Source organism: Amycolatopsis umgeniensis (genome assembly GCF_014205155.1).
Taxonomy (GTDB): Bacteria; Actinomycetota; Actinomycetes; order Mycobacteriales; family Pseudonocardiaceae; genus Amycolatopsis; species Amycolatopsis umgeniensis.
In genome coordinates this window covers 8,358,876-8,474,218 of the sequence record NZ_JACHMX010000001.1, presented here as the reverse complement: position 1 = coordinate 8,474,218, position 115,343 = coordinate 8,358,876, and the positions used below count along the sequence as shown (strand labels likewise).

The window sequence follows — 115,343 nt, the reverse complement described above, 5'->3', positions numbered from 1 at the left end:
CCGTCAAGCAGCTTCAGGAAGACCTCGGTGCGCTGCCGGGCCATGTCCGCGGCCGTCTCCCCCTCCGCCGGGCCGTACCCGAAGTACCGCCAGCCGTCGATCACCTGCTCCGGAGACCCCCGGCTGACCCCGAGCTGAAGCCTGCCGCGCGAAATGAGGTCGGCGGCGCCGGCGTCCTCGGCCATGTACATCGGGTTCTCGTACCGCATGTCGATCACGCCGGTACCGATCTCGATCTTCGAGGTCCGGGCACCGATCGCCGACAGCAACGGGAACGGACTGCCCGCCTGCCGCGCGAAGTGATGCACGCGGAAGTACGCCCCGTCCACGCCGAGCTCCTCGGCCGCGACGGCCAGGTCGATCGACTGATGCAGGAAGTCGGCGGCGGACCGGGTCACGGAGTGCGCACTCGCCGACCAGTGGCCGAACGAGAGGAAACCAATCTTCTTCACGCCCGTGTAAGCGCTGGGTGACCGAGTTTGATTCCCCCACCGAGCCGCGCGGCGTGACCAGTCCTGTAACGCAAAAGAGCGGATGGTCTGGTTGACCATCCGCTCACCCCGTAGGGTTAACGCGTGTGTCCGAGGGGCGAGTTGCTCACTAACCACACGCTTGCAGTTGGTCTCGTGACCGGCGGGAGTGCAAGGTAAGGCCCAGAAGCGGTTCGGCGAGCCTTGTGCACCAGTCGGACGGCGCTCACACTCACGTGAACCGCCGCATCTGCCACATCGGGATTGTCGGCGGTAAAGCAGTCCGGGCATCGGTGTTCGACGATGACCTTCGCGCAGTAGGTCCGACCCTTCGACAAGAGCGTCAAGGTGATTAGTTGGCATACCGGACTCGGCCACGGCGCGCGGTGGCGGTGGACCTGGGCGGGATATTCGGCGCTGTGCCGTCGAACATCTTGTACAGTCCGTGTGGGTCCACAATGAACGCCTGCTGCCGCGTGTCGACGCGGTGTTATGCCACGCAGAGAACGAGACATTGCTTGCGCGCCCTACCTCTGCTGGTGGCACTGTTGCTAGCAAAGCTAAATAATTTCTTCGATTCTCAATCATTTGATGCCGGTGGAGTTCTTTCGGTAATGACGAAGATTGATGCGCCGCCTGAGTTGGGAAGGTGATACCGCACTCCGAGAGGACTTGATGAATTGGGATCTTTTGCGCGTCGATTCATTAGCGCGTGCGCGAAGGTCTTTGACATTCGCGTATGCCACGGATGGTCTGGTCGGGGAATCTTCCACTGTGCGCGGTAGAATCGAAACCAGTATGCGCGTTTCGGTAGAGCTTTTCCGTCGGGGACTACCTGCCATCTTCGACCAATGTGGTCAACCAAGTGAACAAACTCGATCTTTATCTGCGCCTCATAGTGAATTCTTGCGTCTTCCTGCGGTGGGGTCTCCAGCATTAGCCCGCCTAGTGGCACGGTTCGCTCTTCCTCTGGCTTAAGCGACTTCAGGTCTTGAACCCAGGAGAATCGTCGTCCTTCCTGCACTCTGAGTCGCGTATCAGTAAGGGCTTCATAAGCAATCCCGCTCGGGTCAGGAATCTGCCATAGGCAATTAGCAGAATACCCCACCTGAGTAATCCGAAGGTGTTTCTTTGAGTCATTCTTTATTATCACCTCGGGTTCGAGATACTTCCCTTTTTCAGGACCGTCTTCTAAGACAGAAATCTTTAGCGTTGTCCAAATTGAAAAGCTATCCACCTGTTCGCGTTTCTTTTCGTGATTTGTACGAACAAATGTTGCAAGTGCTAAAATAAGGGCTCCAGTAGACGCCCATGAGGGTACATTACCCCAATCTGGCCAACTCATAACAGTCGATTTTCCTTTTGTTGCGTAAAGGTGAATTCTGGATGGCTATTTTAATAGTTTTGTTTCGACGCGCGTCAAAAATATCAGTTTGACCTGTGCTCTGTCGGCGAGCTTCCTGAGGGTTAACTTCTGTTCCATGGAGTGATTCTTGCGATGCAGGATAACGACAATTGGCCTAAGAAGTTCACCCTCTGCCACGGCGAGCGCTGCGACAATTAGATTTTCGAAGCTGGCGGCTTCGCCCCAAAAAATATGTCGTCGATAGATTCCATCTGTTGCGAAACAGTGAGAGGGCTTGATGGTCATCGATCCTGACTCGACAAACCATCCATTTCCGCACGCTGCCGACACGATCTCATCGGGTGTCGGGTATCGTATCGTCACGAATTGAGCGTAGGGGCCCACCCCTTCCTTGGCGCGGACGTACTCCTTCATTAGCGAGTCTTTGAGCCAGATTCGGATACTCTGCTTGGAGAAGTATGGCGCCATAATGCCGCCGATGGATGGGTCGTCGACCCATGCGGAATATAGCCTCGATCGCTCAACATTGGGGAGCTGGTCCCATCCCACCTGGTCGGCCGCACGGTAGGCTGAAGAGACCACCGCGGCGCGAACTTTCTTCGGCATGCGCTGGCCGTACCAACTAACCGGCCTCATGGGACTCGCGCCAGTTGAGGTAGGCGACGCCTCCACGCTTACTGTATTGCTACGGCTATTGGCGATTGAATGAAGTTGCCGCCGGGCACTTTTGCTCAATATTTGTCGTTCAGGTACTAGCACCTTGGAATTGCCGGTCGAAGTCTCGATTAACGTGCTACCGTCTATAAGCTGCCAATGGCATTGCTTAGTCTCCGGGTTATACATCACAAGGACGACCGGTAGTGAGTGATTCGTCCAGTAGCGCAGATGGTCTTTCGTTGGTCGGAACCACCAACCGTCGGGACCTTGTTCCTGGAAGAAACTCAGGCCACTCTTGATCTGAAGAGCCACTAGCTTGCCCGTGACGACCTCGTCGTCGACTACCTCCAGGTGGGCGTCGATGCCGAAGTCTTCCGTGACCTGCTCCCGGAACAGCCAGCCGAGTTCCTCTTCGACCGCCAGCCTGGTCCGAGCCACGCCGAGACTCGCTGACCTGGCTGACGGCTTCCGATGCATCATGCGCTCATCCTTCCAGCTCGTTCAGTAGACGCACGAGCCTGGGGGCAGCCGTGTGGCTTCAGGTTGGCACGACTTGCCGCACCTAGGACCTCCAGTAAGCACTTTGCTGAGCGCCGGCGGACTGGTGGGGTTCTCTCACTAAAGAGCCCCGTAGTTCGCGGTTTGAAAGTATCTGTTCTTCTTTGCTCTCCGACAAAGACTTTCGATGGTAACGGTCGTCCTTTGGAAGACGATCTACACCCAAACGGACGGGATCAAAATTGGTGCAGTCACTTACCACAGACGCCGTTGGAGATAGCCTTGATGCAAGATGACTCTTTTGCGCGAATTGCAGTAGAGGATTGGCGGCAATTCGGTAGAATTGATATTGACTTGTCATCCCGTTTAACAATTCTTACTGGAGCTAACGGTACCGGGAAGACAACGCTCGTTACACTGCTTGGGCGCCATTTCAATTGGAGCAGTGCGTTTGTTGGTTTGCCAGTACGCTCGAAAGACGGTCGTATTACATACTTAAATGGCGTCAAGTCGGCAACCATTCTTGAGTCTGGCGCGGCGGAGATCGAAAACGCATCTATCGGTTCGCTCACCTATAGCAATGGTCAGACGTCAACCTTGTCCGTTCCGACCGCCGGTGGTGGAAGTAACTACGACATCACGTTTTCGAATCAACAATCTATACCAGGTCTCTACCTTGCTTCCCATAGGTCTCTGAGTAGCTACAGGGAAGTGCAGGCCATTCCATCTCAATTTAGCGCAAGTGGTCAGATACTGCAGCAATACATTGCTGAACTTTGGCAACGGTGGTTGGGTTCCTATTCGCAAAAGTCATCAATGCTCCTGATGAAGGAGTCTCTGCTTGCGGCGGCTATTTTCAGCGAGGGAAACAGTTCGGTTGAAGGCTCCTCTGAGGCTGCGGAGGTTTGGAACGGATTTCAGGCAGTTCTGAGAGAACTTATGCCGTCAACTCTAAAATTTGTAAGACTGGCTGCAAGGCCGCCAGAAATAGTCGTTGAAACAAGGACTGGAAATTTTGTTATCGATGCGGTTTCTGGTGGACTTAGTGCATTGCTTGAAGTGGCTTGGCAGATCTTCCTGCGTTCGCGTGAATATTCGCAGTTCACGGTTTGCATGGATGAACCCGAGAATCACCTGCATCCGTCGCTCCAGCGAAGCATTATACCCAGCCTGCTAAGGGCGTTCCCGAGTGTGAAGTTTGTTGTTGCGACGCATAGTCCTTTTGTTGTGACGTCGCAACCAGATGCTAACGTCTACGCGCTGGACTACGACAATGGTGTGGCTTACAGTAAGCTTTTAGATTTTGCAGATAAGAGTGCTTCCGCAGAACGTACTCTTCGAGAGGTTCTAGGCGTTGAGACCACGATTCCGGTTTGGGCCGAAGAGCGCTTCAATGAGATTATCGATCGATATGCAGCACTGCCGGTTGACCAGTCAAGTCTCATAGAGCTTCGAGGTGAACTCGAACGCGAGGGTCTTGGATCCACGCTTTCTCAAGCGCTTAATACTTTGCTCCCGTCGATCGAAGGCGAGGGCGGAAAATGAGGAGACTAGCAAAGGAAGAAGTGCCAGTCTATCTGAATGAAAATCAAGAATCTCTCACTGTCCGCTATATTTCTTCGCTTTCAACGGGAAAACCGACAACACCATGGCGACATGCCTCAATACGAGACCCGCTTAATGCGGAAACCGCCAACCGCTGCGCTTACTGCGACTCGTTTGTCAAGGCAGTCGCCTTTGAACACGTCGAGCACATAAATCCCAAGGGAAAATTTCCGGAACTGGTGGTTGAGTGGAGTAATCTGACGATCGCTTGTCCTAAGTGCAACGAGTACAAGGGTGACTACCACAGCGAACAGGCGCCCCTGTTGAACCCGTATGTAGACGACCCTTGTGAACATCTTATGTTCGCGGGGCCGCTCATTTTTTCGCGACCCGCAGATGACCGCGGGCAGGTCACTGTTGTAAAACTAAAACTCTCAAGAATGGAACTTGTTGAGTCGCGATCACGTAGACTGACTCACATCCAGAGCTTAGTGGAAAACTGGGCTCGCGCAAATACTGATGAAATCAAGGCTACGTTGCGGGATTTTGTAATCGACGACTTTCAGTCGGGCGAGTATCGCGAAACGGTGCGCGCCTATCTTGAGCAGGTGGGATTTTTCCCTTAGGCGTACTCATGCGACTGTCTACTTGCCTGCATTTTCCGGGCATAATCATCGGCGAAGCTGGCGAGCTTCTTGAGTCGCGCCGGGGGTCCGGTGGCTATTGACGAGCCGGTTAATCATTTCGAGTCAGCTAAGTTCTGTGTAAGCTGTCGTTCGAGCTTGGCTAGATAACCAGTAAGCCAGTCGCGGGTTTGTTGAACGGTGAAAGCCTTGCTGGCGATGTGTTCGAGCTGGCTCGTGTAGTGGGCGACGTCGTGCTCGTTTTCGAGGAAGAGGCTCGTGGTGGGCTGCTGGTGATGAACGAGCGGGCGGTGCTGATCGTGTCGATAGAGAGCGAAACCTGGATGAGGGTTGACTAGAGCGAAGTCTGCTGGCACGAGGTGAATTTGGTGACGAGGCAACGACGACGTGATCAGCAGGTGCAGTACCTGCTCGTGCAGAACAGCGGGACGCTGAGTGCGTTTAAGCAGCGTGGCTTTGTGCATGTAGAAGGTGAAGGGGCCTGGTTGTCGGAGGGATATTGGCTGGTTAGCGATTCGTTTATCCACCGCTCTATCGAGTGCGGGACCGTCCGTGTGGCCGTTCTTGATGAGGGTTTCGCGAATGAATGGCTCGGTTTGGAGTTGCCGCGGAATGTCGCCGGGGTCGTAGGTCGTGATGGACTGGCTGCCGGTGTCGAGCGTGGTAGTGAGTGGAAGGTCGTCGGGGAAGGCGGTGGGGTGGCGTCTGACCTGGTAACCGTCATCGGGGAGGCGGTCGAGAGCTACCAGGGCGTCGAGTTCGCGAGGGGTTGCCTTTGCTCGGGCGAGGTAGATGGCGACGTCGCCGGCTTGGTAGCTGCGAAGGCCGCTTTCTAGCCGCGAGATGGTGGAGGCGGGCCAGCCGAGCATCCGGCTCATGTCGGTTGCGAGGTAGCCGGCGCGCATGCGGATTCGTCTCAGCTCGGCGCCGAGCTCCCTCTGTTTTGCGGTGGACAGCTGGGGCGTTTTCTTCGATTTCACTAGTTCCTGCTCAGGGGTGTAGTGGCGAACGCCGTGCTGGAAACGGGGTTGAACAGCTGTCTCATGAGTTGTGCCGTCACAGGTGTTGTGACATGTAGAGATAGCCGTGACCTGCGAGAACGCTTCTTGTGACGGTTGAGTCGGCTGGCATTGAAGCCGTCACGTCCGTCACGAATCACCTTTAGGGGCGAGCCTTTGGGGAGGCAGCGCTCGGGTGTTACATCAGCGGATTGGACCGGCGCGCTGCGACGCGACGAGGTTCGCGGCCCGGCAAGCGACCCGCTGGAACGCGGTCACGTGACCGGTGAGCCGCTCGAAGCCCAGTTCGGTGAGACGTAGCAGGCTTCGATGCCGTTCGTGTCGAGCTACGTACCCGGCGGCGAGCAGTCGGTCGATATGAGGGGTGAGGACTGGTGAGCTGACGCGAAGGCGCCTCGCCAGAGCGCCCTCTTCGTGCCACCTGACGTCAGCGAGAAGACACAGGACGAACAGCCGCATCGGCAGGAGTAGAAGCGGGTCGAGCTCGCGCTGGAAGACGGGGATCGAGGCATCGGTTGGCGATGTCATGACTCGCCGCGGGGTAGCTCGGTAGTGCAGAGAGCGGCGCTCGAAGTCGGCAGCCCTCGGGTTCGAGCGATGCTCAGCAGGTGCCGTGCACACGGCCTCTGAGCATCGGCTCCATGAGAAGGCCGGAAGAGCCGGCGCAAGCGCGACGGCTTGCGGTGCTGAGGCGCGCGGAGGCGCTGGTCAACGGTGGATAGCGTCGACCGAGCTGACAGGTACGCCTTGCAGCGGCCACATGGTCGCCCAGGTGGAACGAGCATCGAGAAGGGCAGCACGACGTGACCGCAGAGTCCCTCGTATCGTCCGAGGTCGTCATCTCGGACGCGCGCGAACGCTTCGTCGGTTACGGCGTGATCGAGGCCGTCAACCTCGCTCCTGTGCCAGGTGAAGTATGTCCCGGCGGCCACATCCGGCCGCAGTACGTCGCGCATGAGTCCTCCGCTACCTACAGGCTGACCAGCCACAACAGGCTGTACGATCTGAAATCAGCTTGCCTTGCGCGCTCATTTAGGCGACAGGTCACGCGGACGACATAGCGAGGACATCTTGTGGGCAGCATGAAGGCTGGGGAGGGCGCGGTGACGGCTGGCGGCCGCATCAACGACCTGCCGCGGACAGTTCTGGAGATGAAGCTCCGGGAGCGAAACCAGACCCTCGCCGAGTTCGTCGAGGATCCCGAGCGGTTTGCGCGCAGGTTCGGTGAGCCTGGCACGCTCAGCGTGCGGCATCTGCAGCGCTTGATCTCGGGACGTAAGCCGGACGGATCACCGGTCGGACGCCCGCGCCCGGCTACCGCGCGCCTGCTCGAACGGATGCTCGGTCTTGGGATCGGCGAGCTGCTGTCGGCACCTGGCGCAGTCCGCGGTTCCACCGAAGACCCGGATGCGGAACTCCGGCAGCGACTTAGCGCTGCTCGCCGTGTGAACGCGGACGTGTTGACCCTGCTTCACAGCCAGTTGTCCTCGGTCCGGCGCCTTGATCGGGAGCTGGGTGCTTCAACGGCTCACGAAGAGGTGGCTACCAAGATCCGGCAGATCGCGCGCTTGCGGTCCCACAGTCTCACTTCGGACGTTCGTGGCCGACTTGCCGCTCTGCTCGCAGAGTTCGGCACGCTCGCCGGCTGGCAGAAGCTCGATATGGGTTCCGTTCACGACTCCTGGCAGTTCTACGAGCAAGCCAAGGCGGCTGCTCGCGAGTCCGGTGACGAGGCATTTGAAGTTCACTGTCTCGCTGAACAGGCCTTTGTGCTGATCGACGTCGGCGAGACTGGATCCGCGGTCGACCTGCTGTGCGCTGCGGAGCGTCAGGCCCGACATCTCGCCGGTCGCCTCCTTCGAGCGTGGCTCGCCGCCGCGCACGGTGAAGCTCTTGCGGCGGACGGGCAGGGTTCAGCGAGTCTGCTGGCCTTCGATCGTGCCGCAGCCCTTCTGCCGATCGACTTGTCCGCGGTGGACGGTCCCTACGTGGTGCTTGATCCTGTTCATCTCGCGAGGTGGCGTGGGCACGCGCTCGCCCGGATCGGCGAGCCGGAGGCGGTGAACGTGCTTTCGACAGCGCTCAGCCGTCTCGATCCGACGTTTACGCGCGCGGAGGTAGCGTTGCGAGTGGACTTGGCGACGGCGTTCGTCACGATGGGCGAGCACGAAGAAGGCCGAGCGCACGCAGCTCGTGCTCGTGCCCTTGCTGTCGAAATCGGGTCTGTGCGGCAGCAACGTCGAATTGCCCAGCTCATCGCTTCGGGGCGCGAAGACTGAGCGGGAGGTGGTACTGCGGGCAACTGCCAGCCCGTAGGCTCGCGACGTGGCTGACGAGCATGGGTCGTGGAAGACGTTCGGTGAGCGCCTGGTCTACGACAACCGGTGGGTCAAGGTCGGGCTGACGGACGTCGAGGCGCCGAATGGCGAGCGCTGGGACTACCACGTCGTGCACCTCGCGCGGATAGCTATCGCGTTGATCGTGAACGACCAGGACGAGGCGCTGATGCTGTGGCGCTACCGGTTCGCTACCGAGCAATGGGGCTATGAGCTGCTGGGCGGCATGGTCGACGACGGCGACGACTCCGCTGGGACGGCCGCGCGGGAGGCGGCCGAAGAGTCCGGCTGGCAGCCGGTCGGTGAGCCGGAACATCTGGTGAGCTTCGAGCCGCTGCCAGGCCAAGTCACGGCGCCGGTCGATGTGTACCTGTGGCGCGAGGCCGAACACATCGGCGAGCCCACCGACACGGAGGAAGTCGGCAGGGTGGAGTGGGTGCCACTGTCGAGGGTCAACGAGCTTGCGCAGCGTCAGGAGCTGCTCGGATCGGGCACGCTTGTGTCCCTGCTCTACTACCTCAACTCACGCCGGGTCTGAGTCGCCTGGCAACACCAGTCGTTCCAGCCGACGTCGTAGCCGCACGGAGCCGACCTGGGAGATGATCCGCCGAGCCTGCTGTGCGTAGGTTCGGGAGGCCTCCCGGTCACCCGATGCGCTGTAGGCGAGGGCGAGATCGACATACACGGCGGCGCCGGCGCGAACGAAGGACGTCGACCGGGCATCATCGACCACGCGCTCGAGATGGTCGATTGCTTCGGGGGCGCCGAGGTGTACCAACGCGTTACCGCGCCATCGGTCGAGATGGCTGCCGCCGAGGAAGACGAACGGAAGCTCTGGGTGGACGACTTCGTTCGGCAGGAGGGTGTCGGCCTCGTCGAACGCTCTTAGCGCTTCGTCTCGGTGACCAGCGATCGCGTGGCCTTCGCCTTCTGCGGCCGCGAGCCAGGCACGCAGCAGTTCCGGGGCGCGCTCGCCGATCGAACGCGCCTCCTCGAACAGGGCGAGCGCGTCATCGACGTTGCCCGTGTCGATGAGGACAAATGCCTGCTCAGCTGTGGCGTGAGCAAGCAACCCGGCCGAGCCGGACTCCATTGCCGCGTACTTCGCGCGTTCGTAGTGCGTCCATGCCTGTGCAAGTGAGCCGATGTCGAGGGAGTTCCACCCCGCCAACGTGGATGCCTCGACGAGCACGCCGGCTAGCGGAGCTCTGTCGCGACGCAGGATGGTGTGCCTGAGCAGGCCCTCGATCTCGGTGATCTGTCCGCGGAGCCGTTCGAGCCTGGCGGCTGATCCGAACCGACGGTCGGCATGGCGAACGCTGATGACCTCGTCGCGGAACAGTTCGATGGTCTGCTCGTCCACGCGGCGGGCGATGACCAGCCGTTCGGCCAGTTCATCGCCGGAGGGGCCGGCGAAATCGCCTGTCGGGAACCCGAGATCGCCGTCGGTTCTGCCATAGATCTCGCGTAGGACGGCGCGCATCGGCGGTTCGGGCACTACATGGCCGTTCTCCCACCGGGAGATATCCGTCTTCCGGCTGGGGACCGAGCGTTCGGGCAATCCGTGTGCTGCTGCACGCGCGTTGATTGCTCGCGCGAGTTTCTCCTGGCTCCAGTCAAGCGCATTCCGGGCGGCCTTCAAAGGGCTTGTCGAGTTCATGACACGCACCTCCGGTAGCGGCCTTGAACTGCGGAGATAACAGGAAATAACACGGGGCATGTAAACCGCTGCCAGCTCCCGCCGCCCGGAGAAATGCCGTTTCTTGGTGACATGAGAAACGACAAGGAACATCGGCGGTCGACCAAGTCGGCCGATCGCAAACAGGATTTCGCGCTAGCCGCGGTAAGTCCCATCGCGGCGGAGCAGCTCAGTGAGATCGGCAAGGTGCTCGGTGATCTGCGACAGCCGCTGTTCGATGACAGCGAGCCGCGCCGACACGGCGTCTTCCATGTCTTCGCGAGGCTGGCCGAGGGTTGGCGGGATGCGGCCATGCAGGACAGCGAGCAGATGCTGCGGGTGCAAACCGAGCGCGACCGCGAGCGCTTCGAGCGTCCGGTCGCTTCGCTTGCGCTCCACGGTGTGGTTCTGGATTTCGCGGACGATCGCCTGGGAGACCTGCGAGCGCTCAGCCAGTTCGCGTTGCTTCCATCCGAGCTCGTGTACGCGCTCGTTGATGGTCTTCGCGACCGCCGCCCAGTCTTCCGACACCTATTCCTCTTCCTTCGTGGTCCGCCTCAGCGCCGACATTAGCGCTTGACGGAATCAACGACGCTGAGATCCACACCGCGTCGCGCGTTCGGACCATTCTCGCGCCTTTATGCGACTAAATCAGCGCACTTTTAAGGCTTAAATCAGCTTTCTTACTTTAAGGACTACCCCAATGCGGAAAAAAATGCCTGATGCTGGCGGGCCAGCGTTCTACTCACCGGCTGACGCCGCCTGGATTCTCGGCGTCGACCTCAACTCGATCCATCGCGCCATCCGGATCGGTGAACTGCGGGCCGAGCGGCGCCGTTCGCGCCTCATCATCCCGGCTGCAGAGCTACGGCGAGCCCTCGGTGGAGGTGCACGATGAGCGAACTCGACTACACGGCGATCGCCGCCCAGCTAGACCGGTTCGCCTCTGTGCCTGACTCGGTCTTGAAGGATGTCGTCGAAAGGGACGGCCTGTGCTTCTGGGCATTCGAGCGCGCGGACATACAGGAACTGACCGGGGACGATCCACCTGACAGTGAACTGGCCAAGCGACTGTGTGCCGGCTGTCCGGTGATCGACGAGTGCCTTGAACTCGATCTCCGCACTACCGGGCCAGATGCTCTCGGCGTGTGGGGTGCGATGGCGGATACCGACCGGCGCATCCTCCACACGGTTTGGCAGCGTCACCGAGGAGGTGAGGCGCTATGACGCTCACCCTCTCAACGACACAGGTTCTCGCCGGACTTGGTGTTCTGTTCGCCCTGTTCATGGTGTGGCGTGTCGGCGCACGGAAAGCGCGCCGTGCGGCCGAAACGGCACGAGCGGGCGCACGAGTCGTCTCGCTCGCCGGAAAGGTGCTGTTCACGGGCGCGGCGTTTGTGGGTGTGCAGTGGCTCGTGATCACCCATCCTGGCAACCCGACTCTGTTGCTCGTGGTACTCGGAGTGCCGGACCTGATCGCGGCCTACGTCCTGACCCGTGCTCTGACCGTCACATGGCTCGATACCTCCGCTCGAGGCAGTGGCCGATGATCGACACGAAACAGGAGGCTGCGTCCTGTACGGCGTCGGTGAGTCGTGCTCAGCGACTCGCCGCGGATGCCGCAGAGGCTGCCGATGTCCGCCGCTGGCGAACTCATCCGGACGTCGTTGCCCTTCGGATCGAGCGAGTTCGTGCTCAGGTCGATCGGCTGTGCTGGGCCGGAATCATCCTCGGACTGGCTTTCACCGCGGCCAACGTCCAGTGGTTCGCTGCCGCCGGGGCAGAATTCGGCTCGTTGCCCTGGCTGACGGCCTGGCTGCTGGACCCAACTGTGTGCCTGGTGCTGCTCGCCATCCTTCGAGCTGAGCAGGTCACCGCTCGGTACCAGGTTCGCACCGGGCGGTGGGTCCGTGCGGCGAAGTGGCTCACGCTGGCGGCCACGTACGTCATGAACACCTGGTCCTCGTGGGCAGCCGGATCACCGGCTGGAGTGGTATTACATTCCGTGCCGCCGATGGTCGTATTCGTCGCGGCCGAAGCTGTCACCGACCTACGCGACAAGCTCACGGACGCCGTGCAGGTTGCTCTCGTGAACACCGCGAAACCCGCGGACGTTCATGAACTGGCGACGGCTGATCGTGAACGCCCCGCTCGTCGGCTGTTCGCCGACTACCTCTCCGACGCGCGGCAGGCATGGAAGCCCGACGTCAGAGTGACGCCTGCCTGGGTGCGAGAGGTCACTGGTTGTTCGCGCGGGTTGTCCTCCCGGCTCGCTGCCGAGCTTTCGGCCGAGGTGACCGAGGGGGTGCGCCGTGGCAGCTGAAGCGGGTTCAGAGGCTGACAGCGGTGTGTCTCTCGCCCGGATGGCCTCAGGCGACGTCGAGCACATCGGGCCGATCCTGGACGGCGAGTTGATCGACGACTCGTTACCCCAACCGCGTGTTCGGACCGTTCGTCGGCGGCTCGCGCGCTGGTGGAAGCACTCACCGCGAGTGCCACTGTGGATGAAGAGCAGGCCGCAAGCCGTCCAGGCTGCGAAGGATGCCGTGGTCTGGATAGTCAAGTCGCCACTTCGGTACGCGGGTGCGGTGGTCCGCGGGGCCGTAGCCGGTACGCGAGCCTGGCGAGGCTGGGTCAAAGTAAGCGACTATCGGACGGCTGCCGAGGACTCGGAGAAGCTTGCCGAAAAGTTCACGGAGATTCGTGAACTGATGCTGTTCCGCTGGAAGGTCACTGGTGCCGTCGTTGCCATAGCGGTGTTGGCGGTCGCCGTTGTGGATCTCCTGTACGGGCACGATCCACTGTGGATCGGCGGGGCTGCCGCATCACTGGCGCTGGCGATTCTGGGACGCCGGAAGGATGGCAGTCCAGGACGGAAGCCCGCGCTTGCCGGTCCGCGCACGCTGACGTGGACTATGGATCCGCAGGTTCTTGTGGATGCGTTCCGCGACGCGAAGCTGATCGGAAAGGACGAGACACTTCGCTTGGTGGAACGGGCAACGCGCGTGGGCGACGGTTGGGCGGTCACCGTGGACTTGCCGGCGACGCGGAAGGCCGCGGATGTCGTGAAGAACCGGGATGCGTTGGCTTCAGCCCTCGCAGTCGACGAAGTTCAGCTCATCGTGGAGCGCGTGCGCGGAAACGGTGGGCATGCCGGTCGAATCTCGATGTGGGTCGCCGATGAGGACCCGTACGTTCGCCCGCCTCTTCAGACGCCGCTGCTCGGCGTTACACGGTGGGATGCTTGGCGGCCTGTCCCGTTCGGACGAGACGCACGAGATCGGCGGATCGACCTGCCGCTCGTGTGGACGTCGCTTCTGATCGGCGCCATTCCTAGGCAGGGTAAGACGTTCGCTGCCCGGCTCGCTGCTAGTGGACTTGTCCTGGACGCTTGGGTGCGGCTCTACGTAGCGGACTTCAAGGCTGGGAAAGATTGGGTCGCCGCCGGGCAAGTTGCGCACCGCTTCATGGCTGGTGACGAGCCTGAACACGTCCATGCCCTCATTGACTGGCTGGCCGAACTGGTTGCCGAAGTCCAGGGCAGGTTCCGGCGTATGCGGGATCTGGACGACTTGGTGTGCCCGGAATCGAAGGTGACGCCGGAGATGTCACGGGACAAGGCGTTGAACATGCCGATAACGGCGATCTTCATCGACGAGGTTCAGGTGCCGCTCGAAGATCGCACTCCTGTTGACGTGCAAGGAAAAAGGCTTGCGGCAGGTGAGTACGTCGGCGAGTTGTTGACGTGGCTGGCCAAGAAGGGGCCAGCGGCCGGGATCGTGCTCGTACTCGCCACTCAACGTCCCGACTCGAAGACCATTCCATCCGGACTCCGGGCGGTGCTCGGATCACGGTTCGCCCTTCGGGTAATGGACTGGCGTGACTCCAACATCGTGCTCGGCGAGCAGATGAACACCCGCGGGTTCGACTCGTCTCGCCTTCTGCCGTCGCACAAGGGCGTAGGCATCCTCAGGCCGGACGGTGACACGGCGGCTGGGGCGGATGTGTTGGCGATGACGGTCCGCACGTACTACATGCCGAACGAGGACTGGCAGACCATCTGTCAGCAGGGGCGCGCTCTGCGGGAGGCGGCTGGAACGCTGACAGGGCATGCGGCCGGTCAGGACAGCATGCCAACGCTCGATCACGCTGCCGTTGCACACGCTCTGGGCGCGGGGGTTGCACCGAGCCCATCGATGCCTGAGTTACCAGAACCGCTCTCTGCGCTTGTCGAGTATCTGGGAGTCGACCTCGGACCTGAGGGGCGGCAGTTCGTCCCCACGGCCGAGTTGGTGGAGGCGCTCGGCATCGAACGCAGGACGTTCTCGCAGCAGATGACCAAAGCAGGATGTCGGCCGACGCGAGACCGTGTGACCAGCGAAGACGGTGAGACTCGGCAGGTCCGGGGCTACCTGACCGCTGATATCCGCCGTGCTGTGGAGCAGGCTGGTCATGGCGAGGGGTACGTCGCCGCAGGGGCACAGCGATGAGCGCGAACCAGAACAACCAGCCTTGTCGGGTTATCCTACCTGCGGGATTGCCTGAGCTGACGCCTGCGGCAGCACGCGCCTTACTGGCGGTTCTTATCGACCTGACTGAGGTGCCGGTCCTCGATGGACCGGGGAGGGAGGCGACCGATGACCGCTGAAATCAGCGACCCATGGTCGAAATTGGACGAGATCCTCGGTCTGGAGGTAGCCGAGCCCGTGGACGACGGGATCGGCGCACTGGCGGTCTACGGTCGCTGCTCGACTGAAGACAACCAGGACCCGGAAACCTCGCGAGGCTGGCAGATCGGGAACGCTCGCAAGTTCGTCGAGCCGCTAGGCGGCCGGATCGTGGCCGAGTACTTCGACGTGGGCCAGTCGCGGTCAGTGCCGTGGGAGCGGAGGACCGAAGCGTCACGCCTGCTCGCCGAGCTGAAGAATCCGCGCCGGACGTGGAACGCCCTTGTCGTCGGCGAGGGGACCCGTTGTTGGTTCGGCAACCAGTTCTCGCTCATCGCTCCGCGGTTCGCCGCCTATGGGGTGGAGCTGTGGGTTCCGGAGCTTGGCGGTCGGTTTGACCCGCGGAATCCATCGCACAAGATGCTGATGAGCGTGCTCGGCGGCATGAGCGAGTCGGAGCGGCAGCACGTTCAGGCGCGCGTCCGGGCGGCGATGGACGCGCAGGTCGTTAATGAGGGACGTCACCAGGGAGGCCGTGCACCGTACGGGTACGTGGTCGTAGATGGCGGGCCACATCCGAACCCGAGGAAGGCTGCGGAGGGGTTCCGGCTGCGTCTGCTCGCGCTCGACGAGCCTGGCGCCGAGGTGGTTCGTCGCATCTTTGCCGAGTACCTCGACGGGAGCGGCGATCGCGCGATCGCGAACATGCTGAATCTCGAAGGAATCCCGTGCCCGTCTGCGAAACGGCCAGATCAGAATCAGCACCGGTTGGCGGACGGCTGGCAGACAAGCACGGTTCGAGCGATTCTGGAGAATCCGCGGTACACCGGCTACGCGATCTTCGGTCGCTGGGCCAAGCACGAGATGTTGCTGGATCCTGACGACGTAGCAGCCGGCCACGTGGTCCGCTTTCGGCGCGCCTCTCCAGACCGCGTGGTGCGGTCGAGGAGTCAGGCTCATCCGAAGATCGTGTCTGTCGAGACGTTCACGCAAGCTCAGTTGCTCCGCCGCTCGAAGGCGAGCGGCGGCCTAGCGACCGCGAGGAAGGCGGAGCGAGGCGCTCGCAGCACAGCACGGACCTACCTTCTGCGCGGACTGATCCGTTGCGGAGTCTGCCACCGGAAGATGCAAGGCGCGACGATTCGGAAGGGTGCGTACTACCGCTGTACGGCGCGGACGATGGCTCCAGGCTCGGCGATGCTCGCTGACCACCCGAAGACCGTGAACCTGCGTGAAAGCACGGTGGTCGAAGCGCTCAACGGCTGGATCGGGTGGCTGTTCGCGCCCGACAACGTCGACCAAACCGTTGCGGCGCTACTCGACTCCGCGGGCGGGAACACCGGAGGTGCGCATGAGGCGGCTCGGCGCCGACTGGCGGACGCGGAGGCGCGACTTCGCCGGTTCCAGGACGCTATCGGGGCAGGAGTGGATCCCACGGCCGTCGTCGATGCCATGAACCAGGCACACGCGGAGCGAGTTGCAGCGAAGGCCGAGCTGGACGGCGCGCCTGCGAGCCGGAGAGTCACAGACGGAGAGATCTACGCGATGATCGATTCGCTCGGTGATGTCGGAGCGATGCTCGCCGATGCGAAGCCAGCCGGGCTGGCCCGGCTCTACCAGCGGTTGAATCTGAAGTTACGCTACGAACCAAAAGAGCTGGCCATCTATGCGATGACCAGCCCCGGTGTAGATACTGCGTGTGTCCGAGGGGGGACTTGAACCCCCACGTCCGTTAAGGACACTAGCACCTCAAGCTAGCGCGTCTGCCATTCCGCCACTCGGACTTGCTGATGAGAAGAGACTATACGTCACCTGGGAGGCCCGAATCAGGGGGGTACACATCGTCACGCTAACGCACGTTGAGAAGATGATCGGTTACCGTCCGACAGGTTCGCGACTTCGTACTGGGTCGTCACCACCCGCAAGTCCGCAGGTCGCCCAACAAAAATGCGCAGCGTCACGAGTCATGACATAGAGTAATCATCGAGCGTGGGCAGCATCCCCACCGTTCACCATGCGCGGTTGGACGCCCGCGGACGGAACAGTTGATCATCGCGTCGCCGTCCAGCACGACGGCAGCGGGTCGAGCGACATGGGCTGTCGATCCGAGGCGAGCACCGGCGGCTCGGACCACAGCGCCGCCGTCACGTTCCCGCTCGCCAACAGCCTTGACGAGCCGAGGGACGACCTCCACACCGGCGGACAATTCGACCCCGCCGAGCGAGGACAAACGACGCCTGCTGCACGAGACCATCCGATAAGCGCCAGTCGAGATCTCCCGGCGGAACAGCGGATCAGAACCTCGTCAGGAACGAGCCGCTAGTTTTCGTGGACGCCCCTGGCGCCAGTCAGGTCGGCGTTGGTGAGATCGGCGTTGGTGAGCTTCGCTCGTGACAGGTCGGACCAAGTCAGGTTCGCACCGGTCAGGTTAGCGCCTTCCAGGTTCATGCCCGTGAGGCTGGCAGTCCCGATGCGGGCTCTCGTGAAATTCGCGCCGGTGGCCTGAGCGTTGTCCAGTTCGGCACCGGAAAGGTTCGCGTCACTGAGGTTTGCGTCGTCGAGGCTGACGTCGGAGAAATCGACGTTGACGAGTTGAGCACCGGCGAGGCAAACACCGCCGAGGTCAAGGGGCGACCGAAAAGGCCTGGACTCGTCCGGGCGGCGGTTGAGGGATCGAAGGCCTTCATCCGCATCGAAAGTGAGGTTGCGTCGGCCGATCACCGTCGCTGCTGCTTGGACGTCCGTCGATGGTGTGCTCACCGTGCAGCGCGTGGCCGGAGCGTGTACTCGGAGGAAGGCCGCAAGCACTTCCATAGTCGTCCAGTAGTCGCGTGGAGAATCACGGGCGAGGCGTTCCAGCGCGTAGATTCCACCCAACCGAATATCGAGTTTCTCGGAGCCCAGTTGTTCGACGGCTTTGCCGAAGCGGTCGGTGAACTGGCCTTGCTCGGTCATCCCGATCTGCGCCTGGGTTGCACGCAACGACTGCGCAGTGAACCACAAGGCCGCGATCGCCGCGACCGCGGTGAGCAGCGAAGCCACTTTGCTCCATCCGTTCCATCCCAGCACCGTGGCCATGCCACCTCCGATGGTCGCCAGCCGTCGACGCTGGGCGGGTGGCGATCGCAAGCCAATACGGTGACGCGTTCCCGCCACCGACCGGGGAGCTATTCCCGTGAGGCGTGGTACTGGACGGCGTCTGGGCGTGACGGTCATCGGGCAATTGTGCCAATCTGGGTCAGCGCGAGTTGTTCTGGTCAGCGGATCGGAACCCACGCGTGCGTATCCGCGGCGGCGTTGGCGGTCCAGTTCCTCGAGGAATTCGTCCCGGCGGTAACGGTGGTTCCCGCTCGAGCGTGGATGTACTCCTTTGCCAACGGGTGCGTCTCTGAATGTTCTGTGCATGAGGTCGACTTCGTGTCTTTGAGGAATTACACAGGTGTTCGTGACCGACGATCTCGGCGTTGCTCACATATTCAGCTCGGTGAGCTTGTCCTGGGGCAGGGAGGCACCGTGGATCTGGTCGCGGGGGGGGCGGGCGGCGAGCTGCGGTCATTACACGAATGGCTGGGGTGCGCAGCCGGGTCAGGCTCAACGAACAGCCGCCGGGACCAGGAACCCTGGGTCCCTTGCTGGACCCGAGGGGGCGACCGCGATCGCTTCCTCACCTTCGGCGGCGCCATCATCCCTAGGACTCAGCCCGAGCAGATCGTCACGACCGGTCACGCCGTTCTCGCCCAGTGCCGTGCTGAGCCTGACGGTCCTTCCCGCGCTCAGGCACTCAGTGCCCCAGCCGGTCCGGCCACGCTCACGACCTGCACAAATCGTCGTCGGCAAACACGAACTCGTTGCCGCGACCGGAATGCTGAAGCGAGAACGGAGTGAACGCCCTGAAAGGCCGGCGATCCTGTCTCGCCCAATGTTTCCTGCCCTACCCCGCCCAGCGGAACTCCTATACTTCTCACATGGGTGACCGGCTGATCGCCGGGCGCTACCGCTTGGACGAGCGGATCGGCGCCGGGGGAATGGGCGTGGTCTGGCGTGCCACCGATCAGGACCTGGGACGCGTCGTCGCGCTGAAACGTTCGCAGGCGGGAGACACCGGCCAGATTCGCCGTGAGGCCCGGATCGGCGCGGGTCTGCATCATCCGAACGTGATCACCGTGTTCGACGCGGTGATCGATGGTGACGAGCGCTGGCTCGTCATGGAGTACTTGCCCTCGCGCAGTCTCGCGGACATCGTCGACACCGACGGACCGCTCCCGCCGGGGCAGGTGGCGAAGATCGGCGCCCAGCTCGGTGTGGCGCTCGCAGCCATGCACGACAAGGGCATGGTGCACTGCGATCTCAAACCGGGGAACGTCCTGGTGGCCGAGGACGGCACGGCGAAACTCGCCGACCTCGGGATCGCACAGTGGGCCGAGGTGACCCGCACCGGCGGCGATCTGGACGGCGGGACGCCCGGCTACCTTGCACCCGAGATGGCCAAAGGTGAGCACGCGGGCGCGGCGGCGGACGTGTTCTCACTCGGCGCGACGCTGTTCGCCGCCGTCGAGGGCGTTTCGGTCTGGGGCGACGCGACGTCGGGGCCGTTCGTCCAGCGCAAGCGAGCGATGGCGTACACCCTGGAGCCGATGCGCCAGGCCGGGCCGCTGGCGCCGGCACTGACCGAGTTGCTGCGACGCAAACCCGCCGGACGTCCTAGTGCCTTCCGCGCCGCGGAACTACTGGCCGAGTTTTCGGATGGTGTCGTGACCTTCCGACCTGTGCCGGACGGGGCGGTGCTGGATCGAATCGTCGATCCCGCCCACCCCAATGCGGCCCGGAGTGATCTCACGCTAATTCCTCGCCAATTACCCGCTGCTCCTGCTCTGTTCGTCGGCCGAAATGACGAGTTGCGCCACTTGGACGCCGCGATGAATGACACTGACGGCAGCACAGCGCCGGCTGTCTGCGCCATCGGTGGAGCAGGCGGCATCGGCAAGACCTGGCTCGCCCTGCACTGGTCCCATCGGCATCTCGACCGCTTCCCCGATGGCCAGCTGTTCGTCGACTTACGGGGTTTCGGCCCCGACGGCGAGCCGATGAACCCGGCGGTGGCCGTGCGCGGTTTCCTCGACGCTCTGGGAATCGATCCGAGTCGGATTCCGGTCGATCTTCATGCCCAAGCCGCGCTGTACCGCAGTCTCCTGGCGGGCAAGCGAATACTGGTTGTACTGGACAACGCGGTCGACACCAGCCAGGTCACCCCGTTACTGCCTGGCAGCGACTCATGTTCGGTCGTGGTCACCAGCCGCAACCGGCTCTCCGGCCTGATCATCAGCCACGGCGCGCGGCCGCTACCCCTTGACGTGCTCACTCATGCCGAGGCACGCGCGGTGCTGACCGAACGTCTCGGCAGCACACGCGTCGAAGACGAAGCCTCGGCAGCCGACGAACTCTCCAGGCTGTGCGGTAGTTTTCCGTTGGCGCTGAGCATCGTCGCCGCTCACGCCCTGTCCGGCCGCTCCCTCGCCTCCCTCGCCACCGACCTGCGAGACCTGGGCCTGGACGCGTTGAACGATGACGACGTCACCGCGAGCGTGCCCACTGTGCTGTCTTGGTCCCTGAGCAGTTTGACCGCCGAACAGCGCACGGTGTTCGCGTTGTTGGGCATCGCTCCCGGTCCCGATATCGGCCTGCCCGCCATCGGCAGCCTTACCGGCCTGCCCCTCCCCCGAGTACGCACTGCGCTGCATACCTTGGAGAACGCCTCGCTGGTGAGAGCAGACGCACGCGGCCGCTATTCGATCCACGACCTGCTCCGCGAATACGCCGCGACCATGGCCCATCGCGACATTCCGGAAAGCACACGGACAACGGCGCTGCGGCGAGTAGCGGACTTCTACCTGCACACCGCCCACAGCGGCGAACTGATGTTGTACTCCTCCCTCAGGCCTTTAGGAATGGAACCGCCAGCCCAGGGGTTCCACCCACGGATACTGGACAACAAGTCCGCCGCGACCGTGTGGTTCGACGCCGAACATGCTTCGCTACTCGCGACGCAGCTCCTTGCCGCACAGCAAGGCTGGCACCACTGCGCCTGGAACTTCGCCTGGTCACTCAAAACCTTCCACCGTAGGCGAGGGCACGTCCACGACGAACTCGCGGTTTGGCGGACAGCCGCCGCCTCCTCCCGGCACATCGACGACCCTGTCTACCTCGCCGGTGCTCACCGCGCCCTCGCCCAAGCCTGTGTGCGGGCCGGACACCACACCGACGCCCTCCGCCACATGCACCAAGCACTGACCATCACCGGCAGCACCACACCAGAACCGTTCAACGCCTCCTCCTATAGCCTCGAGCAGGCGTTGAACATCGCCGACACCGCGTTGTCGTTCTACCGGACACAGCAGGATCCTTTAGGCGAAGCTGACTCGTTGGCCGCGGCGGGCTGGCTTGCGGCCAAGCTCGGCGACTACGACCGAGCTCGAGACCACTGCGAGAGCGCCCTTGCCCTCTTCCGCCGACACCACGACCGGGTCGGCGAAGGACAGACCTTGGACAGCCTCGGCTACCTGGCCCATCACGTCGGCCGGCACGACCAGGCCATCTCGTACTACCAGCAGGCTCTCGCGCTGCGCCGCGAAATCGGCGACCTCTACGGCGAAGCGGTCACCCTGAACCACTTCGCCGAGCTACACACCGATGTCGGCCGACACGAACACGCTCGCGCCATAGAGCGGCGAGCACACAAGCTGTACGAGCAACAAGAACGCCGTCAGAGCGCTCAACGAGTACAACGACAACTCGACGAACTCGTCCCACTCGACAAGACCCGATCCACCGAATCAACGGAATAGACCCGAACGTCCTAGCCGGCCGACCGCTTTGGGGACCGGGTGGGGCAGAGAGCAATGGTGAAGGTCGTCATCGTTCCTGCCGGGTCAGGCGGGCGTGCAGGTCGCGAAGAGCTAGAGAAGCGGGTGGCCCGCTTCCAGATTTGTGCCGGTCAGTGGCGTGGGGCGCAGATTGAAGAGGCTGCCGAGATGGAGGTCGGTCGCGCTCCCAGGCCGCAGTAACGCTGTCGGGGTACGGCCGATCAGCAGGCGAAAGTCTCGATTGAGGTGCGCCTGGTCGGTGTATCCGCAAAGCACGGCGAGCCTGGGTAGCGATGGCGGACTGGTTCCTGTCAGGAGTCGGATCGCGTGGTGGCATCGGGCAATCCTCCCGACGGCTTTCGGCGGTAAGCCGACTTCCCGGTGGAAGCGGGTGGCCAGATGTTGCCGGCTCAGACCGGCCCGTTCCGCGAGGTCGCCGATCTTGACCGCACCGCCCGATATGGTCAGGCTGCGCCAGCTGTGGTCGACCGGGTCGGGCAGTTCCGGTGCGTCCAGGAGCCAGTTCACCAACCGCCGGTCGAGGATCCGGAACCGGTGCTTCGAATCCCGCGCCTGCTGCAGCTCTTCCCGCAGAATTCTGGCTCGTGCGCCCAGGAGATCGTCGATTCCCACGCTGGCATGGCTGATTTCCCGCAGTGGCAGGCCGAAGAGCGCACGTGCGCCCAGCGGGGTCAGCTCGACGATGATCCCTCGTTCCCGGCCCACCCGCGTGTAGGTCAGCGGCTTCGTCGACAGCCCGACGACGGGGGAAACCGCCGCCAGTGATGAGCCGTCCACCTGATGCCGAACAGGCGTGTCCAGATCGATGACCACCACGACCGAGTTCAACGCCGCCACGGTGCGTGTCTCCGGCACCGGTGCGACTCGCTGGAAAGCCAGGTAGAAACTGACCCATCGCGACAGTCGAGGATCCGGCGACCGGGCCTTCCAGAACTCGTCGTCGGACGACGAAGTCTCCCCCACTGCTGTTCCCCTCAGTTCCGGCGACGCCATGAGCGACATCCGCGACACGGAAAGCATGGCAGGACCTGCGCTCGCGGTGGGGCTTCCCGGCGGTGAACGAACCGAAAAGAGGCAGCGAACCCTCGCGGTCGTGACGCCTAGTACGACATCGGCAGGTTCGGGTGCGGCCAGATGAACCCAGCGGTCCGAGGCGACGCACAACACCGCGTCGCCGGGACCGCGGAGGCCGCCCGGGCGTCCCGCGTGAACCAAGCGGCGGGCCTTACATTTTTCCAATCCAGTGGTGCTGTGCGCCGCTAAACTAAACCAAGCCGGCCGAGGCGTCCACGCGGGTTCAGCGATCGGCGCACGCTGGTGCGGGCACCTCCAGATGAGCCATCACGCAGAGATGCCGCTGCCCTGCGGCTCTGTCCGGCAGCCTTACATATTTCCAAGCCAGGGGGCTCTGTACATCACTAAACTCGAAGCCCGTCTCATACGGTCCTAAAGAAGGAAGGAACCGGATGCTCAAGAAAGCCTGCATCACTGTCTTGGCTCTCGGACTGATACTGGCCGGGGTCGCCGACGCAGCTCCCAGCGAGTCCAACCCCATTTCCGGCCCGTACCTCACGAGAACAAAGGTCTCCACATCGCAACACTCTCAAGCACTCCTTGGCAGCGCCTACACGGGGGCGGTCAACAGCAACGACGAGATCCGGGACATGTGCTATGTCGTCGGCGACTCATGGAACGGCAGCACCATGTGGGATCTGGTGTACAACAAGGCGACAGGCGTCGCGGGATTCGTTTCCGAAACCGAGATCCGCGACGACCTGCAAGTCTACAATTGCTACTCCTCCGATCAGGGAGGATACAAGGGAAACTACTACCGGACGCACACCAAGCTCTCCACCAGCATTCATTCCCAAGCCCTGCTCGGCAGCACTTACGTGGGAATGGCACAGCCCACCGACATCCTCCTCGACCTGTGTTACGTCACCGGTGACGAGTGGCGCGGCACCCGATTCTGGAATCTGGTGTACAACAGAGCGACAGGCGTTGCGGGATTCATCTCCATATCCGAAATCGACAATCCCAACCAGGGATTCGAATGCTATAGCAACAGCTAGCACGGCCGACCTAAGCGCAATCGGATGGCCCGGGAGGCCGGGCCGGACGCGGCGGCAGCGCACAGGCCCGAGAATTGATTTTCAACGAAACCACGTTCGGTGACACCCGGACGAACCGGAGGATCAATGTTCAAGAAAAGAAAATTGTCGCTTTCCACTATAGCCGCCGTGGCAGTCCTGCTGACCACGGGCCTCGCAGCACCGGCGTCCGCTCGGCCCGGCACATGGTACGACTGTCCAGACAAATGGTTCTGCTTATACGACCACTACAACGGAGACGGGCTGTTCTGGAAAGGAATCAATTGCGGAGGCGCGGTCTACAACATCGGCGCCAAGGGCTTGGGAGACCGGGCCGACTCCTACTGGAACCGCACAACACACGCGACTGCGCAAATGCTGAACTGGACCGGTACGCGCTGGGCGCCCGTGGAGACCATAGGCCCCTTCACGAACGGCAATAATCTCAACGCCGGGAATATCGACGTAATCGACGGCGTAAGACTGGTCTGCATTAGATAAATGCTGACCTGATTATTGATTCAAGTAAACCCGCTACGCCATCTCTTGAAGCGCAGATGGCCCAACTGGACGACCCGCTCGCGGTACCGAGGCGGATTGGCCCGATCATGAGGTGTGGAGCTGACGCATATCCAGCGTCGAGCGTACAGACTGAAGTTGTCCGTGGCAGCGCCCGAGGACGACACGGCGCGGTCGGCGCCGACGAACCCGGCACCAGGCCGCCGACCGCGCACCGTTTGCCGTCACCTGCTGCCCCGACACTGATCGAACGCCGTCGAATCAGGACAGAATGGTGGTGCCGCACTGACCGACCCGCCGGAGAAAGTGAGAGAGTTCGTGGCCGAACAGAGAGCCGATGGCACGTGGGATCTGATCGTTACGCCCTGGCACCTCGACGAGCACATCCCGGCCTTGCCGACCCCCACGGCCGCGACTCGGGTCGAATTCCCCGTACTCCCTGCCGGGCCCGTTCCCGCTCGGATGAGCCTGCTACACCAAGCCGCCCTCGGCGCGGTGACACAAGCCGCCCGCCCCCTGGTGCTTTCCGGCGACTGCCCCACCTCCCGCGCGGCGGTCGCCGGGCTGCAGCGCCGCCACCGCGACCTGGCCGTGCTCTGGCTGGACGCCCACGGCGACTTCAACAGCCCCACGATCTCGACCAGCGGCTACCTCGGCGGCATGGCGCTGGCCATGCTGACCGGCCGCACTCCCGGCCTGTTCGACGACACACTCGACCTCTCCCCCATCCCCGACTCCAGAGTCGTGCTCGCCGACGCCCGCGACCTCGACCCCGCCGAGCGCGACGCCCTCACCACCAGCCACGTCCGCCGCGTCCCCGCAAACCCCGCCGCGATCACCTCCGCCCTCAGCCACCTCGGCGACGTCCCCGTCTACCTCCACCTCGACATCGACGTCATCGACGGCGCCCAACTACCCGGCGCGCGTTTCCCCTCCGGCCCCGGCCCCTCCCTCGCCCAGATCGAAGAATGCCTCGCCGCAGCCTGCACGACCGCCGACATCGTCGCCGCCTACATCGCCGGCGCCTGGCTCCCCGAACACGCCGGCGACCAGACCAGCCGCCAGACGATCACCCGCCTCACCACAGCACTCGGCGCCAGCCTGACATGGCCCGAACCCACCGGCGGCTGACAATTCTGGTGTATCCGCTGGACCACAGAGGGTGTGTCCGCCGAGCTGGTCGCCCGTGCTCGCCCCTCTCCTGCTCGCGACCGCCAAGGTTGGAATCGGCGCAGGCCGACCGGCAGGCGGAACACTTACTTCCCGCGGCCTTGAGTCATCCTTTGAGCCAGTCGATGGCGATGGCGATGAGCGCGGCGTTGAAGAAGAAGCTGACGACGCTGTGGACGATAACGCGGCGCCGCATCGGCCGGCTGGTGACGGTGACGTCGGAGACCGCGAAGGACGTCCCGATCGTGATGGCGAAGTAGAGGAACTCGGTGAACTGCGGCACCGGGCACTCCGGGAAGTCCAGTCCGCGGTCAGCGGCGTACTCCCGTGCGTAGATCTGCGCGAACGCCGAATGCAGCAGCAGCCAGGACAACAGGATGGTCGCCGCGGCGATCGCCTGGGCGGCCTGGTTGATCTCGTCCTCGCCGCGGTTGGCGATCACCATGAGGCCACCGGCCAGTCCGGAGCAGCTGATCACCAGGGCGAAGAGCTGCGTGTACCAGCGTGGGCCGGCGAGCGAACGCAGATCCTCGGGAGTGTGGGCGGGCAGCTCGCGGCGCATCTCCAGCCAGCCGGTGACCAGGTACCCGATCGCGACCACGTCCCACACCAGCAACGGGACGAGCGACGACCCGTCCCGGAGGAACGAGACCAGCCAGACCACACCGAGGACGGCGAGGAGCAGTTCGAGCAGCAACATCAGCTTCCGCATCACGCCGTCATCGTCTCCCAGCACGCTACCGAGGGCGAAAGCACGGGGACTGTGAGCTGAAGCGGTCCGACTAGCCGATCGAGCGCCCACGCGGCCTGAAAGTTGGCGCGGCGCCTACTGGCACGAGCTCCCGGTGGCTGCCGGACCTGCCCGGCAGCCACCGCCGACGCTCGAGCGCTAGAACCCCTCGAAACTGTATTCGTATCCCGCGTTGAACGGAGACCCTCCCACGCCGATCGAATTTCCGGCCTCGACCGACGGGTCAGGGCTCAAGGCTCCTGATCCGTCCACGTCGAACGAGGTGGACGCCCCGAAACCGATGGGGCCGAACGACGCTCCGGACTCGGTGAAAACGGCTCCGCCGCCCAGTTTGTCGACGCGCTTCTTGTCGAACGATTTGGACGAACTCAAGCTCGCGCCGATGCCCGGCCCGGCGCCGATCTTGAAGGACCACATCGTCCTTTTGTTACCCAGATCGTCTGTCATGGTGCAGCGCTTGACACCTATGACGATGACGAGTTGGGCATCGCCCCCGAGACAGTTGCCGGTCGACCCGACGGGTTTCTCCGCTTTGCGTTTCCTCTCCTTCTCCTCGTACTCGGCCAAAGCAGCCTTGTCCCGCTCCTGCCGCTGGATCTCGCGGTACGCTTCTTCACCCGACAGGCAGGTCCCGGTGAGCAGGCGGAAGTCGTCGCACACCGAGTATCGGACCGAAGGCCCGCATTCGAGGATCGACGAGCCCGGACCCGCCCAAGGGCAGGGTGAGGAATCGATGTCGATGTTGACCGGGTTGCGCTTGGATCCCCACGGGGTGAAGGTGCGTTCCGCGCGCTTCTTGGCCTCGTTGGACTTCTTGCTTCTGTCCCGCAACTGGTCCTGCGACGGCGGTGGCGGGACGTTGTGCCGGAGCTTCTCCGGTCCGCTGCAGCACCTCGCGACCTCGTCGTCCATTCTGCAGCCGACGCCGTCGGGCCCGCTGCAGGGAGCGAGGCCGGTCGGGTCGCTCATGGTGACGGGACTGGCGTTGGCGTAGGCATAACCTTGCATCTGCTGCGGATCGGCCGGGTCCATGACCGGGTCGACGGACAGGAATCTCCCGGTACCGGGGTCGTATTCGCGCGCGCCCAGGTGGGTGAGGCCGGTCGAGGCGTCCTGGGTTCCCCCGACGAAGCCGCGCTCACTCGGCCACGTGCCGACCTCGCCACGCGGCGCGCCGTACGGGTCCTGGCGCCGTTTGGTCACGGTCGAGGATTTGCTGTCGATGGCGATCTGGGCGGTGCCCTGATGGTCGCCGGCAAGCCAGTTCAGGGCGTTGCCGTCGTGCACGGCGATGGTCTTGTCGCCATGCGTGTAGTAGCGGGTGACGACCGGTTTGTCGGCGCCCGCGGGCAGGCGGATCTCCTGCTTGCCCAGGTACAGCGTGGTCCCGGCGGGGTCCTTCCGCAGTAGCCGCGAGCCGCCCGGCGCGTAGACGAAGGACGTCGTCTTGCCGTTGGCCGAGACCGAGGTGAGGTGCCCTTCCTCGTCCCAGGTCATGTCTTGGCCGAGCCCGGGCTTGGTCCGCTTCGTGGTCTGTCCTTTGGCGTCGTATTCGAAGGTCTCCGACCCGGCAGGATCGCTGACCGACCGCAGCGTGTGGGGCTGCGGTTGCCGGTCACCCGCATAGGCGTAGCCGCGGGTGACCGCAGCCGTCGGATTCCGCTTCGTTTCTTCCAGCCGGTTCCCGCCGGGAGCGTGGCGGTAGGAATTCCAGTAGGGAGCGGGTCCCTGTCCCGCTGTCGGTTCGGCCTTGCAGCCGGCCTCCGCCGACCAGTCGTTCTGTGCCGCTGTCCACGCTTCGGTCAGTCTGCGCATGCTGTCGTACCGGAAGCACTGCACGTCGGAGGGAGAACCGATCGGCACGTCGGCCGTCGATGTGATGTTCCCCGCCTGGTCGTAGGTGTACCGGACATCGGACTGGATCGGATGCGGGACTTCGGCGTGCACGGCGAACCGGTCGGGACGGCGCGTGCTCGCGTCGTAGGAGAACGATTGCCAAGCCCGGCTGCCGACGTTGCCTTGCTCGAGGCGCTGGACCTCTCCGTAGCGCGTGTAGTGCGTTTCGAAGACGAGCGGGGTTCCCGTGCCGGTTTGGGTCGACGTCGGATGACCGCTGTTGTCCATCTGGTAGCTGACGGTCTGCTCGAGTGAGGTTTCGGTCGTCCCGGCCGCCGGGACGGCGGGATAGGTCTCGCCGGTGAGCGTGCCGTCCTGTCCATAGGCGAAGTTGCGCTGGTAGGTGCCCGACAGTTTGCCTTCCGAGCCCGGGATGGTGACCGCGGTCGACAGCGGATTGTTCAGTGCCGTGTAGCCGCTGATCGTGGAGCTGTAGGTGTTCCCGTCGACGTACCTGCTCGACGAGGCGGGCATTCCCTTGCCGAACTGTGCCGTGTCGAAGGTCCACTCCGCCAGCTTGGGCCCGGACGGGCTGTCCGCATACAGCGCGGTCTTGCGGCCGAGCGGGTCGTAGGTGGTCGCGAGGATCTTCCCGAGTGCGTCCTTCGTGCCGGTCAGCCGGCCGAGATCGTCATAGGTCATCGACACCTGGCCGGCGTCGAGGTCGGACGACAGGGTCTTCCGGCCGCGCAGGTCGTATCCGTACGACCAGATCGCGTTGTCCGGACCGGTCACGCCCGCCAGTTTGCCCGCCGGGGTGTACCGGTACCGGGTGACGTCGTGGGGTCCCTCGGGCTTCGGCCCGTGGTACTGACGCAGTTCGACGGTCCTGCCCTTCGCGTCGGAGACGGCCGTCGTCGCCGTCCCACCGGCAGGCGGGGTGGTGTGCACACGATCGCCGTCGTAGCCGGTGTAGGTCGCCCACTCGTCCGACGAGCCCGCCTGGTGGACCGTTTCCACCACCCTGCCGGCACCGTCGAACTTCTTCCTGGTCATACCGGGGACTTCGGCGTCGGAGGCACGCCACAGGCTCGTGTCGACCGGCCCGTCGTTGAAGTACGGGTTCGTCTGCTTGTAGGGCCTGCCGTGCGAGTCGTATCGGGTGTCCGTGATCAGCCTGCCTTCTTCGAACGGGATTTCCCTGGCGTTCTCCTCCCGCATACCGACCGCGGGCGCCTGGGTCTGCCGGAGGCGCAGCAGGCCGTCGTACACCTCGTTCTTGGTCACGTGGACACCGTTGGGGCCGATCTTGGACGTGGTCACCACGGTCGAGTCGTCGCGCCGGACCAGATAGCCGAACTTGAGGCTGCCCTCCGGGTTGCTCGCCCGACGGCGGTTCGGCAGCCACAACTGCGCCTTGCGGCCCAAGGGGTCCAAGCTCGTCTCGGTCACCCGGCCGTTGGGATCGACCACCTTGACCGCCGCACCGAACGCGGTTTCGAGCGTCGCGGTGGTCACCAGCCCCGCCGGGACCGCGGCCGTAGGCGGGCTTGTCGTGGTGACCTGGGTGACCGGGCCGCCGGTCGCCGGCAGGTAGCCGGTCTTGCCGACGTTGCCGAGCGCATCGGTCGACTGCGTCACCCTGCCATGGATGTCGTGCGAGAGTTCGCTGGTCTTGACGTACACCGGGCCGGTGGCCGGGCGTTCCTTCGCCACCTCGGTCCGGTTCACGTTCCCTTTGCCGTCATAGCCGAACAGCGTGTCGGAGACCGCGTCCTCCGGATACCGGGCAGCACCCCCGCAGGCGACGGAAACCGTCTCCTCACGGGTCTTGCGGGTCAGATGCCAGGTGTTCTCGTCCCGCGCGTAAGTCGCGGTGGTGCACAGATCGTCTTCCGCGGTCGCGACGTCGCCGAGGTCGTCCATCTGGACGGGCAGCCCCCGGTCGTCGTAACCGGTTTTGGTCTCCGTGACCCGCCAGCCTCCGCTACTGAGCGCCGTGAAGGTCCGCGCCCGGCCCGGCCGGACGAGGTAGGCGTGGTATTCGCCCCTGCTCGCCGTCGGCCCGCGCCAATCCGGGTGGCTGACGACCCTGCTGACCACGGGCGGGTTCGTGGCGGAGTCGGAGCCGTAGGTCGTCGTCTCGAAGTTGAAGCTCCGCAACCATTCGTCGTCCTTGCGGCTGCTCTGGCCGTCGCCGACGGAGTCGGTGACGGAGACCGGCCGCCTGCCGTTGTTCGGCAGCCGGTCGGAGTCCATGCCGCGGTAGTAGCGCAGTTCCGACATCGTTCTCGGGCTACGGCCGGGATCCTGGGCCGGGTCGGCGCCTTCGGTGATCCGCACCCTGCCGAAACCGCGGAATTCGTTCCACGTCTTCTTGTCCTCCTTGACGAACTCGGAGGTGTTCCAGTGCCAGGCCGCACCGTCCAGGTACTCGTACCGGGTGGTGTGCTCGGGGTTGGTGGCGATCATGTCGGTTCGCGTCACCGACGAGACGACGTACTTGTGGAAGTAGTCGACACGCGGTTCGTGCCCGGGCGGCGCCCACCGGACCGGGAAGCAGCGCATCTGATTGGTCTCCGGATTGGCGGGCATGGCCTGGCCCGCCTTGCAGTCCGGTGGGGCGTAGTCGACGGCGACCACACCGCCGTACTCGGAAATCACCCCGGTGATCCGGTAGCGGTTCAAGGGTGCGTATCCGTCCTTGTCACCGTCGACCCTGTTGGGCATCAGGGTTCCGTCGAACGTGACCGGTGGCATGTCGAGGGCGCCGCCCACCAGGCCGGTGTGCTTGATTCCCTTCAACCACAGCACCGCGCTTTCCTTCTGCTCGGCGTTGACGTCGCCCAGCCGCGGAAAGGTCTGGTCCAGCGTCCATCGATCCACCGGCTCGTAGGACGACCCCCGCCACACCTTGGTCGTCACGGAGTCCAGCCGCTGAGTCGTCCAGAAGCTCGGTGAATGCTCTTTGCACGTCGGACCGCCACAGGACATCTTCAGCGGGGTGTCGGGCCAGTTTCCCCGCTGGTCCTCGGTACACGTGGAGCCCGCGACACATCGCTTCGCGGTGGCGAACTCCACTCTCCCGGTCGCCGGGCCGGTGGCCGGTTCGTGGAGTCCGTAGTCGATCCTCTCGAGCGTTCCGCCGCGGATGTAGGATCTCGCGGCGTCCTTGGTGTTGAACCCGTAGGAGTTCGACTCGGGCGCGTAGTAGTAGCGGATCACGTTGCCGTTGCGATCGATGACCTTGTCGAGGTTCCATCGCCAGGCACGGTCGCAGTGCGAGGTGTCGAAAGTGGCCCTGTGGCAGGGTTCGTTGGCGTCGTCGCCGAATACGGGGACGGTCCAGGTCGACTTCGAGTCCACCTCCGAGCCAAACCAGTACTGGGTCCCGTCGACCGTGGTGATCACCCAGTGCTCGCCGAACTCGTCACCGTTCGCGAGCCCGTTGCGGCGTTCGATCCGCGCGCCGTCGTCACCCTTCAAGCGCCACTTCCCGCTGCCGTCACAGCAAATGAGCATGCCGCCGCCGTCACCGTAGGACGCTGTCGCGTTGTCACTGCGCCAGCACAGGTCTCCCGTCTTGGCGTCGTCGTCCGCGCACGACCAGTACGACCGCTCGATGAACCCCGGCCACATGCTCCAGCCGTCCCCGATCCACGAAGGCTGGTTGTTGGTCTCGCTGGTCGCGCCGTCGACGGCCGAAGACTGGTACGACAAGGCGACCTTCGGCGCGAACCCGCCGGGCGCGGGCGGCACTTTCATGGGGTAAGACCAGCTGAAGTCGCCGGCGTGGGTGTTGATGTCCCAGGTCGCGGTCGGCGAAAGCGGCGTGGCCGCCGGAAGCCCGGAACCCGGTTTCTCCGTGACCGGTTGCTGGTTGTTCGACAACGCGCGACGCGAGGTCTGATCCGGCTCCCGGGACTTGCGGGTCTCCTTCGCCACGGGCACCGATCGCGCCGGCGGCGAGAGCGGCGGCTCGTTCGCGGCGGGAGCCGCGGACGCGTTCGGCATCGAGGTGGTCAGTGCGGGGATCAAGGACGCGGCCAGGACGACGACCAGTCCGCGGATCGTCCACTGCGATCTCAGGCGGTGTGACCTCATGGGGTGTCCTCTCACGAGCTCGTCACGGCTGGGTAGGAGTCACGAAGCGTTTTCTGCCGATCCGGAGCCAGCGAGCCGGTGTACAGGCGGACATCGTCCACACCGCCGGACCAGAACTCGGACGGTGTCGCGCCGGGCCCGGCCACCGCGCGGCCGATCTGGACCGCTCCCTTGCCCTGCCATGGTTGCAAGAGCTTGCCCGTGTCGAAGTCGGGTTCACTGAGCGGATTGTCGTTGTAGACGTACAGGTCTATCCGCCCGGTAGTCGCCTCGTACGCGCCGACGAGCAGAACCCAGCTGCCGAACTGGCTTGGCCGCACCGACACCGCCGCCTCGGTGACGGTCCCGTTCGCCTCCGGCATCTCGAAGATCCACTTGCCGTTGCCCGAGGCCTGGTCCTGGTCGATCCGGTGGCCGAGCCTGAACTTCACCGGTCCCTCGTTGCCCGGTCCGCCGGAAAGGCTGACCGCGCCCCGGGTGCACTCGTCCTCACACGGGCCGGGTTTCGTCAGGTTCACCCACGCGGACACCGTGAAACTCTGGTCGGTGCGAAGGTCGGCTCCGCCGGTCGTGACGGCATCGTCCACTCCGTCCAGCAGGACGGCCCTGCCCGCCCTTCCGGGCCCGAAGCCCGCACCTCCGACCGTCTCCCCAGGGCGTGCGCCGATCGAATCCACGGGACTGTCGTTGAGTTTCCAGTTGTGCACCAAGGCCAGGTCACGTCCGGCCATGACGCGGATCTCGTCGGCGAACAGCGCCCGGTTGTAGACCTGGACGTCGTCGATCGCGCCCTTGAACCACTGCCCGGGGGTCCCCGCGGAGTTCAGCTGACCGACCTGGAACTTGCCGTCGTCTTGTGCGGGCGTGGCGTGCTTCGCGGTCGCGACCAGCACACCGTTGACATACAGCTCGATCTGCCGTCGAGGCCTGTTGTGCACCCCGGTCACCTGTGTCCATACCCCGGCTTGCACCTTGCCCGCGACCGCCGAGTCACCGGCCGCGGTCACCTTCCACTTCCCGTCCGTGCTCGCGGCCAGCGCGAACGACGAGAGCGCGCTCTGGCCCTGGGACAGGACGGTGCAGAGGCAGCCCGTCGCCGCGTCCGGGCGGACCCAGGCGGAAACCGTGTAGCTTTCGGTCGGGTCGACCGCGTTCGACGCCTCCACCGCGTTGGTCCCGTCCAGCCGCAGCGCCTTGTCCACGGAATCGGGGTTCTCGCTCTGGCCGTCGGTGTAGGCGGGTGTGCCCGACCAGGTGCCGGTCGAGCCACGGCCCGAAGAGTCTTTGAGGTCACCGTCGAACTTCCAGGTGCCCGAAGACGCGCGGTGCTGGCTGACCACCGACTGGATCTCACCAGGAGACAGCACCCTGCTGTAGGTGCGGACTTCGTCCACGGTGCCGGGCCAGAAGTCGCTCTCGGCGCCGTTGAACTTGCCCCGGCCCATGACCAGTTTCCCGCCGGCGTTCCAGTCCGTGCCCGGATAGACGAACTTCTCGTCGTTGCCCGGCTCGCCGTTGACGTAGATCCGCATTTCCTTGGTCACCGCGTCGAAGACACCGGTCAAGTGCACGGGCACGCCGAGCGCCGGCGTCTGTTTCGCGACGACACCGTGCCACCGCAGGGCGGCGCCGTCGGCGATGTCGGCGGAGAACTTCAGGAACACCCACTTGTTCTGGTCGGCGTTGTACTGCAGGTAGAAACCGCTGTTGAACGCGCCGTCCTGGCTGACCGCGGTCATCGCCTGCGGTTTGGCGACGAACCTGGTCGCGGTCACCCACGCCGAGACCGTGAAGCTCCGGTCGGTCCGCACCGCCGGGCCGGTGGTCACCACCTGCGCCTTCGAAGCACCGGGGTTGTCGAACTTCACCGCGCGCCCGAGTTCGCCGTTGTCCACGAAGGTGGCGCCGTTGGTCAGTGTGCCGTCACCGCCACCGGGAACCTCGTTGCGCGCCTTGGTGTTCGCCGCTCCGGCGGACGGCCGGTCGTCGAACCTCCAGTGTCCGGTGCGGACGTTGTCGCGACTGACCTTCGCTCCGACCTCCGTGTCGGACAGGGGCCTGTCGAAGACCTGCACCTCGTCGATCGCACCTTGCCAGTGGTGGCCTTTGACCCCACCCCACTGCAGTCTCCCGACGGCCAGCTCACCACCGGCCTGCCACGGAGTCCACCCGGCGGGCGCCGCCTTCTTCCCGACCAGCGCGCCGTCGACATACAGCCTGGCCTCGGCGGTACCGCGGTCGAACACACCGGCCACATGGGTCCACCTGCCCTGCTGCGGCTGGTGGGCGACCGCGGTCGTCTCGACGGCGATCCCGGCACCCGGGTTCGACGGCGTCCCGCCGGGCAGCCAGAACGCCCACTTCGGCCCTTGCCCGTCGTCACGCAGGTGCAACAGCCAGCCGCTGTACCCGTTCTGCGGATTGTCCTGGCTCACCAGCCCCATGGGATCCGGCCGCAGGACGTCCGGTCTCGCCCACGCCGACACGGAGAAGCTGGTGTCGGTCCGGACGGTCGTCGGCGCCGACATGGTGCTCCCGGTCTGACCGTCCAGCAGCAGACCGGTCCCGAGCGCGCCGGTGGTGTACGAGGCGACGCCGTTCAGCTTGCCGTGCTTGTCCCCCTGAAAAGCGCTGTCCGTGGCGTTGCCCTCGAACGACCACTGATGCCGCGCGCCGTCACCGGCGCGGACGTTGAAGTCGTGTTGTGTCGCGTCACTCCTGTTCCCCGCCCTGTCCACGCTCTGGACGAACAGCGTCCGAGGACCGTCTCCCGGTGGGGCCAGGCTGACGGACGCGGGACCCCCCAGCGCCGTCGCGTCCACCTTCTGGTTCGGGGGGTCCTGCCATCCGTACAGGTAGTGGTCGATGTCGCCGACACCTTGGCTCCCGAAGGTGAACACGTCGGGTATGCCGGTACCGCCGTGCCAATCGTTGTCCTCGGTGTAGATCCTCGATTCGACGGTCGGTGTGGCGTGCGGCTTCACCAGGTCGACCGCGAACAGCTGTCCCTGGGCCGCGCCGCCGATCGCGGGAGCGTCGTCTTCCGCGTGCAGCCACCAGCTGATCTGCAACGCGTCCTTGTCCGTCAGCGAGAGGCCGCGGCTCACCGACACCCCCGAGGGAACGAAGTCGCCGTCCGACGCTTCTTCAGCGCGTCCCGTCGCCCGGACCCGCCACTTCGGCCGGACACGCTCGTTGTCGGGGTCCGAGACGGTGGCGATCAGCTGGACATGCTGATTGGCGGTGTAGGGCACGCCGGCGCACCACTTGCACGGCACCGGCAACGGCGGATCGGTGCGCAGTCCGGACGGCGGGTTCGGGGCGCGGTTCCATTTGATCACGATCCGGGTCTCGGCCGAGGCGTACTTGCGCCACGCGTACTGGTCGTTCGAGTCCATGGCGTGCAGGTAGAACGTCGTCCCGCCGTTTTGGTTGACCGCGTTGCGGATGTCCAGCTCGACGCCATGGAAGCCGCCGCACGAGGTCGGCGCCGCGAATTCGATCCACTGGCCCGGGTTCTCGGGCTTGTTGTTCCAGGTCGTGCCGTCGCCGATGGAGTGGAACACCGGGCGGAGGTGATGGTTGCGGACCTGGCAGCTCGGGCTGTAGGTCACCGTGGTGTAGAACTTCGCCTCCAGGATGTCCTTCCCCGCGAGCTCCCCGGTGTCGTGGAACGAGAAGTAGGCCCGAGCCTCCCCGATGCCGTTGCACTCCTTGTTCTCGTTCCAGCACTGCCCGACCTGGGCCCACTCCGGATGCGTCCCGTCGGCGCTGCGGCGGTCGAAGGACTGGTTGCGGAAGCGGTCACCGGACAGCACCGTCGCCCAGTAGTTGTGTCCTGACATGAAGTAGGCCGGATCGACCGTCACCGGGTACGCGGTCGCGTCGCCGGTGAGGAGGTTCTGATCCGGGGTCAGGGTCAGGACGTCACCCACGACGTCGACGCCGACCTTCTCCGCGCGGCCGCGCGCGTCCCACATCATCGACGACGCCGAACCGAACACCTGGACGCCCTTGTCGTCAACGGCTTTCAGCGCCCCGGTGGGTTCGGCGCTCACTCGCACGCCCTTGGCGGCCAGCCGCGATCGCACCTTGGCCAGCGCGGGATTCTTCGCCGCCGCGGCGTTCTTCACGACCAGCAACTGCCGATAGCCGTCCGCTTCCGCTTGCATCACGAGGTCCACCCCCGGCAGAACCTCGGGATAGGTCGCGGACGTGCCCGACAACGCCGGCTCGGGCAATGCGGACGGCCAGTACAGGGCCAGTTCCCTGCCGCCGTCCGTCATCCGGATCAGCGGTGTGCCCTCACCCCCGCCCGAGAGCACGACCTCTTCTCCCACCGACTTCGGCGCCACCGAACCATCCGCACGGGTCACGAGTGTCCTGTCCAGCGGGACCCAGTCATCGCCACGCTTGAACCTGGTCGGCACCGCCGTCATCTCCGAGGTACGAGTTCCGTCCGGCTCGACGAACACCGTCGACGTCGCCGTCCGCTGATCCAGCACCTCCACCCGAGTCCCTTGGCGCCGCGCCGCCACCACGGCGGCCGCGTCGTCGGCGGCTTCAGCCACCGCCGCGAGCGGCGCGTCCGGCTCCGGTGGAACGCTCACGGAAGCCAGCGTCGCCGACGAACCGACCAGGACCAGTGCCAGACCCAGCGGCACAAGACGGGCCACTGTCTTCCGTTCGCGTCTTCGGTGCGACATGAGAGCACTCCCCCTGGTTCGTCCGGCGCGATCCCACGATCGACGAGTCCGTGGCTGCCGTCAGCCGGGCACAAGCCTGCCCACCGGTCCAGGAGAAAAGTTTGAAGAATCTTTGAATCAGCAGGTGAGAGGCCCGCTCCGGCCGTCGATCTCCTCGATCCGGGCGAGTTCCTGTTCGACCTTGTGCGCGTCCACGGTCCTGAGTTGCCGCTTGTAGAGGGTCAGCGCGCCGCGCCAGGCGTCGATCGCCGCTTCGGTCCGGCCCAGCGCGAGGTGGGGGTGGGCCAGGTCGCGGAGTGTGTCGGCTTCGCCGTGCTCGTCACCCGCCGACCTGAAAGCGGCGAGAGCCTCTTCGTACCGGGTCACCGCCACCTGATGCTCGCCGGTGTGGTGGGCGATGAACCCCAGGCTGTCGAGAGCGTTCGCTTCGAGCGCCCCCTCGGCGAGCGCACGGGCGGAAGCCAGACCGGCTTCGCAGTGGGCACGGGCTTCGGCGTAGCGGCCGACGCGGGCGGAATACCATCCGAGAGCGTTGAGGACCGCCGACTCCCAGACCGGCAGTACGCGTTCACTGGCGCGGAACAGGGTGAGCGCACGGGTCACGTAGGTCAACGCGCTCTCGTCCTGGCCCGTGCGTTCGGACAGCGCGGCCATCGCGTAGTTCACATGAGCCTGGCTGATCTCGTCTCCTCCGGCCTCGGCGAGGACCAGCGCCCGTCGCAGAAGCGTTTCCGCGAGTTCCGTCCGCCCGAGCCGGACCGCGGCGAGCCCGGCGTTGCGGTAGGCGATCGTCGCGTACTCCGGATCCTCGAGATGGGCGGCGGCGGCCGCGGCGAGCTCCCAGACCCGGAATCCGTCATGGTGCCGGGCACCACGGTGCAGCGGGAACTCCAGTTCCCAGGCGAGATGCCAGACGTAGTCGTGCCAGCCTTTTTCCGAGGCCAGTGCCTGGACCGCCAGGATGTTCTGCCGTTCGGCCTCGAACCACGCCAACGCCGCGTCGCGGTCGGCGAGCGGTTGCCGCGTCGCGCCCGGCACCGGCTCGAGCGGGGTGACCAGCGTCCGCTGCGGGCTGATCAACCGGATTCCCGCGCTCGCGGTCCGAAGATAGCTGTCGGTCAGGCGTAGCAAGGCTTTGTCTTGTCCGGCATCGGGAACCCCGGGGTGGCTGTCCACCGCGTAGCGGCGCACCAGATCGTGCATCTGGTAGCGAAGGTTCGGCTCCTGGCTCAAGAGCGACGCGTGCTCGAGTTCGCGGAGCGTGGTGTACGCCGCCTGCGGTGAGATACCGGCGAGCCCCGCCGCGGCGAAAGGATCGATATCGACCCCGGGCGCGATGCTGAGCAAGGAGAACAGCTCAGCCTGACCGGGGGTGAGCGCGTTCGTCGACCACGACAGCACCGCGGGAAGGCTCGCGATGGGGTCTCCGTCGGCCAGAGCGTCGATCCCGAACTGGGTCAGCTCGGCGGCGAGCTGGTCGAAGCCGAGTCCCTCGGTCTGGTCCGCGCGGCCCGCGACGATGCTCAGCGCCAGCGGAAACCCTCCGGTGAGGCCGATCAGCCGCTGGATGGCGGGACCGGCGGCGACGACGCGGGCCGCTCCGAGCCGATCGACGAGCAGTGCTTCGGCGTGGTCGTCCGTGAGCGTGTCGAGACGAAGATGGTGTGCGCCGTGAGCCGTGCCGAGACCCGACAACCGGTTCCTGCTCGTGATCAGGATCGTGCAGCCGGGGCCGGAGGGCAGCAGCGGCGAGACCTGTTCGGTCGTGGCCGCGTTGTCGATCAGCACCAGGATTCGCTTGCCGTCGACGAGGCCGCGGAACAAGGCCGCTCGCGCGTCCAGGCCGGGTGGAATCGATTGCGGAGGAACGCCCAGGGCGTCGAGGAACCCTTGGAGAACGTCCGAGGGATCCCGCGGCTTCTGATCCGGGCTGAAACCGTTCAGATCGGCGAACAGCTGACCGTCGGGGTGATCATCCGCCCGGCGTCGCGCCCAGCCGAGGGCAAGCCAGGTCTTGCCGATCCCGCCCGCGCCGCTGACCACGGTGAGCCGTCGCGCCCCGCTTCGGCTCGAGCGCGCGTGCAGGTCGTCGAGCCGGCTCAGTTCACCGTTCCGGCCCACGAGAGCGGCCGAGAGGGTGGGCAGCTGCCGAGGCGACGGTTCGAACCCCGGCTCCCCGGCCGTCTGATGCGGGTTCCGGCCGGATTCGAGCACCTGCTGGTGCACTTGCTGCAGGATGGGACCCGGCTCGGTACCCAGCTCCTCCACCAGCCGAGTGCGGACAAGACGAAAGTGCTCGAGGGCGTCCGCCGTCCGTCCGGCGCGGTGCAGAGCCAGCAGATACTGGGCCGCCACGCGTTCGTCCAGCGGATGACGGGCTGACCTGGCAGACAGCTCACCGACCAGATCCGCGCCTGTTCCGAGGCTGAGCCGGGTTTCGGTCAAAGCGCATTCGGCCGTCAGGCGAGCCTCGCCCAGCCTGTCGCGCTCAGCTGTCGCCCATTCGCTGGACAGACCTGTGAGCGCCTCGCCTCGCCACAACTCGATCGCGCCGGCCAGAACCGATTCGGCCGCCTCGTCGGGCAGACGCCGTGCGCTTTCGACAGCTCGGCGGAAGCGATGCCAGTCGACGCTCGACTCGTCGATGTCGAGGACATGGCCTCCCGATCGGCGCAACAGGCCGCCCGTCTTTCCATGCCCGCCCGCGAGCTTCAACGCCCGTCTCAAACGGGAGACATAGCTGTGCAGCGTGCCCTTCGCGCGCGACGGCGGCTCAGTGCCCCACACCCGTTCGATCAGACGCTCGTCCGAGACCACCTGACCGACGTCCAACGCGAGAGCGGCCAGGACCAGCCGCTGCCGGGCGGGCCCGATGTCCACCTTGCCCTCGGCACCGGACAGACCTACCTCGCCGAGCACGGCAATGTCGATCACGATCTCCCCCTCGCCCAGCGCCCGCGCCTCGAACACGCGGGTCGGCAGCAAAACCGAGACTAGCGGCCCCACAGACGGCCGCCTTGGACAAAGGTCGCCTCCGACTTTGGTCGCACCGGGGCACTCGACCCGAGTTCGACGCGGTCCAGCCGCTGGACCGATGTGCTGTCGGTGCCGAGTGGACAGACTCGTCGCCGAGCCGGACGCACTGAAAAGGCTCTGCTGAGCTTCGGAAGGCTGGTCATGTTCAGGAAAATGCGAAGTCGTCACGCCGCCAGACGGATCAAGCACGGCGACGGGCACGCGCTGCCGCGGTTCCGCTGGTGGCAGCAGGGCGGCCGCGCCCTGTTCTATCTCCGGCCGGCCGGAGACGAAGGCGAGTACGCCGTCGACGTCCGGCACGGACGGACCGACTCCTCCGGTCACACCAACGCCGACCTGTACCTCGACGGCAGGCATCACGCCCGCTCCCGGCTTCCGGCCGCCTTCCCCGTCCCAGGCGGCACGATCGAAGTGAAGAAGAGCGTCTTCGGGCTCAAGCGGTGCCACTTCGTCACCGTCGACGGAGTCGAGCACCAGCTCCAGCCGGACCGTTTCTCGGCCGAAGGGCGCCGCGAGCACCTCGACCGCACCCACCCCGCGCTCAGCCGCGGGATCGGCTTCTTCTCGACGATCCTGCTCCTCGTCTCCGTGGCCGTCCTGATCACACAGCTGCTGGAGAAACTGACTCGGCCGGCGCCGATCGCCGAGCACATCGGAACCTTCACCTCACCCGTGGCCCTGCCGGTGTGGCTCAACATCGCGATCGGGATCGCCGCCGCGCTGGCCAGCACGGAACGAGCGCTGCGGCTGCGCTACAACTGGCTACTCGACGGCGGGGCGGGATGACCTCGCTCGCCCCGCAGTCGAACATCGCGCCTGGAGGACGCGTCGAGTTTGCGGAGTACGTTGGCGACGTGGTCCTCGACGGTGCGCCGTGAGATGAAGAGGGCTTGAGCGATCTCCCTGTTGGTGTGACCGTTGGCCAGCAGGCGTGCGACATCGTGTTCGCGCGGCGAAAGCTGCGTGCCGTAGCTGCGGCGGCCGCGGACGGAAGGGATGACGGTGCCGGTGCTGCGGATGTGGTGACGGCAGCGGGCCGCGTCGACGGTGGCGCCCAGCGCGTCGAACGCGGCGGCCAGATCACGGAACACCGCGGGATCGGCGCCGGCGATGCGAGCGGCCCGGTCGGCGCACTGCGCGGCACGGTAGCGCTGCCCGAGTTCCTGGTATCGCTGCTGCGCGTCACGGTACTGCCGCTCCGCGGCGTCGTGATCTCCCGTTGCCGCGGCCACCTGTGCCCGGCACACCGTGAGCGCCATTCGCGCCGAGGGCGCGTCGATGCCGTCCAACTCCCCCTCCGCCTCCGCTACGAGTTGCCGCGCGGCACCGGTCGCGCCGTCGGCGAGGTAGCACGCGACCGCCTGGGGGACGATCTCGGCGGTCCACGCCCAGGAGCCCTTCGCGCGGAGCAGGGCGAGTCCGTGCTCCGCGTGAGCACGAGCGGCGGTGTCGTCCCGGCTGAGGAGCATGGCGGCCATCCCTCCCGCCGCGGCCACCGCCACCGGGATCACCGCCGTCGGGTGAATGTCCAGGGCGGCGTGGAATCCGTGTTCGGCGGTCAGCCAGTCGCCGCGTGCGGCGGCCAGCCAGCCGATGACCAGGTTCAGTTCGTTCGCGATGAGGGGAAGATGGGAATAAGCATGGATCAGCGTCTGGACCCGCTCGGCCAGCCCCGACCATTCGCCCGCGAGCCAATCCAGCCGGGCCGCGGTGGCTTCGGCTGTCGCCACCACGTAGTCGGCGCCCGTACGTGAGGCCATCGCCAACCCGGTGTACAGGAACGTTCGCCCCTGCCCGTCCCGGCCGGTCCACGAGCACGCGTCGGCCAGGTTGGCGTAGGCCCGGGCGAGGTGCCTGACCTCGGCGGGGTCGTCGATGTCGTCGAGCGCGGGCAGCAGGGTGATCCGGTCCCAGATGACCGGGTCACCGACGATGAGCTGTCCACCGAGCACCGTGGCCAGGACCGCCGTGCGCGCGGGGCGCCGCGGCAGCCGGGCGAGCAGGTCCTCCACCCGCAGACGCCAGGCCCGGTGGTCGGCGGCGGTGGCGATGTCCAAGTACGGCACGGAAAGCAGTGCCATCCCGGACGCGACACGCTCGGGCTGGTCGCCCAGAAGTTCGATGGCGTGGGTGATCTCGGCACGTCCACGGTCCAGCATGGACTCGCGCACCAACAGGGTGCCGAACCAGAGACGCACCTCGCCGCGTACGTCGGCGGCCAATCGAGGGTCCGACAGCAGCGCCTCGACGCGCCTGATCACATCGGCGTCAGGCAGCCCGGCCAGCGCGTATCCACAGAGTTTGGCGGCCAGCCGGTTCACGTCCTCGGCGGGCACGTCGCTGTCGGAGACCACTTGGGAGAGCAGGTCCACCGCGGTGGGCATGTCCTTCGCCCCGGCCGCGGCGTCCGCGGCGCTTTCGCTGTACCGCAGCCACTCTTCCGGCATGCCCGCCTCGGCGCAGTGCCTGGCGAGCCGCGCCGCCGGCCACCCGGCCACGTCGGCCAGCACGCGGACCGCGGTGGCGTGCAGCTCCCGCCGACGCGGTCCCGGCAACGCCGCGTACACCGCCCGCCGCGCCAGACCGTGCCGGAGGCCGTATCGGTTCGGCGGGTCTTCCGACAAGACACCGGCGCGTACCAAGCTCACCACCGGGTGCGCGCCGGGAAATCCCGCGAGCGCCGCGAGGATCTCCACCGGCGCCGCGTCGTCCAGTACGGCCGCCGCCTCGGCGACCGCGCGCTCCGGCTCGATCAGCCGGTGCAGCCGTTCGAGCACCGACTCTTTCACCAGGACGGGCACCTCGACGGCGGCCAGGAGCCGGGCCGCCGCCACCCCCTCGCTCCGGGTGTCCACGAGCCGGTCACGCAGAACCCGGCCGGTTTCCGCGACGAGGAAAGGAATTCCGCCGGTCTCGTGCCGAACCGCTGTCGCGAACGACTCCGAAACGACGCCGCCCGTCACGGCTTCGATCAGCGCCCGCACCTCCGGATCCTCGAACGGGCGTAGTCCCAGGTGCGTGGTGAGGACCTCGGGCGGTGGGTGCACGACCGGCCCCAGCGGTGCGTCACCGGCGAGTTCCTCACGCCGGTAGGTCATGACCAGCGACAACCCGGGTGGTGGATCCGCGAGCAGAAATCTCAGCACCTGACGGGTGTCGTCGTCCGCCCAATGCACGTCTTCGACCACGAGCACGGCAGGCCCGAGCGAGCGCACCAGCGCGCAGACCGCCCGGAACATCCGATGGCGCTCGGCCTCCGGCAGGTCCAGCGGTGGCGGTGCCGGGGGCAGGAGATCGGCGAGCTCCGGCAGGTGTCCGCGCAGGACGCCGGTCACCGGATCGGGACCGGCCACCCTCTCCCCCGCTCGCCCGAAACAGTCGAGCAACGGGCCGTAGGGGAAGGGTTCGTCCAGCGGCTGACAGGTACCGACGGCCATCCACAGGTTCCTGCCGCGCACTGCCGTCGCGAGGGCACCGATCAAGGTGGTCTTCCCCGCCCCCGCCTCGCCTTCCACGAACACCACCGCGGGCGGGCGGGTGACGACGTCGATCAGCGTGGCCAGGTCCGCTGTCCGGCCGACCATCGGGATGGATCGTCCGCGCGCCGTCTCACCGTCCATTGTCACCTCCGCGCTGGTCACATCGGTTCCCGGGAGGCCGCAACGATACGTCGGCCGGTCACCACCGCGTAACCCTGATCGCGGTAATGCCGTACCCCTCCGGGGTCTCACCACGATTGTTTCCCCTCCGCCCACGCCGAATGGTGAAGCGGTGCGCCAGTCGCACACGGGAAATGGAGGAGAGATGCAGAAGGCCCGGATAACGCTAGGTCTGGTCGGCATCGTGGCCGCATTGGCGACGGTGAGTCCCGCCGCGTCGGCCGCGACGCCCGAAAGCGATGTCGTACAAGCCCGGCAGCCCATCGCCGGTCGCTACATAGTGGTCCTCCGCGACGGCGCGCAGGCAGCAGCTCAGGGCGGGGCCACCTCGTTGACCCAGCGCTACGGCGGTGCGGTGGTCGACACCTACGCGTTGACCCTGAACGGTTTCTCGGTCCGAGACCTCAGCGAGCGGCAGGCCCGGCGGCTGGCCGCCGACCCGGCCGTGCGGACGGTGCACCAGGACGGCGTCGCCCGTGCCGCGGGCGAGCAGCCGAACCCGCCGTCGTGGGGACTGGACCAGATCGACCAGCGCACCAAGACCTTGGACAAGAAGTACGTCTACCCCAATGGCGGCGAGGGTGTCACCGCGTACGTCGTCGACTCCGGAGTGGGGATCCAGCACACCGAATTCGAGGGCAGGGGCGCGCACGGCCGCGATTTCATCGACAACGACAACGACACGAGCGACTGCTTCTGGCACGGCTCCCATGTGGCGGGCACCATCGCGGGCAAAACCGTCGGTGTCGCCAAGAAGGCCAAAGTGGTCGCGGTCCGCTCGCTGGGCTGTGGCGGCTCCGGACCGGATTCGGCGACTGTGAGCGGACTGGAATGGGTGGCCGCCAACGGGGTCAAACCGGCCGTGGTCAACCTGAGCCTGGTCATGGACACCGTCGGCGTCGGCGACGCTCAAGTGAAAGCGTTGGTGGACAAGGGTTTCGTGGTCGCGGTTGCCGCAGGCAACAACGGACAGGACGCCTGCACGGCCAGCCCCGGCCGTACCCCCGAAGCGTTGACCGTCGGCTGGATCAATCAGGGCGGTGGCCGTAGCGGGAACTACGGGAAGTGTGTCGACCTGTTCGCCCCGGGTGGCAACATCTACTCCACCGACCACACCGGCGGCTACCGGACCGGCAGTGGCACCTCGATGGCCTCGCCACACGGCGCGGGGGCGGCGGCGTTGTACCTCGCCGCGAATCCCGGCGCGACACCGCAGCAGGTGCGCGACGCGCTCGTCCGCAACGCCTCACCGGGGCTGGTGACCGATCCGGGCGCGGGCTCGCCGGACGCGGTGCTCTACACGGGATTCATCGGCGGTGGCACACCGACCAAATGCGGTGTCAAGTCCAACGACGAGGATGTGTCCATCCCCGACGCCGGGGCCACCGTGGGCAGCGCCGTGACCCAGAGCGGCTGCGACGGCAACGCTCCGGCGAGCTCGGCCGTACGGGTGGACATCGACCACACCTACTCCGCGGACCTGGCGATCGACCTGATCGGACCGAGCGGCGCCACGCTGCCCCTCAAACCGGCGGGCGGGGTCGGTGAGGCGGGCGGTGTGCACCAGACCTTCACCGTGAACGCCTCCGGCGAGAACGCCAACGGCACTTGGAAGCTTCAGGTGCGCGACGTCCACCGCTTCGACACCGGCACCCTGACCGGCTGGTCGATCACGTTCTGATCGGGAACAACCCTGCGAACCGAGGAGCACGATGAGAACAGCGCGTCTGGTCACCGCCGTCACCATGGCACTGGCCGTGATCACCCTGCCCGCGATCGGGACGGCGAACGCCGAACCCACCGCCATCGCCGCGACACCCACCGATCAACTGCGGCCCCAGGACATGGGAACCCGGGTGGTCAACGGACAACGCACGACCGTACGGGAGAACCCTTACGTCATCGCGGGCCTTCGAGCGGGCGGCGGCGGCCCGCAGGGACAGTCCTGCACCGCCTCCGTGGTCGGCAAACGCAAGATCGTCACCGCGGCGCATTGCATGATCGACGTCGGCGGGGCGAAGAGCTACCTCTACGGCGACGACGACCTGAACACTCCGGGCGACGAGACCTTCCGCACCCCTGTCGCCTCCTACAAGGTGCATCCCCGCTACACCGGCCCGAACTCCTGGCAGACCGGCTACGACGTCGCGGTGATCACCACCGAGGCCGACCTGCCCGTCCCGGAGAACCAGTGGGCCAAGGTGGCCGGATCGGGTGATGCCGGGCTGACCGCACCGGGGAAGTCGGGCACCGCCGTCGGCTACGGAAAGACCTCGTCCGGCGGTGGATCCGGCGTGCTGTACAAGACCACGATGCCGGTGAACGACGCGAACACCTGCCAGGTGTTCAACGTGCGGGTGAACCCCGACCTCATGGTGTGCGTCGGGTACGACGACGGACGTACCGCCACCTGCTCCGGCGACAGCGGCGGGCCGTTCATCGTGGACGGCGTGATCGTCGGCGTCGTCTCGTGGGGCGCGTCCGGATGCGACCGCTACAGCATCATGGCCCGGCTCACCAACGAGATGGGCGACTGGGCGCGCGGCGAGATCGGCGGAACCCAGCCCGGCGACGGGAAGTTCGGCGTCTCCCTCAGCCCGGCGGCGGGCAAGGTCGAGCCCGGCAAGTACATCTCGACCTCTGTGGTGACCAAATCCGGCGACACGGGACCCGAAAAGCTCGAACTGGCCGCCACCGGCCTGCCCGCCGGCGCGACGGCCACGTTCCAGCCCGGTGCGTCGCTCGACTCCGGTGACGTCGCCAAACTCACCGTGGAGACCGCGGCGAGCACTCCGAAAGGCACGCACCGGATCACCGTCACGGCGAAAGGCCCGTCCGGCACCAAATCCGCCGACTACACCCTGACCGTCGGCGACGGCGGCACCACGGAAGGGCCGAAGCCGACCGTCTCCCCCGGTACGGGAACGGTGACCCCCGGCTCGTTCGTCAACGCGACCGTCACCGTCGCCGGAGGAACGGGCAACAGCACACTCACCGCGACGGGCCTGACGTTCACCCCGATGTTCCAGCCTTCCAGCGTCGCCCCGGGCGGTACGTCGCGCATGTCCATCGCCGCCCCGTTCCAGCGCGGCACCTACAAGATCACCATCACCGCCACCGACAGCACCGGCAAAACCGGTACGGCCGAATACAGCCTCACCGTCCAATGAGGTGACCGGCACTGTGGAGCCCGTGACCACCACATGGTCACGGGCTCCATTCACGGTCCGGAGATCGTCGCACCGTGAGGGTGTATTCCGTGGTTCCGGCCTTGCCGGCAGGAATGATGTCCCCACTGTGGTGCATGGCTGGCATGTCGCGAAAGCCACTTTCGGGACGTCTGATGTCCCGAAAGTGGCTTTCGCGACCCGGTCCCACGAACGACCGCAGTCATGTCCTGGGGCCGCCGTCGGTTCCGGTTCCTTGCCCCTGCTTGAGGTACGTGAAGGACCCCTTCCTTGCGCTAGGCGCAGTGAAGGGGTCCTTCATGTACTTGAGGAGGGTGTGAAGGACTCCTTGCCTACTCTGAAGGTAGGGAAAGTGGCTTTCGCGACATGCCACATTTGCCTTTCGGCCCCTTGACTCCCCGCCACCTCAGCCAAGCAGGACCAGGCAAGGGGGTTCTCCCAGTACCTGACTCGCCAGGATCTCCCAAACGTCCCGGACAACTGTCAACCTGTTCGAACCCGGCGCCTGAACAAAAGCTCTGACAACAATCCGGAATCGCGACCGTGTCAGCACATTTTTCCACGACAGAAGGAACGAAGACCCATGGCGGACAGCCAATCCACCCCGCACGCAGACCTTTTCGATCTGAGTGGGAAATACGCACTCGTCACCGGCGGCACCAGCGGCATCGGGATGATGATCGCGCGCGGCCTTCTTCAGGCGGGCGCCCGCGTCGTCATCAGCTCACGCAATCCGGACACGTGCGCGGAGGCACAGCAACTGCTGTCCGAATTCGGCGACGTCCGGGCGATTCCCGCCGACCTGTCCAGGCACGACGAGTGCCAGCGCCTCGCCGATCTTGTCAAGGCCGGTTCGGGACGCCTGGACATCCTCGTCAACAACGCGGGAGCGATGTGGCGCGAGCCGCTGGAGACGTTCCCGGACGAGGCCTGGGACGCGGTGCTCGACCTCAACCTCAAGTCGCCGTTCTGGCTGGTGCAGGCGCTGCTCCCCGCACTTCGCGGAGCGGGCACCGCCGATGATCCCGCGCGGATCATCAACATCGGCAGTATCGCCGCCGTCCACGTCGCCGAGTCGCCCAACTATTCCTACGCCGGCAGCAAAGCGGCCCTCCATCAACTCACCAGGGTGCTGGCCAGGGAGCTGGGCCCCCAGCACGTCACGGTGAACGCGGTGGCCCCAGGACCGTTCCCGTCGCGGATGATGGCGTCCACACTCGATGCCATCGGCGACACGATCGCGGCGAAGGCCCCTCTGCGTCGGCTCGGCCGCGACGACGACATGGCGGGCATCGCCGTGTTCCTCGCCAGCCGGGCCGGGTCCTACCTCACGGGCACCGTCATCCCGGTCGACGGCGGCATCGCCACGACCGCGTCGGGTACCTAGGGGGTACCAGCAGAACCTCCCTCCACCCGCGGCCACTGCCTATGGTGAAGGGGTGGCCAAGATCGATCCGCGCACCGAGATCAAGGACTTCCTCCGCTCGCGTCGCGCGCGGATCACGCCCGAGCGGGCCGGACTGCCCGCCTACGGCGGCAACCGCCGGGTCAAAGGCCTGCGTCGCGAAGAGGTAGCTCTCCTGGCGGGGGTATCGGTCGACTACTACGTGCGGATGGAGCGCGGCAGTCTCACCGGTACCTCCGACGGGGTGCTCGAGGCGTTGGCCTCCGCCTTGCACCTCGACGAGGCCGAGCGCGATCACCTCTTCCACCTCGCGCGGCAGTACAGGGCGCCCGGCGGTCCACGCCGCCGTCGACCCGCCACGACGACGGTGCGGCCGGCGCTTCAGCAGGTACTCGACGCCATCACCGACGCACCGGCGTGGATCTGCAACGGCCGCTATGACGTGCTGGCCACGAATCACCTCGCCCGCGCGCTGTATTCACCGGTACTGGCCGACACACGACGGCCGGCGAACACCGCGCGGTTCGTGTACCTGGAACCCGAAGCGGCACAAACGTTCTTCGTCGACTACGACCGCATCGCCCGCGACGTCGCCGCGAAGCTACGCATGGAAGCCGGCCGCAATCCGCACGACGAGCAGCTGATCACCCTGGTCGGTGAACTGTCGACACGCAGTGAACTGTTCCGGCGGCGATGGGCGTCTCAGGACGTTCGCCTCCACCGGTCCGGACGCAAGCGCCTGCACCATCCAGCAGTGGGCCGGCTCGACCTGGACGTCGAATCGATGGAACTGCCCACCGAACCCGGCCTGCTCCTGACCGTCTACACCGCACCCGCCGGCACCACGACCGCGGACGGCCTGACCCTCTTGGCGTCGTGGGCGGCCCAGCCAGGAGAGAAGGCTCAGTGAGCGGTCCCGCGCGCCAGCCGTTCGGAAAGCGCGTGAGCCTCTTGCAACAGCAGAGCGCCCAGCTGCGGACGGCGATCGGGGCCGAACCGGTGCTCGACACCGGTCAGGGAGAGCGCCCAGCGCGGTGACCCGGCACGATCGAAGACGGCGGCGGCGACCCCCCAGCTGCCCTCCACCACGAGCCCGGGATTCACCGCGTAGCCGTTCGTCCGAGTGGTGGCGATATGCGCGCGGATCTCGCGGGCGGTGTGCTGCGCACCGTGTTCCACGCTCAGATCGACCGCGCCGAGGTAGTCGTCGACCTCCCGTTGGGGCAGGTGCGCGAGGATCACCATGCCCGCCGACACGACCCCGAGCGGGAAGCGGGCGCCCTCGTAGAGGACATGGCTGCGGATCGGGAAGGCGCCGTCCTCACGGATCAGGCAGATCGTCTCCTCCCCGCGCCGCGCGGAGAAGAACGCGCTCTCCCCCGTGGCGAGTGCGAGCCGCCGGACCGACGGCAGGGCGGCCTCCGTCACGTCGTACCGCCGCGCCGTGGCGACGCCGAGGAAGTACAACTCGGGGCCCAGCACCCAGTGATCGGTGTCCGGCATCCGGTCCACCAGGCCCACTCCCTGCAAGGAGGTCAGCAGCCGGTGCACGGTCGGCCGCGGCAATCCCGCTTCCCGCGCGATCGTCGTCGTCGTCGCACCGTCCGGCTCGTGCACCGCGACCGCGCGCAGCGACTGGTGTATTCGGCCGACAAGGTCTCCAGGGGCGTCCACTCAGTGAACACTACCCCATCTCAGGCGCTCGCCTGATGAACAATCCGCAGGTGGAACGCGTTCACTCATTGACCACGTGTGCGGCGCACGATGTCATGGCTGGCGTGGACAAAGTGATCGAGTCAGCCGCGGATGCCATCGCCGACATCCCCGACGGCGCCAGGCTCGCGGTCGGCGGGTTCGGGATGTGCGGGGTCCCCGCGGTCCTGATCGGCGCGCTGTACGACGCCGGGACCTCGGACCTCGAGGTGGTATCGAACAACGCCGGGGTGGACGGCTGGGGCCTCGGCGTCCTGCTCGGCGCGGGTCGCCTCCGCCGCGTGGTCTCCTCTTACGTCGGGGAGAACAGGGAGTTCGCCCGCCAGTATCTCGGCGGCGAGCTCGAGGTCGAGCTGACGCCGCAGGGCACCCTCGCCGAACGGCTGCGCGCCGGCGGTTCCGGCATTCCCGCGTTCTTCACCGTCACGGGTGCGGGCACGCAGGTCGCCGACGGTGGCCTGCCGTGGAAGTACGACAGCTCCGGCAACGTCGAGAAGTCCAGTCCTCCCAAGCAGAAGCAGAGCTTCGACGGCAAGGAGGCCGTGCTCGAACACGCGATCGTCGCCGACTTCGGGCTCGTGCGCGCGTGGAAGGGCGACCGGCACGGGAACCTCGTCTTCAGGGACACCGCCCGCAACTTCAACCCGCTCGCCGCGATGGCAGGCCGGATCACCGTCGCCGAGGTCGAGGAACTGGTCGAGCCCGGCGAGATCCACCCGAACTCCGTCCACCTGCCCGGCGTGTTCGTGCACCGCGTGGTGCCGCTGACGCCCGAACAGGCCGCCGACAAGCCGATCGAGAAACGAACCGTGCGGGTCGCGGGCGCGGAGGAGAACTGACATGGCGTGGGATCGCAACCAGATGGCCGCCCGGGCCGCCGCCGAACTGCACGACGGCGACTACGTCAACCTCGGCATCGGCCTGCCCACCCTCGTGCCGAACTTCGTGCCCGAGGACGTCGAACTCGTTCTGCAGTCGGAAAACGGCATCCTCGGTGTCGGCCCCTACCCGACCGAGGACGAACTGGATCCGGACCTGATCAACGCGGGCAAGGAGACCGTCACCGTCCGCAAGGGCGCGTCGTTCTTCGATTCGGCGATGTCCTTCGGCATGATCCGCGGCGGCAAGATCGACGCCGCGATCCTCGGCGCGATGCAGGTCTCCGCGTCCGGTGACATCGCGAACTGGATGATCCCCGGCAAGATGGTCAAGGGGATGGGCGGCGCGATGGACCTGGTCCACGGCGCGAAGAAGGTCATCGTGCTGATGGAGCACGTCGCCAAGGACGGCGGCCACAAGGTCGTCGACGAATGCTCACTGCCCTACACCGGCCGTGGCGTCGTCCAGCGGATCATCACCGACCTGTGCGTCATCGACATCACGCCCGACGGGCTCGACCTCGTGGAACTCGCGCCGGGCGTCACGGCCGACGAAGTGCAGGAGAAGACCGGACCGCGCCTTCGCGTCAAAGTCGGCTAGGCCGCTAAGACCCTGAACCGGCTGCCAGGAACGTTCCTGGCAGCCGGTGCTTCTCATCGTCCCTGCCGCTCGCGACCCAGTCGGGTCACGTCATCGCGACCAGGGTCCGCCGCTTGCCCGTGAACGGCTCGCGTCCGTGGGCCATCAGCATGTTGTTGATGACCATGACGTCGCCCGGCCGCCACGGGAACGCGTAGCTCACCTCGTCGTAGGTCGCCTTGATCGTGTCCAGATCCGCCTGCGGGATCGGCGAGCCGTCGGCGAAGTACGCGTTGCGGGGCAGGTCCTCCTCGGGATACAGATCCAGCAGCGCCTCGCTGACCTCCTCCCCCAGGCTCGAGACGTGGAACAGGTTCGCCTGGTTGAACCACACCATCGCGCCGGTGTGCGGTTCCGTGGTGAAGGACGGGCGCACGTGCCGCGTGCGCAGGCCCTCGTCGGTCCACTCGTATGTCTGCCCGTTGCTCGTGCAGTAGTCCGCCACCACCTGGCGGTCGTCGGTCTGGAACGCGTCCTGCCAGGTCAGCCCGAGGCCTTCACGGAACGCCCGCGTGTAGGAGACGCCGCCCGCGAACCGCTCACGCAGATCCGCGGGCAGCAGGCGGTACATCGCGCGGCTGTCGGCGATCGGCGTCGCGCCGCCGGTTTCGGCCGCCGTGTCGCACAGGAAGAACAGGCGGGCGGGCCAGTTCGCCGAGTACGAGTTCTCGTTGTGCATCGGGATCGACTCGGCGGGCGGGTACTCCGTCGAGGTGTAGATGTTGCCCGAGACCGCCGATCGCGGTGTCGACCGTTCCGTGTAAGTCAGCAGCGAGCCGCCGATCTCCTCGGTGACCTGGTTGAAGACCGCCAGGTCGGCGGGCATGCCGCGCAGCAGGATCGCGCCGTGCTCGCGCAGCCGGTCCTGCAGCACTTCGCGGTGCGCGCGCACCCAGTCCAGGCCCGTGGCCGCGTACACGGTGAGCTTGGTGTGTTCGTTGCCCTTGACGTGGTGGGCGCTGTCGAGGTTCGCCGCGAGTTCGGTCATGACTCCTCCAGTTCGAATCGGATCAGCTTGGCGGCCTCGGCGTGCAGCGCGGCGAGGTCTTCGGTGTCGGCGAACCCCGCGGCGAGCACGTTCACCGCGTAGATCTCCTGGTCGTCGGTGAGCAGTTGGCCGGGGCGCACGATCGTGACGACCTCCAGGACCTCGGGCAGGTCGGCGACCTCGTCGGTGCCGTCGACGCGGACCAGCCGTCCGGTGCCCTCGGCGTAGAAGATCAGGTAGCCCACTGGCACTGGCAGGCCCGCGCCTCGCGCGGGCGGTGGCGTGCCCAATGCCAGCGAGACGGACTCGGCGACGACATCGATACCGGTCGCGAGCTTCAGCAGCACCGGCTGGGCGCCGCCCGCCGGGCGGCCCGCGTTCACTTCGACGATCGCCGGGCCCAGCTCGACGTCGTCGATCAGCTCCACATGCGCGCAGGTGTTGTCCAGGCCCAGCGCGAGCGCGGCGGCCGTCACCGCCGCGAACAGGCGCTCGGTGTCCTCTTCGGACAGTTCGAGCGGCGGGCAGACCATGCCCAGCTCGAACTTGCGCTCATCGATCAACGGCTTTTCCACCACGGCCACCGGTTCCGCGACGCCGTCACGCACCAGGACGTCGACCGCGTACTCCGGCCCGCGCAGCAGGCCTTCCACGAGGAACACCTTCAGCGGGTCGATCGACCCGACGAGCCGGTGGTACCGGGCGTCCTCCGAAAGCGGCAACCGCTCGGCCAGCAGCCGGTACGCCGCCGCCAATTCATCCACAGTGGACACCGTGCGGACGAGATTGCTCGCCGCGCCGTTCACCGGCTTGACGATCGCCGGGAGCCCGACCGCCGAAGCGACCGAGGCAGCCTCGGACTCGGCAGAGATCAGGGCGCAGCGCGGACCCGGCAATCCGGCCGCGGCCAGCACCTGCCGGACCGCGAACTTGTTGTGCGTCACGGTGAACACTGACGCGGGGCAGCGCGCGACGCCGAGCAGCTCGGCCGCACGGGCGACGCTCGCGATGATCCCCTCGGCGGCGGTCACCACCCCGGCCGGACGCGCGGTCCGCGCCCGGATGGCCTCGGCGACGGCTTCGGCGTCACGGACGTCGTCGACGACGACGAACCCGTCCACCAGTTCCGTCAGCTGTGCCCGCTCGGCCGGTTCCAGGGGCTGGGTGACCAGCTCGGCCCCCAGCCCTGTCGCGCGCACGGCGGCCACGACGTCGGCGATCCACTGCCCCGCGGTCTCCCGCACCACGAACACGGTGTTCACACGTCCTCCAATTCCAGCTGGACGAGCTTGCTCGCCTCCGCGTGCAGGGCGGCAAGGTCTTCGTGATCGGCGAACCCGGCCACAACGAGGTTGACCGCGTAGGTCTCCTGTTCGTCGGTGAGCACCTGTCCCGGCGAGACGGTGGTGACGACGTCGATCACCTCGGGCAGCTCGGCGATCTCGTCGAGCCCGCCGATCCTCGTCAACCGGCCCGAACCGGCCGCGTAGAGGATCAGCATGCCCAGCGGGATCGGCAGTTTGGCGGGTTCCCGCACCGGCGGCGGAGCGCCGACCGCGAGCGCCGCCAACTCGGCGAACACGTCGATGCCGGTGCGCAGCTTCGCCAGCAGCGGCATGATCGACCCGGCGGGCCTGCCCGCGTTGACCTCGACGATGGTCGGACCACGGTCGGCGTCGTCGATCAGCTCGACGTGGGCGCAGGTGTTGTCGAGACCCAGCGCGCGGACCGCGGCGATCGCCGCCGCGGTGACCAGCCCGGCCCGGTCGGCGGTGAGCCCTGCGGGCGGGCACGACAGCGCCAGCTCGAACTTCCGCTCGTCGATCAGCGGCTTGTCGAGGATCTCGACAGGCTCGGCCACACCGTCGCGGACCAGCACGTCCACCGCGTACTCCGGGCCTTGCAGGAACCCTTCGACCAGGAACGTCGCCGAAGGGTCCAGCGTCCCCAGTGGACGGTGGTAGCGCGGATCCGCGGACTCGGGCAGCCGCGCGGCCAGCAGCTCGTACGCGGCCGCCAGTTCGTCCACAGTGGACACCGTGCGGATGAGGTTGCTGCCCGCCCCGTTGACCGGTTTGACGATCGCCGGGAGCCCGACCGCCGAAGCGACCGACGCCGCCTCTGCGGCCGACGAGATCAGGGCGTAGGCGGGGCCGGGCAACCCGGCAGCGGCGAGGGCCTCCCGGACCGCGAACTTGTTCGCGCACAAGGCGAACACCGACGCCGGGCAGCGCGCCACACCGAGCAGCTCCGCGGCGCGGGCGGTGCTCGCGATGGCACCGTCCGAGCCGGTGAAGATCCCGGCCAGCGCGCCGCCGTCGATCTCCCGGACCTTCGCCGCGACGGCTTCCGGGTCGTGGACGTCGTCGAGCGCGACGACGTCGTCCACCACACCGGCCAGCGCGGCCCGCTCGGCCGCGTCCATCGGCGGGGCGAGCAGCACCACGCGGTGCCCGGCCGCCCGCATCGACGGCGCGACCTCACCGACCCAGTGCCCGCGGGCCTCCCGGACCAGCACTGCCGTACTCATGCGGCCTTCTTCCCCGCGAGCTTGCGCTCACGTTCCTGCGCGCCGACCAGGTCGTCGGGCAGCGAATCGGGCACCTCGGTGTCGAACCGGCGCAGCCGCCGCAGCGAGAACCCGCCCACGTTGATCAGCAGCAGGATCAGCGCGAAGACGACATACGCGAGCCCGATGCCCCGGGTCTCGCCGGTGCCGAGCACGGAGCCGACAGACCCGGTCAGCGCGCCGCCCGGCGCCAGCAGCGGCGAGAACCAGCCGACGGCCAGCGGCGCCAGCACGGCGAACCCGATCGGCAGCGTCGACCACGTGATCGTCTGGTTGATCGCGAAGACCCGGCCGTGGAACCGCTGCGGCACCTTGACCTGCACCAGCGTCGCGTAGATGCCTTGCGACACGGACATCGCGGCGGCCAGGAGGAACACCCCGGCCGCGACGACGATCAGCGACGGCCGCAGGCCCATCACCAGGCTGCCGAGCGCGATCCCGATGTTGCCCGCGAGCACGCCGACCATCCGCCGGTGCCGTGGGCCGCCCCACAACGCCATCCCGATCCCGCCCGCCACCGCGCCGAGGGCCTCGGCCAGCGCCACCTGCGCGACGTCGGTGACCGAGCCGAACGACAGCACGAGCGGAGAGACCAGCACCAGCGCGGGGGCGAGGAAGACGTTCGCCAGCGCGAAGTACAGCAGCATCGTGCGGAAGCCGCGGTGGTTCCACGAGTACCGCAGCCCGCCCGCGATCGCCGTCAGCAGCGGTTCGCGCGGGCGCCAGCCCAGCAGATCCGGGAACCGCACCAGCAGCAGGCCCACGATCGCGAACACGTAGCTCGCCATGTCCAGGATCAGGATGCCGGACAGCTCGATCGCCGCCAGCAGCCCGGCCGCGAGCACCGGCATCAGCAGCTGGGCGAAACCGGTGGACAGCTGCGCGAGGCCCATCGCGTGCCCGAGGTACTGCTTGGGCACCAACTGCGCCACCGACGACTGATAGGCGATGCGCTGGAACGACGCGGCCACCGACCCGAGCGGGATCAGCACGTAGAACAACCACAGCTGGACGTGCCCGGTGATCAGCACCAACGCCAGGGCCAGCTGGATCCCGCCGGCGATACCGCTGGCCGCGATCATGATCCGCCGCCGGTCGCCTCGGTCGACCAGTGCGCCCGCCACCGGCAGGACGAGCACGCCGAACAGCAGCGCGAGCGCCCACAGCAGGCCGAGGTCGGCGACCGATCCCGTACGGGTGTAGAGCCAGATCGGCACCGCGAACGACGTCAGCGCCGAGCCGGTCGAGGACACCAGCTGCCCGGCCGTGATCGTGAGGAACCGGGCCATGCTCGGCTTCACCGAGGGCTTCTCGTCGACCTCCGCCCGATGGGTCTCGTGCACCGCCCAGGCCGCGTCTTCACCGCGGGCCCGGACGTCGAGTTCGCCGGGGTCGTCCAGCGCCGGGTGCACCTGCGTGACGATCTCCGCGAGTTCGTCGGCCCGGTAGCGCAGGAAGAAGTGCCCGGCCCGGTCGAGCACCACGAGCGCGGTGGTGTCGGTGAGGAACTCCCACTCCCGGTACCGCTCGGTGTAGTAGTCCGTGACCGGGTCTTCGGAGCCGACCACCGACACGATCGGCGCGCGCAGCTTGGCCACGCGGGCGTCGAGCAGGCCGCTGAAGTACTCCTCGGCGGCGCGGCTGTCGGCGCGCATGTTCGTGATGATCCGGTCGGCCTGCGCCGGGTCGAGGTCGTCGGTGTCGACGCCCATGCCCTTGAGCCAGTTCGAGTAGTACCGGTTGCTGCGCAGCTTCTCCAGCCGGGTGCGCAGCGTGCCCACCGCGCCCTTCATCCGGGCGAACGGGAAGATCGCGCCGATGTAGACGACCTCCAGTTCGCGGCCGCGCTCTTCGAGCAGCCGGGCGACGGCGACGGCGAGCGCGTTGCCGACACCGCAGTGCCCGTAGATGGCCAGCGGGCCGTCGACACGATCGAGGATCTCGCCGGTCAGCCGCTCGACCAGGTCGTCGAAGGGCAGGGCTTCTTCGGACAGTCCGACGTCGTGGCCGGGGATGGCGACCGAGTAGAGCGAGTGGCCTTCCGGGAGCGCGTCGGCCAGCGGCTGGTAGACGATCGCGCTGCCGCCGCCGTAGGGGAAGCAGACGTAGGACAGCGTCCGCTGCTTTGTCGGCTTGGTCAGCTCGTAGAGCAGATGGCGTGGCCTGTCGGCGTTGTCACCGTCCATGAAGGACGCCAGCTCGCGGATCGTGCGGTGCTGGAACAGGTCCATGACGCCGACCTGGCCCGCGTCGGCCTTGCCGATCCGCGCCACCACCTGGGTGGCCAGCATCGAATGGCCGCCGAGGTCGAAGAAGTCGTCGTCGACGCCCAGCTCGTCCACTTTGAGCACGTCCCGCCAGATCCCGGCCAGCAGGATCTCGACCGGGGTCGACGGCGCGACCAGCTCTTTGGTGGCGTCCCGGGACGCGACCGGAGCGGGGAGCGCCTTGCGATCGAGTTTGCCGTTCGGGGTGAGCGGCAGCTCGTCGAGCGGAACGAACGACGGCGGGACCATGTAGTCCGGGAGGCTCTGCTTGAGCGCCGTCCGCAGCGCGCCGGGCTCGGCGTCGCCGACGACGTACCCGACCAGCCGCTTGTCCCCCGGCGTGTCCTCGCGGACGATCACGGCCGCGTCGCGCACCCCCGGCCGGGCGCGCAAGGTCGTCTCGATCTCCCCCAGTTCGATGCGGAGGCCTCGCAGCTTGACCTGGTGGTCGATCCGGCCGAGGAACGCGATCGTCCCGTCCGGGCGCCAGTGCGCGAGGTCGCCGGTGCGGTACATCCGTCCACTGTGGAACGGGTCGGGCACGAACCGCTCGGCAGTCAGCTCCGGACGGTTGTGGTAGCCCAGGGCGAGGCCGACGCCCGCGATGTGCAGTTCGCCGGGCACGCCGACCGGGCAGGGCCGCCCGGCACGGTCGAGGACGTAGATCCGGATGTTCTGGATCGGCGCCCCGATCGGCACCGACGCGACCTCCGCGAGCGCGGCGGGCGTGCAATGCCAGGAGGTGACGTCGATGGCGGCTTCGGTCGGGCCGTAGAGGTTGTGCAGCTCGCAGTGCGGCAGTCGCCGGGTGAACTCGCGGGCGGCGTCGAGCGGCAGTTCCTCGCCGCTGCACACGACCCGCCGCAGCGCCGTGCAGGTCTCGACGCCTTGTTCGGCCAGAAACAGCGTGAGCATCGACGGCACGAAGTGCGCGGTGGTGATGCCTTCGGACGCGAGCAGCTCACGCAGGTACGCTGCGTCCTTGTGTCCTCCGGGCTCGGCGAGCACGAGCCGCACGCCGGTGATCAGCGGCCAGAAGAACTCCCAGACCGACACGTCGAAACCGGCCGGGGTCTTCTGCAGTACCGAATCGGTGCCGTCGAGGCGGTACGCGCGCTGCATCCAGTCGAGGCGGTTGACGATGCCGCGGTGACCGTTGGGCACGCCTTTCGGCTGTCCGGTCGAGCCCGAGGTGTAGATGACGTACGCCGGGTCTTCCGGTCCGGCGAGCGGTTCGGGCGGGGTGCCCGGTTGCCCGGCCGTCTCGGCAAGGTCGTCGAGGACGACCACGGTCGCGTCACCTGGCGGCAGCGTCTCGCGCAACGCCGCCTGCGTCAGCACGACGAGCGCGGCCGCGTCCCGCAGCATGAACGCCAGCCGGTCGGCCGGGTACTCCGGATCGAGCGGGACATACGCGCCACCGGCTTTCAGCACGCCGAGGAGCGCGACGACCAGTTCGAACGACCGCTCCGCGAACACCCCGGTGAGCACGCCCGGTCCGACGCCGAGGCCACGCAGCCGGTGCGCGAGCCGGTTGGCCCGCTCGTCCAGCTCGCGGTAGGTCAGCGACGCGCCGCGGAAGGTCACCGCGGGCGCGTCCGGCGTCCGGGCGGCCTGCTCCTCGACGAGCGCGTGCAGCGTGGTCTGCGGGAACTCGGCCGCCGTGGCGTTCCAGCGCTCCAGGACGAGTTCGCGCTGCCCGGCGTCGAGGATGTCCAATTCGGACAGTCGCCTGCCCGGGTCGGCGACGATCGAACCCAGCAGCGTGACCAGCCGCCCGGCCATCCCGGCGACCGTGTCCTCGGTGAACAGCGCCGTGTTGTGCACGAACTTGCCGATCAGCCCGCGTTCGACCTCGATGGCGTGGAACTCGAAGTCGAACCGGGTCGCGGGCAGGTCCATCGGCAGCCAGCGGAAGTCCACTGCGGACTCCCCGGCCGCGCCCATCCGGCCCATCTCGTAGTTCTGCAGTACGAACATCGCCTGGAACACCGGCGAGCGGCTGACGTCACGGGGCACGCCGAGCGCGTTCACCAGCCGCTCGAACGGCACGTCGGCGTGCTCGAAGGCGTCCAGCACGTGCCGCCGGGTGCGTTCGAGCAGCTCGGCGAACGACGGGTCGCCCGCCAGCTGGGCACGCAGGGGCAGCATGTTGATGAACATGCCCGCCACGCCCTCGAGCTCGGGCAGGCCGCGCCCGGCCGACGACGAACCGATCGCGAAGTCCTCCTGGCCCGAATACCGCGCCAGCAGCACCTGGTAAGCGGCCAGCAGGGTCATGAAGAGCGTGACTCCGTGCTCGCGGCTCAGCTCGCCGAGAGCACGGGCGAGGTCGCGCTCGACGAAGAACTCGTGGATCGCGCCGTCGAAGCTCTGCTTGGCGGGCCGGGGCAGGTCCGTGGGCAGTTCCAGGGGCTCGACCCCGCCGAGCTGCGCCCGCCAGTGCTCCAGCTGGCGGTCGAGTTCGCCGCCGGTGAGCGTCCGGCGCTGCCAGTGCGCGAAGTCGCCGTACCCGATGCTCAGCGCGGGCAGCTCGGCCGTGCCGCCGGTGCTCAGGGCGTGGTACTGCGCGGCGAGGTCACGCAGCAGCAGGTCGACAGACCAGCCGTCGCCCACGATGTGGTGCGTGCACAGGACGAGCAGGTGCTCCTCGTCGGACACCCGGGCCAGGGTCGCCCGCAGCAGCGGGCCCGCTGCCAGGTCGAACGTCTCGGCCGCGGCGGCGTCGACGGCGGCGCGGGCCGCCTCCTCGCTTCCCGCGTCCACAAGGGACAGACCGACCGTGACCGATGGTTCGATGTGGACGGTCGGCTGTCCGTCTTCCCCGGCCGGGAAGCGCATCCGCAGCGCCTCGTGCCGCACCGGCAGAGTGTCCAAAGCGGACTGGAGCGCGGCGACGTCGAGCCGTCCGGTCAGCCGGATCGGCACCGGGATGTGGTACGAGCCGGTGCCCGGCGCGAACTGCTCCATGAACCAGACGCGTTCCTGCTGATACGACAGCGGGACGACGGCGTCGCCGGGGCGCGGCGTGATGGTCGCGGCAGGTTCCGTGCGCCGTCGCAGCCGCTGCTCGAGCAGGGCACGGCGCGCGGCCGCGCTGCTGGTTTCGTCGATCGTGGTCATGAGAGCTCGCCTTCGGCCAGCTGGCGCTGGACCTCTTCGTCACTGAGCTGGTCGAGGTCCTCGGAGAGCCGCCGCTCGATCTCGGCGGCGAGCCCGGCGACGGTGGTGAGGGTGAACAGCCCCCGCACCGGGATGTCGACCTCGAGCTGTTTGCGGAGCCGGGACATCGCACGGATCGCCAGCAGCGAGTTGCCGCCACGGGCGAAGAAATCGTCGTGCGCGCCGAGGTCTTCGACGCCGAGCAGTTCGCCGAGCACCTCGGCGACCAGTTCTTCGGCCGCGGTCCGGGGCGCGACGTACGCCGTCGCTTCGCCGGGTTCGGGATCCGGCAGCGCGGCCCTGTCGAGCTTGCCGCTGGCCGCCATCGGCAGCGCGTCGAGCGTCACGAACCGGGTCGGCACCAGGTACTCCGGCAACGTCTTCCGCAGGGCTTCGGCCGCCCCGTCGGTGCTGCCGACGACATAGCCGACGAGCGTGTCGCCGCGGACCGCCACGGCCGCGTCCCGCACTTCCGGCAGTTCACGCAGCGCCGCTTCGACCTCGCCGGGCTCGATGCGGTAGCCGCGCAACTTCACCTGCTCGTCGACACGGCCGAGGTAGTCGAGCGTGCCATCCCGGCGCCAGCGAACGAGGTCGCCCGTCGCGTACATCCGGCCGGACGGACCCTCGGTGAAACTCTCGGCGGTCAGATCCGGCAGCCCGAGGTAACCGCGGGCGAGCTGCGACCCGGCGACGTACAGCTCGCCCGGGACACCCGGCGGCACCGGCTGCCGCCGCTCGTCGAGGACGTACACACGGGTGCCGGGCACCGGACGGCCGATCGGGACGGGTCCGGACGGCAGCTCGTCCCCGGATTCGATCCGGTGCGCGACGCAGCCGACCGTGGCCTCGGTCGGGCCGTACTCGTTGACGACGAGCGTGCCGGGGTGCCGCTCCCGCCACGGCTGAACGGCCTCGGCGGTCAGCGCTTCACCGCCGAGCACCAGCTCACCCGTCGGGAACAGCTCCTCGGCGAGGACGGCGAGGTGCGTCGGGGTCGCCTTGACGAACGTCGGGCGGCCGCCGTCGACCACCGCGCCCCCGGCGGTGAGGGTGCCGAGCAGCGTCGTCACGGTGAGGTCGAACGACGGCGACGTGTGCAGCAACGCCCGTCCGGCCAGACCGGGGTAGGCCTCACGCGCCCACGCCAGGTACGTGTCGACGGCCCGGTGCTCGACCTCGACGCCCTTGGGCCGCCCGGTCGAGCCCGACGTGTAGATCACGTAGGCGACGTCGCCCGGTCCGGCGGCCGGTTCCGGGTCCTCGGTGGCCGCGGTGGACCACTCGGCCGGGTCGTCCAGTGCCAGCGTCTTGGTGTCCAAAGTGGACTGTCCGGCGACCAGCACGAACGGGACACCCGCGTCGGTGAGGATCAGCGCCTGCCGGGCGGCCGGGTTGGCCGGGTCGAGCGGGACGTAGGCCGCGCCGCTCTTCAGCACCCCGAGCACGCCGGTCAGCAGGTCCGCCGAGTTCGGCACGCATACGCCGACGACGGTGCCGGGACCGGCGCCCAGCTCGCGCAGCCGGTGTGCGACGCGGTTGGCCCGCGTGTTCAGCTCGGCGTACGTCAGGCGAACCCCGCCGAAGTCGACGGCCGGCGCATCCGGGGTCCGCCGCACCTGGGCTTCGAACCGGGCGGGCACGGTCGTCGCGTCCGAAGTGGACACTTCTTCCGGGTTCCAGCCGGTCAGGACCAGCTCTCGCTCGTCGTCCGACAGCAGTGGCAGATCCGCGACCGACCGAGCCGGATCGGCCAGTGCCGCGGCGAGCAGCCGCAGGTACCGCTCGGCCACGGCTTCGGCGGTCTCACGGTCGAACAGGTCGGTGCGGTAGACGAGCCTGCCGTCCACGGCGGTCAGGTCGATCGCGATGTCGTCCTTCGCGGTGGCCGAGCGGACCGGCTCCAGCCCCGAGTCGGGCAGGAAGTTGAACCCGAGCTGATACAGCGTCTGCACGCCGGGGTCGCGCTCGCCACCGGCCGCCTCGGCGACCGCCTGGAACGGCACCTGACTGTGATCGATCGCCTCCAGCAGCGTGGTCCGGACCCGGCCGACCAGTTCGGTGAACGCGGGTGCGCCCGAACAGTCGACGCGTACGGCCATCTGGTTGACGAACATGCCGATCAGGTCGGCCAGCTCGGGCAGGTCGCGGCCGGCGACCGGAACGCCGACGACGATGTCGTCCACTCTGGACAGTCGCGACACGAGTGCCGCGTAGCCGGCCAGCAGCACCATGAACGGTGACGCCGAGAGCTCGCGGGCCAGCTCGCCGACCCGATCGATCAGTCCGTCCGGGAGGGCGAAGTCCACCTGGTCACCGGCGAACGTCAGCTGCGAGGGCCGCGGCCTGTCCGTGGGCAGGCCGTGCACCGGCGGCAGCCCGGCGAGCTGCGTCCGCCAGTAGTCCAGCTGTTCGCCCGACGTTTCGAGCTGCCCGCGCTGCCAGGCCGAGTAGTCCGGGTACTGGATGGCCAGCTCGGGCAGCTTCGGCTCGCGGCCCTCGAACACGGCGTCGCAGGCCTCGCTCAGCTCGGCCCCCAGCACCAGCACCGAGGCGGCGTCGAACACGGTGTGGTGCACGACGAACGTGAGCACCCACTCGTCGTCGGCCGTGTGGCACACCTGGGCACGCCACGGCGGCGGCGAGTCGAGCGGGATGGCCCCGCGCGACACACCACGGACTAGTTCGGCGAGCCGGTCACCGCGGGCGTCGGCGGGCAGGTCCCGCAGGTCGTGTACCTCGAGCTCGATCGGCACCTCGGCATGCACCACCTGCACGAGCGCGCCGCCGTCCATGCGGAACGACGTGCGCAGCGCCTCGTGCCGTCCGACGATGACGCCGAGCGCGGTCCGCCACTGCGCCGCGGTCAGCGGGCGGTCCAGCCGGGCCTGACAGTGCAGGTTGTACACCGGGGACGCCGGGTCGAGCTGGCCGGACAGCCAGATCCGCTCCTGCCCGAACGAGGCCGGGAACGTCCATTCCTTCGTGTCGCTCATGATTTCCTGTTCTCGGTGTCTGGTGGCGGATTCGAGACCCGACGGGATCTCGGCTGCCGGCCTGGCTGGCGTGCGGTGTGGCAGAGGGTGTTGTCGTGGGTCGCGAGTGGCCTGTGGCGATGTCGCGAAAGCCACTTTCGGGACATCAGGCGTCCCGAAAGTGGCTTTCGCGACACCCGAGCCGACCCGCAGGCGAACGACCCGAGGGTGAGCCGCAGGCGCGTTGCGAAAGCCACTTTCGCAACGCTGAAGGTTGCGAAAGTGGCTTTCGCAACCCCACCCACGACCGTCGAGGCCCACCCGCCTGAGTTCGCCAACGGGCTCTAGCGCTCGAGCTTCGGGATGGTGGTCCGGGCGGGTTCGGCCGGCGCCTCGGCCTTGCCGTCGCGCAGCTCCTCGATCCGCTCGACCAGAGTGGCCACTGTGGACGCTTCGAACAGCGTCTTCATCGCCAGCCGCGTACCGGTGGCCTTGCGCACCTGGGCGATGAGCTGGATGGCGACCAGTGAGTTGCCGCCCAGGGTGAAGAAGTCGTCGTGCACGCCGATCTTCTCCACGCCGAGCAGCTCGGTCCACTGGCGGGCGATCTCAGCCTCGAGGTCGGTGCGCGGGGCGACGTAGTCGTCCTCCGAAACCCTCACCAGCGCTTCGCCGGGTTCGTCGAGCTCCTCGGCGCTGACCCGGTGCTCGATCAGCTCCCGCACCGGGAGGGTGCTGATCACCACCTGCCCGCCGAGGCCGGGGGCCAGCGCCCGGACGAACGCCTCGGCGCCGTCCACCGGCCGGATCCCGGTCGAGGTCGGCGCAGTGTCCACTGTGGACATCATAGGTGCCGAAAGGCTGCCTCCCACGGCGTCCTGATCGACCTGGCGCAGCACGAAGTCCTCGATCGTGACGAGCACGCGGCCGGTCTCGTCGCACAGCGAGAGGTCGGCCGCCACCACCTGGTCGCCGCCGGAGTCGCGGTAGCGCAGGTGGCTGCGGAAACTCGCCGGGAGCATGTCGTGCACGACGATCCGGCCGTAGCTCATCGGCAGGTAGGTGCCGCTCCCCCGGCCGCGGCCGAAAGCGGTCGCGACGTCCAGCAGTGCCGGGTGCAGACCCCACGCGCCGACGTCACCCGCCGCCGCGTCGGGAGCCGTGATCGTGGCCAGCTCCTCCTGTGCGCCGATGCGGTGTTCGCGCAGCGCCGCCCAACGCGGGCCGAAGGTGACCATGCTGGTGCGGCCGGTGCCGAAGCCGTGCCCGTCGTCGATCGGCTCGGTCTGCCCTGCCACCGCCTCGATGTCCACAGTGGACACCGGCTCGGCCGCGACCCACCCTGCGGAGCCGCGCACGTGGGTCCGGCTCGCGCCGGCGACGTGGCTGGTCACGGTGAAGTCGTCGCCGTCGAACTCCACGCGGTACTCCGCGGTGGCGCCGTCCGGGACACCGAACGGCTCCAGGAACGCGACGTCCCGCAGCTCGACGACGTGCCCGTCACCGGGTTTCGGCAGTGCCGCCGCCACCGCCGCGCGGACGGTCTCCAGGTGTCCCGTGCCCGGTACCACCGGCACCCCGGCGATCCGGTGCTCGTCGAGCAGCCAGTGCGTGGCCGCCGAGACGAGGCCGTGCGCGCCGTCCTCGGTGCGCGTGGTGAGCACGGGATGCTCGACCGGGCCGAGTGCCCGCGACCGGGCGGTGCGGATCGTGGTCGGCGCGGCCACCTCCGCGGCCATGCCGACCTCGTCCCAGCCACCCCAGGCATGCGAGACCAGCCGCGCCCGCCAGCCGTGGCTTCCCCGCGCGTAGGCGTCGAGGAAGTTGTTGGCGGCGCAGTAGTCGACCTGTCCGATGCCGCCCACCACCGCGGTGATCGACGAGCACAGCGCGACGAAGTCCATCGGCAGGTCGGCGAACGCCTCGGCGAGAGCCAGCGTCCCGGCGATCTTCGGGGCCAGCACGGCCTCGGCCGCGGCCCGCTCCTTCACCTCGGCGACACCGCCGCCGGGCATCCCGGCGGCGTGCACGATCCCGTCGAGGCCGCCGAACTCGCGCTCGGCCAGCTCACGCACCTCGCGCAGGCGTGCCGCGTCGGTGACGTCGGCGGCGGCGACGTGCACCACCGCGCCCGCGGCCTCCATCCGCCGCACGGCGAGCATCGTGCGCCCGGCGCGGTCGGTGCCGCCGTGCGCGGCGAGATGCGCGTCCCACTCCGCGCGCGGCGGCAGCCCGGTGCGGGCGAGCAGCACGAGCTTCGCCCTCACCCGGCGGGCGAGGTCCTCGGCGAGCGTGATGCCGATGCCGCCGGTCCCGCCCGTGATCAGGTACCGGCCGCCTTCACGCAGCACCGGCTCGGCGGCCGAGGGCAGTTCGATCTGCGTGTGGTCCAGCACCCAGCGACGGCCTGCCCGCAGCGCGACCTCGGCCGCCGCGTCGGCCGGGCGGAACAGTTCGGCGACGAAGTCCTGTGGGCGGTCGGCGTCGATCCGGCGCACCACCGTGCCCGGGACCTCCAGCGGCACCACCCTGGCGATACCGGCGAGGGTCGCGTGCTCGGGGCGGGTCAGGTCGGTACCGGTGACGTCGGCGGTGCCGGTGCTCAGCACGTCGATCCGCACCGGCTCGCCCCAGGCCTGGACGAGGTTGAGCACGCTGAAGAACCCGTGGTCCTGGGCGGCCATGCCACGCTCTTCCCCGGCCAGCGTCCAGGCGTGCACGACCCGTTCGGGCCGGTCGGGCAGCGCGGCCACGAGCGCGTCGTAGTCCTCGCGCACCCCGGGCCGGACGGTGAATCCGGTCTCCGTCGCGGCGAACCCGTCGCCGGGACGCACTTCGGTGACCGTCACTCCGGCTTCGCGCAGCAGGCCGGGCAGGACGTCGTCGGCGGCGAAGACGAGCGCGTTCGCGAAGGGCTCACGTCTCAGGTCGGGTTCCGCCTGCCGCCACGCCGGGACAGCGAACCATTCGGACAGGGGCAGCGGACCGGTCGACCGCGCGGGCTGGGTGGCCGTGACCGGATCCGGGTCGACCCAGTACCGCTTGCGCGCGTACGGGTAGCCGGGCAGCGGTACCCGGTGGCCGGGCGCGCCGAACATCCGCGCCTGGAGGGAAACCCCGTTCGTCCACAAGAGACCGGCCGCGCCGTACAGTGTTTCGACGTCGCCGATGCGCTCGGTGCGCCCCGGCAGGCTCGGCTGCGGCGCGGGCATGCCCTTCGGGACCTGGCCGCGGGCCAGCCCGGCCAGCTGGTGCCCCGGGCCGCATTCGACGAGCGCCCAGCGGCCGCCGCGCGCGAACAGGGACTTGACGCAGTCGCCGAACCGGACGGCCTGGCGCAGGTGGGAGGCCCAGTAGGCGGGGTCGGTGGCCTGGGCGTCGGTGATCCAGTCGCCCGTGACGTTCGACAGGAACGGCAGGTCGGGCGCGGTGCGGGTGACGGCGGCGACGGCCTCGGTGAACTCGGCCAGCACCGGGTCCATCATCGGCGAGTGGAACGCGTGCGAGGTCACCAGCTCGCGGCACTGCACGCCGCTGGCCTTGAGCGTCGCCGCGAAGTCCGCGACCGCGTCCGACGGCCCGGCCACGACGCAAGTGCCGGGCCCGTTCACCCCGGCGACCGCGAGGGCGCCCGGCAGCCGCGTGACGACGCTCTCCTCGTCGAGCTGGACGGCCAGCATCGCCCCGGCGGGCATCGACTGCATCAGACGGCCGCGCGTGGCGACCAGGTTCAGCGCGTCCGGCAGGGTGAAGACCCCGGCGACGGTGGCGGCGACGTACTCGCCGACCGAGTGACCGATCATCGCCGCGGGCCGCACGTCCCAGCTCTGCCACAGCTTCGCCAACGCGTACTCGACGACGAACAGCGCGGGCTGGGTCACGCGGGTTTCCCGCAGCGCCTGCTCGCCACCGGCCGAGAAGATCAGGTCGCGCAGCTCCGGCAGCTCGGCTTCGAGCAGCCGCAGGCACTCGTCGACGGCCGCGGCGAACACCGGCTCGGCCTCGTACAGCTCGGCGCCCATCCCGGCGTATTGGGAACCCTGCCCGGGAAAGAGGAACGCCACGTTCGTCTCCGCGGCCTGTCCGGACACGAGGCGCCGGGAGTCCCGCAGCCCGTCGATCGCGTCCTCCGGGTCACGGGCGACGACGACCGCGCGGTGCGGGTACTCGGTGCGCCCGGCGGCGAGGGTGTGGGCCACGTCGGCGAGATCGAGGTCGATGTCCCCGGCCAGCCGCTCGGCCAGCCCGTCGACCGCGTCCGACAGCGCTTCCGCGGTGTTGGCCGAAACCCGCAGCAGGTGCGCCGGGTGCGGCGTCCGGAACCGCTGTGGGATCGGCGCCTCCTCGAGCACGACGTGCGCGTTGGTGCCACCGACGCCGAACGAGCTGACGCCCGCCCGCCGCGGCACCTGGCCCGCCTCCCACTTCGTCACCCCGCGCGCCGGGTAGAACGGGCTCGCCGGGAAGTCGATACCCGGGTTGGGTTCGTCGTAGTTGATGGTCGGCGGGATCAGCCCGTGCTCCATGACGAGCACGGCCTTGATCAACGAGACCACGCCCGCCGCCTGCGACAGGTGGCCGATGTTGGACTTCACCGAGCCGATAGCGCACCAGCCGGTGTCCGTGACCCCGTCTCCGTACACAGTGGACAGTGCGGTGATCTCCATCGGGTCGCCCAGCGCGGTGCCGGTGCCGTGCGCCTCGACGTAGCCGATGGTGCGCGGGTCGACACCGGCCATGCCGACGGCCTGCGCGACGGCCTCCGTCTGCCCGGACACGCTGGGCGCGGAGAAGCCGACCTTGGTGGCGCCGTCGTTGTTGATCGCGTTGCCCAGTACGACGCCCCGGATGTGGTCGCCGTCCTCGATCGCCTGCGACAGCCGCTTCACCAGCACGACCCCGGCGCCGCTGCTCCAGACCGTGCCGTTGGCGCCGGCGTCGAAAGCGCGCACGTGGCCGTCCGGCGAAGTGAAGCCGTCGACACCCATGTAGCCGATGCCATGCGGCATCTCCAGGTTGACCCCGCCCGCCAGGGCCATGTCGCACTCGCCGTTGCGCAGCGCCTCGCAGGCCAGGTGCACCGCGACCAGGGAAGTCGAGCAGGCGGTGAACACCGCGAGGCTCGGGCCGCGCAGGTCGAGCTTGTACGACACCGAAGTCGTCAGGTAGCTCGGCTGGTTGCCGGTCGAGATGCCGATACCGCCGTGCTGCGAGGCGAGGATCCGCTCGTTGCGCAGCAGGTTCTCCTTCAGGTAGCCGGTGCCCCCGGACCCGCCGTAGACGCCGATCGCGCCGTCGAAGCGGGCCGGGTCGTAGCCCGCGTCGGTGAGCGCGGCGTGGCACGCCTGGAGGAACAGCCGATGCTGCGGGTCGGTGATCTCGGCCTCGCGGCTGGTCATGCCGAACAGCTCCGCGTCGAACTCGTCGAAGCCGTCGACCATGGCCGTGGCGTTCACCCAGCTCGGATCGTCCACGGTGGCCGTTTCGGCGCCGCGGGCGATCATCTCCTCGCGGGTGGCGGACACGATCGACTCGACGCCGTCGACGAGGTTGCGCCAGAACTGCCGCGCGTCCCGCGCGCCGGGCACGCGCACGTCCAATCCGACGATAGCGATCGGTTCGGCTCCGGGATCGCCGGTGCCGGTTTCGGGAAGGTGGTTCACGGTGGTGCTCCTATTCGGGGCCGGCCTGGCCGGTGGTGCGGCGGGGTCTTCTGGTCTGGATGCGGCCGCGGCGGGCGGCGACGCGTTCGGCGGCGCGGGCCAGTTCCGGGCCGGCGGCGCCGCCGGAGTGCAGATGCGTGGCGAGGGCGCGGACGGTGGGGTGGGTGAACAGATCGACCATCGGGATCCGGCGGGCGAGCCGGGCGGTGAGCTGGGCGTGCACCCGGGCCACGGCGAGCGAATGCCCGCCCACGTCGAAGAAGTTGTCGGTGTGCCCGACTTCGGCGACGCCGAGGACGTCGCACCAGGCACGAGCGATCACGGCCTCGGTCACGGCGAGCGCCGCCGGATCCGCGGCCACCGACGGCGGCCGTGCCCTGGCGCGGATCGTCGCCCCCGGCGCGGCGGTGCGGACACCCGCCCGAGGCAGCTCCGGCACACTCGTCCCGACCGGCGCGTCCGGCGCCGCGGCCAGCGCGCCGAGCAGAGCGACGTAGTCCTCGGCGAGTCCGGCCATCCGGGCGTGGTCGAACAGATCCGGGTTGTACAGCAGTTCGACGCCGTCGTCGTGGACGTACACCGTGAGGTCGAACGGCGACCCCGGCTTGTCGACCGGCAGCCACGCCGAGGCAACGCCGGGCAGGTCGAGGTGCGGCTCGGTGAAGTTCAGGACGTTGAACATCACCTGCACGAGCGGGGCGTGCGCGGGATCACGGGGCACGCCGAGCGCCTCGACGAGCCGCTCGACCGGCGCGGCCGGATGCGCGGTCGCGGCGAGGAGTTCCGCGCCGCCTTCGCGGACGTGCGTGGCGAAGTCCGCGGCGTCGTCGGCCCGCAGCCGCATCGGCACGATGTCCACGAAGAACCCCGCGACCTCCTGGCACTCGGCGAGCTGCCGGTCCGCGACGACCGTGGCGACCAGGTGGTCGGTCGCGCCGGTGAGCCGCCGCAGCAGCTGGCCGAACGCGGCGAGCAGCACCCCGGCGCGCGTCGCGCCGGTGCGGGCGGCCAGTGCCCGGACCGCTTCGGCGGAACCGTCCGGAAAGGACTGACGCAGGCTCGCGCCCCGGTAGGTCTGCACGGCCGGGCGCGGCCGGTCACGCGGAAGGTCCACTGTGGCCGGTGCGCCGGTGAGATGTCCGGTCCACCAGGCGACGTCGACGGCCTCCCGGCGTTCGTCGCGCCCGGCCCGCCACACCGCGTAGTCCGCGTAGGACGCCACCGGCGGCGGCAAGGGCTCGCCCCGGTAGGCCGCCGACAGGTCTGCGCACAGCAGATCCTGCGACCAGCCGTCGAACACCGCGTGATGCAGCGTGAAGCCGAGCACGTGCTCCGTCTCGCCGAGCCGGTAGAGCCGCACGCGCCAGGGAGCCTCACGGTCGAGGTGCACCGGAGTCGCGGCGTCGGCGGCCAGCCGGGCCCGCAGGCCGTCCTCGGTCACCGGCGCCACCGGCAGCGGAACGTCCGCCGACGGCAGGCGATCCGCCAGTGGCGTGCCGTCGACGGCCCGGATCCGCCAGCGGAGCACGTCGTGCCGCTCGGTGACCGCGCGCAAGGCGTGGCACAGCGCGTCGATGTCGAGCGCGCCGGTCAGCCGGAACGCCATCGCGATGTTGTACGGCGCGGCGTCCGGGGCGAGCTGGTCGAGGAACCACATCCGCCGCTGCTGCGGGGACAGCACGGGCGCGTGGCCGGTGGTCAGCCCCGGCCCGGTCAGCGGTGACGCGGCCGCGACCCGCCGGGTGAGCCCGCCGAGAGTGCCGCTCGCGAAGACGTCCTCTGTGGCGACGTCCGCGGCCAGCTCCGCCCGCAGGGCCGCGACCAGGCGCATCGCGGCGATCGAGTTCCCGCCCGAGGCCAGGAAATCCGTCCCCGCGCCGTCGCCGAGCACTCGCCGCCAGATGGCCGCGACCGAGCGTTCGGCCGGGGTGCCGAGCGCGCCGAGGTCCTCCCGTTGTCCCGCCAGTGCCGCTTCGGCCAGGTCGCGCAGCGCGGGCCGGTCGATCTTGCCGGTGACCGGATTGACCGGAAGACGGTCGAGCACCCGGACGGCGGCCGGGTGCATCGCCGCGGTGAGCCGGTCCCGGCCGAGTTCGTCCACATCGGACGGTGCGGACGCGGGAGCCAGGAAGGCCACCAGCCGGGTGCCCGCCTGCCCTGGGACGGCCACCACGGCGGCGGCGTCGACGTCGGGGTGATCGGTGAGCGCGGCCTCCACTTCGCCCAGCTCGATCCGCTGGCCGCGGACCTTCACCTGCCGGTCGGCGCGGCCCGCGAATTCGAGACGGCCGTCGGGCAGCTCGCGGACAAGATCGCCGGTGCGGTAGAGCCGCTCCCCCGGCGTGATCGGGTCTTCGACGAACTTCGCGGCGGTCAGCTCCGGGCTGCCGAGGTAGCCGAGCGCGAGGCCCGGACCGCCGATGAGCAGCTCGCCGATCTCGCCGGGTACGACCGGCCGCAGCTCGGCGTCCACGACGTACGCCCGGTGGTTCGGCGTCGGGCGGCCGAGCGGCAGTGGGTCCGCGGGGATGCCGGTGACCTCGTCGGTGACGACCACGACGGTGGTCTCGGTCGGGCCGTAGGCGTTGAAGAACCTCCGGCCCGGCAGCCAGCGCGCGGCGAGATCCGCGGGCACCGGCTCGCCACCGCACGCGACGACGCGCCAGCCGGGAACGGCCGCCGGGTCCACCATGGACAGCAGTGTCGGCGTGACGAAGCCCCACTCGACGTCGTGCTCGACGAGGAACCGCCGCAGCCGTTCGGGGTCGGCCCGGTCGGCGGCGCCGGCGAACTGGACCGATCCGCCGTGCGCCAGCGGGACGAACACGTCCATGGTGAAGGCGTCGAAGGCGAGTGAGGAGAGGCCGAGCGTCCGGATGCCGGGCCGGATCCCGAGTGCGGCGGCGAACCCGGTGACGAACGCGACCACGTTGCGGTGACTGGTCAGCACACCCTTGGGGCGGCCGGTGGAGCCGGAGGTGTAGAGGAGGTGGACGAGGTCGTCCGGCCCGGCGGGGCATTCGGCGGGCCCGTCCGCGGGCGGGGGTACGTCGAGAGCCTCGATGCCCTCCGTGGCACCGAATTCGGCCCGCGCGCGATCGCCGACGACGAGGGAGATCCCGGCGTCCGCGGCGATTTCGGCCAGCCGTGCCTTCGGGCCGCCGGGTTCGAGCGGTACGTAGGCGGCCCCGGACAGCAGTACGCCCACGACGGTCGAGATCAGCTCCGGCCGCCGGTCCGCGCAGACGCCGACGCGGGTGCCGGGCCCGGCACCCCTGGCCCACAGCAGCCGGGCGACGCCGGTCGCCGACGCGACCAGTTCGCGGTAGGTGAGCCGGGCGTCCCCCTGCCGGACGGCGACGGCGTCCGGGGTGCGTGTGGCCTGGGCGAGGATCAGCCCGCTGAGCGTGGTGTCCGGATAGGACAGTGGCGGGCCGTGGCCGCCCGTGACGGGCAAGGTGTCGGTCACCGAGGGCTCCCCTGGTCGGAGGTGTAATGCGGCGGTGGGTCGATCCAGTGCCGCTCCCGCTGGAACGGATACCCCGGCAACGGGACGCGGCCTGGTGAACCGCCCGCTGCCCACTCGACCTCGCCACCCGCGACCCAATGGGCGGCGAGGTCCCGCTCCGCTCCGGCCGGGCCTTCGACGTCGGTTCCGTTCGCCAGCAGCGCATCGAGCGCGTCGACCGCCGACGCGACCGAGTCCGCCACCACGGCGGCCCGGCACGCGAACGCCCGCCGGGCCGAAAGCGTGTACGCCGCGTCCCCGAGGTCCGGAGCGTCCGTGGCGAGCCTGTCGCGCAGCCGGGACACCGTCTCGCGCAACGCTTTCGCGTCACGCGCGGACATCGGCAGTACGAACGGACCGCTCGCCGACGCCCGTGGCGGGACGGCAGGCGCCTCCTCCACGATCATGTGCACGTTCGTGCCGCCCATGCCGAACGAGCTGACCCCGGCCACCCGCCGGTCGCGGACGGGCCAGTCGGTGGCCTTCGCCGGGACGTACCAGGGCCCGCCCGCCAGGTCGACCTCCGGATGCGGCGCCGTGAAGTGCAGGCTCGGCGGGATGACGCCGTGCCGCACGGACAGCACGGCCTTGATCAGCCCGGCGATACCCGCCGCCGCGTCGAGGTGCCCGATGTTCGTCTTCACCGAGCCCAGCGCGCACGTTTCCGGCGGCGCGTCCCGGTAGACGCGGTTGAGCGCGGCCACCTCGATCGCGTCACCCAGCGGAGTGCCGCTGCCGTGGGCTTCGAGCAGCGCGACCTCGTCCGGTTCGACCTCCGCGACGGCCAGCGCCTCGGCCACCGCGGCGGCCTGCCCGGCCGGTCCCGGCACGGCGTAGCCCGCGCGGTCCGCGCCGTCGTTCGTGATCGCCCAGCCGGGCAGCACGGCGTAGACGTGGTCGCGGTCGGCGAGTGCGTCCGCCAGCCGCCGCAGCACGACCACCCCGGCGCCCGAGCTGAACCCGGCGCCCGCCGCGTCGACGTCGAACGCGCGGCACCGGCCGTCCGGCGACACGAGTCCGCCACCGCGATACCGCGGCGACGTCACGCTCACCCCGCCGGCCAGCGCGACGTCGCACCGGTAGTCCGCGAGGCTCTGCGCGGCCAGCGCCACCGCCGCGAGCGAGCTGGAGCACGCGCTCTGCACGGCCACCGCGGGCCCGGTGAGCCCGAGCCGGTAGGCGACCTGGCCGGGCAGGTGGTCGGCGAGCTGGCGGCCGGTCAGCCGCCCCTCCCAGTCGTCCGGGTCGACGTCGCCGGTCACCGCCGGGTTGCCGAACAGGTGGAACAGGAAGTAGCGATTCACCGAGGCGGCCGTGAACACCCCGACCGGCCCGGTCTCGGCGGCGGGGTCGCGTCCCGCGTCCTCGAGTGCCCGCCACGCCGTTTCGAGGAACAGCCGGTGCTGCGGGTCGGTCCGCGCGGCCTCGTCTGCGCCGAATCCGAAGAACCCGGCGTCGAACTCCTCGACACCCTCGATCCGGCCACCCGCCCGCACGTACGCCGGGTCCGCACGTAGGCCCGGCCCGATGCCCAGCGCCGCCAGCTCGTCGTCGGCGTAGTCGTGGATCGAGTCGACGCCCGCGCAGAGGTTCCACCAGAACGAGGCGGCGTCCGGAGCACCGGGGAACCGGCAGGCCAGCCCGACGACGGCGATGAGATCCCCGGACTGCTCCTCCGCCGCGACCGGCGGCTGAGTGTCCGAAGTGGACTCCGTGAGCCAGGCTGCCTGCCCGGCGATCGTCGTGCGCTCGAACAGGGCGAGCAGCGGAACGTCCACCCCGAACTCGTCGGCCAGCCGCGCCTGCACCCGGCCGAGCCGCAGCGAGTCGCCGCCCGCGTCGAAGAACGCCTCGGCGCGCCCGACCCGGTCGCGGCCCAGCACCGCGCACCAGATCCGGTGCACGCGTTCCTCGTCCGGGGTCAGCCGCTCGGCCGGGGCCGTCGCGGCCGCCCGCGGGTCCGGAAGAGCCAGTTCGTCGAGTTTTCCGGTGACGGTCAGCGGAAAACCGTCCAGCACCGCGACGGCCGCGGGTACCGAGTAGCCGGGCAGGACGTCCGCCAGCGCGGCGCGCAGCCTCCGGCCGTCCGGACGCGGCTCGGCCGCGGTCACGTAGGCGAGCAGGTCGCCGTCGCGCACGATCGCGCGGGCTTCGGCCACGCCGGGCTGTTCGGCGAGCCTGGCCTCGATCTCGGTCAGTTCCACCCGGAAGCCGCGGACCTTGACCTGCCGGTCGAGCCTGCCGAGGCAGACGAAGTTCCCGTCCGGCAGCAGTCCGCCGAGGTCGCCGGTCCGGTAGCGACGGACGCCGTCGGCCGTCACCCCGAACGCCGGGCTCGGCTGGTCGAGGTAGCCGTCGACGAGGTGCCGCCCGCGCACTTCGAGTTCGCCGCTGTCCAGCACGGTGAGCGTGAACCCGGGCAGCGCGCGCCCGATCGGCAGCGGCCCGTCGGCGCCCGGGTCCAGTTCGGCGGCGGTCGTCCGGTGGTGCGCGGCGAAAGTCACCTCGGTGGCGCCGTAGCCGTTGACGAACACGCATTCCGGCGCGAACCGGCCGCGGCGGACGTCGGCGTGGGTCGCCTGCTCGCCGCCGAGCAGCACGGTGCGCACGGACGGGAGGCCGGTCTCGCCGAGGACGTCGAGCAGGTGCCGGTAGACCGTGGGCGTCGAGTGGTAGACGGTCACTTCGTGCCGGGCCAGCTCGCGTGCGGCGTGGGCGAGACCGTGCGCGCGCAGGTCGATCGGCACGAGCGCGGCGCCGCTGAGCAGTGCCGGGTAGAGGTCCGGGATCGCCGCGTCGAAGCCGAACGACGCGAGCAGGCTGAGCCGGTCGGCCGCGGTGATGCCGAGCGCGGCGATCTGGTTGTCGACGACGTGCAAGAGATTGCGATGGGTCTGCGCGACGGCTTTCGGCCTGCCGGTGGACCCGGAGGTGAACAGCACGTACGCCGCGCTGTCCGGATCCGATTCGGGCACCGGGAGCGGCGCGGTCTCCGTGCCCGAACGCACGAGCCGCGCGGATCCGTTACGGCACAAGGATTCCGCCAGCTCGACGTACTCCGGATCCGCGAGCACGGCGGTCACCCGCGCGGCCGCGAGCTGGTACTCGAGACGCTCCCTGGGGAACGTCGGGTCCAGCGGGACGTAGACGCAGCCTGCGGCGAGAGTGCCGAAGATCGCCGCGATCGCGGCACTGCCGTGCTCGGTGACGAGCCCGACCCGCTCCCCCGGCCGGACACCGGCGTCGCGCAACCGCAGCGCGCGACCGCCCGCGAGCCCGGCGAGCTGGGCGTAGGTGAGCCTGGTGCCGTGTTCGAAGACCGCGATCCGGTCGGACGACTGCCGGGCGTGCACATCGAATCGGCTGACGCAGCCGGCTTTTGTCATCGGGCGGCGAGCAGTCGCTCCGAGGTTTTTCGGGCGCGCGACAACAACGGCGTGGACTTCATCTTGCTCCCCAGTGACCATTCAGGTGAAGAATTACGCAAGGTTAAGACGAGCTGTCGTCCCGAGGAATACGAATTCCGCCGATTTGGTCCGAATGGCCCACGATCTTGGACCATACGTTGCAGAAATCTGCGCCTTCCAGCCCTCTCGGCGACCTGGGCGGGAATTTTCGCCCACTTTTTCGACCACAACAGACACTCGATCGACTACTTTTAGTAAGGCGTCGGATAATAACCGACACCGTGTCCCGGAATGCGTTCACGAACACCGGAACGTCAAAGCGCGGAGATCCGCGACCGCCGCGTCAGGATTCCAGGTCCCTGCGCTGATAACCGAGTACGCCGAGCGCCACCAGCGCTCCGGTGACCAGCAGGAGGCAACCGGTCGCGCCCCAGTCGGGCGGCGCTTCGGGCACGGAAGCCAGATAGGTGTACGGGGACAGGTAGGTAAGCCACTCGGGTGCGTGCGTGCTCTGCAAGATCACGGTGAGCAGGAAGCCACCGGCGACCGGCAGCGCACCCAGTGCCGCGACCGCGCGAGGTGCCCAGCCGAGCGCGAGCGCCGCGGCACCGAGTGAGAGCGACGCGACCGGCGCGACGTTGGCGACTCCGGCGAGTGCCGCCGTGATGCGCAGCGGGGCGTCCGCGATGGCCGCGCCGCACCAGAGCGTCAACCCTGCGACGGCCAGGAGGACCAGGACGCCCAGGCCGGTGCTCGAGAGTTCGGTGAGCACGATGCGCCGCCGGGAAAGGGGCAGGGCCACTAGCGGGGTCAGCCGCCGATCGGCCTCGGCCGCCGCGAAGGCGGCGATCCGTGTCGCGGCGTAGAGCCCGACAGGGATCGTGAGCAGGCTGAACATCGCCGCGGCGAATCCCTCGGCGGTGCCGAGGCCGCCGAACCCCGCGGCCGCCGCCAGTTCGGCGAAGCGCGGGTTCTCACGCAAGAAACGCAGGATCGACGCGATGAGCATTCCGACGAGCAGGAAGTAGGTCCCGATCCCCAGTGCCCAGGCGAGGGTGGGGCGCGCGGCGCGCCGTACGGCGAACCCGGCGACCGACCCCAGCAGCCGCACCCGCGGCCGCCGCCTTCCCGAAGGATTCAGCACTCCCCTGCCGACGTCCCGGCGCGAGCACGCGATCATCGCCGCCGCGCTGATCGCGCCCGGAAGCGCCACGAGAACGAGTAGCGGAGTGACCCTGTTGTCCGCGTAAGGCGCGGCGATAGCGGTCAGGCCGAACGGGGTGGCCCAGGAGGCCCAGGACAGCGCGCTGACCCCGTCCGCGAGCATGCGCAGGAACAGACCGGCACCGAGTACCGCGACGGCGAGCCCGGTGGCGGCGGCGCGGGCGGGCGCGAGTTGCGCGGCCAGCGCGCCCACGGCGGCGAACGTCATGGTCACACCGAAAAGGCCGGCGGCGTAGATGACCGCACCGGTGGGATGGGTCCCGGTGATCAGCAGGGCCACGGCCACCGCCGCCGCGATCGCGGCGGCCGCCACGGTCAGCACGGCCAGAATTCGTTCGAGTGGATCGGCCGCGCGCAGACGGCCCGCGAGCATCAGGTCCACGCGGCCCGAGTCCTCCTCGCCGCGCGTGAGCCGGGTCGCGGTCAGCAGTGCCCACACCCCGGTCAGGATCTGGACGGGAGTGCCGGTGCGCCAGACGGTGAATCCGCCCGGGTCGTCCAGCGCGACCGGTGGCCCGAACAGGATCCGGATGGCCGGGTTTTCCGCCAGCGCCCGCAAGGCGGCGCCGTTGAGTTCACCGGAGAAGGTGCTTTGGTACTGGCCGGCCACGACGGCCGACATCCCCGCCGCCGCCAGTCCGACGAGCAGCGCGCCGCGCCGGATCCGGCGACCGAAGTGCCGGGTGACCGCGGCGCCCGCACTCCCGTGAGCCGAGTTTTCCAGTTCCGGCGACAGCCTCAGGGGCCCGGCTGGTGACGTGGTCATCGCGCGTTCTCGCCGTAGTAGCCGAGAAAGATCTCCTCGAGCGTCGGTTCACGCATCGAAAGCGTGGTGACGTCGGCGGCGGCGAGCGCCCGCAGCGCCGGGCCCGGCGGCCCGGACAGCGTGAATCGCAGACGGTCCCCGCCCAGCCGTTCGACCTCCAGCACACCCGGGATGTCCACAAGGGACGGTTCAGGTCCGCGATGGCCGATCTCGACCGTGGTGCGGTGCAACCGGCGCAACTCGGCGATTCCCGCGATTTCGACCAGCCGTCCGGCACGCAGGATGCCGACCCGGTCGCAGACCGCCTCGACTTCGGCAAGCTGGTGCGAGGAAAGGAACACCGTCTGCCCCCGCTCCCGCGCCTCGGCAACACACTGCCGGAACACCTGCTCCATCAACGGATCCAGACCACTGGTCGGCTCGTCGAGCACGAGTAGCGGTGCCTTGCAGGCGAAGGCGGCGATCAAGGCGATCTTCTGGCGATTGCCTGTCGAGTACGTCTTGGCGGGCTTGTCCGGGTCCACCTCGAACCGGCGCACGAGTTCGGTGCGATATCCCGGATCCGTGCCACGACCGACCCGTGCCAGCAGCTCGAGGATCTCGCCGCCGGTCATCTCCGGCCACAGCGCGACGTCACCGGGCACGTACCCCAGCAGGCGGTGCGCCCGCCGCACGTCGGCCACGGGAACTCCGAACACCGTCGCCGTTCCCGCCGACGGGTGGATCGAGCCCAGCAGCAGCCGGATGGTGGTGGATTTGCCCGCGCCGTTGGGGCCGAGGAAGCCGAACACCTCACCCGCGGGTACGGACAGCGAGAGATCGTCGAGAGCGAGCGTGCGGCCGAAGCGCTTGGTCAATCCGGTGGCCTGGACGGCGGCGTGCGACGTCCCGATGGTGCTGCGCATCGGTCGTTCCCTTCCCGGACGGCGGACATCGTTGCCGACCAGGCTTCCCGGCGCACCTGAGGAAAACGGTACTCCCACTGGATCCCCGGCACCAGGGTTCCTGATGAGGCGGCGGCATTCCCGCACTGTTGCGCGAACCGGGCAAATAGGCCAACCCGGTGACAACTTCGATCTTTACTACATCTTTACTCTCCTTTAGGGCATCTTTACGCCCAGGAGTGCCGGGAAGTCTGGTCGGCGGCCTGGCCCACCCTCGGGCCGGGGTAAGGGCATGCCGAAGAGCGGAGACCGATGGTCCAGCGTTTCGCCAGAGAACTTCTTTCCGGACTGACCGTGGCGATCGTGGCGTTGCCGCTGGCGATCGCCTTCGGGATCACCGCGACAGGCACCTCCGAAGGGGCGCTCGTCGGTCTGTACGGCGCGATCTTCGCGGGCTTCTTCGCCGCGGTGTTCGGCGGGACACCCGCCCAGGTGACGGGTCCGACCGGCCCGATCACCGTCGTCGCCACCGGGGTCATCGCCGCACACGGACTGGAAGGCGCTTTCCTCGCCTTCATCATGGCCGGCGCGTTCCAGATCCTGTTCGGCCTGTGCCGGCTCGGATCGCTCATCCGCTTCATCCCGCACCCGGTGGTATCCGGCTTCATGGGCGGGATCGCGCTGATCATCATCCTCGGCGAACTGGACCAGGTGCGGAAAAGCTTCCTGGTGGTCGCGGCCACGATCGTGCTGATGCTCGTGGCCACGCGAGTGATCAAGTCGATCCCGGCCAGCCTGATCGCGCTCGTGCTCGTCGCGGCGATCCTTCCGTTCGCCGAGCCCATGCTGCGGAACCTGAGCATCGGGCCGGTCTCGCTCAACGGCACCGTCGACTACATCGGCCGGATCCCGGAATCCATCCCGTCCCTGAGCGTCCCGGAACTCAGCGGCTCACTGCTGCTCACCCTCTTCCTGCCCGCGCTCAGCATCGCCCTGCTCGGTTCGATCGATTCCCTGCTGACCTCGGTGGTCATGGACAACATCACCGGCCGACGGCACCGCAGCAACCGGGAACTCGTCGGTCAGGGCCTCGGCAACATGGCCAGTGGTCTGTTCGGCGGCCTGGCCTCGGCGGGCGCGACCGTCCGGTCCGTGGTCAATGTCCGCGGCGGCGGCCGTACCGGGTTGTCGGCCGCGACGCACAGCGTCATCCTGCTCGGCCTGGTCGCGGGCCTCGGGGCGGTCGTCCAGTTCATCCCCCTCGCCGTGCTGTCCGGGATCCTGATCTTGACCGCGGTCGGCATGTTCGACTGGGAAAGCCTGCGCAAGACCCACGTCGCACCTCGGGGCGACGTGGTCGTGATGTTCGCGACGATGATCATCACGATCCTGGTGGACCTGACCGTCGCGGTCGCGGTCGGCGTGGCGGTGGCGCTCGTCGTGCACTTCGCGCAGTCACGGCGAAGCAAGGCATCCGTCGTCCAGGACGAAACGGGCACCTATCGCGTCGACGGCCCCTTGTCGTTCCTCTCCATCGATCGTGTCCTCACCCGGCTACGCGACGACGAACCGAAACTGTCACTGAGCCTCGAAAACGTGAGCTACGTGGACATGTCCGGCGCCAAAGGACTGCTGACCTTCCTCGACCACTCCCGCGGTTCCGACGTGGAGGTCGACCTCAAAGACGTGCCACCCCACGTCGAGCACAAACTCGTCACGCTCGCGAACGACGAGCAGCGCGACAACCTCAGAACCGTCGCCGGAGCCGCGGACCCAGCGAGCGAGCGGTCCTGACGGACGACGTCACCGCGGGGCGAGCGCCAGTTCCAGCAGGCGGGACGCCGAAATCACACCGAGCAGCGTCTTGTCCCGCATGACCGCGACCAGAGGACAGCGAAGCCTCGCCATCATGGCGGCGACCTCGATGATCGTGTCGTCGGAGTTCACCCGGGGCAGCTCGGTCGGCTCGTCGGGCAGCAGGGAACTCACCTTGCGGCCGCCCAGTTTGTCGGCGACCCGATCGGCCATCGACTCGCTCAGCACACCGGCGAGCGACGGATCGTCCTGGACATAGGTCGGCACGAGGAGACGGACGACCTCGGAAGCGGGCAGGACCGACTGCGGGCATCCGGTCCGGTCGGTCACGACGATGCCGGGAAGGCGGTGTTCCGCGAGGAGCCGCGCCGCGTCGAGCGCGTCGGAATCCATGTCCACGACCGGGAATTCCTCGGCCATCTCGGCGGCATGCATAGCGCAAGACTAGGACGTCTCGGCGTGGTGCGCCCGGTTCAGCCGTCGTTGCTGTCCGATTCTTTACGCCCGGCGGAATACCCGCGCTCCTGCCGCAGGTGCACGAGGCGGAGGGTGGCGATGAGGACGACGAACACCGCGATCAGCGCGAGCGGACCGAGCAATCCGGACATCGATGTCCCCCATCCCACCACGGTGTGACCTTCGGCACCCCGCAGAGTACAGGAAGCACCACCGCTGATCGGCCGCGCCAGTGCGCCGAGTTGCCCCCCGCCCTCGTTTACGGCATCTTGACGCGTGGAGCGCCGGGAAGTCTGGTCGGCACACCCGGCCCGCTTGGGCCGGGTCGGTCGGCATGGACGGGATTCGTGAGTACGCAAGTGGTCTGGCAGCGTCTTCAGCAGGCATCCATCTCTGGTTCGCTCCACAGGAACATGGCATGAGCGCCGTCGTCGCGGTCGCCGTGTTCGTGGTGGCCTATCTGTTCATCGCCACCGAGAAGATCCCCAAGATGGTCACCGCCCTCGCCGGTGCGGGCGTCGTGCTGGCGGTCGGCGTCGTCGGCTCCGAAGACGCGTTCTATTCCCACGAAACCGGCGTGGACTGGGACGTCGTCTTTCTGCTCCTCGGGATGATGATCATCGTCGGGGTCCTGCGGAAGACCGGCGTCTTCGAGTTCACCGCGATCTGGGCCGCCAAACGCGCCAAGGGCTCACCGCTGCGGATCATGATCCTGCTGGTGCTCATCACCGCGATCGCGTCCGCGTTCCTGGACAACGTCACCACGGTGCTGCTCATGGCACCGGTGACACTGCTGGTGTGCGACCGGCTCGACATCAAGCCGGTCCCGTTCCTGATCGCCGAGGTCATGGCCTCGAACATCGGCGGCGCCGCCACCCTGATCGGCGATCCGCCGAACATCATCATCGGCAGCCGCGCCGGACTGACGTTCAACGACTTCCTCGTCAACATGGCCCCGATCGTGGCGATCGAGATCATCGTGTTCTGCCTTGTCCTGCCGAGGCTGTTCCGCGGTTCCTTCACCGTCGACCCGGACCGGGTCGCCGACGTGATGGCCCTCAACGAGCGCGAGGCCATCCACGACAAAACTCTGCTCATCAAGTGCGGCGTCGTGCTGCTGGGGGTCTTCACCGCCTTCATCGGGCACTCGATCTTCCACATCGAGCCCTCGATCGTCGCCCTGCTCGGCGCCGGAGTGCTCGTACTGCTGTCCAGGTCCAAGCCGAAGGACTACCTGGCCAGTGTCGAATGGGAAACGCTGCTGTTTTTCGCGGGCCTGTTCATCATGATCGGCGCCTTGGTCAAAACCGGCGTCATCGGTGATCTCGCGAAACTCGCCGCCGACGCCACCGGAGGCAACGCGCTCCTCGCCGTCATGCTCATCCTCGGAGTGTCAGCGCTCCTGTCCGGCGTGGTCGACAACATCCCCTACGTGGCGACCATGAGCCCGCTCGTCCTCGGACTCACCAACGACATCGCCGACCCGACCCATTCCGAAGCGCTCTGGTGGTCCCTCGCCCTCGGCGCGGACTTCGGCGGCAACGCCACCGCCATCGGCGCCAGCGCGAACGTCGTCGTCCTCGGCATCGCCGCCCGCGCAGGGAGCCCCATCTCCTTCTGGGAATTCACCAAAAAAGGCGTCATCGTCACCCTGATCACGGTTCTTGTCGCCGCACCTTATCTGTGGCTGCGCTACTTCGTTCTCGCCTGAAGCCGCCGAGGCCCGAAGACACAGGACGTCGTCGATATCACCTGATGATTCGACCGGCCGCGTACTCGGCGAGCCCTGAAGCCGTTTTCGTCATCGTGCGCCGAACCTGACTTTCCGAAGACCGGAACCCCATTCCGCGCACTGAGTACGTCCCCTGCCAACGGATCCAAGTTCCCCCGCCGGGGATTTCACGAAGGTCGATCGCCGCCTGGTGATCCGCCATATGCGGGCTCTCCAGCGTCTCGTAGGCGAACCGCCTCCCGGGCGTGAGGTCGATGATCCGTTCCCGGACGACAGTCCTGCCCGCGCGGAAAGCCCAGATGGCGCTTACCTTTCCACGCTCGTCCGACGAGAGACCGGCCGAACCGCTGACGTCCAGTTCACCGGCTCCCGACCAGGCAGGCCACGTTCCCGGGTCCAGCAACACCGCCCACACGACCGCCGGCGGTGCGACCGATTCGGCCAAAACGTCGTACGACCGCACTGCGAACCCTCCAGGAAAGGCGACTGTGACGACCCCGGATCGTGCCACACACCGGGCGTGCCGGTAGGCAAATCGTCCCACTTCGACCTGTTCAGTCCATTGTGTACATACGCTCGATTGGGCGTGCCCAAAAGGTTTTCGCCTGCCCGCGACGTGGCTCACCAGGCGGTTTCCTTGTGTCCTAAGAGTGGACGAGATTCTCGAGGCGCGGGCTTTCGGGTGCGAGGTGCCGAACGGTCGCGATGGCGCTTGTGAGGGCCGACTCCTGGCTGTCTATGTCTTGCAGGTAATGCCCCGCGAAATGGATTCCGCCGTGGCCCTGAGCCTTGTCCAGGACGGCACGGGCGCGAACCGCGGCCTGTGCATCTCCTGCATGGTCAAGCGGTCGTAGGTGTGCGGACAACGTGTCGAGCTGCGCCAGCACCGGAAGGCAAAGCTGATGCAGCGCCGCGTGTTCGACGTGCTCCAGCAACGCGCTCTCGCCGATCCCCGGTTCGCCGCGGAGGACGAGCACGCCGCCCTCACCTCGTTCCGCCGCGCGGACGAGGGCGAGGAGTGCCGTGATCTCGTCGCGCCCTCCGACGAGCGATCGGGGCGTCGTGGGCATGGTGTGAACCCTAGGGGTGACATCGCCGCAGCTGGAGCCTCGGCCGGTACTGCGGCCGCGGTGGCGCCACCCCCTTGCACGAAACCCTGCGCCACCGCGGCCACCATGAACGCCACGATCGTTCGCCGCCCCCGCCCTCCCCGGTACGAGTGCGGCAAAACGTGACCGTGTGCTCCCGCCGTCGGGGGGCGGAACGCATCGCTCGGACAGGACCGTAGGGCGGGAAACGCGACGGCCTCTGTCATCGCGCTTGCACGACGCTGTCGTCCGGGCGAGCAGGCGGACGCGGCTACCCCGCTGTGGGCCTGACGTGCGCGGAAAGCAGTGCCCGGATCTCGGCGGCGACGGTTTCATCGCCGTCGCGAAGGGACCTGTCGTAGGCCTCCCGCCATACTCGGTGAGCTTGATCGACGTCGCCACCCGCGAGCAGCGCGTGCCCCAAGCCGACCCGTAGCGGCACCGCCAGCCTCGTCACGTGGAACTCCTCGACGAGGTCGACGGCTTCCCGGTACGTCGCGGCGGCGCCGCGATGATCACCCGACCCCGCCTGTACGGCGGCGATGGTCTCCAGACCGGCGACGATCCGCGAGGGTTCCTTCCCTTCGCGAAAGGTGTCGAGGGCTCGCTGGGCGGGTCCACTCGCCTCTTCGTGGCGGCCGAGCCCGACGAACGTGTCCGCGAGGTTGTTGAGTGCCATCGCGGTGGACAGGTCGTCACCGACCGACTCGTACAACCGGACGGCTTCGCGCAGCGGCTCGACAGCCTCGGCGAACCGGCGCAGCCAGTTGAGTGCCGAACCGAGGTTGAGCAGCGCCGTGCCCTGTTCGGCGAGGTCCCCCAGTTCGCGAAAGATCTCCAGCGCGGCGCGGCAGTAGGTGATCTGCTTGTCGCGGTCGGCCGCTCGGCCGTAGCCGGTGCTCGCACCGTTCAAGCACTTGCCCTGGAGCAATCGGTCGCCCGTGGCAGTCGCGCTGAGGACGGCGGCTTCACCCATGTCGACTATCCGCAGCCAGTATCCGCGCAGGTTGAGGTAGTGCCAGCACAGCTGGAACAGCACCGCGGCCGGAGCGTGCAGACCGTGCTCGTCCGCGCCGAGGACCAGCCTGGTGATCGTGTCGATCTCCCGGTCGAACCAGGCGACCGCGGAGTGGTGGTCGGCGAAGTCGACGACCGGGACGTCGGGCCCGGCCGCGGCGATCGGCATCCGGTGCGGAACGCCGCTGAGGTGCTCGCGTGCCCGTTCCGCGGTGTGCACGTAATGCGCCATCAGCCTTTCGACCGCCGCCGGCGCGCCGGGCAGGGCCGACGCCTTGTCGCGCGCGTACTGCCGGAGCAGGTCGTGCAGTTCGAATCGGTCGGGCAGCCGCTGCTGGAGCATGCTGACCTCCGCCAACCGCCCCAGCGCGGCACCCGCGGCCGACGGCGGGATCGCGGCCAGCGCGGCGACCGCGTGCCTCCCGACGCTGTCGCCGGGAAACAGGCCGAGCACATCGAACACCGCCGCCGCCTGCGCGTCGAGCGCGTCGTAGGACCAGTCGAACAGTGAACGCAGATCGCTGTCGCGGTCGTCGTCGACCGAAAGCACTTCGAGCCCACGCTGGTCGGCCAACTCGTCCCGCAACGAAGACAGCGGCCACTCCGGATGCCGGGCCGCGTGATCCGCGGCCAGCCGCAACGCCAGTGGCAGTCGCGCGCACAACTCCACGATCGCCGCCGCCGCGTGCGGCTCGGCCGCCACCCGGTCCCGGCCGACCTGATCGGTGAACAGCTCCAGCCCCTCGGCCGGTGAGAGCAGGCCCAGAGTGATGTGGCGCGCACCGTCCCGTGCGGACAGACCGCGTAGCTTGCGTCGGCTGGTCACCACGACCGAACCCCCGCCGGGCAGCAGCGGCCGCACTTGGGCGCTGTCACGGGCGTTGTCCAGCACGACGAGCATCCTGCGCGCGGCGGACTCGGTGCGCCAGAGCGCCGCCCGCTCCTCGACATCGGCCGGGACGCGCTCCGGCGACACCCCGAGCGAACGCAGCAGCATGTCCAACGCGTTCGCCGGATCGACCGGCACGCTGGGACCGTAACCACGCAGGTTCAGATACAGCTGCCCGTCCGCGAACCGCGGCACGACCTGATGCGCCCAGTGCACGGCCAGACTGGTCTTCCCGATACCGGCGGCACCGTCGACGGCGGAGATCACGACCGGCTGTCCGTCGGCTTTGCTCACCAGACGGTCCAAACCCGCCATCTCGTCGAGACGCCCCACGAACCCGCGCACGTCCCCCGGCAACTGGCGAGGCACCTGCGCCGGGGCGGGCTGCCCGACCACGAGCGTCTCGTCGTCGAGCAGGATCGCCTGGTGCAGATCGGCGACGGCACGCCCCACGTCGAGACCGAGTTGCTCCCGCACCAGATCGGTGACCTGGCGATAGGCGTCCAGCGCCTCGGCCCGCCGCCCCGCCTGGTGCAGAGCCAGCATCAGCCTGGCCCACAGCGACTCGCGCAGCGGGTGCCGCGCGGTGAGGTCCCGCAAGTCGGCGATCACCTCTTGTCCGTGACCTCGCTCCAGGTCGACGTCCAGCATCCGCTCGCGGGCGGCGAACCACAGCTCGGCGACCTGCGGTCCCGCTTCCGCCCGCAGCCCCGGCGAAGCGACGTCCTCCAGCGGATCTCCACGCCACAGCCGGACCGCCGACGCCAGCGACGCGTACTCCCGGCCGGTGTCCCCTTCCCGCGCCGCGACGGCCGCCGACTCGACCAGTTCGCGCAGCGCGAGCAGATCGAGCTCGGTGGTGGCGGCACGCAGCAGGTACCCGCCCTCGGTCGTCTCGATGACGTCGGCTCCGAGGCTGCGCCGCAACCTGCTCACCAGGGTCTGAAGACCGTTGCGCACGTCCAGCGGGGAGTCGTCGTCCCACACGTGACCGATCAGCTTCCACAGCGGGACCACCTGATTCGCCGAGAACGCCAGCGACGCCAGCAACGCCCGCTGCCGCCCGCCCACCTCCACCGGCCCCGCGGCCGTCTCGACCTCGAACGGTCCCAGCACCCTGAGCCGCAGACCTCGAGCCGTTGCTTTGCTCTGAACCATGACCGCCCTTCGTTCGGCGTCACCGATCATGCCGTAGAGATCGGCCCCAAACCGTTACCCGAACTCGCGACAGGCCCGGAAACGCCGGGACCCGATTCCGCGACTAGAACAGCGAGTGACCAGAACGCTACGCCCGATCGACCAGCCGATTGGGCCACCTTGCGAGAACTGGTTCCCCCGGACGCCATGGGATCCAGATCATGCCGCCGGACGGGGAGAAGATGCGCCGGACCTTCGTCGTCACCGACGTCGTTCATCCTGCCGGGTATCAAGACCGGCTCCGGACAGTGCTCGACGACCTCCACGACGGCGTCGGGCCGACACTGGCCGTGGCGGTGCTCGGGCTGCGTGCGGCCCGGGAACTGATAGTCCGTGACCGGGCCGGTGCCGAGCGCCTCCTGGCCCGGCTCGAGGAGGAGCTCTACGGCGCCATCACCGAATTGCGCCGCATCGTGACCGACGCGCGCCCGCCCGCGCTCGACGAGACGGGACTCGTCACGGCCGTGCGCCGGTATGCCGGAATGCTCGCCGACCGGGCACCCGCCGAGCACGGCCCGCTGGCGGTGGCGGTCGAGGTCCGCGGTGAGCTGCCGCCGCTGTCGTCGGAGGTGGAAGTCACCGCGTACCGGATCATCCGCGAGGCGCTCGTGAACATCGTGCGCCACTCCGGTGCCCGGCAGTGCACGGTGTGCCTCTGGCCGCTGGACGGCGATCTGCGCGTGGAGATCGTCGACGACGGTGTCGGCCCGGGCTGCGAGGCCCTCCCCCCGGTCGGCGGGACCGGACTGCGTTCGATGCGGGAACGCGCCGGCGACCTCGGTGGCGGCTGCGTGGTCGAGCCGGTGCCCTCGGGCGGCACCCGGATCGCCGCCTGGTTGCCGCTCGCCACCAAGGAGTGAGCGATGTTCCCGGCCCTGCGTGTCCTCGTGGTGGACGACCATCCCGCCTTCCGGGCGGCCATCTGCGCGATGCTGGACGGCACCCACGGCATCGAGGTCGTCGGCCAGGCGGCCGACGGCCACACCGCGGTCACGGAAGCGGGCAGGCTGGAGCCCGACGTCGTCCTGATGGACCTGAACCTCCCGGACCTCGACGGCGTCGAGGCGACCCGCCGGATCGTCGACGCAAGCCCGCACACCGGCGTGCTCATGCTGACCATGTTCGAGAACGAAACCGCCGTGTTCGCCGCCATGCGCGCCGGTGCGCGTGGCTACCTGCTCAAGGGGGCGCGCAACGAACAGGTCGTGCGCGCGGTACGGGTGATCGGCGACGGCGAAGCGATCTTCAGTCCGGCGGTCGCGAACCAGGTGCTTTCCCTGCTGGGCACGGAATCCCCGCGCGACGAGTCCTTCCCGCAGCTGACCGTGCGCGAACGGGAGATCATGCGGCTCATCGCGCAGGGCATGGGGAACGCCTCCATCGCCGACCGGTTGGTGCTCAGCCCGAAAACCGTGCGCAACCACGTGTCCCACATCTTCCGCAAACTCCAGGTCACCGACCGGGCCCAGGCCATCGCCAAGATCAGGAAGGCGGGCGTCGCTCGATCGGAGTAGCAAAGCGGGACATATCGGGACTCCGGATCCCTGTTCGCGGAACCCCGCCCCCACGATCCTTGGATGAGGAAACGCCGTTCGCGGGGAGGGGTTCAGCGATGCTCGTCGACCAGATACCGGTGCAGCTCCATGCCACCGACACCATCACGCACGCGGGTGTCACCGCCGCGCTGCGCGCACGCCCGGAGATCCGCTTCGCCGACGGCTCCGACGAGCCCGCCGTCGTACTGGTCATCGTCGAGCGGCTGAACGAGGAGGCACGGCAGTTGCTGCGCAGCCTCCACTGCGCCAGCTGCGCCGGGGTCGTACTGGTCGCCGGGGAGGTGGACGACTCGGAGCTGCTGGACGTCGTGGGCAACGGTGTCTCCGCGATCATCCGCCGGGCCGACGCCACCCCCGACACCCTGGTGCGGCTGGTGAAGGCCGCGGCCGCCGGGGAGGGTGCGCTGCCGCCGGATTTGCTCGGCCGTCTGCTGTCCCGGGTGTCCCGGTTGCAGCGGGACGTCCTGCAACCGAACGGCTGGGATCTGGCCGGGATGTCGCGGCGCGAGACCGAGGTGCTGCGGATGGTCGCCGACGGCTTCGAGACGAAGGAGATCGCCGACAAGCTGAGCTACTCCGAGCGGACGGTGAAATCGATCCTGCATGACATCACCAACCGTTTCCAGCTCCGCAACCGCGCTCATGCCGTCGCGTTCGCCTTGCGCGAGGGGTTGATCTGATCGGGTCTATTCGACTCGGCCGGAGAAGGAGACCGACGGGGTGCAGCGGGCACCTCCTCCCGGTGTCTGGCAGCTGACCGCGAGCACGATCTTCTCACCCGGGGCGAACCGCCAGGCCTGCAACCAGTGGTGGTCGAGGTCGCGGAAGTTCGCGAGGCCGACTTCCAGCAGGACGGTTTTGGCGCCGCCGGAATCCCGCAACAGCCTCAGGGTTCCGTTGTCGCCACGCGGGTTCTGCAGGATCAGGTCGGTGACGACCAAGGTTTTCGTGGCATCCGGCATGGCGTAGGGGAATTCGGCGAACCGGTTGACGTTCGAGTCGGCGGCCGCGTCCGCCGCCACGCGGAAGTCGGTCGGCGTCCCGTTGGCGTTGCCCGCCTGGTTGGGCACACCGTTCGGTGTCCTGGTGGCAGGAGGCGAACCGTCCACGGGCGGGGTCAGCCCGACGGCCTTCATCGCGTCTTCGGAGTTCTGCTTGGCCTGACCGGCGTCCTTCTTCGCCTCACCCGCGGCGCCACCGGCGTCCTGAGCCGCCTTGATCACCTCCTGGTTCTGCTCTTGAGCCGCTTCACGAGCGGCCGATTTCACCGCGGGCCTCAGCACCGTGAACCACAGCGTCACCAGGGCCAGCAACAGCACCAGCAGCGCGGCCAACGCCGGCAGCAACCATTTCGGCAGCAACTGCCGCTGCACCATGGTGCCTTCGGTCTTGAGCGGTTCGGCGTCGTCGGCGGTGACGAACACCTGGAAGCGGTGACGGACGGGCTGCCCGCGCAGGAACCGTTTCCGCGGCCGGGCCCGCAGGCGGACGAACGCGGCCGTGCCCGGCGCGAGATCGGCGCGGTTCCGCTCGAGCTGGAAGTCGAGCTCGTCCTCGGGGTCGAGCGCGCTCAGTTCGACGGCGACCGGCCGGTTCCCGCGGTTGTCGACGGCCACTTCGAAGTCGGCCTTGGAACCGGCCTCCACTTTGGCCGGAACGATTTCGGCGGTCACCTCGATGAAAGCGCCGAGCCGGAGGGTGCCCTCCTCGACCACCGATCCGGCCGGGTCTTCGCTCGAGAAGACCCGGACACCGAAGGGGATCAGGCCCGCCCGGACGTCGGACGACCGGGGCGGCGCGAACCGGACGAGCACCGTGCCCGTCTCCTCCGGCAACAGGTTCACCGTCGCCGGTTCCACCGTGGCCCAGGCGCCGGGGTCGCCGACCACTTCGATCGCGAACTGGTCGACGACCCGGCCGGCGTTGCGAATGGTCACCGAGCAGGTGATCTCCTCGCCCGGTTCCGCGACCAGGCCGGCCTCCGACAGTGTCGCCGTTGCTCCCATGTCCGGAAGTCTGCGCGACCGGCGCCCCGCCCGGCACCAGCGGACGGGTGTGCGGCCGTGCGCCGGTCGTCGCCCATAAGGGCAGTCCCCCTCCTCAGCCGCGGGTGATGAACGGGGGCTGCTGGGTCCGGAGCACCACCAGGATCGGATTCGACCGTGCTGTCCCGAATTTCACGCCACCCGCCGAGGTCACGTTCACCGTGCGCGGGCCGATCAGGTCGTGGTGGAAGATCAAGAAGCGCGCCTCGAACCTTCCGTCCGCGCCGACCGTGGCCAGTCCCGGTGCGGAGATGCCCGCCGACCAACCCAGCCGGACCACCGCACCCGGCGGAAAGTCCGTTCCCCTGACCCGCGGGACGAAGCCGAGCGTGCCGATCTTCGGATCCAGCTCGACCACCGGCCGCCGGACCACCACCCGCGCGTTCGCCGTGTTGTCACCGGGGTTGTTGTCCGGACCGGTCGTGCTCACCCTGCCGGACACCTGGGCGTCGAAGGCGGACTTCGCGGCCAAAGAGATCCGGACCGTCACGGTCTGATCGGGCCCCAGCGTCCCGAGCGCGCAACTTCCACCGCCCGGCGTACATCCGGGTGCGGCCGAAGTCGCGGGGAGTTGCGGTGGAAGCTGGGTCACGAGCCGGACGTCCGGCATCGCGGCCTGGGAACCGTTGTGCACCAGGTACGTCAGCACCGCGTCGTCACCGCCGACGAACAGCGGGACCGCCGAGACCGACATCCCGACCGACAAGGATCCGGGCGTCACCGGGGGCACCGGTTTTTCGGCGACCGTCACGACCGCCGTCGCGGAGTTGTCCCGCGTGTCCGCGTCTTGGCCCGTCGAGGTGACCGTGCCGGTGGCCGCCTGTGTTCCGACGGCCAGGCCGGTCGCGCTGAACCGCACCCTCACCTCCTCGCCCGGCACCATCGTGCCGAACTCGCACACCGATTCGGGCGTGCAAGTGCCTTTGGTGGGGAGAACCGCCGCGGCCCGCAGACCGGCTGTCAGCCGGACGAAAAGCCCCACCCCTGGTGCCGCGGTGACACCACGGTTGGTGACGACGAACTCGAACGTGGTGAGCCCCTCGAACGGGATCGCGGCGGGTACCGCTGTCGCGCTCACGGCGAGGTCGGGAATCCGTTGGAACGCGGGCTGCGCGGCCCCGCCGGGGCTGTCGATCAGAATCCGGCCGTCGCCGCCGGTGAACGGCACGACCGCGACCCTTGGCGGGGATTCGCCCGGGGAGTTCGTGTAGGCGATGAGCCCGCCGTCCGGCGACCAGGCCGGATCGTCGACGAATCCCGCGCGCCGCACCAGGATCCGGCCCGGCCCGCCGTCGGCGGGAGCCGCACAGATCAGCGCGTTGCCGCTCTGGAACGCCAGAGTGGCTCCGTCCGGCGAGACGTCCGCCGCCCCTTCCGCGCCGGCACCGCAATCCGGCCCGAACTGTGACGAAAGGTCACGCTGGTTTCCCGGCACGACGATATCGGGCGAAGGCTGGGTCAGGGCGACCTGCCAGAGCAGCTTCCGCCGGTTTTCCCCCGGCTGGGCGACGGCCATGACAGCGGTCTCGACGGCGGTGCCGTTCGTCCCGGTCGCCGTGCACGTGACCGTGGTGGCACCGACCGGGAACGAGCCGCCGGGCGGCGGTGTACAGCTCGGATTCAGCGGACTCCCGTTCGCGTCCACCGCGCTCACGGGATACGCGATCACCGTGGGGCCGGTCCCGGTCACCGTCTGATCGTGCAGCGTGATCAGCGGCAGAGCCGGATCCTTGACGCGCACGGTGACGTTCTCGGTGTAGCCCGGCCGTACGGTGGTTTCCCCGTTCAACCGGAACTCCACGCGGCAGCGCAGGAAGGAACCCAGTGCGGCCGCCGGGGACACGGTCGCCGTTTCGGTGAACCTCGCGCTCGTGCCGCCCGGAACACTTTGCGGGCCCGCGGGGTCGAACGTCATCGTGAGGCCCGGGTCGCAGAAGCTCACCGGCTGGACCCTGACCGGGAGGTCGCCGATGCCCGCGATGATCGCCTCCGTGATCCGGCCTTCATCGGTGCCGGGCGTGAGGACACCGTTGGTCGCATTGGTGATCGCGGTCGCCTGTCCCCGCCAGTCGAGACCGTGGTCGCGCTCCTCGCTCGAGCCTCCGGTGACCGCGGGCACGGCCACCACGCTGATCTTCGCCGCGTTCAGTGCGGCGATCACCGCCGCCCGGACCGCCGACCCCGTGTCCGGTGGGTCTTCATGGCTCGCCGCGTCCCCGACCAGGACGAGGACCCGGCTGCTGTCCGGGCGGAAGGTGATGGCTCCGGTCGCGATCTTCTGTAAGGCAAGTAGCCAGTCCTCGGCGGTGTCTCCGCCGCCCTTCGCCGTGATCCGGGCGAACGCGTCGGACAGCAGCTTCCGCTCGGCCTCGGTGCCCGCCGGGGTCAGCGGCTGCTGGACGAAGAACGACCGCGGGACAGGTTCGTTCTTGTCGTCGCCCACGTCTCCGAACGCCGCGACCGCGAACCGTGCGTCCTTCTCCCGCTCTCGCACGCTGTCGATGACCTTGCCGAGGTTCGTCTTGACCTGTTCGATCACCCCGCCCATGGAGCCTGTCTGGTCCATCAGCAGGACGATGTCCGGCAGGGATCGGATCCGGTCGGTCTGCACCGTCTTGCCGATCCGCGCCGAACCGCCGCGCCCGACCGGGACGTCCACCACCGATGGGTCCACTCTGGACGGTCCCGGCGGCCCGATCCGGGTGGCGGCCCGGGTGAGCGTGATCTTCGTTCCGTCCGCCGACCACACCGGCTGCGAGTCGTCACCGCGCAGATGCGCCGGGATCGGGATGTCACCGAGAAGACGGCCGTCCGCGACGCGCACGATCCGCACGAGACTGTCGGAACCCTCACCGATCGACACGGTCCGGGTGAACGCGATCTTCGTCGCGTCCGGCGACCACGCCGGGTGGCGCTCCCGCTTGCCGCCCTCGTCCCCACCGGTCAGCGGCCGCGGCGCGCCGCCGTCGGCGTTCGCCACGACGATCCGGCTGTTCCGGACCTCACCGGTGCCGAACTCCGTGTAGGCCAGCGAAGTCCCGTCCGGCGAGAAAGCGGGATCGGCTTCGTCGGCGTCCGGCCGGTTGGTGAGGTCACGGCGGTCGCCGCCGCGCGCGTCCGCGCTCCAGATGTCGGTGGTGGCCCCACCGCGGAGCTGGGTGAACACCGGCTGTCCACCGGCGCGGAAGGTCGGTTCGGTCTCGCCGACCGCGGACAGCGCGGAGATCACCGAGACCTGACCGCCGGGCAGGGTGACCTGTTTGACGTCACCGAGCGGATCCGGTTGACGTGTGGTGAAGGCCAGCCGCGCACCATCCGGCGACCACGCGGGCTCGGACGAGTCACCGGGCTCCGGTACGGCTCGGGTGACCGCACCACCGGCGTCGGACATGAGCACGACGTCCCCGGCCGGGTCGAACCTGGTGGTGGTGAACGCGATCCGGGAACCGGTGGGGGCCCAGGCGGGCTGGGTGTCCGCGCCGGGGTCGCCGGTCAGGCGGGTCGGCGCGCCACCGTTCGACGGTACGAGGTAGATGTCACCGGCCGGATCCTCGCGGGTGCTGCTGAACACGAGACGGCTCCCGTCGGGTGACCAGCTCGGCGAATCGTCCGCGGCCGGTCCGGAGGTCACCTGGCGCAGACCGCGGCCGTCGACGCCGATCACGAAGAGGTCCTTGCTCCCCGTGCGTTCCGAGACGAACGCGACCGACGAACCGTCGGGCGACAACGCCGGATGCGTGTCGACGGTCGCGTCGTCGGTCAGACGCGCCGGAACCCGGGTGCCGTCCCGCAGGTACCAGATCTCGCCGTCACGCTCGGCACCGTCGGCCACGGCCCGTTTGCTCACCCACACCAGGCCGCCTTTGCCTGCGGACGCGTCGGAATCGACGCCCTCGGCACCCGGGGGCAGTGCCGCCACCACACCCTCGCCGGTGGCCTGGAACAAGCCCGTGGTCGCGGCGCTGACGTAGCCGACGCGGTAGGGCACGGCAGGGGGCGCGGGCTGCTGCGCCGCTGTCGGCGCGAACACCCCGGTGACAGCCGCTCCGCCCAGCACCACGACGAACGCGATCGCCGTCACCGCTCGGTTCGGGCGCATGGTCATCCTGTCCTTCCTCGGTGGTTGCCGCCGGTGGTGGCCGGGGTGAGCCGAACACGGCGTGATCGAACCCTTTCAGCGCTCGCCGGCTTCGCGAGGGGATGGACCGCGGGGTTCCGACCGCCTGGGACTGTCCACAAGGTACTGACGATCGGTTTTCGGGTGGCCTGCGGCGATGTCGCGAAAGCCACTTTCGGGACATCGGGCGTCCCGAAAGTGGCTTTCGCAACCCCGCCCACGTATCGGGCGCCGAAGAGTGCCACGTTGTCCTCCTCACCCGGCCTCGAACAGCTCGATCTCGGAGATCGCGACGTCCATGCCGTCCAACGAGCGATGCAGCCCGACCACGTGCAGCTCGATGCCGGTCGCACCCGCGCTGTTCTCGATCGGGACTTCCTGGGCGTCCGGCGTGTCGGCCAGCACCATGTCGTAGGTCTTGCCGGTGGAGAACACGAGATGCAGGGTCTTCGGCCGATGCGCGGCTTGGAAGTTCGCGCCGTTACCGGAATGCACGATCGCCTTCCGCAGGTCCACCGGACGGTCGAAGGTGAACACCAGTACGGGCTCGCTCTGGGCGGCGGCCGCCCAGAAGGTGTTCGTGGCGTTGTCGCTGACCAGGTTTCCCGGATGGTCGGGCAACTGCGCGCTCGCGGTCACCTTGCTCGGGCGTACCGGGTCCAGCTTCGTTTCGAAGATCCCCGTCGCCTGATTCCACAGGCCGACAGCGGCGGTGTTGATCGCGCCCCGGAACGGCTGGTACAGCGCGTAGATCAGCGCCGAGAGCAGCAGCATCACCGCGATCACCCGGCGGACGGCCTTGCCGACGCGGCGTCGTGCGGCGCCGGCACGCCCGGCGCGACGGCGGACACCGTCCTTGCCCGGCCGCTCCCCCGCCTTGTGTTCCCGGGAGCGGCGGCCGAACAGCCGTCGCCACCATGAGGTCTTCACGACCTCCGACTCGGCCAAGGACGCGCCGCAACGCCCGCAGAAGTTGCGAGTGGGCACGTTGCCCTTGCCGCATCTGCCGCAGATCAGGTCGCCCGGATTGAGGATCTGCTCCTCGACCGTCTGCTGCTGCGGCTGCCGGACCGGAGCGAGCTGCTCGGCGGGCTGCACGAGCTGGTGCTGGGCGGCCGCTTGGGGCACCGCGGCGGGTTCCTCGTCGTCCCATTTCAGGTACCGTCCGCATTCGCCGCAGAACTCGACGTCGGCGGGACCCTGATGCCCGCATTCCCGGTAAACGACCATCCGCTACCCCTCCACCACTTCCACCGTGACGCGTACGTGGGCGGGCACCGCGTCCACGACCGTCTCCGTCAGCCGTCGTTCGTCGATCCGGTCCCGCTCGGGCACCCGCACGCGCACATGGACCCACGGCGGCCCCGGATCCGGGAGCGGCGCTCCGGGCTCCGGCGACGCCACGACGCCGCCGCTGTCGGTCACCTCGACCGCGCCGCCGGTCAGCAACCGCACGTGCTCGGCGAGCCCGCGCTGCGTACCGCGCCACCGATGCAGTTCGACCGACCGGATCACGAGTTCACGCAGCCGGGCCGGGCTCCAGCCTTCGTCGATGCGCAACGCCACCCAATGCGCCAGCCAGCCGACGAAATCCTCCGGCGCCGATTTCGGGTCGAGGTAAGCCGAAAAGTTGTCCAACGTGGCGAAGACCGGCGCGATCACTTCGTCGAGCGCACCGGTGAAGCGCTGGACGAAAAGGTCCTCGGCGTAGACCGAGGGCAGTTGCTCGCCGATCGGGTGCGGGCTCGGCAATCCGGGCACGGCCGCTCTCATACGCCACTCTCCCGGACCCGGACCTGGTGCCCGAACGAGAACGCGAGCGCGTGGGGCGGCAGGTCGAGCCGGTCGACCTGCTCACCACGTTCCCGCGTGACCGGATTGGCCGCGAACAGGCGGACGTCCTCGACCATCTCGACACCGGGAAGCCGTTGCAGCACCGCGAAGACCTCGCCCGACTGCACCGGCCGCCCGAACGGCCAGCCATCGCCGTCCGGCCCGCCGGTGAGCGGGTTGAAGTAGTCGAAAAGCGCCTGCGTCGCCCGCGGTTCGAGAGCGGCGGGGCTGGTCCGGCGGCGCGACCTCAGCCGGGCGACGACCGTGACCCCGTGGTAGAACGGCGCTTCCACGGACACGAGGGCACCGACACAGCGGCGTTCGTCCAGATATCGCTCGATCCGTGTGCGCATCCCGGGGTCGAGCATCAGCGTCGCGAACTTCAGCTCGCCGGTGTCGGGAACGGCGGGTACGACGAGGACGCGGATCGCACCGGTCTCGCGGCCGTCGGCGCCGTGCGCGGGTACACAGCGCACTCTCGCCGCCTCGGGCGCCGCTTCGCGCGCGAGCTGTTCGTAGTCCTCGGTGGTGACGGCGCGGTCGCGGGTGCGCAGCAGCAGCGGGCCACGGACCGCCGCGTCCGGCACCGACTCGCCGTCCACCCCGCCGGTGGCCGGACGCCGGTTCACCACGGTGCTGACGAACGGGATCGGATCCCGTTGCACCTCGAGTACTTCGCGGGCGACGTTCCCGCGCCGACCGCCACCGGCCCGGTAGACGGGCACCCGGATCGCGGCGGCCTTGGCCGGAAAGGCGCCGTAGTACCGGATGCCGCCCTCGGGCTGGCGCACGGCCGGGCCGAACGCGATCTCACCGGCCACCCGGTCGAGCCGGACGTGCCGGTCGTCCGGACCCGACTCGGCGAACGAGGACACCTCGGTCCACTCCTGCCAGCCGTCGGGACCGGACACCTCCACGATCAGCTCGTCCCCGCCGTCGACCACCGGACGCCGTCCGAGCGGGAACCGCTGCCCTGGCAGACCGTTCGAGGTGCCCACGACCTCGCCGCGCACGACCTCGGCGTGCACCGCGGCGACCGTGCCACCGATGGTCGACGCCTCGACCGAGCGCAGCCGCGGCGACCGCTGGAAGAACGGTTGATGCTGCTTCGGTTCCGTCAAGCGGCACCGGATCCAGCCGGCGTGCCTTCCGGCGAGCACCGACACGGTGTGCCCTTGCGGTACGTGCACAACGACGTCCCCCGGCCGGTTGAACGCGCCGGTGCTGTCCCGGTCGACCTCACCGTCGGCCCAGCCGTGCCCGTCCCATGCCTCCCACACCCACGGAGGATCGTGCGGGTCGACACCCTGCCCCTCGACCTCGCAGTCCATCCGCAGCAGCACCGCGCAGCCGGGCACGGCGTCCGACAGTCCGAAGTAGACGGCGTCACCGGGCGCGGGACTTTCGGCGAAACACGCGGGTTCGCCGCCGACCAGGAGTTCGTCGGTGTGGTCGACCTGCGGCACACCGGCGTCGGACTTGCCGGTCGCCAGGCCGGTGAGCGAACACGGCATGATCGTCAGGGTTCGCTCGACGGTGAACACGACGGGGTCCTCGACCTCGTCGCGCACACTCGCGACCTGTTTTCCCGCGGAGACCACCACCGCGGCGTCCCGCGCCGCAGAGAGCCAGAACGTCACGTCGGCGCGCGCGGCGGCAGGCGGGAACAACCGCACCCCGATGAGATCCAGGAACCGCAGGTAATGCAGTTCCGGCACCCGGTTGAGCCGGTAGAGCAACTGGTCGACCATCTGCGCGAACGTCTCGATCAGCGTCACGCCGGGGTCGGAGACGTTGTGGTCCGTCCATTCCGGACAGTTGCGCTGGACGAGGTGCTTGGCTTCGTCGACCAGGTCCTGGAATCGGCGGTCGTCGAGATTGGGCATGGGCAGCGACATCACACACCGTCCTGAGTGGACTCGTGCGGCGGGATGACGTAGAACGGGAAGACCAGGTTGCGCGGGTCGTTGGTGCCGCGCAGGTGGTACTTGATGTCGATCAGCAGTGTGCCGCGTTCGGCCTCGGAGAAACCGACCACCACATCGGTGAGCGTGATCCGCGGCTCCCAGCGCTCCAGCGAAGTGCGGACCTCGTAGGCGATCTGCCCGGCGGTGGCCGAGTCGGCGGGCGCGAACACGAGATCGTGCACCGCGCAGCCGAACTCCGGACGCATCGGCCGCTCACCGGGAGCGGTGGCCAGTATCAGCCGGATGCTCTCGACGACCTCGCGTTCGCCGCTGACCAGCGCGATCGAGCCCGTCGCGTCGGTGTGCACCGGGAACGCCAGCCCTCTGCCGAGAAAGTCCATGTCAGCCTCCGATCAGGACGGTCGGGCAGCCCATGACGATCGGCGCGCCGCAGGCGGCCAGATCGCCCATGCGCGCCGCGGGCAGGCCGCCGATCAGCACCGTCGGGCAGCCCGGCGGCGCGACCGGCGTCGGCGGATGCACCGCGGGCGGCGGGAACGAGCAGGTGTGCATCGTGCCGACGGTGGCGGCGGGCATCCCGCCGATGAGCACGGTCGGCACCCCGGGCCCGGCGATGACGCCCGGATGCCCGGTCGGGTCGCCGACCCTCGCGGCTGGTGGCATGCCCACTCCCCTCAGTGTCTGTTGACGGTTCGAGACCGGGCGGATCTCGGTTGCCGATCTGTCCGGCGTGCGGAGTGGCCGGCGTGTCGCGAAAGCCACTTTCGGGACGTCAGGTGTCGCGAAAGTGGCTTTCGCGACACGCCACGACACGCACCTGGCCTGGTTCCGAGTACATCCCATCTCCTCAGTTGATCTTGACCGCGCTGCCGCGCACGGTCACGATGCCGCTCGCGGTCAGCTCCGCCTGTCCCTGCCCCTTGACCGAGACCGTCGCGCCTTCGACCTGCACGCCCGCCGTTCCCGACAGCTTCAGGCTGCTGCTCGCCTCGACGGTCGCCTCGGTCGCCGACTTCACGGAAACCTTCTGGCCCTTGAGCTCCAGCGGACCGGTGCCCGCGTCGATGCTCACCCCGTTCCGCGCCTTCACCGTGACGCCCTTGCCGCTGGTCACTTCGATCATCTGGTTCTTCTGGTCGAGCTTGACCACCAGCTTCCCGTCCCCGGAGGCGACGATGATGCCGTCCTTTTCGGCGAATTCGAGCTTGTGGCCCTTGCGGGAGACGAAGCCCCGTACGGCTATCTCGCCGCTGTTGCCGTCGATCGGCGACGCGGTGAACTTCGGGACCGCGTCGGCGCCGTTGTAGAGCCCGCCAAGGACGTACGGGGCTTCGAAGTCGCCTTGCTCGAAGCCCACGAGCACCTCGTCGCCCACCTCGGACATGACCATCGCGCCCCGCCCGTTCCCGGCGCCGGGTTGCACGGTGCGCGCCCAGGCGCTGGTGAAGTCCTGATCCAGCCAGGGAAAGGTCAGCCTGACCCGGCCGAGCCCGGCGGGATCCTTCGCGTCACTGACCACCGCGGGCACCACTCCGGGCCACGCCGACGCCCTGGTGCCACCGGCGACCAGCCCGTAGAGGGAGCGTTCCTGCCTGCCGGACACCGCGAACTCGGTGGTGTAGCCGACTTCCGCGTTGAACAGGTGCCGGGTGCTGGTGAGCGTGTACTTGCCGGCGAACGGCTTGCCGACGCCGGTCAGCGTCACCGCCGCGCCCGCCCGGAGCTTCGGGTTGCCCTTGGCCACCCCGTCGAGTTCGGTGCACGCGCCGCCGAGCCGCTCGGACAGCGCGATCGCCGCCGCTTTGGTCTCGGCCTGGGTCCGGCGCGGCGTATCCGCCGAGACGTACTTGGGGCTGGAGAACTTGTTCGCGAGCGCGACCGGATCGACGCCCTCGACCTCGGTTCCCGCGTTCTTCGGCTTTTCGGAGGCCACCAGGGCCTTCTTCGTTTCGATGTCCCAGCCTCGGGCCTCGACCTCGGGCACCTGCTCGGCCGCGGTGACGCTGGCGCGCAGGCTGACCAAGGTCCGGTGCGCCTCGAGCACCAGCGGGTCGGTGTTGGCCTTCGCGGTGGTGGCAGGTGCGGCCGAAGGCTTCTCCGGGAGGCTGAAGTCCAGCGCGCCGCCCCGCACCGCGATCTGGGCGCCGACCGACTCCGCCAGCCGGGACAAGAACTCCCAATCGCTGACGTTGTCCTGGCTGAACTGCGTATGCGGGCGGCCGCCGACACCGGGGACCGGATCGATCTTGCCGACCTTCAGCCCGGCCCGCCGGGTCACCTTCGTGACGACGTCGGCGAGGCTCATCCCCGGGTAGACCGCGACCCGACGGCCGCGGAACAGCCGGTGCGCGTGGTCGTAGCCGCGCACCTCGGTGAAGGTGCCGATCCGGTCGAGGTCGATCGCGACCGCGGTGACCTCACCGGAAAGCAGCTCCTGCGGCCCTTCGGGATCGGAGGTCTGCACCTTCAGCTTGATGGCCGTGCCGATGGTGAACTTCCCCTTGTCCAGCACCACGTGCCCGGAGTCGCGGAAGCGCAGGACGAACATGTCCGGCAGGTTCCTGCTGTCGTCGACATAGGCGTACGAGAGCAGCGTCTTCACGTCGTCGGGCAGCGGGCCACCGGCGACCTCGACGATGAGGTTGTTCGCGAAGCTCTCGTTAGCCATCGAGTTCCTCCAGCGCCGGCACGAGCAACCGGGTGCCGGGCCGCAGCCACATCGGGTCGTCGATGTCGTTGGCGTCCGCGATCTCGCGCCACTTCGCCGCGTCGCCATAGGCACGGAACGCCACCGCCTGCAGGGAGTCACCGGCGACGAACACGTGGGTGTCCCGTGCCGCCAGCGCACCCGAGGTCGGGTTCTGCCCGCTCAGCTCGCCGGCGATCTCCTCCAGGTTCACCGTGCACACCGCGCGCACCGGCGTGCCCGACGGTGTGAACAGCGTGTACTTCGCGGTGACGCCGGCGACATAGGCGGGGAAACCGGTCATGCCGCCCCACTTGAAGATCACCCACGGCGGCGAACCCTTGCCGTGCTGGCGGCTTTCTTCGGTGGCGACACAGCAGGTGAAGAGCTGCTCGACCTTTTTGACGACGGCGTCGTCCATCTTGTCGGTGGCGTCGAGGAACATCTCCAGCGCGAGCTTGCACGGGTCCGAGCCCTTGAACTCGGGTGGTCCGCTCTTCTTCGCGTTGCGCTGCGGGTCACGGCCCCATTTGGCGTTCTTGGTGAGCGAGAGTTCCTTGGGGTTGAACTGGAACTTGATCTCGAACATCTTGGCGCCGGGTTGCCCGGTGCCCCCGGACTGCGGAGGTTTGCGGACCTCGAGCAGTGCACGCTGGAGATTGTTCGGCGCCGGTTCGCCGGAGCCGTACGCCGCGGGTGGCTGGGACCCGGCGGAGGTGAACGTGACAGGCGAGGACATGGCTAGCCCTTCTTCGCCGGGCTGAGAAAGCCGTGGTGGGCCAATTCGAGGGTCTCGGTGGCGACCTTCGGCGAGTCGGGCGAAAGTTGCGGCCCGCTCCAGCGCACGGGGACGACACCCTCCAACGACCAGCTGGCGATCACGGTGCCTTCGAGGGTGCGCGCTTCGATGGTCGCGGTCTTGCGCTCGATGCCACCCGCCATGTCGGCGAACCACTTCGTGATCTGCGAGCTGGCTGCCGTGACCGGACGGGAGAGCTTGACGTTGGAGTACTTGATCCGCGTCGGGAGCTGCCAGACCATGCCGTTGTTTCCGCCTTCTTCCCGCTGCTCCATGACGAACTCACAGCCCAGCCCGTCGCAACTGCTGAATGCGCCGAGGTTGCCGAGGTTCTTGTCGTCGAGCTTGACGACGTAACAAACGGCGACGGCTTCTTCTGCGTCCGGCATCGGCTTCTCCTTCAGTGCGGGCGATCGGTGAGCGCGCCACGGCGCTCACGGTCGAGGCGGAGCTCGGTCTTCAGCCGCCGGAGCAGCGGGTCGAAAAGCTTCTTGACGAGTTCCTCGGTCTCCGGTTGCGCGGCCGGTGCCGCCGGAGCCGGAGCCTGAGTCTTGGGCACCGGCTCCGCGACCGGCGGTGCGACGGGCGACGGCGGTGCCGCTTCAGGCTCGCGCTGCACGACCGGGGCCTCGGCCTGTCGCGACGTGACGACGGGTGGCAGGTTGAGCACCAGGCCATCGCCGTGATCGACGGTCTCACTCGGCACAGTGCGCTGAACGGTCCGGAGAACGTCCCGTGTGGATTGTCGGCTGTGCACACCGGCAGGCACGGCCTCGGCGATCCTCGCCACCGGTAACAGCTCGGTGAGTCCGGTTCTCTCACTGCTCACAAGGGTGCTGGTGTTCGGCTTGGGCGGGTTTGGCGCCGGTTCGACGCTATCGGCGCTTCTCGCGGCTGGAAGCACCGTCGGCGGCAGGTGGACGGCACCGGTTTCCTTCCGTTGGATGACCGGCGACAACGTGACCGGCTCGCGGGTGCGCTGGATCGTCGTCGGTGTCGAGCCGTCCGCGACGCCGGCAGACGGCAGCAGGCTCGTGATCCGCGCAGGAGCCTCGATCACGCGGGACACGGGCAGGGTCACCGCCGCCGGTACGGGCGATGCCACGACCGCGGCATCGACGAATCGTGCCACCGGCAGCAGTGACGTCGAGGTCGTCGAGGCCGGTGGCACGTTCACCGAGCCGCCCGGTGTCGCAGGCGGCTCTGAGATTTCTGTTGTCCCGGAACGAATCTGCGGTGGTTCGAGCGGGCGGAAGGTGTTGCCGGGTGAAGACCGTGACAAGGTCACCGTCGGGAGGTTCGGTGGCGGTTCGACAGCCCGGGAGACCGAGATCCGCGCGTCCGGTGCGTTCTCGCGTGTCTCCACCGGCTCCCTTGGTGATCCGATGTGGCGCGAGCCTGGTGACGGTGCTTCGTCACGCAGGCGCTGCACCGGCTTCTGAACCGGAGTCCCGGACCGCGGAACGTCCTGGTGTTTCGGCGTCGGAAGTTCCGGAGCCGGTTCGATGACCGTTCGCTGGACGGCCGTCGGTGTCTCCCTTGACGTGGCCGAAACTGATGCGGCCGGAGGCATCCGCTCCTCGCCCGCCACGATCCGGGCCACCGGCCGCGGAACCTCGTCCGGCGCCGCGACGGAGTTCTCCTCGGCCGGAGATGTGGGGAGCACCGAGGGTTCGACGGCGCCCGCCAAGGGCGCGTCCACCTCGGCAACACTGTCTTCGACCGCTGGTGAGGGCGCGTCAGCCGCTGCAACCAGTGGAACCGAAGCCTGGGAATGGACCGAGTCCGGCAGGATCGGTGCGCCGAGTCCCAGCCGCCGTGGGGACGCCTCGCTCTGTTCGGTCCGCTGAACGACCGGGAGCGCGGGCCGTGACGGTTCGACCGCCTGCCGAACCACCTCCGAGGCAGGTGGTTCGGCAGGCGGCTCCGCAGGAAGCGGCTCCGGAGTCCGGACCGGCACGGTCTCGAGCGGCTCGGCTTCGGCCAGCTCGGGCTCCGACGCCCTCGGGGCAGGCGCCATCGGGGCGGGCATCGGCACGATCGGGCCACGGTCGGGTTCGGAAGTCTCGGTCGGTGGCAGTTCGACAGACACCGGAGTGTCCACACGGGACGGTTCGACCGCGGGAATCGGCGTGTGGAGCGGAGCACTCGGGGTTTCCGCCCGGATCGCTTGGACCGTCCTCACCGGCGGGCGCACCGACACCGCCGACGGGCCGGCGGACGTCAACGGCATCGGCGGCGGGTCGGCTTCACGCGACGCGGCCGCGACGGCCGGTAGCACGACCGTGGCCGTCGGCTCGAAAACCGGCCCCGGCTCGTCCGGCAACGGCTCTTCATGCGGCCGCACATCTGGCAACGGCTGCGCGGAGGCGGAGTCCGGTTCGGGGGCAGGGCTTTCGAACACCGGGCTATCCGGTTCGGCAGCGCGCTGCACCGACATCCCCCAGAGACGTGACAGCACGCCACGTTTGCGGACCGACCGCTGCACCACAGGCATGTCCGGCGCGCGCCCCTCGGTGGTCCGCGGCCGCGCGAGACCATCGATGACGCCCGCGGGCTCCGCCGGGCCGACCCGATGGCCCAGCGGTTCCAGGTAGGCCGGGCTCCGCCAGGACGTCAGCGAGGAACTGAACCGCTGCACCGGGTTGATCAGCGGATGCTCGGCAACGACGCGCTGGATCGGCGGGAGGCTTCGCCATTCGGCACGGATCGACGGCAGCACGGCCGGTCCCGGTGCCGACGATTCCGAGGGCGAGCCCGGCTCCTTCCTGCGCCACGTCCACATCGAAGCGTCACCGTCCCTCGCTCATCCGAGTGTTGATCCGGGCGATCTCGGCGACGTAGGTCAACCGGTCGTGGTGTTCGAGGTCGAGAATGTCGTCGAGCGACCAGTGCAGGTGATAGGCGACGTACGCGACTTCCTCGTGCAGCCGTCCGGCCGCGTACGTCACGATTCCCCCAGGCGGCCACCGGCCACGTCGACGACGAACCCGTGGCCGCACTCCGGGCAGGCGACACCCGCCCGCGTATGGCCTTCGCTGTTGATCCGCCGGTACATGTCCTGCAGGAATGCCAGATCCGAAGCGAACAGGTTCTCGATGACTCCGGCGTGCACATCGGTGACGTCGCCGATCCGGGTGATCACGCGCGCCAGCAGCACCACCGTGAGGAAGGCCGCGTTCTCACGGACCCGGTCGTCCCGCAGCGGGACGAGCTCGTCCCGCGCGGTCGCCAGCCGCATCACCCCGGAGTGGTGCACCTTTCCCGCGTCGTCGACGTACCCGCGCGGGAGTTCGAACGCGAACTCGGTCCGCAGCTTCGGCCGAGCCTGCCCCTCCGGCATGACAGGGGCTTCCTCGACCGGTGGCGACGCCATCACCCTGCGCATGGGCTCACTCGACTTCCATCTGCTCGTAGGTGATCACGAGCTTCTCGGTGAGCACGCTGGTGTCGCCCGCCTTCAGCGAACCGATCTCGAGGCTCTTCGGCCACGCGTTGGTGAGCTTGTAGCGCTTCAGCGCGGTGCCTTCGTAGTCGTAGACGATGATCGCGCCGCCTTTGCGAGCGGAACCCATTTTGCCGAAGTGCGCGTCCTTGACCCACTTCTCGAAGCTGCTGTCGTCGGTCAGACCGCGGGTCAGCGTCACCTCGCCTGCCTTCGGGCGACCGGGGAGCTTCTTGATGACGTACTTGCCGTCCGCGGTGTTCTGCTTGAGCTCGATGACGTCCTGCTCCATCTTCAGTCCGGAGACCTCGGAGATCTGCTTGATCTGGACGCCGTCGATCTCGAGCCCGAAGGAGTGGCCGACGGCCTTGTCAAGATCGGGAAGTGCCATTTCGGAGCCCTTTCACTATTCGTTGACCAGGCTGGTGCCGCCGGACATCTGGGCCAGCCGGAAGATCACGAACTCCGCCGGTTTCACCGGCGCGATGCCCACTTCGCAGATCACCTGGCCGAGGTCGATCCCCTCGGCCGGGTTGGTCTCCCGGTCGCACTTCACGAAGAAGGCCTCGTCGGGCGTGAGGCCGAACAGTGCGCCCTTGCGCCACTCCATCACCAGGAAGGCGCTGATCGTGCGCCGGATGCGGGCCCACAACGCGTCGTCGTTCGGCTCGAACACGACCCACTGGGTGCCGTTGAGGATCGATTCCTCGAGGTAGTTGAACAGCCGTCGCACATTGAGGTAGCGCCACGCCGGGTCGCTCGACAACGTCCGCGCTCCCCAGATCCGGATGCCCTTGCCCGCGAAAGAGCGCACGCAGTTCACGCCGATCGGGTTGAGCAGCTCCTGCTCCGCCTTGGTCAGATGCGTCTCCAGCGCCAGCACGCCGCGGACGACTTCGTTCGCCGGTGCTTTGTGGACACCGCGAGTCGCGTCGGTGCGCGCCCACACCCCCGCCATGTATCCGCTCGGCGGCACGTACGTATTGGTCCCGCTGGCGGCGTCGAGCACCTGCACCCACGGGTAGTACAACGCCGCGTACTTCGAGTCGTACCCGGCTTGGTCCATCCGCCAAGAGCGGATCTCCTGCGGATTGAGCGCGGGCGGCGGATCGACGATCGCCATCCGGTCCCCCATCAGCTCGCAGTGCGCGATCATCGCCAGCTGGACGGCTTTGACCCCGTCGAGGTCGATCAGGTCGCGCTGGTGGGCGGCCATCAGGTCCGGCACCGCGACCATGGTGATCTCGTCGATCGCCTCCAAGCCGCCGAAACCGGTGCGATCGGCGACGTCACCGACGTAGTCGTCCGCCGCGATGCGACGCGGGACGGGCGGTGGCTGCGGCGGCTCGGTGAGCACGGCGGTGCCACGGTCCGGCTTCGCCACCGCGCCGCCGGTCGCGAGCTCTTCGATCGTGATGAAGCTGGACTTCTCGCGTACCAGGGTGACGACGTTTTCCTTGGTGCGCTTGGTGGTCACGTTGTGGGTCTCGACGACCTTGCCGTCCTTTTTGACGAGCACGGTGAACCTGTCGTCGCCGGGGTTCTCACCGGACGGTTCCGTGACCTCGACAGTGAGCTCACTCGCCTGTCCACCGGCCGGGAGCTCCCTCGCGACGAAACGGTAGCCACCGAGCACCGCCTGGCGCGTCGGCTCCTTCGGCGCCGCGCCGTTGTCCTGACCCCGCGGGCCGCCGATGCGGACGATGTAGCAGTTGGCACCACCGTTGAGGAAATAGCCGTAGACCGACTGGGCCAGATAGCAGCCTTCGACGAAGTCACCGAAGGTCTGGGTGAACTGGGTCCAGTTGGACACCAGGGTCGGCGTGTTGAAGGGACCGTCCGCCGCGAAACCGACGAAGGCGGCCACGGCGGTGCCCACACCCTCGATCGGCCGGGCGCCCGCCTCGATTTCCTCGACGTACACACCCGGCGTGAGATAGGTGGGCATGCGTGCCTCCCCTTGTCGGCGCACTCTCTGTCGTCGGCGATGTTCCTGACTGTCCGTCCGAGACGAAACGACCAAGCGGATAGATCGGCGGGAACCAATCTCTGCCCGAAGAGGCAGCTGCCCGTTCGGGCAGCCGTGCCCGCCCGTCCGGCTGTTGGCAATCGGCCCGGCGAAGCCGACAGTGAAGGCATGCCGGTGAGCCGGGACAAGGTGGCACAGGCCCCGGCCGCGGAACCCGCGCGGCCGGTCAAGCCTGCGCGTCGCGCCACCCCGCCGGCGCTGCTGCGGCTACAGGCCTCAGCGGGCAACGCGGCGGTGACCCGCCTCGTCGGTTTGCAGCGCAGCGCCTGCCCCGCTCCCCCGGTCGCGCCCGCCGGGGTGACGCCCGCATCGGACCCGAAGTTCGGTTCGCTCAAGAGAGACGTCAGCGGACAGGCGAAAACGGCCAAGGCGCATCCGCCCGCCGGCGCGGAGGTCAAGAAGGCGCAGGACGCTTCGGTCGCGCCCGCCGACGACAAGGAGGCCCAAGCCAAAGCGTCACAGGCGGACAAGATGGCCGCCGCCAAACCGGCCGGGTTCGACAAGGCCGCCTTCGTCGCCGCGGTCAACGCCGCCGTCGCCAAACAGGCGCCGCGGAATCTCGACGAAGCCGACAAGTTCGCCTCCTCGGGCAAGGCGGACCAGATCAAGTCCGAAGTGATGGGCAAGGTCACCAGCGGCAAGGACGCTTCCGCCAAGGACGTCACCGACCGCACCAAAGAAGCGCCGGATACCAGCAGGGCCACCGAAAAGCCGGTGAAACCGCTACCGGAGACCCCGCCGCCGCCCGCGTTGTCCCCACCGGACGCACGCAAAGCCACGCCGGACAAGGCCCCGCCCGGCCAGACCGACCTGCGCGCCGACCAGTGTGAAACCCACGGCAAAATGGCCGAGGCCGGAGTCACCGACCAGCAGCTGGCGCAGTCCAACGAGCCCGAGTTCACCGGAGCGCTCGCGGCCAAGCAGGAAGGCGAGCGGCACACAGCGTCGGCACCTGCGGCGGTTCGCGAGTCGGAGGCGGGCCAGTTGGCGGCCGTCACGGGCGCGGCGCAGGCGTCCGGACAGGCCGCGATGGCGGGAATGACCGGCGCGCGATCGTCCGCCGGGCAACGCGGTCAGTCAGCGAAATCGGCCACGAAAGCCAAGGACGAGCAGGACCGGGCCCGGATCACCGCGGAGATCAAGGCGATCTTCGAGGAGACCAAGACAAAGGTCGAGGGGGTCCTCGGCGCACTCGACGACCAGGTGGCCAAGCGGTTCGAGACCGGCGAGGCCGCGGCGAAGGCCGCGTTCACCGCCGACCACCAGGCCCGGATGAAGAAGTACAAAGACGAACGCTACGACGGCGTCACCGGCGCGGCCCGCTGGACCTACGATCTGTTCGCCGGCCTGCCCGCCGAGGCGAACAACCTCTTCCTCGAGGCCAAGAAGGTCTACGAGTCGAAGATGCAGGGCGTCATCGGCGACATCGCCGATTTCGTCGGCCAGCAGCTGAGTGAAGCGAAAAGGCTGATCGCCGAAGGCCGCGAGCGAGTCCGGCAGAAGGTCGACTCCCAGTCCCCCGCCCTGCGCAAGATCGCGGGCGAGGCCGCCAAGGAGTTCGGCGGCCAGTTCGACGACCTCGAGAAGTCCGTCGACGAGAAACAGCAGTCGCTGGTCGAGGATCTGGCACAGAAGTACAGCGAAGCCCGCAACGCCGTCGACGAAGAGATCAAGGCGCTGCAAGCGGAGAACAAAGGTCTGTGGGACAAGGCGAAGGAGGCGATCGGCGGCGCTATCGAGACGGTCCTCAAGCTGAAGGACATGCTGCTGAGCGTGCTGTCGCGGGCGGCGAACGCGATCGGCCTGATCATCGCCAAACCGATCGAGTTCCTCGGCAACCTGGTCAACGCGGTCAAGACCGGCGTCATGAACTTCGGCGCGAACATCGTGCAGCACCTCAAGGACGGCCTGAAGGCCTGGTTGCTCGGCAACCTGGCCAGTGCGGGCATCGAGATCCCGGAGACACTGGACGCCAAGGGCATCCTGAAGATGATCATGTCGATCCTCGGGCTCACCTGGGCGAGTGTCCGCGCGCGGATTCTCCGCTTCATCCCGGAACCCGTGCTCGCCAAGCTGGAGCAGACGTTCGAGGTGGTCAAGATCCTGATCACCGAAGGCGTACCGGGGCTCTGGCGCTGGGTGATCGAGAAGCTGGGCGACCTCAAGGAGATGGTGCTCGGCCAGATCAAGGAATTCGTGATCGAGAAGATCGTCAAGGCGGGTATCACCTGGATCATCTCGATGCTCAACCCGGCGGCCGCGTTCATCAAGGCCTGCAAGGCGATCTACGACATCGTGATGTTCTTCGTGGACAAGGCCGCCCAGATCAAGGAGTTCGTCTCGTCGGTCCTGGACTCGGTCGAGTCGATCGCCCGTGGCGGGGCGGGCGCGGTGGCGGGACTGATCGAGCGGACCCTCGCGAAGGCGTTGCCGATGGTGCTCGGGTTCCTGGCGAGCCTGCTCGGGCTGGGCGGGATCTCGGAGAAGATCAAGTCGATCCTGGAGAAGGTCCAGGCTCCGGTCGGCAAGGTGATCGACACGGTGATCGGCACGATCGTCAAGGCCGGGAAGAAGATCTGGTCGAAGCTGAAGGGCAAGAGGGGTGGCGCCGACGACGAGCGTAGCCGTGCAGTGAAGAAGAAGGCTCACGACATGCTCACGGGGCCGACCGCCGCCAAGTTCCGCGATCGGAACGACCTGCGTGCAGTAACCGAAAAGATCCTTCGCACACTTCGTCCCGAAGGTCTCAAGACTCTCTCCGCAGTACCTGACCAGAATCAACCAGGCCACTTCCTGGTGATGGCGACCGCGAGTCCTGAAGAAAAGGTCGGCGAAGCCAAGGTCGAGTCGGACGAGCCGATCAAGCTTGCCGAGGAAGTCGCCAAAGCCAGCGAGGAGTCCAGCGGACGAAGATTCCTCTTCCGAGGGGACGACGAATGGCGGGAGGGGGATGACTTCGGCTTCCCGCTTGACAGCGAGCAAGCGGACGAAGCTGACGTGCAAACTCCGTGGGCACACGTTCGGGAGAAGCGACCCGGAATGACAAGCCGCTATGTATCATTCTCCGAGATAATCGGAAACAAAGAGGGCGGTGCCGCGAAGTTCACCAAGAAGAACAACATCGCGAAGGCCGCGTGGGACGCTCTGAAGGAACTGGAGAAGGAAGGTGTCATCCGTATCCTGACCCCGGACGCGGTCCAAGCCGAGATACTCAAGGCCAAGCCCAAAATTCGCAAGTTGGCAGGTGATGTCAGGGCGATTATGATCAAGAACCACGAAGTTCTCATCGAAGGCCGAGTTCCCGCCGAGTACCTCAAGCGAGCGAAATGATGCGCACCTCACGCGACCAGGACGCGATCCTCCGAGAGGAACGACTGGACGAGGCGATCGAGAAGGCCGGTCCCGAACTGTTCGACCTCCTCTCGGCCTCGACCGGCGATCCCGACGCCGAAGTGCGCGAAACGGCAGCCTACGGACTCGGCGAGATCGACGACCCGCGCGCCATCCCCTTACTGCTCAGGTTCGTCGAACAGGACTCGGCCGAAACCGTCGTGATGCATGCGCTCAAAGCCCTGGAGTCCTATCGTGACCCGCGGATCCACGAGGCGCTACTCCACGAGGCCGGCCGCACACGGCAGACCCGCTCACCCCGGTGGTACGCCGCGAAACAGCTCCGCTGGTACGACTCCGGGCGCTCGGTCGATGCGCTGATCACCCTCTTGGCGAGTGAAGATGCCCTCGTCCAGCAAGCCGCAGAGGAATCATTGTCGATTTTACGGCCCAGTGAACGTGCTCGGTGGCAGCGCCTGCTCAAACAGAACACCTGAACGTGGCCGACCGGAGCCGCATCGCCAACAGCCGCACCCGGCAACTGGTAACCCGATCACAGAGTGCTGCTAGGCCTCTTCGCCTTCGGTCTCTTCCTCGCGTTGCACGTACGTCTGCGCCATCTTTTCTTCCGCGCCTTCCTCGGCCTCAGGAGCTTCTTCGCGCTGGACGTGCGCCTCACCGTCGTCCGCACACCGCTGAACCGCGGGTCCGGCGGCAGCCGGGGCAGGCGTCGACATCAACCGGTCCGCGTTCGCGACGGCCTCGCGCTCGAACCGATCCGAGGGATCCGAAACCTTCACGCCTCCACCCGCGTCCGTGCCCTCGACCGGGCCACTGCGCTGCTGGACGACATGGGTCAGCTCGTGCGCGAGCATGTGTTTGCCGGAATCCGAGCCAGGGTCGTACTTGTCCCGCTGGAACACGATGTTCGAACCCACCGTGTAAGCCTGCGCGTTGACGGACTTCGCCGAATCGTGCGCGGCGCCATCGGTGTGCACCCGGACGTCGCCGAAGTCGTGCCCGAAGCGGCCCTCCATGTCCGTGCGCGTCGAGGCGCCCAAAGGCGCGCCCCCTGAAGTGACCACGTCGTGTACCGGCGAACGTTCTTCTTCGACCAGGGTGCTCACTCCGGCGTTTCCCACCGCGCGCTGCAGATCCAGCATGCCCGCGGGGCCGAGGACGTCGGTGCGCCCGGCCGCGGCGGCGCGGCCCATCAGACCGCCCTCGTCCCGGTCGACACGGTCGCCCTTCGGCCGCAGGCTCGGTTCGAGATCGTTGTCGTGACTTTGCCCGCGCATGGTCCGCTCCCTCGGTCGCTACGCCGCCTGTTCAGCTTGCGCCGCCGCCGCGCCGCGCGCCAGGCTGTCGTGCGCGGGCGGAAGGGCGACATCCGCTGCCCGAACGGGCAGGTCAGCCTTCGGTCACCATCGCCAAGTACGGGCCGAACTCGCGGTCCAGGCAGAGTCTGCCCAGCTTGCGATACTCCCGCGCGACCGCGCCGACCAGATCCGTCATCGCCACCGGTCGGCCCGCCTCGGCGGCCAGATACGCGCCGGTCACCGCGGCCGAGCGGATGTGTCCTCCGGCGAGTTCGAACGCTTCGGCCAGAAAGCCCAGGTCCAGGTCACCGGCCCTGGGCATTCGAGCGCCGAGGCAGCGGTCCCACAGCTGGCGGCGCAACTCCACATCCGGCAACGGGAAGTCCACGATCACGTCCAGCCGCCGGGTGAACGCCTCGTCGAGGTTCGCTCGCAGGTTGGTGGCCAGCACCGCGATGCCGTCGAAGGTCTCCATCCGCTGCAGCAGGTACGCGCTTTCGATGTTCGCGTACCGGTCGTGTGCGTCACGAACCTCGGACCGCTTGCCGAAGATCGCGTCCGCCTCGTCGAACAGCAACACTCCGTTGACACCGGCGGCCTCGGTGAAGATCCGTTCCAGGTTCTTCTCCGTCTCGCCGACGTACTTGTCGACCACTGTCGCCAGGTTCACGGTGTAGAGATCCAGCCCCAGCGAGGCGGCGATGACCTCGGCGGACATCGTCTTGCCCGTCCCCGAATCCCCGGCGAAGAGCCCCGTCACACCCCGGCCCCGGCCGCCGCCGGGCCGCATCCGCCACTCGTCGAGCACCTGGTCCCGGTAGCGTGCCCGCGCGGCCAGTTCGTCCAAAAGGGACAGGACGCCCGCGGGCAGCACGAGGTCGCTCCAGCCGACCGCGGGTTCGATCCGACGGGCGAGCCGCTGCAGACCTGCCGCGTTCTGGCTCCGCGCGCCCGCGCGCAGATGCGACGTCCGCACCGGTCCACCGTCGGCCAGCGCCGTCACCGACGCCGCCTTCGCCGCGCGGGCGATCTGCCCCGGCCCCAGTACGAAATGCGCGGTCGCCTCCCCCGGATCGACATCCGGAGCGAGCCCACCGTCGAGATGGCTGCGCCAAAGAGCCACCCGGCCGGCCACGGACAGGGGAAGAGCGTCGAGCTGCAACGGCGGGATCGCGCTCCACCGCGGATCCCAGGCCCCGGTGCCGTGCACGATCAGCGGGACGGCCGGATGAGCGAGCTTCTCCAGGCGCGGCCAGTCATCGACAGGGCCCAGCACCAACCCCGCGCCACGCAGCAACGCCTCCCGCACGAGTGAACCGATGAGCTCGCCCTGTCCGGATTCCGCCTGCCACCGAGCCGCATCGACCACCAGCGCGGGAAAGCCGGCACCGGTCAGTGCCGCGACACCGAGTTCTTCGGCACCTCCACCGGGATGCTCCTTCAAGTAGACCAACCCGACCTGTCCTCTGATCGCGCGGGCGAGCCGATCGGTACCGGCCACGTCGGTGACCCTCGTGCCGAGGCGGGCGCACCCGGCGAGCTCCGGGGCGAGCCGATCGTCGCCCAGCAGGTGGTTCACCACCCTGTCGGGCACACGAAGCGTGCGTGACAGGAAGGGGCGTTCCTCGTCCTCCATGGTGAGCAGGCCACAAGTGATCAGTGGAGCGTCGGCATCGAGCCGCGCCCGGCCGGCGGCCGACGCTTCGGAGACGCCGCACAGGCGCAAGGCCAGCCCCGCCGTCGCCCGGCGGCGGGTCACGTCGTCGTTGAGGTAGCCGTAAAACTGCTCGAACCGGCTGTCGAGGTCGGGCGCGAGCGCGACCAGCAGCAGTTCGATGTCGACACCGGTGAGTCCCACGCGCTGCGCCAACGGGTGCAGGCGGCCGTCCGGCACGGAGTCCGTGAACGGCGGGAACGGCTCGCGGTGGCCCTCCAACAGCGCGTCGATCGTCTCGTTCGACAGGTACAGCCCACGGAAGGGGTCGTCGGGGTTCGGGTCGGCGGCCCGGCGGCTCTCCACCGCGTCGCGGATCCGCTGTTCGAGCCGGGCCAGCCGCTCGAACAGGTACTCCAGGCTCATCGGGGCTTCCGGTGGGTGCGCGCCATCGCGACCCGTCGTTGCCCTTCGACCGCACCGCTCTCCGCCACATGGTGCCCGATCAGCTCGCTATCGCGGGTGTCGAGCTTCAAGCCTTCCTTCGGCGGTTTCTCAGCCGGGTACACCCGTCCACTGTGGACCGGAGCGGAGACGACGACGTCCAGCGACGGTTTCAGCTCGCCGCCCAAAGCGGTCCAGACGTCGGCGAACGCACGGTCCTCCGGCGGCGGCAACGCGACGGTCATCGGCACCGGCAGTCCCATCTCGGCCAGTGACCCGGTGAGCACCGACTCCGGGACTGCGTCGTAGGCGAGCAGGCCGAGCAACAGGTCCGACAGCACGCGATGCTCGTCTTCCGGCCGCTGCGTCCACGCGGTGACCAGGTACGACAGCTTGATGTGCCGGGGCGGAAGGTGCCTCGCGGCGACCTTGCCGAGCGGGTCGTACTCATTGAGCAGGCCCCGTGAGCGGCGTCGTAGATCCTCACGCACGTCGTAGAGGTAGACGTTCACCGCGGGAGCGTTGCGCCGCGACGCCCACTCCTTGGTGGGCGCATCGAACGCGACCTCGATCTCGCTGCCGCGCCGGGCCACATCCCGCACCAAACGCCGTAACGCCTCGTCGACCTCATGGATCACTGCGGACCTCCCCGGACGGCGGTCTTCCCACGATGATCGCGGCGGCGCCGTCCGGCCAGCCGCACAGCGGCAGACCTTCGGGTACGCCGGGCTGCCCGTACGGGCAAACGCGCACGTGAGTCCTCGAGGCGCACCCGCGCTTGGTCGCCGAAGTCCCACCGGCACTGGGTTGCCGCGGACCGGCGCGTCGGCTTCGGGTGTCGCGAAAGCCACTTTCGGGACGTCTGACGTCCCGAAAGTGGCTTTCGCGACACCGGGGAGGCGGGGGTGGCCGTGGTGGGCATCTTGAAGGGACCGATCGGGTTCCAGGTCCGCGGTCTGGCGGCGCAGTGGCCTGCCGGCCGCGCTCACCAGCGCGGCGTCGAGCCGGCGGTCGGGCGGACACCCAGGAGGCCGACCACTTCCAGGTCGCCGGCGCCCAGTGCCTGACCGAGTTTCCCAGGCGTTCCGAAAGTTC

Annotated in this window: 76 protein-coding genes and 1 tRNA gene (2 of these 77 cut by a window edge); 28 read left to right on the top strand and 49 right to left on the bottom strand. The window is 68.1% G+C overall.

Features of this window, described 5'->3' with window-relative positions:
* Positions 1 to 452: the beginning of an LLM class flavin-dependent oxidoreductase gene (locus tag HDA45_RS38605; RefSeq protein ID WP_184903930.1), read on the bottom strand. The gene continues 571 nt to the left of window position 1, outside the view; 452 of the gene's 1,023 nt are visible here — the first part of the coding sequence; the start codon lies at positions 450 to 452; the stop codon falls past the left edge of the window.
* Between the two features lie 1,408 nt (positions 453 to 1,860).
* Complete coding sequence (locus tag HDA45_RS38600; protein ID WP_221471350.1) at positions 1,861 to 2,973, bottom strand: DUF4365 domain-containing protein; 1,113 nt, start codon at positions 2,971 to 2,973, stop codon at positions 1,861 to 1,863.
* Positions 2,974 to 3,276: 303 nt separating this feature from the next.
* Here HDA45_RS38600 and HDA45_RS38595 point away from each other — a divergent pair, with 303 nt between their 5' ends.
* Positions 3,277 to 4,536, top strand: a complete 1,260-nt coding sequence (locus tag HDA45_RS38595; protein ID WP_246481585.1) for an AAA family ATPase — start codon at positions 3,277 to 3,279, stop codon at positions 4,534 to 4,536.
* Between the two features lie 20 nt (positions 4,537 to 4,556).
* Positions 4,557 to 5,162 carry an HNH endonuclease gene (locus HDA45_RS38590; RefSeq protein WP_184903926.1) on the top strand — a complete coding sequence of 202 codons (606 nt, stop codon included), beginning with the start codon at positions 4,557 to 4,559 and terminating at the stop codon, positions 5,160 to 5,162.
* Positions 5,163 to 5,275: 113 nt separating this feature from the next.
* Here HDA45_RS38590 and HDA45_RS38585 read toward each other — a convergent pair whose 3' ends face one another.
* Entirely contained in the window at positions 5,276 to 6,160 is an 885-nt protein-coding gene (locus HDA45_RS38585; protein ID WP_184903908.1) for a Scr1 family TA system antitoxin-like transcriptional regulator, read from the bottom strand.
* A gap of 222 nt (positions 6,161 to 6,382) precedes the next feature.
* Positions 6,383 to 6,658: a MarR family transcriptional regulator gene (locus HDA45_RS42170; protein ID WP_246481581.1), complete on the bottom strand. Its 276-nt coding sequence runs from the start codon at positions 6,656 to 6,658 to the stop codon at positions 6,383 to 6,385.
* Positions 6,659 to 7,281: 623 nt separating this feature from the next.
* Here HDA45_RS42170 and HDA45_RS38580 point away from each other — a divergent pair.
* Positions 7,282 to 8,478 (top strand): NsdA family TPR-like regulatory protein, encoded by a 1,197-nt coding sequence (locus tag HDA45_RS38580; protein WP_221472944.1) that lies wholly within the window; start codon positions 7,282 to 7,284, stop codon positions 8,476 to 8,478.
* A gap of 46 nt (positions 8,479 to 8,524) precedes the next feature.
* Positions 8,525 to 9,073, top strand: a complete 549-nt coding sequence (locus HDA45_RS38575; RefSeq protein WP_016333692.1) for an NUDIX hydrolase — start codon at positions 8,525 to 8,527, stop codon at positions 9,071 to 9,073.
* On the opposite strand, the gene HDA45_RS38570 is transcribed toward HDA45_RS38575, so the two are convergent.
* On the bottom strand, positions 9,059 to 10,195 hold the full coding sequence (locus HDA45_RS38570; RefSeq protein WP_343072255.1) for an NsdA family TPR-like regulatory protein: 1,137 nt from the start codon (positions 10,193 to 10,195) through the stop codon (positions 9,059 to 9,061). The genes HDA45_RS38575 and HDA45_RS38570 overlap by 15 nt on opposite strands.
* 174 nt (positions 10,196 to 10,369) lie before the next feature.
* Positions 10,370 to 10,744, bottom strand: a complete 375-nt coding sequence (locus tag HDA45_RS38565) for a helix-turn-helix transcriptional regulator (protein ID WP_184903906.1) — start codon at positions 10,742 to 10,744, stop codon at positions 10,370 to 10,372.
* Positions 10,745 to 10,916: 172 nt separating this feature from the next.
* Between HDA45_RS38565 and HDA45_RS43125 the strand changes: the two genes are divergently transcribed.
* The 6 genes from HDA45_RS43125 to HDA45_RS38540 all read left to right on the top strand — a co-directional run bounded on the left by HDA45_RS43125 (position 10,917) and on the right by HDA45_RS38540 (position 16,599).
* On the top strand, positions 10,917 to 11,111 hold the full coding sequence (locus HDA45_RS43125) for a helix-turn-helix domain-containing protein (RefSeq protein WP_343072254.1): 195 nt from the start codon (positions 10,917 to 10,919) through the stop codon (positions 11,109 to 11,111).
* Positions 11,108 to 11,440 (top strand): WhiB family transcriptional regulator, encoded by a 333-nt coding sequence (locus HDA45_RS38560; RefSeq protein ID WP_184903904.1) that lies wholly within the window; start codon positions 11,108 to 11,110, stop codon positions 11,438 to 11,440. Before HDA45_RS43125 ends, HDA45_RS38560 begins: the two co-directional genes overlap by 4 nt.
* Entirely contained in the window at positions 11,437 to 11,763 is a 327-nt protein-coding gene (locus HDA45_RS38555; RefSeq protein WP_184903902.1) for a hypothetical protein, read from the top strand. Before HDA45_RS38560 ends, HDA45_RS38555 begins: the two co-directional genes overlap by 4 nt.
* Positions 11,760 to 12,536 carry a hypothetical protein gene (locus HDA45_RS38550; RefSeq protein ID WP_184903900.1) on the top strand — a complete coding sequence of 259 codons (777 nt, stop codon included), beginning with the start codon at positions 11,760 to 11,762 and terminating at the stop codon, positions 12,534 to 12,536. The genes HDA45_RS38555 and HDA45_RS38550 overlap by 4 nt, the downstream gene beginning before the upstream one ends.
* Positions 12,537 to 12,576: 40 nt before the next feature.
* The gene (locus HDA45_RS38545) at positions 12,577 to 14,703 is read left to right on the top strand and encodes an FtsK/SpoIIIE domain-containing protein (RefSeq protein ID WP_184906487.1); all 2,127 of its coding nucleotides are present in this window, start codon (positions 12,577 to 12,579) and stop codon (positions 14,701 to 14,703) included.
* A gap of 147 nt (positions 14,704 to 14,850) precedes the next feature.
* The gene (locus HDA45_RS38540) at positions 14,851 to 16,599 is read left to right on the top strand and encodes a recombinase family protein (RefSeq protein ID WP_184903898.1); all 1,749 of its coding nucleotides are present in this window, start codon (positions 14,851 to 14,853) and stop codon (positions 16,597 to 16,599) included.
* Here HDA45_RS38540 and HDA45_RS38535 read toward each other — a convergent pair.
* A tRNA-Leu gene (locus HDA45_RS38535) sits at positions 16,581 to 16,664 on the bottom strand. The genes HDA45_RS38540 and HDA45_RS38535 overlap by 19 nt on opposite strands.
* 535 nt (positions 16,665 to 17,199) lie before the next feature.
* Positions 17,200 to 17,958, bottom strand: a complete 759-nt coding sequence (locus HDA45_RS38530; protein ID WP_184903896.1) for a pentapeptide repeat-containing protein — start codon at positions 17,956 to 17,958, stop codon at positions 17,200 to 17,202.
* A gap of 887 nt (positions 17,959 to 18,845) precedes the next feature.
* Between HDA45_RS38530 and HDA45_RS38525 the strand changes: the two genes are divergently transcribed.
* Positions 18,846 to 21,722: a protein kinase domain-containing protein gene (locus tag HDA45_RS38525; RefSeq protein WP_184903894.1), complete on the top strand. Its 2,877-nt coding sequence runs from the start codon at positions 18,846 to 18,848 to the stop codon at positions 21,720 to 21,722.
* A 111-nt stretch (positions 21,723 to 21,833) separates the two neighbouring features.
* Here the strand turns inward: HDA45_RS38525 and HDA45_RS38520 are convergent, their stop codons facing one another.
* Complete coding sequence (locus HDA45_RS38520; RefSeq protein ID WP_246480936.1) at positions 21,834 to 22,781, bottom strand: AraC family transcriptional regulator; 948 nt, start codon at positions 22,779 to 22,781, stop codon at positions 21,834 to 21,836.
* Between the two features lie 446 nt (positions 22,782 to 23,227).
* Between HDA45_RS38520 and HDA45_RS38515 the strand changes: the two genes are divergently transcribed.
* The 3 genes from HDA45_RS38515 to HDA45_RS38505 all read left to right on the top strand — a co-directional run bounded on the left by HDA45_RS38515 (position 23,228) and on the right by HDA45_RS38505 (position 25,501).
* Positions 23,228 to 23,833, top strand: coding sequence for a hypothetical protein (locus tag HDA45_RS38515; RefSeq protein WP_184903892.1), 606 nt, complete (start codon positions 23,228 to 23,230; stop codon positions 23,831 to 23,833).
* A gap of 168 nt (positions 23,834 to 24,001) precedes the next feature.
* Positions 24,002 to 24,352 carry a peptidase inhibitor family I36 protein gene (locus HDA45_RS38510; RefSeq protein ID WP_184903890.1) on the top strand — a complete coding sequence of 117 codons (351 nt, stop codon included), beginning with the start codon at positions 24,002 to 24,004 and terminating at the stop codon, positions 24,350 to 24,352.
* A 336-nt stretch (positions 24,353 to 24,688) separates the two neighbouring features.
* Positions 24,689 to 25,501: an arginase family protein gene (locus tag HDA45_RS38505; RefSeq protein WP_184903888.1), complete on the top strand. Its 813-nt coding sequence runs from the start codon at positions 24,689 to 24,691 to the stop codon at positions 25,499 to 25,501.
* Positions 25,502 to 25,646: 145 nt separating this feature from the next.
* On the opposite strand, the gene HDA45_RS38500 is transcribed toward HDA45_RS38505, so the two are convergent.
* The 4 genes from HDA45_RS38500 to HDA45_RS38485 all read right to left on the bottom strand — a co-directional run bounded on the left by HDA45_RS38500 (position 25,647) and on the right by HDA45_RS38485 (position 39,943).
* On the bottom strand, positions 25,647 to 26,276 hold the full coding sequence (locus HDA45_RS38500; RefSeq protein ID WP_343072253.1) for a DUF1345 domain-containing protein: 630 nt from the start codon (positions 26,274 to 26,276) through the stop codon (positions 25,647 to 25,649).
* A gap of 153 nt (positions 26,277 to 26,429) precedes the next feature.
* Positions 26,430 to 32,231, bottom strand: a complete 5,802-nt coding sequence (locus HDA45_RS38495; RefSeq protein WP_184903886.1) for an RHS repeat-associated core domain-containing protein — start codon at positions 32,229 to 32,231, stop codon at positions 26,430 to 26,432.
* 11 nt (positions 32,232 to 32,242) lie between these two features.
* Positions 32,243 to 36,937, bottom strand: a complete 4,695-nt coding sequence (locus HDA45_RS38490) for a LamG domain-containing protein (protein WP_184903884.1) — start codon at positions 36,935 to 36,937, stop codon at positions 32,243 to 32,245.
* Between the two features lie 117 nt (positions 36,938 to 37,054).
* Positions 37,055 to 39,943 carry an AfsR/SARP family transcriptional regulator gene (locus HDA45_RS38485; protein ID WP_343072252.1) on the bottom strand — a complete coding sequence of 963 codons (2,889 nt, stop codon included), beginning with the start codon at positions 39,941 to 39,943 and terminating at the stop codon, positions 37,055 to 37,057.
* A gap of 183 nt (positions 39,944 to 40,126) precedes the next feature.
* On the opposite strand from HDA45_RS38485, the gene HDA45_RS38480 reads away from it, so the two are divergent.
* The gene (locus tag HDA45_RS38480; RefSeq protein ID WP_246480934.1) at positions 40,127 to 40,759 is read left to right on the top strand and encodes a hypothetical protein; all 633 of its coding nucleotides are present in this window, start codon (positions 40,127 to 40,129) and stop codon (positions 40,757 to 40,759) included.
* Here HDA45_RS38480 and HDA45_RS38475 read toward each other — a convergent pair.
* On the bottom strand, positions 40,726 to 43,593 hold the full coding sequence (locus HDA45_RS38475; RefSeq protein WP_246480932.1) for an ATP-binding protein: 2,868 nt from the start codon (positions 43,591 to 43,593) through the stop codon (positions 40,726 to 40,728). The genes HDA45_RS38480 and HDA45_RS38475 overlap by 34 nt on opposite strands.
* 184 nt (positions 43,594 to 43,777) lie before the next feature.
* Between HDA45_RS38475 and HDA45_RS38470 the strand changes: the two genes are divergently transcribed.
* The 4 genes from HDA45_RS38470 to HDA45_RS38455 all read left to right on the top strand — a co-directional run bounded on the left by HDA45_RS38470 (position 43,778) and on the right by HDA45_RS38455 (position 49,135).
* On the top strand, positions 43,778 to 45,313 hold the full coding sequence (locus tag HDA45_RS38470; protein WP_184903880.1) for a S8 family peptidase: 1,536 nt from the start codon (positions 43,778 to 43,780) through the stop codon (positions 45,311 to 45,313).
* Positions 45,314 to 45,344: 31 nt separating this feature from the next.
* A complete protein-coding gene (locus tag HDA45_RS38465) occupies positions 45,345 to 46,802 on the top strand; it encodes a trypsin-like serine protease (RefSeq protein WP_184903878.1) in 1,458 nt (485 codons plus the stop codon).
* Between the two features lie 601 nt (positions 46,803 to 47,403).
* A complete protein-coding gene (locus HDA45_RS38460) occupies positions 47,404 to 48,207 on the top strand; it encodes an SDR family oxidoreductase (protein WP_184903876.1) in 804 nt (267 codons plus the stop codon).
* Positions 48,208 to 48,259: 52 nt separating this feature from the next.
* Complete coding sequence (locus HDA45_RS38455; RefSeq protein WP_184903874.1) at positions 48,260 to 49,135, top strand: MmyB family transcriptional regulator; 876 nt, start codon at positions 48,260 to 48,262, stop codon at positions 49,133 to 49,135.
* On the opposite strand, the gene HDA45_RS38450 is transcribed toward HDA45_RS38455, so the two are convergent.
* A complete protein-coding gene (locus tag HDA45_RS38450) occupies positions 49,129 to 49,899 on the bottom strand; it encodes an IclR family transcriptional regulator domain-containing protein (RefSeq protein WP_184903872.1) in 771 nt (256 codons plus the stop codon). The genes HDA45_RS38455 and HDA45_RS38450 overlap by 7 nt on opposite strands.
* Before the next feature lie 95 nt (positions 49,900 to 49,994).
* On the opposite strand from HDA45_RS38450, the gene HDA45_RS38445 reads away from it, so the two are divergent.
* Positions 49,995 to 50,777, top strand: coding sequence for a CoA transferase subunit A (locus tag HDA45_RS38445; RefSeq protein ID WP_221471348.1), 783 nt, complete (start codon positions 49,995 to 49,997; stop codon positions 50,775 to 50,777).
* A gap of 1 nt (position 50,778) precedes the next feature.
* On the top strand, positions 50,779 to 51,417 hold the full coding sequence (locus HDA45_RS38440) for a CoA transferase subunit B (protein ID WP_184903868.1): 639 nt from the start codon (positions 50,779 to 50,781) through the stop codon (positions 51,415 to 51,417).
* Between the two features lie 85 nt (positions 51,418 to 51,502).
* Here the strand turns inward: HDA45_RS38440 and HDA45_RS38435 are convergent, their stop codons facing one another.
* From HDA45_RS38435 to HDA45_RS38390, 10 genes are all read right to left on the bottom strand, one after another.
* A complete protein-coding gene (locus HDA45_RS38435; protein WP_184903866.1) occupies positions 51,503 to 52,444 on the bottom strand; it encodes a TauD/TfdA family dioxygenase in 942 nt (313 codons plus the stop codon).
* Positions 52,441 to 53,706 (bottom strand): ATP-grasp domain-containing protein, encoded by a 1,266-nt coding sequence (locus tag HDA45_RS38430; protein WP_184903864.1) that lies wholly within the window; start codon positions 53,704 to 53,706, stop codon positions 52,441 to 52,443. Before HDA45_RS38430 ends, HDA45_RS38435 begins: the two co-directional genes overlap by 4 nt.
* On the bottom strand, positions 53,703 to 54,974 hold the full coding sequence (locus HDA45_RS38425; RefSeq protein ID WP_184903862.1) for an ATP-grasp domain-containing protein: 1,272 nt from the start codon (positions 54,972 to 54,974) through the stop codon (positions 53,703 to 53,705). The genes HDA45_RS38430 and HDA45_RS38425 overlap by 4 nt, the downstream gene beginning before the upstream one ends.
* Complete coding sequence (locus HDA45_RS38420; RefSeq protein ID WP_184903860.1) at positions 54,971 to 60,403, bottom strand: non-ribosomal peptide synthetase/MFS transporter; 5,433 nt, start codon at positions 60,401 to 60,403, stop codon at positions 54,971 to 54,973. The genes HDA45_RS38425 and HDA45_RS38420 overlap by 4 nt, the downstream gene beginning before the upstream one ends.
* On the bottom strand, positions 60,400 to 63,438 hold the full coding sequence (locus HDA45_RS38415) for a non-ribosomal peptide synthetase (protein WP_184903858.1): 3,039 nt from the start codon (positions 63,436 to 63,438) through the stop codon (positions 60,400 to 60,402). The genes HDA45_RS38420 and HDA45_RS38415 overlap by 4 nt, the downstream gene beginning before the upstream one ends.
* 323 nt (positions 63,439 to 63,761) lie before the next feature.
* Positions 63,762 to 69,080, bottom strand: a complete 5,319-nt coding sequence (locus HDA45_RS38410; RefSeq protein WP_184903856.1) for an SDR family NAD(P)-dependent oxidoreductase — start codon at positions 69,078 to 69,080, stop codon at positions 63,762 to 63,764.
* Positions 69,081 to 69,090: 10 nt separating this feature from the next.
* Entirely contained in the window at positions 69,091 to 72,549 is a 3,459-nt protein-coding gene (locus HDA45_RS38405; protein WP_184903854.1) for a non-ribosomal peptide synthetase, read from the bottom strand.
* Complete coding sequence (locus HDA45_RS38400; RefSeq protein WP_343072251.1) at positions 72,546 to 75,941, bottom strand: AMP-binding protein; 3,396 nt, start codon at positions 75,939 to 75,941, stop codon at positions 72,546 to 72,548. Before HDA45_RS38400 ends, HDA45_RS38405 begins: the two co-directional genes overlap by 4 nt.
* 397 nt (positions 75,942 to 76,338) lie before the next feature.
* A complete protein-coding gene (locus HDA45_RS38395) occupies positions 76,339 to 77,985 on the bottom strand; it encodes a polyketide antibiotic transporter (protein WP_184903850.1) in 1,647 nt (548 codons plus the stop codon).
* Positions 77,982 to 78,890 (bottom strand): ABC transporter ATP-binding protein, encoded by a 909-nt coding sequence (locus HDA45_RS38390; RefSeq protein WP_184903848.1) that lies wholly within the window; start codon positions 78,888 to 78,890, stop codon positions 77,982 to 77,984. The genes HDA45_RS38395 and HDA45_RS38390 overlap by 4 nt, the downstream gene beginning before the upstream one ends.
* Positions 78,891 to 79,181: 291 nt before the next feature.
* Between HDA45_RS38390 and HDA45_RS38385 the strand changes: the two genes are divergently transcribed.
* Positions 79,182 to 80,663, top strand: a complete 1,482-nt coding sequence (locus tag HDA45_RS38385; protein WP_184903846.1) for a SulP family inorganic anion transporter — start codon at positions 79,182 to 79,184, stop codon at positions 80,661 to 80,663.
* A 9-nt stretch (positions 80,664 to 80,672) separates the two neighbouring features.
* Here the strand turns inward: HDA45_RS38385 and HDA45_RS38380 are convergent, their stop codons facing one another.
* Positions 80,673 to 81,119, bottom strand: a complete 447-nt coding sequence (locus HDA45_RS38380; protein ID WP_184903844.1) for a CBS domain-containing protein — start codon at positions 81,117 to 81,119, stop codon at positions 80,673 to 80,675.
* 38 nt (positions 81,120 to 81,157) lie between these two features.
* Positions 81,158 to 81,292, bottom strand: coding sequence for a hypothetical protein (locus tag HDA45_RS42945; RefSeq protein WP_281400844.1), 135 nt, complete (start codon positions 81,290 to 81,292; stop codon positions 81,158 to 81,160).
* A 266-nt stretch (positions 81,293 to 81,558) separates the two neighbouring features.
* On the opposite strand from HDA45_RS42945, the gene HDA45_RS38375 reads away from it, so the two are divergent.
* Positions 81,559 to 82,851: an ArsB/NhaD family transporter gene (locus HDA45_RS38375; RefSeq protein ID WP_184903842.1), complete on the top strand. Its 1,293-nt coding sequence runs from the start codon at positions 81,559 to 81,561 to the stop codon at positions 82,849 to 82,851.
* A gap of 37 nt (positions 82,852 to 82,888) precedes the next feature.
* Here the strand turns inward: HDA45_RS38375 and HDA45_RS38370 are convergent, their stop codons facing one another.
* The 3 genes from HDA45_RS38370 to HDA45_RS38360 form a co-directional block, all read right to left on the bottom strand.
* The gene (locus HDA45_RS38370) at positions 82,889 to 83,335 is read right to left on the bottom strand and encodes an SRPBCC family protein (RefSeq protein ID WP_184903840.1); all 447 of its coding nucleotides are present in this window, start codon (positions 83,333 to 83,335) and stop codon (positions 82,889 to 82,891) included.
* A gap of 181 nt (positions 83,336 to 83,516) precedes the next feature.
* Positions 83,517 to 83,942: an ATP-binding protein gene (locus tag HDA45_RS42630; protein WP_246480931.1), complete on the bottom strand. Its 426-nt coding sequence runs from the start codon at positions 83,940 to 83,942 to the stop codon at positions 83,517 to 83,519.
* Between the two features lie 289 nt (positions 83,943 to 84,231).
* A complete protein-coding gene (locus HDA45_RS38360) occupies positions 84,232 to 87,024 on the bottom strand; it encodes an AfsR/SARP family transcriptional regulator (protein WP_184903838.1) in 2,793 nt (930 codons plus the stop codon).
* A 200-nt stretch (positions 87,025 to 87,224) separates the two neighbouring features.
* Between HDA45_RS38360 and HDA45_RS38355 the strand changes: the two genes are divergently transcribed.
* The 3 genes from HDA45_RS38355 to HDA45_RS38345 all read left to right on the top strand — a co-directional run bounded on the left by HDA45_RS38355 (position 87,225) and on the right by HDA45_RS38345 (position 89,299).
* Complete coding sequence (locus tag HDA45_RS38355; RefSeq protein ID WP_246480930.1) at positions 87,225 to 87,923, top strand: sensor histidine kinase; 699 nt, start codon at positions 87,225 to 87,227, stop codon at positions 87,921 to 87,923.
* A gap of 3 nt (positions 87,924 to 87,926) precedes the next feature.
* Entirely contained in the window at positions 87,927 to 88,577 is a 651-nt protein-coding gene (locus HDA45_RS38350) for a response regulator (RefSeq protein WP_184903836.1), read from the top strand.
* A gap of 98 nt (positions 88,578 to 88,675) precedes the next feature.
* Positions 88,676 to 89,299: a response regulator transcription factor gene (locus tag HDA45_RS38345; RefSeq protein ID WP_184903834.1), complete on the top strand. Its 624-nt coding sequence runs from the start codon at positions 88,676 to 88,678 to the stop codon at positions 89,297 to 89,299.
* A 6-nt stretch (positions 89,300 to 89,305) separates the two neighbouring features.
* Here HDA45_RS38345 and HDA45_RS38340 read toward each other — a convergent pair whose 3' ends face one another.
* The 15 genes from HDA45_RS38340 to HDA45_RS38270 all read right to left on the bottom strand — a co-directional run bounded on the left by HDA45_RS38340 (position 89,306) and on the right by HDA45_RS38270 (position 107,420).
* Positions 89,306 to 90,625, bottom strand: coding sequence for a COG1470 family protein (locus HDA45_RS38340; RefSeq protein WP_184903832.1), 1,320 nt, complete (start codon positions 90,623 to 90,625; stop codon positions 89,306 to 89,308).
* A gap of 94 nt (positions 90,626 to 90,719) precedes the next feature.
* The gene (locus HDA45_RS38335) at positions 90,720 to 94,769 is read right to left on the bottom strand and encodes a VWA domain-containing protein (protein WP_246480929.1); all 4,050 of its coding nucleotides are present in this window, start codon (positions 94,767 to 94,769) and stop codon (positions 90,720 to 90,722) included.
* Positions 94,770 to 95,036: 267 nt separating this feature from the next.
* Complete coding sequence (locus HDA45_RS38330) at positions 95,037 to 96,011, bottom strand: zinc ribbon domain-containing protein (RefSeq protein WP_184903830.1); 975 nt, start codon at positions 96,009 to 96,011, stop codon at positions 95,037 to 95,039.
* A gap of 3 nt (positions 96,012 to 96,014) precedes the next feature.
* Positions 96,015 to 96,554 carry a phage tail protein gene (locus HDA45_RS38325; RefSeq protein ID WP_184903828.1) on the bottom strand — a complete coding sequence of 180 codons (540 nt, stop codon included), beginning with the start codon at positions 96,552 to 96,554 and terminating at the stop codon, positions 96,015 to 96,017.
* Positions 96,551 to 98,512 carry a putative baseplate assembly protein gene (locus tag HDA45_RS38320; RefSeq protein ID WP_184903826.1) on the bottom strand — a complete coding sequence of 654 codons (1,962 nt, stop codon included), beginning with the start codon at positions 98,510 to 98,512 and terminating at the stop codon, positions 96,551 to 96,553. The genes HDA45_RS38325 and HDA45_RS38320 overlap by 4 nt, the downstream gene beginning before the upstream one ends.
* On the bottom strand, positions 98,512 to 98,922 hold the full coding sequence (locus HDA45_RS38315; protein ID WP_184903824.1) for a GPW/gp25 family protein: 411 nt from the start codon (positions 98,920 to 98,922) through the stop codon (positions 98,512 to 98,514). Before HDA45_RS38315 ends, HDA45_RS38320 begins: the two co-directional genes overlap by 1 nt.
* Before the next feature lies 1 nt (position 98,923).
* Positions 98,924 to 99,205, bottom strand: a complete 282-nt coding sequence (locus HDA45_RS38310; protein ID WP_184903822.1) for a PAAR domain-containing protein — start codon at positions 99,203 to 99,205, stop codon at positions 98,924 to 98,926.
* Positions 99,206 to 99,389: 184 nt separating this feature from the next.
* Positions 99,390 to 101,210, bottom strand: a complete 1,821-nt coding sequence (locus tag HDA45_RS38305) for a VgrG-related protein (protein WP_184903820.1) — start codon at positions 101,208 to 101,210, stop codon at positions 99,390 to 99,392.
* Complete coding sequence (locus HDA45_RS38300; protein ID WP_184903818.1) at positions 101,203 to 101,967, bottom strand: CIS tube protein; 765 nt, start codon at positions 101,965 to 101,967, stop codon at positions 101,203 to 101,205. Before HDA45_RS38300 ends, HDA45_RS38305 begins: the two co-directional genes overlap by 8 nt.
* Before the next feature lie 2 nt (positions 101,968 to 101,969).
* Positions 101,970 to 102,416: a phage tail protein gene (locus HDA45_RS38295; RefSeq protein ID WP_184903816.1), complete on the bottom strand. Its 447-nt coding sequence runs from the start codon at positions 102,414 to 102,416 to the stop codon at positions 101,970 to 101,972.
* A gap of 11 nt (positions 102,417 to 102,427) precedes the next feature.
* Positions 102,428 to 104,749, bottom strand: coding sequence for a hypothetical protein (locus HDA45_RS38290; RefSeq protein ID WP_184903814.1), 2,322 nt, complete (start codon positions 104,747 to 104,749; stop codon positions 102,428 to 102,430).
* 70 nt (positions 104,750 to 104,819) lie between these two features.
* Positions 104,820 to 104,978 carry a DUF6760 family protein gene (locus tag HDA45_RS38285; RefSeq protein ID WP_016333592.1) on the bottom strand — a complete coding sequence of 53 codons (159 nt, stop codon included), beginning with the start codon at positions 104,976 to 104,978 and terminating at the stop codon, positions 104,820 to 104,822.
* Positions 104,975 to 105,415, bottom strand: a complete 441-nt coding sequence (locus HDA45_RS38280; RefSeq protein WP_184903812.1) for a hypothetical protein — start codon at positions 105,413 to 105,415, stop codon at positions 104,975 to 104,977. Before HDA45_RS38280 ends, HDA45_RS38285 begins: the two co-directional genes overlap by 4 nt.
* A gap of 4 nt (positions 105,416 to 105,419) precedes the next feature.
* Complete coding sequence (locus HDA45_RS38275) at positions 105,420 to 105,863, bottom strand: phage tail protein (protein ID WP_184903810.1); 444 nt, start codon at positions 105,861 to 105,863, stop codon at positions 105,420 to 105,422.
* Positions 105,864 to 105,878: 15 nt separating this feature from the next.
* Complete coding sequence (locus HDA45_RS38270; RefSeq protein WP_184903808.1) at positions 105,879 to 107,420, bottom strand: phage tail sheath family protein; 1,542 nt, start codon at positions 107,418 to 107,420, stop codon at positions 105,879 to 105,881.
* Positions 107,421 to 107,609: 189 nt separating this feature from the next.
* Between HDA45_RS38270 and HDA45_RS38265 the strand changes: the two genes are divergently transcribed.
* Both HDA45_RS38265 and HDA45_RS38260 read left to right on the top strand, forming a co-directional pair.
* Positions 107,610 to 110,831, top strand: a complete 3,222-nt coding sequence (locus HDA45_RS38265) for a phage tail protein (protein ID WP_246480928.1) — start codon at positions 107,610 to 107,612, stop codon at positions 110,829 to 110,831.
* Positions 110,831 to 111,328 carry a HEAT repeat domain-containing protein gene (locus tag HDA45_RS38260; protein ID WP_184903806.1) on the top strand — a complete coding sequence of 166 codons (498 nt, stop codon included), beginning with the start codon at positions 110,831 to 110,833 and terminating at the stop codon, positions 111,326 to 111,328. The genes HDA45_RS38265 and HDA45_RS38260 overlap by 1 nt, the downstream gene beginning before the upstream one ends.
* Before the next feature lie 69 nt (positions 111,329 to 111,397).
* On the opposite strand, the gene HDA45_RS38255 is transcribed toward HDA45_RS38260, so the two are convergent.
* From HDA45_RS38255 to HDA45_RS43115, 4 genes are all read right to left on the bottom strand, one after another.
* A complete protein-coding gene (locus HDA45_RS38255; RefSeq protein WP_184903804.1) occupies positions 111,398 to 112,129 on the bottom strand; it encodes an eCIS core domain-containing protein in 732 nt (243 codons plus the stop codon).
* Positions 112,130 to 112,241: 112 nt separating this feature from the next.
* Complete coding sequence (locus HDA45_RS38250; protein WP_184903802.1) at positions 112,242 to 114,230, bottom strand: ATP-binding protein; 1,989 nt, start codon at positions 114,228 to 114,230, stop codon at positions 112,242 to 112,244.
* Entirely contained in the window at positions 114,227 to 114,886 is a 660-nt protein-coding gene (locus HDA45_RS43120; RefSeq protein WP_184903800.1) for a Pvc16 family protein, read from the bottom strand. The genes HDA45_RS38250 and HDA45_RS43120 overlap by 4 nt, the downstream gene beginning before the upstream one ends.
* 347 nt (positions 114,887 to 115,233) lie before the next feature.
* A protein-coding gene (locus tag HDA45_RS43115) for a hypothetical protein (protein WP_184903798.1) crosses the window boundary here: on the bottom strand, positions 115,234 to 115,343 show its 3' portion. The gene runs 118 nt beyond the window's last position; 110 of the gene's 228 nt are visible here — the last part of the coding sequence; its start codon lies beyond the right edge, outside the window — the gene reads right to left on this strand; the stop codon is at positions 115,234 to 115,236.

Coding starts and splice junctions, on each gene's coding strand:
- HDA45_RS38600 (WP_221471350.1), bottom strand. CDS start 2,973: ATGATGCATCGGAAGCCGTCAGCCAGGTCAGCGAGTCTCGGCGTGGCT.
- HDA45_RS38595 (WP_246481585.1), top strand. CDS start 3,277: ATGCAAGATGACTCTTTTGCGCGAATTGCAGTAGAGGATTGGCGGCAA.
- HDA45_RS42170 (WP_246481581.1), bottom strand. CDS start 6,658: ATGCGGCTGTTCGTCCTGTGTCTTCTCGCTGACGTCAGGTGGCACGAA.
- HDA45_RS38580 (WP_221472944.1), top strand. CDS start 7,282: ATGAAGGCTGGGGAGGGCGCGGTGACGGCTGGCGGCCGCATCAACGAC.
- HDA45_RS38570 (WP_343072255.1), bottom strand. CDS start 10,195: ATGAACTCGACAAGCCCTTTGAAGGCCGCCCGGAATGCGCTTGACTGG.
- HDA45_RS43125 (WP_343072254.1), top strand. CDS start 10,917: ATGCGGAAAAAAATGCCTGATGCTGGCGGGCCAGCGTTCTACTCACCG.
- HDA45_RS38560 (WP_184903904.1), top strand. CDS start 11,108: ATGAGCGAACTCGACTACACGGCGATCGCCGCCCAGCTAGACCGGTTC.
- HDA45_RS38555 (WP_184903902.1), top strand. CDS start 11,437: ATGACGCTCACCCTCTCAACGACACAGGTTCTCGCCGGACTTGGTGTT.
- HDA45_RS38550 (WP_184903900.1), top strand. CDS start 11,760: ATGATCGACACGAAACAGGAGGCTGCGTCCTGTACGGCGTCGGTGAGT.
- HDA45_RS38545 (WP_184906487.1), top strand. CDS start 12,577: ATGGCCTCAGGCGACGTCGAGCACATCGGGCCGATCCTGGACGGCGAG.
- HDA45_RS38540 (WP_184903898.1), top strand. CDS start 14,851: ATGACCGCTGAAATCAGCGACCCATGGTCGAAATTGGACGAGATCCTC.
- HDA45_RS38530 (WP_184903896.1), bottom strand. CDS start 17,958: ATGGCCACGGTGCTGGGATGGAACGGATGGAGCAAAGTGGCTTCGCTG.
- HDA45_RS38525 (WP_184903894.1), top strand. CDS start 18,846: ATGGGTGACCGGCTGATCGCCGGGCGCTACCGCTTGGACGAGCGGATC.
- HDA45_RS38520 (WP_246480936.1), bottom strand. CDS start 22,781: ATGCTTTCCGTGTCGCGGATGTCGCTCATGGCGTCGCCGGAACTGAGG.
- HDA45_RS38515 (WP_184903892.1), top strand. CDS start 23,228: ATGCTCAAGAAAGCCTGCATCACTGTCTTGGCTCTCGGACTGATACTG.
- HDA45_RS38495 (WP_184903886.1), bottom strand. CDS start 32,231: ATGAGGTCACACCGCCTGAGATCGCAGTGGACGATCCGCGGACTGGTC.
- HDA45_RS38490 (WP_184903884.1), bottom strand. CDS start 36,937: ATGTCGCACCGAAGACGCGAACGGAAGACAGTGGCCCGTCTTGTGCCG.
- HDA45_RS38480 (WP_246480934.1), top strand. CDS start 40,127: ATGCGAAGTCGTCACGCCGCCAGACGGATCAAGCACGGCGACGGGCAC.
- HDA45_RS38475 (WP_246480932.1), bottom strand. CDS start 43,593: ATGGACGGTGAGACGGCGCGCGGACGATCCATCCCGATGGTCGGCCGG.
- HDA45_RS38470 (WP_184903880.1), top strand. CDS start 43,778: ATGCAGAAGGCCCGGATAACGCTAGGTCTGGTCGGCATCGTGGCCGCA.
- HDA45_RS38465 (WP_184903878.1), top strand. CDS start 45,345: ATGAGAACAGCGCGTCTGGTCACCGCCGTCACCATGGCACTGGCCGTG.
- HDA45_RS38460 (WP_184903876.1), top strand. CDS start 47,404: ATGGCGGACAGCCAATCCACCCCGCACGCAGACCTTTTCGATCTGAGT.
- HDA45_RS38445 (WP_221471348.1), top strand. CDS start 49,995: ATGGCTGGCGTGGACAAAGTGATCGAGTCAGCCGCGGATGCCATCGCC.
- HDA45_RS38440 (WP_184903868.1), top strand. CDS start 50,779: ATGGCGTGGGATCGCAACCAGATGGCCGCCCGGGCCGCCGCCGAACTG.
- HDA45_RS38435 (WP_184903866.1), bottom strand. CDS start 52,444: ATGACCGAACTCGCGGCGAACCTCGACAGCGCCCACCACGTCAAGGGC.
- HDA45_RS38425 (WP_184903862.1), bottom strand. CDS start 54,974: ATGAGTACGGCAGTGCTGGTCCGGGAGGCCCGCGGGCACTGGGTCGGT.
- HDA45_RS38420 (WP_184903860.1), bottom strand. CDS start 60,403: ATGACCACGATCGACGAAACCAGCAGCGCGGCCGCGCGCCGTGCCCTG.
- HDA45_RS38415 (WP_184903858.1), bottom strand. CDS start 63,438: ATGAGCGACACGAAGGAATGGACGTTCCCGGCCTCGTTCGGGCAGGAG.
- HDA45_RS38395 (WP_184903850.1), bottom strand. CDS start 77,985: ATGACCACGTCACCAGCCGGGCCCCTGAGGCTGTCGCCGGAACTGGAA.
- HDA45_RS38390 (WP_184903848.1), bottom strand. CDS start 78,890: ATGCGCAGCACCATCGGGACGTCGCACGCCGCCGTCCAGGCCACCGGA.
- HDA45_RS38385 (WP_184903846.1), top strand. CDS start 79,182: ATGGTCCAGCGTTTCGCCAGAGAACTTCTTTCCGGACTGACCGTGGCG.
- HDA45_RS38380 (WP_184903844.1), bottom strand. CDS start 81,119: ATGCATGCCGCCGAGATGGCCGAGGAATTCCCGGTCGTGGACATGGAT.
- HDA45_RS42945 (WP_281400844.1), bottom strand. CDS start 81,292: ATGTCCGGATTGCTCGGTCCGCTCGCGCTGATCGCGGTGTTCGTCGTC.
- HDA45_RS38375 (WP_184903842.1), top strand. CDS start 81,559: ATGAGCGCCGTCGTCGCGGTCGCCGTGTTCGTGGTGGCCTATCTGTTC.
- HDA45_RS42630 (WP_246480931.1), bottom strand. CDS start 83,942: ATGCCCACGACGCCCCGATCGCTCGTCGGAGGGCGCGACGAGATCACG.
- HDA45_RS38360 (WP_184903838.1), bottom strand. CDS start 87,024: ATGGTTCAGAGCAAAGCAACGGCTCGAGGTCTGCGGCTCAGGGTGCTG.
- HDA45_RS38355 (WP_246480930.1), top strand. CDS start 87,225: ATGCCGCCGGACGGGGAGAAGATGCGCCGGACCTTCGTCGTCACCGAC.
- HDA45_RS38350 (WP_184903836.1), top strand. CDS start 87,927: ATGTTCCCGGCCCTGCGTGTCCTCGTGGTGGACGACCATCCCGCCTTC.
- HDA45_RS38345 (WP_184903834.1), top strand. CDS start 88,676: ATGCTCGTCGACCAGATACCGGTGCAGCTCCATGCCACCGACACCATC.
- HDA45_RS38340 (WP_184903832.1), bottom strand. CDS start 90,625: ATGGGAGCAACGGCGACACTGTCGGAGGCCGGCCTGGTCGCGGAACCG.
- HDA45_RS38335 (WP_246480929.1), bottom strand. CDS start 94,769: ATGACCATGCGCCCGAACCGAGCGGTGACGGCGATCGCGTTCGTCGTG.
- HDA45_RS38330 (WP_184903830.1), bottom strand. CDS start 96,011: ATGGTCGTTTACCGGGAATGCGGGCATCAGGGTCCCGCCGACGTCGAG.
- HDA45_RS38325 (WP_184903828.1), bottom strand. CDS start 96,554: ATGAGAGCGGCCGTGCCCGGATTGCCGAGCCCGCACCCGATCGGCGAG.
- HDA45_RS38320 (WP_184903826.1), bottom strand. CDS start 98,512: ATGTCGCTGCCCATGCCCAATCTCGACGACCGCCGATTCCAGGACCTG.
- HDA45_RS38315 (WP_184903824.1), bottom strand. CDS start 98,922: ATGGACTTTCTCGGCAGAGGGCTGGCGTTCCCGGTGCACACCGACGCG.
- HDA45_RS38310 (WP_184903822.1), bottom strand. CDS start 99,205: ATGCCACCAGCCGCGAGGGTCGGCGACCCGACCGGGCATCCGGGCGTC.
- HDA45_RS38305 (WP_184903820.1), bottom strand. CDS start 101,210: ATGGCTAACGAGAGCTTCGCGAACAACCTCATCGTCGAGGTCGCCGGT.
- HDA45_RS38300 (WP_184903818.1), bottom strand. CDS start 101,967: ATGTCCTCGCCTGTCACGTTCACCTCCGCCGGGTCCCAGCCACCCGCG.
- HDA45_RS38295 (WP_184903816.1), bottom strand. CDS start 102,416: ATGCCGGACGCAGAAGAAGCCGTCGCCGTTTGTTACGTCGTCAAGCTC.
- HDA45_RS38280 (WP_184903812.1), bottom strand. CDS start 105,415: ATGCGCAGGGTGATGGCGTCGCCACCGGTCGAGGAAGCCCCTGTCATG.
- HDA45_RS38275 (WP_184903810.1), bottom strand. CDS start 105,863: ATGGCACTTCCCGATCTTGACAAGGCCGTCGGCCACTCCTTCGGGCTC.
- HDA45_RS38270 (WP_184903808.1), bottom strand. CDS start 107,420: ATGCCCACCTATCTCACGCCGGGTGTGTACGTCGAGGAAATCGAGGCG.
- HDA45_RS38265 (WP_246480928.1), top strand. CDS start 107,610: ATGCCGGTGAGCCGGGACAAGGTGGCACAGGCCCCGGCCGCGGAACCC.
- HDA45_RS38260 (WP_184903806.1), top strand. CDS start 110,831: ATGCGCACCTCACGCGACCAGGACGCGATCCTCCGAGAGGAACGACTG.
- HDA45_RS38255 (WP_184903804.1), bottom strand. CDS start 112,129: ATGCGCGGGCAAAGTCACGACAACGATCTCGAACCGAGCCTGCGGCCG.
- HDA45_RS38250 (WP_184903802.1), bottom strand. CDS start 114,230: ATGAGCCTGGAGTACCTGTTCGAGCGGCTGGCCCGGCTCGAACAGCGG.